General features: G+C 61.0%; 116 protein-coding genes and 2 tRNA genes (2 of these 118 only partly in view). 59 read left to right on the forward strand and 59 right to left on the reverse strand.

What is annotated here, in order from left to right; translation table 11 throughout:
• On the forward strand, positions 1-57 hold the end of the coding sequence (locus AC1RT6_RS07325; protein WP_472791282.1) for a glutathionylspermidine synthase family protein. The gene continues 1,101 nt to the left of window position 1, outside the view; the window shows 57 of its 1,158 coding nt (coding positions 1,102-1,158); its start codon lies off the left edge, out of view; the stop codon is at positions 55-57.
• Between the two features lie 91 nt (positions 58-148).
• Here AC1RT6_RS07325 and AC1RT6_RS07330 read toward each other — a convergent pair whose 3' ends face one another.
• The 6 genes from AC1RT6_RS07330 to chpT form a co-directional block, all read right to left on the reverse strand.
• The gene (locus tag AC1RT6_RS07330) at positions 149-1,015 is read right to left on the reverse strand and encodes a CheR family methyltransferase (RefSeq protein WP_079445673.1); all 867 of its coding nucleotides are present in this window, start codon (positions 1,013-1,015) and stop codon (positions 149-151) included.
• A complete protein-coding gene (locus AC1RT6_RS07335; RefSeq protein WP_079445672.1) occupies positions 1,012-2,166 on the reverse strand; it encodes a protein-glutamate methylesterase/protein-glutamine glutaminase in 1,155 nt (384 codons plus the stop codon). Before AC1RT6_RS07335 ends, AC1RT6_RS07330 begins: the two co-directional genes overlap by 4 nt.
• A 54-nt stretch (positions 2,167-2,220) precedes the next feature.
• A complete protein-coding gene (locus AC1RT6_RS07340; RefSeq protein WP_079445671.1) occupies positions 2,221-2,586 on the reverse strand; it encodes a response regulator in 366 nt (121 codons plus the stop codon).
• Between the two features lie 50 nt (positions 2,587-2,636).
• Positions 2,637-3,107, reverse strand: coding sequence for a chemotaxis protein CheW (locus AC1RT6_RS07345; protein WP_079445689.1), 471 nt, complete (start codon positions 3,105-3,107; stop codon positions 2,637-2,639).
• A gap of 11 nt (positions 3,108-3,118) precedes the next feature.
• Positions 3,119-5,794: a hybrid sensor histidine kinase/response regulator gene (locus AC1RT6_RS07350; RefSeq protein ID WP_079445670.1), complete on the reverse strand. Its 2,676-nt coding sequence runs from the start codon at positions 5,792-5,794 to the stop codon at positions 3,119-3,121.
• 212 nt (positions 5,795-6,006) lie between these two features.
• Complete coding sequence (chpT, locus tag AC1RT6_RS07355; protein ID WP_079445669.1) at positions 6,007-6,654, reverse strand: histidine phosphotransferase ChpT; 648 nt, start codon at positions 6,652-6,654, stop codon at positions 6,007-6,009.
• A gap of 189 nt (positions 6,655-6,843) precedes the next feature.
• Here chpT and AC1RT6_RS07360 point away from each other — a divergent pair, with 189 nt between their 5' ends.
• On the forward strand, positions 6,844-7,632 hold the full coding sequence (locus AC1RT6_RS07360; protein WP_087881097.1) for a 3'(2'),5'-bisphosphate nucleotidase CysQ family protein: 789 nt from the start codon (positions 6,844-6,846) through the stop codon (positions 7,630-7,632).
• A gap of 17 nt (positions 7,633-7,649) precedes the next feature.
• Here AC1RT6_RS07360 and AC1RT6_RS07365 read toward each other — a convergent pair whose 3' ends face one another.
• Positions 7,650-8,156 (reverse strand): YHS domain-containing (seleno)protein, encoded by a 507-nt coding sequence (locus AC1RT6_RS07365; protein ID WP_079445667.1) that lies wholly within the window; start codon positions 8,154-8,156, stop codon positions 7,650-7,652.
• Positions 8,157-8,266: 110 nt separating this feature from the next.
• On the opposite strand from AC1RT6_RS07365, the gene AC1RT6_RS07370 reads away from it, so the two are divergent.
• Together AC1RT6_RS07370 and AC1RT6_RS07375 are read left to right on the forward strand one after the other, a co-directional pair.
• Entirely contained in the window at positions 8,267-8,872 is a 606-nt protein-coding gene (locus AC1RT6_RS07370; RefSeq protein WP_079445666.1) for a DUF1134 domain-containing protein, read from the forward strand.
• A 191-nt stretch (positions 8,873-9,063) separates the two neighbouring features.
• Complete coding sequence (locus AC1RT6_RS07375; protein WP_079445665.1) at positions 9,064-10,335, forward strand: coiled-coil domain-containing protein; 1,272 nt, start codon at positions 9,064-9,066, stop codon at positions 10,333-10,335.
• 72 nt (positions 10,336-10,407) lie between these two features.
• On the opposite strand, the gene argF is transcribed toward AC1RT6_RS07375, so the two are convergent.
• Positions 10,408-11,334, reverse strand: a complete 927-nt coding sequence (gene argF / locus AC1RT6_RS07380; protein WP_079445664.1) for an ornithine carbamoyltransferase — start codon at positions 11,332-11,334, stop codon at positions 10,408-10,410.
• Positions 11,331-12,542, reverse strand: coding sequence for an aspartate aminotransferase family protein (locus AC1RT6_RS07385; protein ID WP_079445688.1), 1,212 nt, complete (start codon positions 12,540-12,542; stop codon positions 11,331-11,333). The genes argF and AC1RT6_RS07385 overlap by 4 nt, the downstream gene beginning before the upstream one ends.
• Positions 12,543-12,997: 455 nt before the next feature.
• On the opposite strand from AC1RT6_RS07385, the gene AC1RT6_RS07390 reads away from it, so the two are divergent.
• Positions 12,998-13,504: a GcrA family cell cycle regulator gene (locus tag AC1RT6_RS07390; protein ID WP_079445663.1), complete on the forward strand. Its 507-nt coding sequence runs from the start codon at positions 12,998-13,000 to the stop codon at positions 13,502-13,504.
• A gap of 249 nt (positions 13,505-13,753) precedes the next feature.
• Here AC1RT6_RS07390 and phoB read toward each other — a convergent pair whose 3' ends face one another.
• The 10 genes from phoB to AC1RT6_RS07440 form a co-directional block, all read right to left on the reverse strand.
• A complete protein-coding gene (gene phoB, locus AC1RT6_RS07395; protein ID WP_079445662.1) occupies positions 13,754-14,458 on the reverse strand; it encodes a phosphate regulon transcriptional regulator PhoB in 705 nt (234 codons plus the stop codon).
• A gap of 21 nt (positions 14,459-14,479) precedes the next feature.
• The gene (phoU, locus tag AC1RT6_RS07400; RefSeq protein ID WP_079445661.1) at positions 14,480-15,196 is read right to left on the reverse strand and encodes a phosphate signaling complex protein PhoU; all 717 of its coding nucleotides are present in this window, start codon (positions 15,194-15,196) and stop codon (positions 14,480-14,482) included.
• A 33-nt stretch (positions 15,197-15,229) separates the two neighbouring features.
• The gene (gene pstB / locus AC1RT6_RS07405) at positions 15,230-16,048 is read right to left on the reverse strand and encodes a phosphate ABC transporter ATP-binding protein PstB (protein ID WP_079445660.1); all 819 of its coding nucleotides are present in this window, start codon (positions 16,046-16,048) and stop codon (positions 15,230-15,232) included.
• The gene (gene pstA / locus AC1RT6_RS07410) at positions 16,045-16,890 is read right to left on the reverse strand and encodes a phosphate ABC transporter permease PstA (RefSeq protein WP_079445659.1); all 846 of its coding nucleotides are present in this window, start codon (positions 16,888-16,890) and stop codon (positions 16,045-16,047) included. Before pstA ends, pstB begins: the two co-directional genes overlap by 4 nt.
• An 82-nt stretch (positions 16,891-16,972) precedes the next feature.
• On the reverse strand, positions 16,973-17,962 hold the full coding sequence (gene pstC / locus AC1RT6_RS07415; protein WP_079445687.1) for a phosphate ABC transporter permease subunit PstC: 990 nt from the start codon (positions 17,960-17,962) through the stop codon (positions 16,973-16,975).
• Positions 17,963-18,089: 127 nt separating this feature from the next.
• Positions 18,090-19,115, reverse strand: coding sequence for a phosphate ABC transporter substrate-binding protein PstS (pstS, locus tag AC1RT6_RS07420; protein WP_079445658.1), 1,026 nt, complete (start codon positions 19,113-19,115; stop codon positions 18,090-18,092).
• A gap of 125 nt (positions 19,116-19,240) precedes the next feature.
• Positions 19,241-20,593, reverse strand: coding sequence for an ATP-binding protein (locus tag AC1RT6_RS07425; RefSeq protein WP_244553402.1), 1,353 nt, complete (start codon positions 20,591-20,593; stop codon positions 19,241-19,243).
• A complete protein-coding gene (locus AC1RT6_RS07430) occupies positions 20,574-21,629 on the reverse strand; it encodes a putative bifunctional lysylphosphatidylglycerol flippase/synthetase (protein ID WP_079445685.1) in 1,056 nt (351 codons plus the stop codon). Before AC1RT6_RS07430 ends, AC1RT6_RS07425 begins: the two co-directional genes overlap by 20 nt.
• A gap of 129 nt (positions 21,630-21,758) precedes the next feature.
• Positions 21,759-22,085 (reverse strand): hypothetical protein, encoded by a 327-nt coding sequence (locus AC1RT6_RS07435; protein ID WP_079445657.1) that lies wholly within the window; start codon positions 22,083-22,085, stop codon positions 21,759-21,761.
• A gap of 4 nt (positions 22,086-22,089) precedes the next feature.
• Positions 22,090-23,481, reverse strand: a complete 1,392-nt coding sequence (locus AC1RT6_RS07440; RefSeq protein WP_079445656.1) for an OmpA family protein — start codon at positions 23,479-23,481, stop codon at positions 22,090-22,092.
• A gap of 264 nt (positions 23,482-23,745) precedes the next feature.
• Between AC1RT6_RS07440 and AC1RT6_RS07445 the strand changes: the two genes are divergently transcribed.
• A complete protein-coding gene (locus tag AC1RT6_RS07445; protein WP_079445655.1) occupies positions 23,746-24,804 on the forward strand; it encodes a polysaccharide deacetylase family protein in 1,059 nt (352 codons plus the stop codon).
• A gap of 129 nt (positions 24,805-24,933) precedes the next feature.
• Here the strand turns inward: AC1RT6_RS07445 and AC1RT6_RS07450 are convergent, their stop codons facing one another.
• Both AC1RT6_RS07450 and AC1RT6_RS07455 read right to left on the reverse strand, forming a co-directional pair.
• Positions 24,934-26,712, reverse strand: a complete 1,779-nt coding sequence (locus AC1RT6_RS07450) for an EAL domain-containing protein (RefSeq protein ID WP_374708855.1) — start codon at positions 26,710-26,712, stop codon at positions 24,934-24,936.
• Between the two features lie 81 nt (positions 26,713-26,793).
• Positions 26,794-26,982: a hypothetical protein gene (locus tag AC1RT6_RS07455; RefSeq protein WP_493029371.1), complete on the reverse strand. Its 189-nt coding sequence runs from the start codon at positions 26,980-26,982 to the stop codon at positions 26,794-26,796.
• A gap of 49 nt (positions 26,983-27,031) precedes the next feature.
• Between AC1RT6_RS07455 and AC1RT6_RS07460 the strand changes: the two genes are divergently transcribed.
• The gene (locus AC1RT6_RS07460) at positions 27,032-27,253 is read left to right on the forward strand and encodes a hypothetical protein (protein WP_493029373.1); all 222 of its coding nucleotides are present in this window, start codon (positions 27,032-27,034) and stop codon (positions 27,251-27,253) included.
• Positions 27,254-27,294: 41 nt separating this feature from the next.
• On the opposite strand, the gene AC1RT6_RS07465 is transcribed toward AC1RT6_RS07460, so the two are convergent.
• The 4 genes from AC1RT6_RS07465 to mtgA form a co-directional block, all read right to left on the reverse strand.
• A complete protein-coding gene (locus tag AC1RT6_RS07465; protein WP_472791277.1) occupies positions 27,295-27,483 on the reverse strand; it encodes a hypothetical protein in 189 nt (62 codons plus the stop codon).
• Positions 27,484-27,511: 28 nt separating this feature from the next.
• Positions 27,512-27,937, reverse strand: a complete 426-nt coding sequence (locus AC1RT6_RS07470) for a hypothetical protein (protein ID WP_472791276.1) — start codon at positions 27,935-27,937, stop codon at positions 27,512-27,514.
• Between the two features lie 124 nt (positions 27,938-28,061).
• Positions 28,062-28,247 (reverse strand): 50S ribosomal protein L32, encoded by a 186-nt coding sequence (gene rpmF, locus AC1RT6_RS07475; protein WP_009798498.1) that lies wholly within the window; start codon positions 28,245-28,247, stop codon positions 28,062-28,064.
• 99 nt (positions 28,248-28,346) lie between these two features.
• Positions 28,347-29,027 carry a monofunctional biosynthetic peptidoglycan transglycosylase gene (gene mtgA / locus AC1RT6_RS07480; protein ID WP_079445653.1) on the reverse strand — a complete coding sequence of 227 codons (681 nt, stop codon included), beginning with the start codon at positions 29,025-29,027 and terminating at the stop codon, positions 28,347-28,349.
• A 258-nt stretch (positions 29,028-29,285) separates the two neighbouring features.
• Here mtgA and AC1RT6_RS07485 point away from each other — a divergent pair, with 258 nt between their 5' ends.
• The 3 genes from AC1RT6_RS07485 (at position 29,286) to AC1RT6_RS07495 (ending at position 32,707) form a co-directional block, all read left to right on the forward strand.
• Complete coding sequence (locus tag AC1RT6_RS07485; RefSeq protein ID WP_079445652.1) at positions 29,286-30,212, forward strand: polyprenyl synthetase family protein; 927 nt, start codon at positions 29,286-29,288, stop codon at positions 30,210-30,212.
• 7 nt (positions 30,213-30,219) lie between these two features.
• Positions 30,220-30,906: a DUF1345 domain-containing protein gene (locus AC1RT6_RS07490; protein ID WP_472791275.1), complete on the forward strand. Its 687-nt coding sequence runs from the start codon at positions 30,220-30,222 to the stop codon at positions 30,904-30,906.
• 193 nt (positions 30,907-31,099) lie between these two features.
• Positions 31,100-32,707, forward strand: coding sequence for a Na+/H+ antiporter (locus tag AC1RT6_RS07495; protein WP_079445650.1), 1,608 nt, complete (start codon positions 31,100-31,102; stop codon positions 32,705-32,707).
• Between the two features lie 76 nt (positions 32,708-32,783).
• Here the strand turns inward: AC1RT6_RS07495 and ispG are convergent, their stop codons facing one another.
• The 3 genes from ispG to AC1RT6_RS07510 all read right to left on the reverse strand — a co-directional run bounded on the left by ispG (position 32,784) and on the right by AC1RT6_RS07510 (position 36,108).
• Positions 32,784-34,076: a flavodoxin-dependent (E)-4-hydroxy-3-methylbut-2-enyl-diphosphate synthase gene (ispG, locus tag AC1RT6_RS07500; protein WP_079445649.1), complete on the reverse strand. Its 1,293-nt coding sequence runs from the start codon at positions 34,074-34,076 to the stop codon at positions 32,784-32,786.
• Between the two features lie 344 nt (positions 34,077-34,420).
• Positions 34,421-34,912 (reverse strand): Fur family transcriptional regulator, encoded by a 492-nt coding sequence (locus AC1RT6_RS07505; RefSeq protein WP_079445648.1) that lies wholly within the window; start codon positions 34,910-34,912, stop codon positions 34,421-34,423.
• 335 nt (positions 34,913-35,247) lie between these two features.
• The gene (locus AC1RT6_RS07510; protein ID WP_079445647.1) at positions 35,248-36,108 is read right to left on the reverse strand and encodes an alpha/beta fold hydrolase; all 861 of its coding nucleotides are present in this window, start codon (positions 36,106-36,108) and stop codon (positions 35,248-35,250) included.
• 227 nt (positions 36,109-36,335) lie between these two features.
• Between AC1RT6_RS07510 and AC1RT6_RS07515 the strand changes: the two genes are divergently transcribed.
• The 5 genes from AC1RT6_RS07515 to ppa all read left to right on the forward strand — a co-directional run bounded on the left by AC1RT6_RS07515 (position 36,336) and on the right by ppa (position 42,691).
• Positions 36,336-37,049 carry a class I SAM-dependent methyltransferase gene (locus AC1RT6_RS07515; RefSeq protein ID WP_472791274.1) on the forward strand — a complete coding sequence of 238 codons (714 nt, stop codon included), beginning with the start codon at positions 36,336-36,338 and terminating at the stop codon, positions 37,047-37,049.
• Between the two features lie 96 nt (positions 37,050-37,145).
• A complete protein-coding gene (mutS, locus tag AC1RT6_RS07520) occupies positions 37,146-39,872 on the forward strand; it encodes a DNA mismatch repair protein MutS (RefSeq protein ID WP_079445646.1) in 2,727 nt (908 codons plus the stop codon).
• A gap of 11 nt (positions 39,873-39,883) precedes the next feature.
• The gene (locus AC1RT6_RS07525) at positions 39,884-41,143 is read left to right on the forward strand and encodes a flavin monoamine oxidase family protein (RefSeq protein WP_079445645.1); all 1,260 of its coding nucleotides are present in this window, start codon (positions 39,884-39,886) and stop codon (positions 41,141-41,143) included.
• 323 nt (positions 41,144-41,466) lie between these two features.
• Positions 41,467-41,976, forward strand: coding sequence for a GNAT family N-acetyltransferase (locus AC1RT6_RS07530; protein ID WP_079445681.1), 510 nt, complete (start codon positions 41,467-41,469; stop codon positions 41,974-41,976).
• Between the two features lie 184 nt (positions 41,977-42,160).
• Complete coding sequence (ppa, locus tag AC1RT6_RS07535; RefSeq protein ID WP_472791271.1) at positions 42,161-42,691, forward strand: inorganic diphosphatase; 531 nt, start codon at positions 42,161-42,163, stop codon at positions 42,689-42,691.
• A 108-nt stretch (positions 42,692-42,799) separates the two neighbouring features.
• On the opposite strand, the gene folD is transcribed toward ppa, so the two are convergent.
• From folD to AC1RT6_RS07550, 3 genes are read right to left on the reverse strand one after another with little or no spacing between them, the layout of a single operon-like run.
• Positions 42,800-43,684 carry a bifunctional methylenetetrahydrofolate dehydrogenase/methenyltetrahydrofolate cyclohydrolase FolD gene (folD, locus tag AC1RT6_RS07540; RefSeq protein ID WP_079445643.1) on the reverse strand — a complete coding sequence of 295 codons (885 nt, stop codon included), beginning with the start codon at positions 43,682-43,684 and terminating at the stop codon, positions 42,800-42,802.
• An 18-nt stretch (positions 43,685-43,702) separates the two neighbouring features.
• Complete coding sequence (locus AC1RT6_RS07545) at positions 43,703-44,023, reverse strand: DUF167 domain-containing protein (protein ID WP_079445642.1); 321 nt, start codon at positions 44,021-44,023, stop codon at positions 43,703-43,705.
• Positions 44,024-44,034: 11 nt separating this feature from the next.
• Complete coding sequence (locus tag AC1RT6_RS07550; protein WP_011313809.1) at positions 44,035-44,325, reverse strand: YggT family protein; 291 nt, start codon at positions 44,323-44,325, stop codon at positions 44,035-44,037.
• Positions 44,326-44,805: 480 nt separating this feature from the next.
• Between AC1RT6_RS07550 and AC1RT6_RS07555 the strand changes: the two genes are divergently transcribed.
• A tRNA-Ala gene (locus AC1RT6_RS07555) sits at positions 44,806-44,881 on the forward strand.
• 124 nt (positions 44,882-45,005) lie between these two features.
• On the opposite strand, the gene AC1RT6_RS07560 is transcribed toward AC1RT6_RS07555, so the two are convergent.
• The 3 genes from AC1RT6_RS07560 to AC1RT6_RS07570 all read right to left on the reverse strand — a co-directional run bounded on the left by AC1RT6_RS07560 (position 45,006) and on the right by AC1RT6_RS07570 (position 46,744).
• Entirely contained in the window at positions 45,006-45,791 is a 786-nt protein-coding gene (locus AC1RT6_RS07560) for an SDR family NAD(P)-dependent oxidoreductase (RefSeq protein WP_079445680.1), read from the reverse strand.
• Positions 45,792-45,899: 108 nt separating this feature from the next.
• On the reverse strand, positions 45,900-46,379 hold the full coding sequence (locus AC1RT6_RS07565) for a tellurite resistance TerB family protein (protein WP_079445641.1): 480 nt from the start codon (positions 46,377-46,379) through the stop codon (positions 45,900-45,902).
• A gap of 134 nt (positions 46,380-46,513) precedes the next feature.
• Complete coding sequence (locus tag AC1RT6_RS07570) at positions 46,514-46,744, reverse strand: hypothetical protein (RefSeq protein ID WP_079445640.1); 231 nt, start codon at positions 46,742-46,744, stop codon at positions 46,514-46,516.
• Between the two features lie 304 nt (positions 46,745-47,048).
• On the opposite strand from AC1RT6_RS07570, the gene AC1RT6_RS07575 reads away from it, so the two are divergent.
• The 11 genes from AC1RT6_RS07575 (at position 47,049) to AC1RT6_RS07625 (ending at position 55,093) form a co-directional block, all read left to right on the forward strand.
• A complete protein-coding gene (locus AC1RT6_RS07575; protein WP_079445639.1) occupies positions 47,049-48,380 on the forward strand; it encodes a site-specific integrase in 1,332 nt (443 codons plus the stop codon).
• A gap of 177 nt (positions 48,381-48,557) precedes the next feature.
• Complete coding sequence (locus AC1RT6_RS07580) at positions 48,558-49,307, forward strand: hypothetical protein (protein ID WP_493029379.1); 750 nt, start codon at positions 48,558-48,560, stop codon at positions 49,305-49,307.
• A gap of 129 nt (positions 49,308-49,436) precedes the next feature.
• Entirely contained in the window at positions 49,437-49,700 is a 264-nt protein-coding gene (locus AC1RT6_RS07585) for a hypothetical protein (protein ID WP_079445637.1), read from the forward strand.
• Between the two features lie 83 nt (positions 49,701-49,783).
• Positions 49,784-49,984, forward strand: coding sequence for a hypothetical protein (locus AC1RT6_RS07590; protein WP_139372824.1), 201 nt, complete (start codon positions 49,784-49,786; stop codon positions 49,982-49,984).
• Entirely contained in the window at positions 49,981-50,259 is a 279-nt protein-coding gene (locus AC1RT6_RS07595) for a winged helix domain-containing protein (RefSeq protein ID WP_472791269.1), read from the forward strand. Before AC1RT6_RS07590 ends, AC1RT6_RS07595 begins: the two co-directional genes overlap by 4 nt.
• Complete coding sequence (locus AC1RT6_RS07600; protein ID WP_079445635.1) at positions 50,256-50,717, forward strand: hypothetical protein; 462 nt, start codon at positions 50,256-50,258, stop codon at positions 50,715-50,717. Before AC1RT6_RS07595 ends, AC1RT6_RS07600 begins: the two co-directional genes overlap by 4 nt.
• On the forward strand, positions 50,717-53,497 hold the full coding sequence (locus tag AC1RT6_RS07605; RefSeq protein WP_079445634.1) for a DUF927 domain-containing protein: 2,781 nt from the start codon (positions 50,717-50,719) through the stop codon (positions 53,495-53,497). The genes AC1RT6_RS07600 and AC1RT6_RS07605 overlap by 1 nt, the downstream gene beginning before the upstream one ends.
• Positions 53,498-53,839: 342 nt before the next feature.
• Positions 53,840-54,127 (forward strand): hypothetical protein, encoded by a 288-nt coding sequence (locus AC1RT6_RS07610; protein WP_493029382.1) that lies wholly within the window; start codon positions 53,840-53,842, stop codon positions 54,125-54,127.
• A complete protein-coding gene (locus AC1RT6_RS07615; RefSeq protein WP_079445632.1) occupies positions 54,120-54,404 on the forward strand; it encodes a MerR family transcriptional regulator in 285 nt (94 codons plus the stop codon). Before AC1RT6_RS07610 ends, AC1RT6_RS07615 begins: the two co-directional genes overlap by 8 nt.
• Positions 54,405-54,572: 168 nt before the next feature.
• Entirely contained in the window at positions 54,573-54,788 is a 216-nt protein-coding gene (locus AC1RT6_RS07620; RefSeq protein ID WP_079445631.1) for a hypothetical protein, read from the forward strand.
• A gap of 86 nt (positions 54,789-54,874) precedes the next feature.
• The gene (locus tag AC1RT6_RS07625; RefSeq protein ID WP_493029384.1) at positions 54,875-55,093 is read left to right on the forward strand and encodes a hypothetical protein; all 219 of its coding nucleotides are present in this window, start codon (positions 54,875-54,877) and stop codon (positions 55,091-55,093) included.
• A gap of 148 nt (positions 55,094-55,241) precedes the next feature.
• Here AC1RT6_RS07625 and AC1RT6_RS07630 read toward each other — a convergent pair whose 3' ends face one another.
• Positions 55,242-55,448, reverse strand: a complete 207-nt coding sequence (locus AC1RT6_RS07630; protein WP_079445613.1) for a hypothetical protein — start codon at positions 55,446-55,448, stop codon at positions 55,242-55,244.
• A gap of 595 nt (positions 55,449-56,043) precedes the next feature.
• The gene (locus tag AC1RT6_RS07635; RefSeq protein ID WP_158081489.1) at positions 56,044-56,196 is read right to left on the reverse strand and encodes a hypothetical protein; all 153 of its coding nucleotides are present in this window, start codon (positions 56,194-56,196) and stop codon (positions 56,044-56,046) included.
• A gap of 272 nt (positions 56,197-56,468) precedes the next feature.
• Between AC1RT6_RS07635 and AC1RT6_RS07640 the strand changes: the two genes are divergently transcribed.
• From AC1RT6_RS07640 to AC1RT6_RS07670, 7 genes are all read left to right on the forward strand, one after another.
• Positions 56,469-56,639, forward strand: a complete 171-nt coding sequence (locus AC1RT6_RS07640; RefSeq protein ID WP_173815900.1) for a ribbon-helix-helix protein, CopG family — start codon at positions 56,469-56,471, stop codon at positions 56,637-56,639.
• A gap of 12 nt (positions 56,640-56,651) precedes the next feature.
• Positions 56,652-56,942 carry a hypothetical protein gene (locus tag AC1RT6_RS07645; RefSeq protein WP_139372821.1) on the forward strand — a complete coding sequence of 97 codons (291 nt, stop codon included), beginning with the start codon at positions 56,652-56,654 and terminating at the stop codon, positions 56,940-56,942.
• 172 nt (positions 56,943-57,114) lie between these two features.
• On the forward strand, positions 57,115-57,771 hold the full coding sequence (locus tag AC1RT6_RS07650; protein WP_210189117.1) for a hypothetical protein: 657 nt from the start codon (positions 57,115-57,117) through the stop codon (positions 57,769-57,771).
• On the forward strand, positions 57,771-59,579 hold the full coding sequence (locus tag AC1RT6_RS07655; protein WP_472791266.1) for a phage tail tip lysozyme: 1,809 nt from the start codon (positions 57,771-57,773) through the stop codon (positions 59,577-59,579). The genes AC1RT6_RS07650 and AC1RT6_RS07655 overlap by 1 nt, the downstream gene beginning before the upstream one ends.
• Complete coding sequence (locus AC1RT6_RS07660; protein WP_472791265.1) at positions 59,579-61,576, forward strand: hypothetical protein; 1,998 nt, start codon at positions 59,579-59,581, stop codon at positions 61,574-61,576. Before AC1RT6_RS07655 ends, AC1RT6_RS07660 begins: the two co-directional genes overlap by 1 nt.
• A gap of 203 nt (positions 61,577-61,779) precedes the next feature.
• A complete protein-coding gene (locus tag AC1RT6_RS07665; RefSeq protein ID WP_079445607.1) occupies positions 61,780-62,031 on the forward strand; it encodes a hypothetical protein in 252 nt (83 codons plus the stop codon).
• Between the two features lie 36 nt (positions 62,032-62,067).
• Positions 62,068-62,514 (forward strand): DUF5681 domain-containing protein, encoded by a 447-nt coding sequence (locus AC1RT6_RS07670; protein WP_079445606.1) that lies wholly within the window; start codon positions 62,068-62,070, stop codon positions 62,512-62,514.
• Between the two features lie 702 nt (positions 62,515-63,216).
• On the opposite strand, the gene AC1RT6_RS07675 is transcribed toward AC1RT6_RS07670, so the two are convergent.
• The 5 genes from AC1RT6_RS07675 to AC1RT6_RS07695 all read right to left on the reverse strand — a co-directional run bounded on the left by AC1RT6_RS07675 (position 63,217) and on the right by AC1RT6_RS07695 (position 65,311).
• Positions 63,217-63,690 carry an HNH endonuclease signature motif containing protein gene (locus AC1RT6_RS07675; RefSeq protein ID WP_493029389.1) on the reverse strand — a complete coding sequence of 158 codons (474 nt, stop codon included), beginning with the start codon at positions 63,688-63,690 and terminating at the stop codon, positions 63,217-63,219.
• 37 nt (positions 63,691-63,727) lie between these two features.
• Entirely contained in the window at positions 63,728-64,003 is a 276-nt protein-coding gene (locus AC1RT6_RS07680; protein WP_079445626.1) for a hypothetical protein, read from the reverse strand.
• A gap of 213 nt (positions 64,004-64,216) precedes the next feature.
• Positions 64,217-64,546: a hypothetical protein gene (locus AC1RT6_RS07685; protein WP_079445604.1), complete on the reverse strand. Its 330-nt coding sequence runs from the start codon at positions 64,544-64,546 to the stop codon at positions 64,217-64,219.
• A 3-nt stretch (positions 64,547-64,549) separates the two neighbouring features.
• Positions 64,550-64,945 carry a hypothetical protein gene (locus AC1RT6_RS07690; protein WP_139372819.1) on the reverse strand — a complete coding sequence of 132 codons (396 nt, stop codon included), beginning with the start codon at positions 64,943-64,945 and terminating at the stop codon, positions 64,550-64,552.
• 18 nt (positions 64,946-64,963) lie between these two features.
• Entirely contained in the window at positions 64,964-65,311 is a 348-nt protein-coding gene (locus AC1RT6_RS07695; protein ID WP_079445602.1) for a hypothetical protein, read from the reverse strand.
• A 77-nt stretch (positions 65,312-65,388) separates the two neighbouring features.
• Between AC1RT6_RS07695 and AC1RT6_RS07700 the strand changes: the two genes are divergently transcribed.
• Together AC1RT6_RS07700 and AC1RT6_RS07705 are read left to right on the forward strand one after the other, a co-directional pair.
• A complete protein-coding gene (locus AC1RT6_RS07700) occupies positions 65,389-65,634 on the forward strand; it encodes a helix-turn-helix domain-containing protein (RefSeq protein ID WP_079445601.1) in 246 nt (81 codons plus the stop codon).
• Between the two features lie 374 nt (positions 65,635-66,008).
• Positions 66,009-66,911, forward strand: a complete 903-nt coding sequence (locus tag AC1RT6_RS07705; protein WP_472791263.1) for an SDH family Clp fold serine proteinase — start codon at positions 66,009-66,011, stop codon at positions 66,909-66,911.
• Here AC1RT6_RS07705 and AC1RT6_RS07710 read toward each other — a convergent pair.
• The 7 genes from AC1RT6_RS07710 to hemC form a co-directional block, all read right to left on the reverse strand.
• Complete coding sequence (locus AC1RT6_RS07710) at positions 66,908-67,126, reverse strand: hypothetical protein (protein ID WP_079445598.1); 219 nt, start codon at positions 67,124-67,126, stop codon at positions 66,908-66,910. The genes AC1RT6_RS07705 and AC1RT6_RS07710 overlap by 4 nt on opposite strands.
• A gap of 66 nt (positions 67,127-67,192) precedes the next feature.
• Entirely contained in the window at positions 67,193-67,570 is a 378-nt protein-coding gene (locus tag AC1RT6_RS07715) for a DUF5334 family protein (protein WP_244553397.1), read from the reverse strand.
• A 93-nt stretch (positions 67,571-67,663) separates the two neighbouring features.
• A tRNA-Thr gene (locus AC1RT6_RS07720) sits at positions 67,664-67,739 on the reverse strand.
• Positions 67,740-67,872: 133 nt separating this feature from the next.
• Positions 67,873-69,525 carry a heme biosynthesis protein HemY gene (locus tag AC1RT6_RS07725; protein WP_079445597.1) on the reverse strand — a complete coding sequence of 551 codons (1,653 nt, stop codon included), beginning with the start codon at positions 69,523-69,525 and terminating at the stop codon, positions 67,873-67,875.
• Between the two features lie 7 nt (positions 69,526-69,532).
• Complete coding sequence (locus AC1RT6_RS07730) at positions 69,533-70,918, reverse strand: COG4223 family protein (RefSeq protein WP_079445625.1); 1,386 nt, start codon at positions 70,916-70,918, stop codon at positions 69,533-69,535.
• An 89-nt stretch (positions 70,919-71,007) separates the two neighbouring features.
• Positions 71,008-71,754 (reverse strand): uroporphyrinogen-III synthase, encoded by a 747-nt coding sequence (locus AC1RT6_RS07735; protein ID WP_079445596.1) that lies wholly within the window; start codon positions 71,752-71,754, stop codon positions 71,008-71,010.
• A 3-nt stretch (positions 71,755-71,757) separates the two neighbouring features.
• Positions 71,758-72,708, reverse strand: a complete 951-nt coding sequence (gene hemC / locus AC1RT6_RS07740) for a hydroxymethylbilane synthase (RefSeq protein ID WP_079445595.1) — start codon at positions 72,706-72,708, stop codon at positions 71,758-71,760.
• 91 nt (positions 72,709-72,799) lie between these two features.
• Between hemC and tsaD the strand changes: the two genes are divergently transcribed.
• The 4 genes from tsaD (at position 72,800) to acs (ending at position 77,408) form a co-directional block, all read left to right on the forward strand.
• Positions 72,800-73,873: a tRNA (adenosine(37)-N6)-threonylcarbamoyltransferase complex transferase subunit TsaD gene (gene tsaD, locus AC1RT6_RS07745; RefSeq protein WP_079445594.1), complete on the forward strand. Its 1,074-nt coding sequence runs from the start codon at positions 72,800-72,802 to the stop codon at positions 73,871-73,873.
• Positions 73,874-73,886: 13 nt separating this feature from the next.
• Complete coding sequence (locus tag AC1RT6_RS07750) at positions 73,887-74,867, forward strand: NAD(P)H-dependent glycerol-3-phosphate dehydrogenase (protein ID WP_079445593.1); 981 nt, start codon at positions 73,887-73,889, stop codon at positions 74,865-74,867.
• A 2-nt stretch (positions 74,868-74,869) separates the two neighbouring features.
• Positions 74,870-75,283, forward strand: a complete 414-nt coding sequence (locus tag AC1RT6_RS07755; protein ID WP_079445592.1) for an EVE domain-containing protein — start codon at positions 74,870-74,872, stop codon at positions 75,281-75,283.
• Between the two features lie 166 nt (positions 75,284-75,449).
• Entirely contained in the window at positions 75,450-77,408 is a 1,959-nt protein-coding gene (gene acs / locus AC1RT6_RS07760; protein ID WP_079445624.1) for an acetate--CoA ligase, read from the forward strand.
• A 63-nt stretch (positions 77,409-77,471) separates the two neighbouring features.
• Here acs and AC1RT6_RS07765 read toward each other — a convergent pair whose 3' ends face one another.
• Entirely contained in the window at positions 77,472-78,098 is a 627-nt protein-coding gene (locus tag AC1RT6_RS07765; protein ID WP_079445623.1) for a S24 family peptidase, read from the reverse strand.
• A 228-nt stretch (positions 78,099-78,326) separates the two neighbouring features.
• Here AC1RT6_RS07765 and AC1RT6_RS07770 point away from each other — a divergent pair, with 228 nt between their 5' ends.
• Positions 78,327-78,671: a DUF952 domain-containing protein gene (locus tag AC1RT6_RS07770; protein ID WP_079445591.1), complete on the forward strand. Its 345-nt coding sequence runs from the start codon at positions 78,327-78,329 to the stop codon at positions 78,669-78,671.
• Complete coding sequence (locus AC1RT6_RS07775) at positions 78,668-79,762, forward strand: quinone-dependent dihydroorotate dehydrogenase (RefSeq protein WP_079445590.1); 1,095 nt, start codon at positions 78,668-78,670, stop codon at positions 79,760-79,762. The genes AC1RT6_RS07770 and AC1RT6_RS07775 overlap by 4 nt, the downstream gene beginning before the upstream one ends.
• Positions 79,763-79,817: 55 nt before the next feature.
• On the opposite strand, the gene AC1RT6_RS07780 is transcribed toward AC1RT6_RS07775, so the two are convergent.
• The 6 genes from AC1RT6_RS07780 to AC1RT6_RS07805 all read right to left on the reverse strand — a co-directional run bounded on the left by AC1RT6_RS07780 (position 79,818) and on the right by AC1RT6_RS07805 (position 87,851).
• Positions 79,818-80,123: a DUF6460 domain-containing protein gene (locus AC1RT6_RS07780; RefSeq protein ID WP_079445589.1), complete on the reverse strand. Its 306-nt coding sequence runs from the start codon at positions 80,121-80,123 to the stop codon at positions 79,818-79,820.
• A 180-nt stretch (positions 80,124-80,303) separates the two neighbouring features.
• The gene (locus AC1RT6_RS07785; protein WP_079445588.1) at positions 80,304-82,094 is read right to left on the reverse strand and encodes an ATP-dependent DNA ligase; all 1,791 of its coding nucleotides are present in this window, start codon (positions 82,092-82,094) and stop codon (positions 80,304-80,306) included.
• Positions 82,091-83,149, reverse strand: a complete 1,059-nt coding sequence (locus tag AC1RT6_RS07790; protein WP_079445587.1) for a ligase-associated DNA damage response exonuclease — start codon at positions 83,147-83,149, stop codon at positions 82,091-82,093. Before AC1RT6_RS07790 ends, AC1RT6_RS07785 begins: the two co-directional genes overlap by 4 nt.
• A 216-nt stretch (positions 83,150-83,365) precedes the next feature.
• Positions 83,366-84,157: a Bax inhibitor-1/YccA family protein gene (locus AC1RT6_RS07795; protein ID WP_079445586.1), complete on the reverse strand. Its 792-nt coding sequence runs from the start codon at positions 84,155-84,157 to the stop codon at positions 83,366-83,368.
• Positions 84,158-84,439: 282 nt separating this feature from the next.
• On the reverse strand, positions 84,440-86,995 hold the full coding sequence (locus tag AC1RT6_RS07800) for an ABC transporter permease (protein ID WP_079445622.1): 2,556 nt from the start codon (positions 86,993-86,995) through the stop codon (positions 84,440-84,442).
• 127 nt (positions 86,996-87,122) lie between these two features.
• Positions 87,123-87,851, reverse strand: coding sequence for an ABC transporter ATP-binding protein (locus tag AC1RT6_RS07805; protein ID WP_079445585.1), 729 nt, complete (start codon positions 87,849-87,851; stop codon positions 87,123-87,125).
• A 202-nt stretch (positions 87,852-88,053) separates the two neighbouring features.
• Here AC1RT6_RS07805 and AC1RT6_RS07810 point away from each other — a divergent pair, with 202 nt between their 5' ends.
• The 10 genes from AC1RT6_RS07810 (at position 88,054) to lpdA (ending at position 100,519) form a co-directional block, all read left to right on the forward strand.
• Positions 88,054-88,704 (forward strand): arylesterase, encoded by a 651-nt coding sequence (locus tag AC1RT6_RS07810; RefSeq protein ID WP_079445584.1) that lies wholly within the window; start codon positions 88,054-88,056, stop codon positions 88,702-88,704.
• Between the two features lie 140 nt (positions 88,705-88,844).
• A complete protein-coding gene (gene thpR / locus AC1RT6_RS07815; protein WP_079445621.1) occupies positions 88,845-89,381 on the forward strand; it encodes an RNA 2',3'-cyclic phosphodiesterase in 537 nt (178 codons plus the stop codon).
• Between the two features lie 65 nt (positions 89,382-89,446).
• Complete coding sequence (zapE, locus tag AC1RT6_RS07820; RefSeq protein WP_472791259.1) at positions 89,447-90,631, forward strand: cell division protein ZapE; 1,185 nt, start codon at positions 89,447-89,449, stop codon at positions 90,629-90,631.
• 103 nt (positions 90,632-90,734) lie between these two features.
• Complete coding sequence (mdh, locus tag AC1RT6_RS07825) at positions 90,735-91,703, forward strand: malate dehydrogenase (protein ID WP_079445582.1); 969 nt, start codon at positions 90,735-90,737, stop codon at positions 91,701-91,703.
• 203 nt (positions 91,704-91,906) lie between these two features.
• The gene (gene sucC, locus AC1RT6_RS07830; protein WP_079445581.1) at positions 91,907-93,106 is read left to right on the forward strand and encodes an ADP-forming succinate--CoA ligase subunit beta; all 1,200 of its coding nucleotides are present in this window, start codon (positions 91,907-91,909) and stop codon (positions 93,104-93,106) included.
• Complete coding sequence (sucD, locus tag AC1RT6_RS07835) at positions 93,107-93,991, forward strand: succinate--CoA ligase subunit alpha (RefSeq protein WP_079445580.1); 885 nt, start codon at positions 93,107-93,109, stop codon at positions 93,989-93,991.
• Between the two features lie 149 nt (positions 93,992-94,140).
• Complete coding sequence (locus AC1RT6_RS07840; RefSeq protein WP_472791258.1) at positions 94,141-97,098, forward strand: 2-oxoglutarate dehydrogenase E1 component; 2,958 nt, start codon at positions 94,141-94,143, stop codon at positions 97,096-97,098.
• Positions 97,099-97,210: 112 nt separating this feature from the next.
• Complete coding sequence (odhB, locus tag AC1RT6_RS07845) at positions 97,211-98,497, forward strand: 2-oxoglutarate dehydrogenase complex dihydrolipoyllysine-residue succinyltransferase (RefSeq protein ID WP_079445620.1); 1,287 nt, start codon at positions 97,211-97,213, stop codon at positions 98,495-98,497.
• Positions 98,498-98,516: 19 nt separating this feature from the next.
• Positions 98,517-99,014, forward strand: a complete 498-nt coding sequence (locus AC1RT6_RS07850; RefSeq protein ID WP_079445578.1) for a hypothetical protein — start codon at positions 98,517-98,519, stop codon at positions 99,012-99,014.
• A 101-nt stretch (positions 99,015-99,115) separates the two neighbouring features.
• A complete protein-coding gene (gene lpdA, locus AC1RT6_RS07855) occupies positions 99,116-100,519 on the forward strand; it encodes a dihydrolipoyl dehydrogenase (protein ID WP_079445577.1) in 1,404 nt (467 codons plus the stop codon).
• A gap of 32 nt (positions 100,520-100,551) precedes the next feature.
• Here the strand turns inward: lpdA and AC1RT6_RS07860 are convergent, their stop codons facing one another.
• Complete coding sequence (locus tag AC1RT6_RS07860) at positions 100,552-101,517, reverse strand: tyrosine recombinase XerC (protein WP_079445576.1); 966 nt, start codon at positions 101,515-101,517, stop codon at positions 100,552-100,554.
• Positions 101,518-101,780: 263 nt separating this feature from the next.
• Between AC1RT6_RS07860 and AC1RT6_RS07865 the strand changes: the two genes are divergently transcribed.
• Positions 101,781-103,997 (forward strand): primosomal protein N', encoded by a 2,217-nt coding sequence (locus AC1RT6_RS07865; RefSeq protein ID WP_493029401.1) that lies wholly within the window; start codon positions 101,781-101,783, stop codon positions 103,995-103,997.
• Between the two features lie 240 nt (positions 103,998-104,237).
• Here AC1RT6_RS07865 and AC1RT6_RS07870 read toward each other — a convergent pair whose 3' ends face one another.
• Complete coding sequence (locus tag AC1RT6_RS07870; RefSeq protein WP_079445574.1) at positions 104,238-104,753, reverse strand: septal ring lytic transglycosylase RlpA family protein; 516 nt, start codon at positions 104,751-104,753, stop codon at positions 104,238-104,240.
• Positions 104,754-105,398: 645 nt separating this feature from the next.
• Between AC1RT6_RS07870 and AC1RT6_RS07875 the strand changes: the two genes are divergently transcribed.
• The 6 genes from AC1RT6_RS07875 (at position 105,399) to AC1RT6_RS07900 (ending at position 111,002) form a co-directional block, all read left to right on the forward strand.
• Complete coding sequence (locus AC1RT6_RS07875) at positions 105,399-105,959, forward strand: F0F1 ATP synthase subunit delta (protein ID WP_079445619.1); 561 nt, start codon at positions 105,399-105,401, stop codon at positions 105,957-105,959.
• Positions 105,959-107,491, forward strand: coding sequence for a F0F1 ATP synthase subunit alpha (gene atpA / locus AC1RT6_RS07880; RefSeq protein ID WP_079445572.1), 1,533 nt, complete (start codon positions 105,959-105,961; stop codon positions 107,489-107,491). The genes AC1RT6_RS07875 and atpA overlap by 1 nt, the downstream gene beginning before the upstream one ends.
• 145 nt (positions 107,492-107,636) lie before the next feature.
• Positions 107,637-108,515, forward strand: a complete 879-nt coding sequence (locus AC1RT6_RS07885; protein WP_079445571.1) for a F0F1 ATP synthase subunit gamma — start codon at positions 107,637-107,639, stop codon at positions 108,513-108,515.
• Positions 108,516-108,529: 14 nt separating this feature from the next.
• The gene (locus AC1RT6_RS07890; RefSeq protein ID WP_079445570.1) at positions 108,530-108,934 is read left to right on the forward strand and encodes an organic hydroperoxide resistance protein; all 405 of its coding nucleotides are present in this window, start codon (positions 108,530-108,532) and stop codon (positions 108,932-108,934) included.
• An 83-nt stretch (positions 108,935-109,017) separates the two neighbouring features.
• Positions 109,018-110,448 carry a F0F1 ATP synthase subunit beta gene (gene atpD / locus AC1RT6_RS07895; protein WP_079445569.1) on the forward strand — a complete coding sequence of 477 codons (1,431 nt, stop codon included), beginning with the start codon at positions 109,018-109,020 and terminating at the stop codon, positions 110,446-110,448.
• Between the two features lie 146 nt (positions 110,449-110,594).
• Entirely contained in the window at positions 110,595-111,002 is a 408-nt protein-coding gene (locus tag AC1RT6_RS07900) for a F0F1 ATP synthase subunit epsilon (RefSeq protein WP_079445568.1), read from the forward strand.
• A gap of 45 nt (positions 111,003-111,047) precedes the next feature.
• Here the strand turns inward: AC1RT6_RS07900 and AC1RT6_RS07905 are convergent, their stop codons facing one another.
• Positions 111,048-111,548 carry an RNA pyrophosphohydrolase gene (locus AC1RT6_RS07905; RefSeq protein WP_079445567.1) on the reverse strand — a complete coding sequence of 167 codons (501 nt, stop codon included), beginning with the start codon at positions 111,546-111,548 and terminating at the stop codon, positions 111,048-111,050.
• 151 nt (positions 111,549-111,699) lie between these two features.
• Positions 111,700-111,928, reverse strand: the 3' end of a protein-coding gene (locus AC1RT6_RS07910) for a divergent polysaccharide deacetylase family protein (protein ID WP_079445566.1). It continues 977 nt past the right edge of the window; the window shows 229 of its 1,206 coding nt (coding positions 978-1,206); its start codon lies beyond the right edge, outside the window — the gene reads right to left on this strand; its stop codon occupies positions 111,700-111,702.

The raw sequence follows: 111,928 nt of genomic DNA on the forward strand, positions 1-111,928 counted from the left end.
GACGAGAACCCGATCACGGGCAACACGTCTCGCTTTGTGCCGCATGCGATCTTGTGAAACGCGGCATCACTCCGGATGCCGCGTAAGCGGCGAGCGCAACACATTCGTCGTCGCCAAAGCCGCGCTCCAGAATGCCCCCGAAGCGCAGCTACGCGCGGGCCGCCGCCTTGGGTGACGGCATGCCCGGCACCAGCGCGGGCGAGCAAACGCGATTGGGCAGATAAAGACCGCGCTTATCGGGATGCGGTTTGAACGCATCGGTCAGCCCGACTACGGTTTCAGCAGCGCCGAGCGCAAGGAAACCATCAGCTTCCATCTGCTTCGCAAGCCGCGTGAAGACGCCGATTTTGGTTTCCTGATTGAAATAGATCAGTACGTTGCGGCAGAAAATCACGTCGAAGGTCCCAAGATGGGAAAAATCCTGCAACAGGTTGAGCTGGCGGTGCTGAACCATCGCGCGAATGTCGGGGTTGATCTGCCACAGTTCGCCAACCTGCTTGAAATACTTGATGAGCAACTGAATGGGCAGTCCACGCTGCACTTCGAACTGGCTGTAGAGGCCGGCGCGCGATTTTTCGAGCACCTCGTTCGACAGATCGGTGGCGATGATCTCGGTGCGCCAGCCCGTGAGCGCCGGACCGCACTCCTTCAGGCACATCGCGATCGAATACGGCTCCTGCCCGGTCGAACCTGCGGCGCACCAGATCCGCAGGTTCCGACGAGCCGCGCGGGCCTCGACCAGCGCCGGGATCACGGTCTCGCGCAGATGATCGAACGGTGTCTTGTCGCGAAAGAAGAAGGTTTCGTTGGTGGTCATCGCCTCGACGACGTCAACCGTCAGGGCCGCAGCACCGTTCTTCATTTTCTGCACGAGGTCGCCGATACCGGAGAAGCCGGCCTTGCGTGCGAGCGGAGTCAAACGGCTCTCGACCAGATATTGCTTGTCGGCGGCAAGATCGAGGCCGGACCGCTCTTTCAGCAACTTGCGCAAGTACTCAAAATCAAGCGGTGTCACAGACGGTCTCCCGCAAATAACCGAACCAGCTTCGGAGCGATTTGTTGAAGCGGCAGAACGGCCGCGCAAATTCCGTCCTGGACAGCGGCGCCTGGCATTCCCCACACCACGCTGCTCGCTTCGTCCTGCGCGATGACATTCCCCCCGGCGGCGACAATCTGCCTGCCGCCGCGCATTCCATCGGATCCCATTCCGGTCAGGATCACGGCCAGAGCGCTGCCCTGCCAGACGTCTATCGCCGACGTGAACAGAGGATCGACGGCTGGTTTGCAGAAATTCACCGCCGGGCCGTCATCCAGAACGATGACCGCGTCTACTCCTTTTCGGACCACCCGCATGTGACGACCGCCGGGTGCAAGATAGATATGACCCTGCTTCACGGTCTCCTGATCCACTCCCTCATGCGCGGGGCGCCCTGCGGCCCGCGCCAGATGCTCGGCGAGAATGGTGGTGAACGTCGGCGGCATGTGCTGGGTGATCAGCACCGGACAACGGTCGATCACCGGCCCTATTCCGGCCACCAGCGCCATCAGCGCCTGCGGCCCGCCCGTGGACGAGCCGATCAGCAGCACACGCGGGACGTTTGCGCTGAAGGCACGCAGCGTTGGCGGGGGGCGGCTCGTCGCAGGAGTAGCTTTGGCCAGCGGTTCCTGTTCGCGCGGGACCAGCGGCGGTGCGGCGGCCGTCGCCGGACGACGACGTTTTGCAGCGAGGTGCCGGATCTTCTGGATCAGGTCATGCTTGAAGATATCAGCCGCCGCGATCTCGCGCGTGCTCTCGGGCTTCGGAATGTAATCGGCGGCGCCGAGCGACAGCGCCTTGAAGCTGATCTCCGCATTGCGGCGTGTCAACGTCGAGGCCATGATGACAATGAGGTTGCGCTTTTTGGCCAGCAGTTGCGGCAGCGCGGAAATGCCGTCGAGTTCGGGCATTTCGATATCGAGGACCACGACATCGGGATTGGCGCGCTCAACCTGCTTGACGGCGTCGAGCCCGGTGCGCAGCGAGGCCGCAACTATCATGTCGGGTTCAGCCTCGATCCATCGGGAAATCAGTCCGCGTATTACGACGGAGTCGTCGACCACCATGACGCGCAGCGGCTCCTGCTTTCTCGAATCTTGAGCCACCGGACTTGCCACAGCAGTACTCATGCCCCACCCCACGCAACGAATAAAAATGTCCAGCCGTCCGGATCGCGACGAGATTTAGATCAGGCCGATTTCCTGAAATTTGGCTGACACGATGTCCTTGTCGAACGGCTTCATGATGTATTCGTTGGCGCCGGCGTGGAGCGCGCGGGCGATGTGCGCCACATCATTCTCCGTGGTGCAGAACACAACCTTCGGCTGATCGCCGCCAGGCATCCGGCGAAGGTTGCGAAGGAATTCGTAGCCATCCATGACCGGCATATTCCAGTCCAGAAGCACGGCGTCAGGCAGTTCACGCCTGCAAACATCCAGCGCCTTCTCGCCATCCTCCGCCTCGACGATGTGGAAATTAAAGCCCTCCAGGATACGTCGTGCGACCTTGCGAATGACACTCGAGTCGTCAACGATCAGGCACGTTTTCATTTTGGTCTCCGTGTCTTTTCAGCGCTTTCCCTCGGCCGGCATTTGCCGGGTCAAGCTGCAAGCTTGTCAGGTCCAATCTCCAGAACACGATCGACATCGAGAACAACCATTAACTGCCCATCCAGCCGATACACACCTGCCGACAGCTCCGCCATCCGCAGGTCGAGATTAGCCGGATTGACCTCGCGGCCCTCATCCGGGAGTTTCATGACCTCGCCGATCGAGTCGATCAAAAGTCCGTAGGACTCACCGCGCAGTTCGACGCCGATAGCCATGGGCGGGCGACCGGCTTCTCCCTTGGGAAGTTTGAGCCGGGCGCGCATATCGATCGCGGTGACGATACGGCCCCGCAGATTCAGGACGCCCGCGATATCGTTCGAGGCCAGCGGCACGCGGGTTAGACGTTCCGGCTTGAACACGTCCTGCACGCGTGAGATCGGCAGCCCAAACAACTGGTCGCCGATCGTCGCGGTGACGTATTCGGTGAGTGCGCTTTCGTTTGCGTGATTTACCGTGGTCATCATCTGGTCCTTCATGCCGCCCGGCAAATTTCGGCGGTCTGCTCCTTCAGTGCAGCAATCAGGCCAGGCCGGTCGAATTTGGCTACGTAGTCGTGGAAACCGGCCTGACGGCCCCGTTCGATCGCGGCCGGAGAAATCATCGACGACAGCGCAATAATCGGAGTGCCGTTCAAGCGGTTATCGGAGCGCACCGTCTCCGCGAACTCGAAGCCGTTCATGTCCGGCATTTCGATGTCTGTGAGGATCGCGTCGAATTCCTGACCCGACCGCAGCGCGACGAGACCTTCCCGCGCGTTGGTCGCGAGCCGAACCTGATAGCCTGCAGCCTTGAGAACCGGCGCGAGCATGTTGCGGAAGAAGGCGCTGTCATCCACCAGCAGCACCGACCGCGCAGTGGCAGCCGCACGCATCTCCTTGCGCTTGAACCAGTCGGCGAAGGCCATCGGCAGGAAATGACCGATATCGATTACGTCCGTCGCCCGGCCCTTGATGACGGCGGAGCCGAGGATGCCCTGCTGGCTGCTCGCCACCTCGATGTTCAGACGCTCCTCGACGATGTCGATGATCTCGTCGACCACCAGCCCCGCTGCCCGGTCGTCATCAGCGAACACCAGGACCGGTTGCGACCCGTCTTTTCCAACCGAAACGCCATCCATCTGAATCAGTGGCATGAGCTGATCGCGGTACTGCACCATATAGCGGCCGTCGGAGATCTCGATCTTGTCGACCGCGATCTCTTCCAGTCGCGTGACCAGTGCGAGCGGCACGGCCTTGGGTTGATCCGATCCGGCACGGAAGACCAGAAGTGATGTCTGCTCGGCGGCGCTGGCTCGCGCAGCGCTCTCATCGGAGATCTCTTGCTGAGACAAGACCGATGCGCCCAGCGCGTGGGCGATCCCGTTCGGGTCGATGATCATGATCACAGCACCGTCGCCCAGGATGGTGTTGCCCGAGAACATGCCGATATGCCGCAGCATGGTCGACATCGGCTTGACCACGATTTCCTCCGTATGGAACACGCCGTCCACGACGATACCGAAGGTCTGGTTGCCGACCTGCGTGACCACGATGAAGCCGTTCTCGGGATCGCTGGCCGAGCCATCATCGATCTTCAGAAGGGTCTTCAAGTGCATCAATGGCAAGAGCTTATTTCGCAGCCGCAAGACCGGAGTGTCCCTGATCCGCTCGATACGGTGCTCCGAATTGGCGCGCGCGCGCACCAGCTCGACCACCGAAAGCTGCGGTATCGCAAAGCGATCACCCGTGGCCTCCACGATCAGCGCAGACACGATCGCCAGCGTCAGCGGAATTTTGATGGTGACACTCGAACCCTCGCCGGCCACCGACTTGACGTCGATTGTACCGCCGATCTGATCGATATTGGTCCGCACCACATCCATACCGACGCCGCGACCGGAGACGCTGGTTACAGCTGCAGCGGTGGAGAACCCCGGTGCGAAGATGAACTTATGGATCTGCGCCTCAGTCATCTTCTCGATTTCGGCCTCGGTCGCCAAACCGTTTTGAATGGCCTTGGCCTTAATGCGCTCGGTATTGAGACCGCGGCCGTTGTCAGCGATGCAGATAATGATGTGGCCGCCCTCGTGATACGCCGAAAGACGGATCGAGCCCTGCTCCGGCTTGCCCGCCTTGACGCGCTCGGCCGGTGTTTCCAGGCCATGATCGGCGGAATTTCGTACCATGTGCGTCAGCGGATCCTTGATGAGATCGAGAACCTGACGGTCGAGTTCGGTGTCGGCACCATGCATCTCGAGTTCGATCTGCTTGCCGAGTTCGCTCGAGAGGTCTCGCACGATGCGGGGCAGCTTCTGCCAGGCGTTGCCGATAGGCTGCATCCGCGTCTTCATGACGCCCTCCTGCAGCTCCGCGGTGACGTTGGACAACCGTTGCAGCGGCACCTTGAATTCGTTGTCTTCTTGGCGACGGCTGATCTCGAGCAGCTGGTTGCGCGTTAACACGAGCTCGGACACCATCGTCATCAGGTGCTCAAGCGTATCCACATTGACGCGAATGGACTGGTTGGCGACCCGATCGCCTTCCGGAGCATCCTCCACTTTCTTCGGAGCAGCCTTTGCGACTGGCTTCGAAGCAACGGGCGCCGCGGACACTTCGGGCGCGGGCTGCGAAGCAGGCGCAGTCGGCTCGACATTCGTCTCACGGAACGCGCGCTCGAGATCATCAAGCGACACCTCGCCGGGGCGCAGAGGTCGTTCGAGAATCTGGTAGGTGAGCGTCCCCGCCGTTTCATCTGCCGACATGGGCTCGGACGGCTCGGGAGCGGCGTTGGACGGACCATCCTCGGCCATGTGATGCAATGCATCGATCAGATCGGCGTCGGCCCCCTCCGGCTCCGTTCCGGTCGCCTCGAGCTGGCCCAAGATGTCCTTGATACGATCGATGGTGGAGAGAATAAGCGTCACGGCCTCGCCGGTCACCGGCATGCCGTCACGAAACTTGCCCATCAGCGTCTCCGCCGCATGAGCGAGCGCTTCTAGCCTTGGAAGGCCCAGAAAGCCGCACGTTCCCTTAATGGTATGGACTAGCCGGAAGATATTATCCAATATCTTCGCATTGTTTGGATCCTGCTCGAATCGGACGAGCTGGTTGTCAACCGTGTCCAAACTCTCGTTGGTCTCGGTCAGGAATTCGCAAAGAAGATCATCCATGCCTTCTGGCCTTCGAAACGCCGAGGCGACGTCGTCGCGCCTTTCACGGCCGGGCCAATTTCACCGCAAAGCGTTAACATTGGTTGAGCAAGTCAAAAAGAGCCCGCCAAACTGGTAAACAAAACGACCGAGACCATCATTCGCAACGAGCTTCGAAACCATTGCGTCCAACCTGGAAACCATTTGTTAACCTGGTCGGTGAGGCGGAGGCTTTAGTTGGCAGTCGCAACCACCTGGTCGCCGTCGGCGACAAGCGAAATGCTGATGCCGCAGGCGTCTGCCAGCAGACGGGTGTAATAGGGTTGAACCGCGTGGGCATCGACGGTGTTGGACGAACCAGACGCTAGAAGATCGGCGACGGGCTGCGACACGCGGGCATTCAACCCGGCGGCGGTGATCCGGAAGCCCATGGCCTCGCCCTCCCCGAGCGAGTCGACCGTTAGCACTCCCCCGCGGGGAATCGTCTGCTGCGCGATCATCAGCAAGTTGAGCAAGAGTTTCACCCTGTTCTTCGGCAGCAGAAGGCGCGGTAAATTCCAGGCGAGCGTGATCTTGCCGTCCTCGAAATGGCCCTTCGCCATGTTCTGGGCATCGCCGAGGTCGATCTGCGCTCCGGCCGAGCCCGCTGCCCCGAATGCGAGACGGCAAAACTGCAACCGCGCCGAGGCAATTTTGGCGCTCTTGCGAATCAAATCGAGGGCAAACTCACGATCGTCCGGCTTGGGATCGTCGTCCAATACCTCAAGTCCGTTGACGATTGCGCCTACGGGACTAATGAGGTCGTGACAGACGCGTGAACAGAGCAGTGCCGCGAGTTCAAGCGCGTCGGGAGCGGAATCGGGAGACGGTGTGCCAGACATAAAATGTATTCCTGGGATCAGTTTCGGCAACTCCGCAGCACGCGGACATGGCGAATCAAACGATCTTCAGAGTTTGATACACGGCCTGAGCCTGTGCTGCCACCTTGAGGCAGTCGCCGCCGTCCCCCGGTGCTACGCAAGGACACCTCGAACGTGCCGGTGATCGACGCTCACTCCGCTGCCGCGCTGATGGACTCACTCACGGAACTGGTCGCGAAAGCCGGCGCCGCCGTGCTCTCGGTCAATCGCGGCCGCATGATGATCGGCGGCAAAATCGACGGGTCTCCCGTCACGGACGCGGATCTCGCCTCTGACCGTGTGATCGCCGAAGGACTCGCGCAACTCCGCCCCGATATTCCGGTGCTGTCCGAGGAGCGCGTGCATCTCGCGACACCGCCTTACTCCGGAAGTTTGTTCGTGATCGATCCGCTGGATGGCACCAAGGAATTCATCGCGGGTCGCGACGAATACACGGTGAACCTTGCAATCGTGACGGACGGGGTGCCGCTACTCGGCATCATCGGCGCGCCGGCGCTCGGGTCGATCTGGCGAGGTCTTGTCGGACGCGGCGCCCAGCGCGTCGCGGTCACGCCGGACGGCGGTGAGTCCGGCGCCGCAAAGCCGATTGCGACCCGACCGCTTCCTCCCCCCGGCTCCCAATGGGTCGCCGCCGTCAGCCGCTCCCACGCCGACCACCGCTCGGACGCATTCATCGAGCGCCGGCCCGGCGCGGTGCGCAAACCGCTCGGCTCCGCCGTCAAGTTCTGCCGGATCGCGGAGGGCGGCGCCGATATCTACCCACGACTCGCCCCGACCGGCGAATGGGACGTTGCGGCAGGTCACGCTCTGGTCACCGCCGCCGGCGGCAAGGTCACGGATGAGTTGGGTGCGCCGCTGCATTTCGGCCTAGCCCGCGAGGGGTTTCTGGTCCCGGAGTTTATTGCCTGGGGCGACCCTTCTGCCGCGCCCCGAGGTTAGGCGAAGCCGGCGCAGCACTACTGCGCGAGGGTTTCTTTCAGCACGGCCCAGCGGCGCGTCGCCTCGCGCAGATAGTGCGTCGGATTAGCCGCGAAAGCCGCGCGACTGTCCTCATGACCGAATAGATAAAGCCGCTGACCGAAAATCAGCCAGAGTCGCGCCGTTCCAGCGCAAGTCACACCCCGCGCAATATCCACCGGATCGTAGCCCCCGAAACGTGGACTATAAACATCGGGGTTGGCGATGAAAAAGGCGCGGTTGTCGGGATTGCTGAAGCGCCAGATAGCGCCGCCCTGCGAGACCTCGTAGTCGGCGTCGCCCTGCACCGGCCGTGCGTCGGTAAAAAAAGCCACGGGATCGAACCCGCCGATCGCCAGCCCCGTATACCTGTCGACCACGACCCGTTCGGAGGTGGCGGCCCGAGCCGCCAAATTGATGTCCGAGATAGCGAAGGCGCACCCCAGCGAGGCGATCACGGCTATTCCGAGGCGCAAGCCATATCTTTCCTGCCGCCGTGCCGTCATAGTTGGTGCCGATAACTCGCGAGTCGGGGGACGATCGCCGCATCCTACGAACCTGCATCTCAGCATCGGGTTAAGGACGCAGTGACAAGTTGCTACTTGGGGTGCTTTTCATGACTCTTATTTCGCGCCTTGCAGCGGTCACGCTCGCTGCGGTGATGTTCGGGACTGTGCCGGCCTCTGCCCAGCAATCGGCGCCTTACCGGGCACAGCCGGCACAACGGAGCAGCGGTCCTGGGACCTATTCGTCGGATGAACTCCTCACATCCGGAACCCGGTTCTTCGGCAACGTCTCACGCGGGCTCGCCTCGGTCATCGAACGTGCGGTGAGCCAATGGGGCCTGCCGAACGGCTACATCCTCGGCGAGGAAGGCTCGGGGGCCTTTGTGGCGGGGCTGCGCTACGGCGAGGGCACCCTCTACACCAAGAATGCCGGCGACCTGAAAGTCTATTGGCAGGGGCCATCCGTCGGATTCGACTGGGGCGGCGACGGCGCCCGCACCATGACGCTGGTCTACAACCTGCCCGCCACAAGCGCGATCTATCAGCGTTTCGCAGGCATCGACGGTTCCGCCTATATCGTCGGCGGCTTCGGAATGACGGCGCTGACCGCAAACAACATCGTGCTGGTGCCGATCCGCTCGGGTCTCGGACTACGGCTCGGCGCCAATATCGGCTATTTGAAGTATACGCCCCAAGCGACCTGGAACCCGTTCTGACGTCCAGCGAATATCCGCAGAAGGATGCGGTCTTGCATCAAAGTACGCGCACGTTACTAACTGAAAGCATTTTCTTGCGGCTATTCCGCTTGGTTGGGAAACCGATTGAGGCGTAGCGCTGGCGTTTTACCGGCCGCCCGTGGCATGGTAACCAGATCCCTAGCGCCTATCCGGGTTGTGGAGCGTTGCCCATGGTCGAGCCGATCATGTATCTGGCGATCGGTTTTCTAATTTCGATGCTGTGCGGACTGATGGTCATGCCGCTCGTGCACGACCGCGCAGTCCGCCTCACCATCAAACGCATGGAAGCCGCTACCCCGATGTCGATGGCTGAAATCCAGGCCGACAAAGATCAGTTGCGTGCCGAATTTGCGATGTCGGCGCGGCGGCTGGAAATGAGTGTCGACCAACTCAAGAGGAAGGTCGCCAGCCAGTCCGCTGAGCTCGGCAAAAAGGCCGACGCAATCAACCGCCTGAAGGTGGAGCTCGGCGAGAAGAACGCGAGGATATTCAGTCTAGAGGGACGCGGGAAAACGGCAGGGGAGCGATTGCAGTCAGCCGAACAGGAGCTTGCCACCAAGGCGGAAATGTTGCGGAGCGTCGAGCAGACCCTCGCCGAGCGGCAAAAGGAACTCGGGCGGCTTCGCCAGGACTTGTCGGACCGCTCGTTGACTGCCGAAGGCCGGCAAGCCGAACTGTTCGTCGTACGCGCGCAGATCGAGCGATTGCAGAGCCGCCTCAACGATATCGAAAACGAACTCGCCGCTACGAATACACTACTCGAGCAACAGCGCGGCCAAACAACAGTCGCGGCCAGGGAGCGCGACGAGGCACGCAAACACGTCGAGAATCTAAGCCAGCGCATCGTCAAGATTGACGGCCAGCTCATCGACAAAACCAAGGACGCGGAAAGGCTCGGCGGTCGGGTCAGAGAACTCGAAGCCGACTTCGCTGCGCAGACCACGGCGCTTGCCGAGCGAAATACGAAGAACAGTGAGTTGCGGCGAGTCAAAGCTGCCGCGGAACGCGCCAACAGTGAGTTACGCGACGAGATTGCGTCGCTAAACGGCGGTAAGTCTCCGCTCATCGATGGGCTGCGCAACGAAATACTGGCGACCGAACGGGCGCTGCGCGCTGCCCACGACGAGCGAACCAAATTGCAGCGCGACATCAACGTGCTCCAGCGTCAGGCGGAGTCCGGTACGGTCGAGCAGATGGAAAACGCGCTGTTGCGGGAGCACATTAATGACATCGCCGCCGAAGTCGCGAGGCTGGCCATGACCATCGAAGGGCCGGATTCCCCGATCGAAGCCATCCTGACGGCAACAGCTACGGGTCCCGCCAAAGCCACGAAAACGGTCAATGGCTCGGCGGGTAACGGAGCGATTCCGGTTAGCACGCTGGCCGACCGCATCCGTGCTCTGGAATCTCATGCCCCCCGCGCGGGACGCCGGCCGGGCTAGCTCGCGTTACATCAGGCTTGGCCGCCTCCTTAAATTGGCCGCCTCCTTAAAACACCGGCCGAAACCGCTCCGCTATCCCGCCGCGTGGAGACACCAGGCCAGAATGCCCTTCTGCGCGTGCAGCCGGTTTTCGGCCTCGTCGAACACCACCGACTGCGGTCCGTCAATTACCTCGTCGGTGACCTCGTCGCCGCGATGCGCCGGCAGGCAGTGCATGAACAGCGCGTCCGGCTTTGCGAGCCGCATCAGCTTTGAATTGACCTGGTAAGGCTTGAGCAGATTGTGACGGTGCTCGCCGTCTTTGTCGCCCATCGACACCCAGGTGTCGGTGACGATGCAGTCTGCGCCGCGCACCGCCGCTTCCGGATCCGTGACGAGCCTGATCGGCGCGCCGCTCGATCTGATCCAGTCCTTCAGCAGCTTGTTCGGTGCAAGCTCCGGCGGAGTCGCGATGTTGAGATTAAAGCTGAAGCGCTCCGCCGCGTGCGCCCACGACGCCAGCACGTTGTTGTCGTCGCCGGTCCACGCCACGGTACGGCCCTTGATCGGCCCGCGGTGTTCCTCGAAAGTCATCACGTCGGCCATCACCTGGCAGGGGTGCGATCGCCGCGTCAGTCCGTTGATGACGGGCACGGTTGCGTGGGTCGCCAGTTCCGTCAGCGCGTCGTGGCTGAGGATGCGGATCATGATGATATCGACGAAGCGTGACAGCACCTTCGCGGTATCAGCGATGGTCTCGCCGCGTCCGAGCTGCATTTCGGCCCCGGTCAGCATGATCGCCTCGCCACCGAGCTGGCGCATGCCGACGTCGAACGACACGCGGGTGCGTGTCGAGGGCTTGTCGAAGATCATCGCCAGCGTCTTGCCTTCGAGCGACCTGTCGGCGATCCGGCCCTCCTTGCGTCGCTTCTTCATCGCGACGCTGGCGTCGAGAATCGCGCGCAGTTCCGTCCTCGGCACGTCGAACAGATCGAGAAAATGCCGTGGCGCCTTGCTCATTGCGCGGCTTCCTTCTTGGCGGATGCGCCGGACAGCCTGACGCAGGCCCGCTCCAGCCGCCGCACCGACTCGTCGATCTCGGCGTCGCCGATGATCAGCGGCGGCAGCAAGCGTACAACGTTTTCGCCGGCGCCAACGGTCAAGAGCTTTTCCTCACGTAGCGCGCTGACCAGATCGCCCGATGGGACCACGGCCTTGAGGCCAATCAGAAGCCCCTCGCCTCGCACATCGCTAAGCACATCAGGGTATCGATCGACGACCGAAGCCAGCTTCTGTTTCAAAAGCAGCGACATCTTTCGGGTCCGCTCGAAGAAGCCAGGCTCAAGCATCACGTCGAGCACGGCATTGGCCGCCGCAACCGCTAGCGGATTACCGCCAAAGGTCGAACCGTGCGAGCCAGGCGTCATGCCGGAAGCGGCTTCCGCGGTCGCAAGACAGGCGCCGATCGGAAAACCGCCGCCGAGCGCCTTCGCCAATGACATCACATCCGGCGCAACGCCAATGCGCTTGTAGGCAAAGAGATCGCCGGTGCGCCCCATACCGGTCTGCACCTCGTCAAAAACCAGCAGCAGGCCACGCTCGTCGCAAAGCTGACGCAGCGCTCGGAAGAACGCGTGGGGCGGCTCGCGCACGCCACCTTCGCCTTGCAACGGCTCGATCAGGATTCCGGCGGTCTCAGGACCGATCGCCTTCTTTACGGCTTCGATATCGCCGAGCGGCACTTGGTCAAAGCCGTCCGCCGGCGGCCCGTATCCTTCGAGATATTTTTTCGAGCCGGTGGCAGCCAGCATCGCCAGCGTGCGGCCATGGAAGGCGCCTTCAAAGGTGACCATCCGATAGCGTTCCGGATTGCCCCTGTGGGCATGATAACGGCGCGCGACCTTGATGGCGCACTCCACCGCCTCTGCGCCGGAATTGGCGAAGAAGACGAAATCGGCAAAGCTCTGGTCGCAGAGCCGTGCCGCCAGACGCTCGCCGTCGGGCGATTTGAAAAGGTTCGAGACGTGCCAGAGCTTTGCCGCCTGCGCCTGAAGCGCGGCGACGAGATGCGGGTGACAATGGCCAAGCGCATTCACGGCAACGCCGCTGGTGAAATCGAGATAGCGTCCGCCGTCGGAGCCAAGCAACCAGGCTCCCTCGCCGCTCTCGAATGAAAGATCGGCCCTTGCGAAAACGGGCAATAGATGAGACGCCGCTGCTGTAGTCATGACGATTTGCCGGTTGATGGGAAGCGGAACGGCTCGGCTGCGCTGTGGCGCGACCAACGAACTGTCAGCCCCGGAAACGAAATGTGCCGCCTTTCAAGGCGGCACGCGACGGTTATTCTAGGTGCGCGGCGATTACTGTCAATATTCCACTTGTGCTTCGGTGATGCGGGAAAGTCGCAGAATGAGCCGATTCTCTCATTTTCTTGCAGAACATGTGGACGCCGTAAGGCCCGACTCTTGCGCGTGAGTCACGGCATATTGTAGCCTTAGGCTTGTCGAATACGACATCTCGTGCGGCGTTTTGATCCTCGATCGGTCCCTGTTCTCAGCGTAAGCGCCCGGGCGTTTTCCCGCCCGGCGAGGGTTAAGGGATTCTGCCGACACGAGTTTCTCAGGGGGCGCTTCAGGTGCGCGGCCTTGCGGGGGGCACGCCTTAAACAAGGGAACAATGTGCGATGACGGTGATAACCTGGACCGACGACCGTGTCGAACAACTGAAGAAACTTTGGGAAGCGGGACTTTCCGCAAGTCAGATCGCCGCCGAACTCGGCAACGTGACGCGTAACGCGGTGATCGGCAAGGTGCACCGGTTGGGTCTATCGGGCCGCGCCAAGAGCCCTTCGTCAACGGTGCCGCGGCCGCGCAAGGCCCGTCCGGCCCAGCACATGATGCGGGTGTCCCGCCCTGTCTCCCGGGGAAATACCGCGCTCGCGCAAGCCTTCGAGATTGAACTCGAGCCAGACCCGATCGCCTACGACAATGTCGTGCCTATGAGCCAGCGGCTATCGCTACTCGAACTCAGCGAAGCCACTTGCCATTGGCCGGTTGGCGACCCCTCGAGTCCGGAATTCTTCTTCTGCGGTGGCAAGGCTCTCACCGGCCTGCCTTATTGCGCGCACCACTCGCGCATCGCCTATCAGCCCGCCGCTGACCGTCGCCGCCAAGCGCCGAAGGCGCGGTAATCACAGCGTAACTTCAAATCTCGTCATAGCCGGGCTTGAGCCGGCCATTTCGTTTTGCGTCCAAGCAGATCGTAGATCTGCGGGAAGCCGCGGTTGACGCTTTATAGCGTTTTCGAGTGAAGTCGATGCCGGTTCGCGTGAAGGAAACGCGTCAAAACAGCATCTAGACCTTCGTTTCTGATTCAATCAAAAACAAAATGCTCTAGCGCAGCATCACGACAATTATCGACGCTGTTCAGCTATCCCCGCTTACTCAGTCGCGCTCGCGAACTGCTCGTCCAACGCGTAGCCTGCACCACGCACCGTGCGGATCGGATCCGCCTCACCACCCGGACTGAGCAGTTTGCGCAGTCGTCCGATGTGAACGTCGACGGTACGCTCGTCGATATAGACGTCACGGCCCCAGACGCTGTTGAGCAATTGCTCGCGGCTGAACACCCGGCCGGGATGCTCGAGAAAAAACTCCAACAGCCGATACTCGGTCGGGCCAAGATCGATCGAACGACCGGAACGCGCAACGCGGTGCCTATCGCGGTCGAGCTCTAGGTCGCCAAAAATCAGGATCGATGCCAGCCGCGCCGGACTCGCGCGCCGCAGCAGGCTTTTTACCCTCGCCAGGAGCTCCGGCACCGAGAACGGCTTGACCACGTAGTCGTCGGCGCCGGTCGCAAGCCCCCGCACCCGCTCGCTCTCCTCACCGCGAGCGGTGAGCATGATGATCGGAAGCTGCTTGGTTTCGGGACGCGCCCGCAGCCGGCGGCATAGCTCGATGCCGGACAGGCCCGGCAACATCCAGTCCAGCACCACAAGATCGGGGATGCGCTCTTTCAGCCGCGTATCCGCCTCGTCGCCCCGCGTTACCGTTTCGACCTCATAACCTTCGGCTTCAAGATTGTAACGCAGCAGCGTCGTCAACGCTTCCTCGTCTTCCACTACCAGAATGCGTGCACCCATCGTGTCTCGCCTGATCCCGTTTCAGTTCTGTGGAGTCGCCGATGCGAAACCAGTCATATCCCCCTTGGGACGCTTGTCGAGAATCTGCTGACCCTCGATCATGTAGAACACCGTCTCGGCAATGTTGGTGGCGTGGTCGCCGATTCTCTCGATGTTCTTGGCGCAGAACATGAGATGAATGCAGAACCCGATGTTCCGCGGATCCTCCATCATGTAAGTCAGGAGTTCGCGGAACAAAGAGGTGCAGATAGCATCCACCTCCTCGTCCCCCTTCCAGACTGCCATCGCCGAAGGCAGATCGTGCGCCGCATAAGCGTCGAGCACCGACTTGACCTGGGACCGCACGAGATCGGTCATATGTTCGAGACCGCGGATCAGTTTCAGCGGGCGGAAATCGCTGTCGATCGCAACCACGCGCTTGCCCATGTTCTTGGCGAGATCGCCGATGCGCTCCAGATCGATAGCAACTCGCATGGCGCCGACGATCTCGCGCAGATCCACGGCCATCGGTTGTCGCCGAGCGATAGTCAGCATGGCGCGTTCCTCGATCATACGCTGCAGCTTGTCGATTTCGGCATCGGCGGCCACGACGCGAGCACCCAATGCAACGTCGCGGCGGATCAACGCGTCCAGGGATTCCACGATCTGCCGTTCAGCTAGTCCGCCCATTTCGGACACCAGCCGCGTCAGCTCCTGGAGGTCGTCGTCGAACGCCTTGGCGGTGTGTTCGAAAGCCATATCAAAATTCTCCTCGCGTCTCCGCAGGCAGCCTCAGCCGAAACGGCCGGTGATGTAATCCTGGGTGCGGCGATCTAAGGGCGATGTGAACAGCTTGTTGGTCGGACCGAATTCGATCATCTCGCCGAGATACATGAACGCGGTGTAGTCCGATACGCGCGCCGCCTGCTGCATATTATGGGTAACGATCGCAATGGTGTAGTGCCTTTTCAGCTCATCGATCAGCTCTTCGATTTTGGCCGTTGAGATCGGGTCGAGAGCCGAGCACGGCTCATCGAACAGGATCACCTCGGGCCGCACCGCAACGGTCCGCGCGATGCACAGGCGCTGCTGCTGACCACCGGAAAGGCTGAGTCCGCTCGCATTGAGCTTGTCCTTGACCTCGTTCCACAAGGCGCCGTCCCGCAGTGCCTTTTCCACCCGATCGTCCATTTCCGATTTCGGCAGCCTCTCGTACAAGCGGATGCCAAACGCAATGTTGTCATAGATCGTCATCGGAAACGGCGTCGGCTTCTGGAACACCATGCCGACCCTGGCGCGCAAAAGATTAAGATCGAGCTTGGGGTCCAGGATGTTGGCGTCGTCCAATAACACGCGTCCTTCGACGCGCTGGCCGGGGTACAGGTCGTACATGCGGTTGAAGATGCGAAGCAGGGTCGATTTTCCGCAACCCGAGGGGCCGATGAAAGCCGTCACGCGGTTGCCGGCGATCGACAGGTTGACGTTCTTTAGCGCATGATGCTGGCCGTAATAGAAATTGAGGTTAAGAGCGTCGATCTTCACCGGAATGACCGGATCAATCACCGGCGGTGGAGCAGCCGAGCCTGAGGCGGCGACGGAACCGTGGGTCATTTTGCGATCCTCTCAGAGCCCATCAACCTCGCAATGATGTTCAGCGCCAGTACCGCCAAGGTGATCAACAGCGCGGCGCTCCACGCCAGTTCTTTCCAGTAGACGTAAGGGCTCTGCACGAAGTTGTTGATGGTGACAGGAAGGTTAGCGACCGGGTTGGTCAGGTCCATGCTGAAGAATTGGTTGCTCAAGGCGGTGAACAGCAGCGGCGCGGTCTCGCCGGCAACGCGCGCGGTGGCAAGCAGCACGCCGGTGATCAGGCCGGTTCGCGCGGCGCGATAGGCGATGCGCTTGATGACGAGCGAGCGCGGTAAGCCGAGCGCGGAGGCCGCCTCGCGCAGCGAGTTCGGCACCAGGCTCAGCATGTCCTCGGTGGTGCGCACCACGATCGGAATGACGATCACGGCGAGCGCTAGTGACCCCGCGAGCGCCGAGAATCCTCCCATCGGGACCACCACCGCGCCGTATACGAACAAACCGATGATGATTGAAGGCGCACTGAGAAGGATGTCGTTGATGAAGCGAATGACCGGCGCGAGGCGATCGTGCTTGCCGTATTCCGCGAGGTAGGTGCCCGCAAACATCCCGATCGGCGCACCTACCCCCACACCTATCACCGTCATGATGATGGAGCCGACAAGAGCGTTCAGCAGACCGCCTTCGGACGCGCCGGGCGGCGGCGTGTTCTGGGTGAAAAGCTGCCAGCTCATCCCGGCGAGACCGTTATAGAACAGCGTGAACAGAATGAGCCCGAGCCAGGAGACACCGAATGCGGCGGCAACAAAGCAGAGGGCGCGGACGATAACGTCTCGACGGCGGCGGGACGCATAGATCGGATTCATGGCTTGACCTGAACAGGCATAATCGCTGGACAAACGAATTCGTTTGTCGGGAAAAACCGGGTTCCGTTCTTCCGTGCCATGCCTATTTCCCTGCCTTCTTCTCCAACCGCAACAGCAACAGCCGCGCTGCAGCGAGCACAAAGAACGTCAGAACGAACAACAGCAGACCGAGCAGCATCAGGCTCGACTGATGCAAGCCGTCGCTCTCCGCGAACTCGCTGGCGATCGCTGCGGAAATCGTCGTGCCGGGCGCGAAGATCGATGGCGAGATGCGGAACGAGTTGCCGATAATAAATGTCACCGCCATCGTTTCGCCGAGCGCACGGCCGAGCGCCAGCATGGCGCCGCCGATCACGCCAACGCGCGTATAGGGCAGCACAACGTGCCAGACGACTTCCCAGGTGGTGCAGCCGACGCCATAGGCCGCCTCTTTCAGGACGGGCGGCACGGTTGCGAATACGTCACGCGAAATCGCGGTGATGAAAGGCAGCACCATGATCCCGAGGATCAGCGACGCGTTGAACAGGCTCAGATACGACGGCGGACCGCCGAAGATCGCACCAAGGACCGGCACACCTTCAAATAGGTCTATGAAGAAGGGCTGCACCGTGTTGGCGAGGATCGGACCGAGGATGAAGAAGCCCCACATGCCGTAGATGATCGAAGGAATGCCCGCGAGCAGCTCAATCGCCATGCCGATCGGCCGGCGCGCCCACAGCGGGCACAGCTCGGTAAGGAAAACAGCAATTCCGATTCCGACCGGGACAGCGATCATCATGGCGATGACCGAGGTCAGGACGGTGCCGTACACCGGACTCAGCGCGCCCAGCACCGGCGGCTCGGCGGACGGCGCCCAGCGCTGCGTCGTCAGGAACCCGCTTCCATACTCCACAATCGCAGGCCAGGATCCCACGACCAGCGAAATGATGATTCCGCCAAGCAACATCAGAACGAGCATCGCGCTGATGCGCGTGGTCCAGTAGAACGCGCGATCCCCGAACCTGAATGCGTTCAGAGCGCGGGTTCGATCATAGCGGTCCGCCGACTCCACCGCGCTGCCATGAAGGGCTATTTCCGTCACGCCTATTCCTATGTCCTGTATGTCTCGCAAAGCATCATGCCCGGGATACGGAGACAGCTTTTTTGCACCAGTCAAAAACTAGTGGAGGAGCGCTCTGGCGCTCCTCTACTACCCAAGATCAGCTTTTGATCTCGGAGGTCCAGGTTTTCTTGATTTGCTCGACGACCGAGTCCGGCATCGGAATGTAGTCGAGTTCCTCAGCCATCCTGCCGCCCTTCTCAAACGCCCATTTGAAGAACTTGATGGCTTCAGCGGAGGCCGCCTTGTCGGCCGGCTCATTGTGCATCAGGATGAACGTCGCGGCTGTGATTGGCCAGGAAGTCTCGCCCGGCTGATCCGTCAGGATGACGTAGTATCCCGGCGAGTGAGCCCAATCGGCGCTGGCGGCCGCGGCCTGGAAGGAAGCGATGGTCGGCTGCACCGCCTTGCCGGCCTTGTTGACGAGCGCGACATAAGTCAGCTTGTTCTGCTTGGCATAGGCGTATTCGACATAGCCGATCGAGTTCTTGGTCTGGCCGACATTGCCGGAAACCCCTTCATTGCCTTTGGCACCGACACCCGCCGGCCATTCGACCGCGGTGCCCTCGCCGACCTTGGACTTCCACTCCGCGTTCACCTTGGACAGATAGTTGGTGAAATTGAACGAGGTGCCTGACCCGTCCGAACGATGCACCACCGCGATCGGAGCCGAAGGCAGCTTGACGCCCGGATTGAGTTTCGCGATCACAGGATCGTCCCACTTCGTGACCTTGCCGAGATAGATATCACCGAGCAATTCGCCCGAAAGAACCAGTTCACCAGGCTTCACGCCCTCGACATTCACGACGGGTACGATCGCTCCCATCACCATCGGCCACTGCACAAGACCATCCTTCTCGAGCTTGTCGGCCTTCAGCGGCGCGTCGGTCGCGCCGAAGGTCACCGTCTTGGCAAGAATTTGCTTGATGCCGGCGCCCGACCCGATCGACTGATAGTTCAGACCGTTGCCGGTCTCTTTCTTGTAGGCATCAGCCCATTTGGAATAGACTGGAAACGGGAAGGTCGCGCCCGCGCCAGTGACATCGGCTGCCTTCGCCGGAACCGAAAAGACAGCCGCAGAGGCGACGACGAGGCCAGCGGCGGCGATGACCCGGAAGAAATTCATGCGCGATCTCCCTCGCATTGAGCAGAGAGCGCGGTTGCGCTCATCGCCCCTTCTAGGTACGGCCGATGCTGCTTTTACGACAGTTTGACGACAGTGGCATGACACATCCAAGCATCTGAAATGATTTAATTTTCAGCTTCCGTCGCGTTCTGCGCCTGTGGAAAACAAGCGGTAAAGCTCGCGCCATGACCGGGCACGCTCTCGATCAGGAGCCGACCGCGATGACGGTTGAGAATATGTTTCACCAAGGACAGGCCGAGGCCTGTGCCGCCTTGAGCCCGGCTGTCGCCGACGTCGACCCGATAGAAGCGTTCGGTAAGGCGCGGCAAATGCTCAGGCGCGATGCCAGGACCGAAATCCCGCACCACCACCCGGAATTCCGGCGCGCCCTCCGGCGAGACGCCGAGCATCGACGACACCATGACCCTGCCGCCGGACGCGCCATATTTCAGCGCGTTCTCGATCAGGTTCTCGAATAGCCGCAGCAGCTCCTCACGATCGCCGCAGATCCGCACCGAGGCCTCGGGCAATGCGACCTCGATCTCGACATGACGCTCCGCCGCCAGCGGCTCAAGTCCGTCGACGACCTCTCGTACGATCGGAACAACATCGACAATCGTCTCTGGACGCACATGCGCCGACAGCTCGACCCGCGACAGCGACAAGAGATCGTCGATCAGCCGTGCCATCCGCGCCGCCTGCGCGTGCATGATGCCAAGAAACCGCTCTCGTGCCCGGGCATCCTCGCGCGCAGGACCTTGCAGCGTGTCGATGAACCCCGAGAGCGCAGCGAGAGGCGTGCGCAACTCGTGGCTCGCATTGGCGACGAAATCGGCGCGCATTTCCTCGACCCGGCGCAACGGCGTCTGATCGTGAAACGTCAAAAGCATGCAATAGTCGACGCCACCGAATGCAGTCGGCACCGGAATCGGCGTGATGATCAATTCCATCCACCGATCGACCGGAACAGGATTGAGATAGGTCGTCCGCCGCGATTCCCGGGTCGCAATCGCCTCACGCAACGCTGTGACGATCTCAGGCGCTCGCAGTGCGAACTGCGCGAGCTCGCTCCGGCGCAACGCCGGTACGAGCTGCGCCGCCGCGGCATTGAGATGGATGACGCGGCCGACCCTATCGAGCAGCACGTTGGGATCCGGCATACCGGCAACGATGGCATGTGCCACCTCCGTCTCGACCGGATTGGCCCAGAGTTCGGTTTCGCGCGAGGCATCCGGATCCTGAACCTGCCAGGGCACCAGCGCCGCACCGGTGATGCAGACAAAGGCAACGATGGCGCCCAAAGGCTGCAAGCCGCCGAACACAACCAGTGCGGTCAAAACAAGCCCGGCAACGAGCAGGATGAGCGCGGAGCGGCGCAACCGGTCCGGCCAGGATGTGGACCTCGCACCGGGCCCTGAGACCCGGGAGGCGTTTGCTTCCGCAGCCGCTTGAGTGCTGTCAGGCGCCAGAATCGCCATGCTCCCCCAGATAGGGCAGTTTACTGTCGGGTCCAGCTTTCGATCCGGTCGGCGCCTTACCCACGCGTCTCATTCGCGCGCTGACAAAAACTTCCCGAAACGTGAGCAAGATTATGGAAATGGTGAAGGGCAAAACATAATAGAACAGCCGGAACAACAGCATCCCGGCCAGAAGATCCTTCTTCTCCATCTGCCACAGGCCGATCAGCATGGCAGCGTCGAACACGCCGAGCCCCCCGGGCGAATGACTTGCAAAACCCAGCAACGTCGCGGACACAAAAATCACCGCGACAACGACAAAGCCGACATTGGGCTGGTGGGGAAGCAGCACGTACATCGCGAGTGCGCAAAATCCCAGATCGACGATTCCGATAAAAATTTGCAGCAGCGTCAGCCGACTGCCCGGCAGAACCACCGTCCATGCCCCGCTACCAACGCGACGCGGCCGGATCCCAACCCAGATCACATACCCGATCAGTGCAAGAATGATCGCGATTGCGATCAGCCTATTGAACACTGGCGGAAGCTGATCAATGCTCGTCGCCGCCTCGGGGTGGTAGGCGATACCAAGTCCGAGCACGGCGGCATTGCCGAGCCAGAAGGTGAGACCCGCCAGAAAGCAGACTTTTGCGACATCGACCGCATTCAACCCCCAGGCGGAATAGATGCGATAGCGCACCGCCCCGCCAGTAAACACGCTGGCGCCGACGTTGTGGCCGACCGAATAGCTGGTAAAAGCCGCGAACGCCGTGACGCGGTAGGGGACATGAGTGACCCCGATGGTCCGCACTGCAAACAAGTCATAGAATGTCAGCGTGAAATAGCCCGCGGCAACGAACAGGCCCGCCAACGCGATCGAGCTCCACTCGGTCCGCTTGATGGCCTCCATCACCTCCTCGACATCGATGTCCCGGAGAATATGGAAGAGCACGTAGAAAGCGGCCGCGATAACAGTGACGCTGATCGCCACACCGAGCTTGTGCAGGATTCGTTTCCGGCGCAGAATCGAAATCGCTCTGCGTATTAATCCAAGCATCGAGAACCTCGAAATGCGGTCCACGGCAACGTCGTGCCTTTCCGCATTCATTCACGGGACATGGTCGTAGCGTGTTTTGGTTCCTAGTGGAATTCAGCCGGCGTCAACAAATCCCTTAATTTCAACACATCAGAGTGTCTCGCCAGAGTGTTCCGTCGATCCCCCGGACGCCGCCTGACGCGAGACTACCCCCTCGCGCAACCACGATCCGACCGCGCAACCTACAAGATAGACTCCGAGCATCACCAGTCCAAGGTCAAGCCAATAACCGAACCGGCCGGGAACAACGTGCATGAAAGCTGCCACAATCAGCGCTAAGACCAAAGCCGATAGCCACCGCGCAGTTGGTTTTGGGACTCCCCGCCCGCGATGCACCACCGCAATCCAACCCATAGCAAGGCCAAGCAGCAACGATACAATGAGCCAAACCCAGTGAAATCCTGCCAGGTAGACCATATCTTTACTGCCTCACAATGAAATCAATGCGTCGATTCTTCGCTTTGCCCTCGTCGGTGTCATTGGTGGCAATTGGCTGAGCGCTGCCGAATCCGATCGGCCTGAATCGACTGGCAGGCAATCCGGCTTTCACCAGAAAGTCCACAACCGCCTGCGCGCGTCGTTCAGACAGTGTCTGGTTAAATGACGCATCACCGTCACTGTCGGTGTGCCCCACGATCTCGATTGTGGCCGTCGGGCAACGCAGCGCGGTTTCCGTCAATTGATCGAGCAGGCCGATCGAATCGAGCTCCAACGTCGCCTGACCGGTTTCAAACTGAATGGTGCGCTTCTCCAGAAGTTCACCGAACAGTTGCTGACACACCGTCGGATCGACCGGGGCTGCCGGCGGCTTGACCGAAATTTCCATTTTTGCCTCCCAGCCACGAGGTAGATCCTTGGGCAAATTAGCGCGGATTTGCCTTTCGGCCGGGTCATATAGCGCGTCGCCGGAGAGATCGACGCTCCGATCAGAGACGACGAGTCTCCCTGTCGACAGACGCGACAAAGATCGCAGCGCCCGCGTGACGACGGCATCGAAGCCTGCCGGCGCACCCAGACTTGCCTTGAGCTTATCGATGATTTTCTCGCCGAATTTGCGGCCCGCGGATGCAACGATCGTGGCATGAATCGCATTGTCGGGCACATACCCCGTCAATATCAGCGTCCCGGCGACCGGATCCTTGTTGGCCTCGAAGACATATGGCGGGGCGTGAATATCGTTGGCGACCGAATATCCGTCAGGCAAATTCTTCAGCGCCGAGGCGATTGCCTCGCGTCCGCCAAGTTCACGCGCCATGCCTGACAGGTTCACCGTTAAATCCGAAATCGTTGCCTTGCCGGTCTTGAGCTTGCCTGTCTCACCGATCAGTAGTGTCGCTGCGGCTTCAAATCTCGGCGGCGCCCCGCGCTTTAAATCCATGTGATCAGCGATGTCGATGCCGGCAAACGTTGCACGCGCAGCGTCCAGCAGTTTGTTCTTGACCACCGGCAACGGCGCGTTTCCGCCGAGCGTTACCCTTCCGACCTTCCGTTCGATGGTCCAAACAAACGGTTTGGCTTCGGCGACGAGCGCGGTGCGATCGTTGACCCGTCGCACACCCGGGACCGTCTCTACCGAGGCCACCGCGTTGCTGCGTTCCTGCTCCGAAAACGCCTCGGCGGAGAACATAATGTCGCGCCCGGCGGCGCTGATCGTGGTTTTATCGAGAACGCTGTCCTTGAGTACGGCGGCGGCCTGCTCGCTCAGATCGGCTTCCAGCGGACCCGTTGTCGTCCAAGCGGCTAGCCCCCAAAGAACGGTGAGCGGGATGACACCCGGCCACCACTTGCTGCTCCATCTGAAAAATCCGCGCATTCAATATCCTGTCGCGCAAAATCTGCCGGCTGCCGACGGACCGGATCATGCAATCCGCTCCAGCTTTTGAAACGCGCACCGGGTAAAGCCGGACGCGATTCGGTCGGCCGCGCGTGACGAAATGAAGAGAAAACAAACCCTTGCCGGGCTGTCAAACCGAAATGAAACGGAGGCCTCATCAGCGACGGACCGAAGGGATAACCGTTTCTTCAACCGTTTCCGACTAAGATTTGGTCAACAGCAGGGACTGGCCGATCACTTCAAATGAAGCAGCTCCGCAACACCGTCATTCGGGCCGGATTGGATGCCCTGTATTTCAGCGGCGCTCATCATCTGCTGCGGCCGATCTTCGCAGGCGTCGGAACGATCTTCATGCTGCACCATGTGCGGCCGCGCCGAAATGCTCCATTCCAACCCAATCATCACCTGGAAGTGACTCCGGAATTTCTGCGCATGATCCTGGCCCATGTCCGGTCGCGCGGAATCGACATCGTGACCGCGGACGAGATGCATCGCCGGTTGAGCCAACGCGACTTCTCGCGACGGTTTGCGTGCTTCACCTTCGACGATGGCTACCGCGATAACCGCGACTTCGCACTGCCCGCAATGCGCGAATATGACGCGCCGTTCACCGTCTATGTCGCGAATGATTTCGCAAACGGAACCGGTCACCTCTGGTGGGTAGCGCTCGAACGGGTCATTGCCTCCACCGAGCGGATCGACAGCACGATCGGTGACACCGCCATACGTCTCGATACCCGCACAGTCGAACAAAAGCAGGGAGCGTTCTCTCTCATTCACGATCTGCTGCGTGGGCTGCCGGACGACCGCGATGTCGCGCGCGAACTGGATGGGTTGTGTGCACGCTATAGCGTCGATGAATCCATCATCAGCGCGGAGCTGTGTCTATCCTGGGACGAATTGAAAGCGTTCGCCACCGATCCGCTGGTCACGATCGGCGCTCATACCGTCAGTCACTGCAACCTCGCAAAGCGAAGCGAGGAGCAGGCCCTTCAGGAGATCACCTTCAGCCGGACACAGATCGAAGCTGTCTTGCAGCGTGCGGTCGTCCATCTCGCCTATCCCTACGGCGACCGTGACGCCGCGGGAGTGCGCGAGTTCGCTATGACCAAGGCGGCCGGTTTCAATACTGCGATCACGACGCGACCGGGCATGATCTTTCCTGAGAATGCGGAGCATCCGACCGCGCTACCGCGAATTTCCCTCAACGGAAACTATCAGACTGCCCGCGTCCTTCCGGTGCTGACGTCGGGCGCTGCCACCGCCCTGTGGAATGGATTCCGTCGCGTTGACGTCACCTGAGGCTTGAAGACGTTGTGCTCAAGCGTGCCTATTGGGATGAACACATCTCGTCACACATCATCGCGGTGCATTCCGATCTTCCCGACAGAAGCGAAGAGGCAGCATCTGCTTCATTGCGAATAAAGGATTTCAGTTCGCCGCCGGAACAGCCGCCGGAACGTTCCATGGCCGCGTCGGCGAAGCGAGGCCGATCAGCCTACCCTGGATGTAGTCGCAGCCCCAGTCGCGCAGCATGGCGGCGGATTGCTCGTCCTGAACCCACTCGGCAACCGTCCTGATATCGAGCCGCCGCGCGAGATCGATCAGCGTCTGCACGAACGCCCGGTCGTCGGAGGAGCGCGCGAGGTTGTGCACGAACGCGCCGTCGATTTTGACGATATCCACGCCGAGCTTGCGCAAGTTCCGGAACGAGGTGTAGCCGGCTCCGAAATCGTCGATCGCAATGCGACTGCCCAAGTTCTTCAACCGCGTGACGAATCGTTGGACGTCGTCGATATCCTGTATCGCCGCAGTTTCGGTAATCTCCACGGTCAGGCGTTCGGCCACGCCGGGATGCGCACCCATCAGTGCTTCGATCGCTGTCCACCAATCAACGTCCATGGTGGTCTCCGGCGAGATATTGAGGCTGAGCCGGACGTGGGGCGCTTCCGCGAGCTCGGCGATGACAAGCTCCAGCACGCGATGATCGACCAGACGGATCAGACCGAGCTTCTCCGCTACCGGCACGACATCAGGCGCGAGCAGAACCTGACCGTTCTGCTGCTGCATCCGGACCAGGCACTCATAAAACGCCGTTTCACGCGTGCGCGCGTCGACCACCCGCTCGAAAGCGGTGAGAATACGGCGCTCGTTCAATGCGGTCACGATCTCGTCGGTAACCCTGATGTTGATTCGACGCTGCGCGTCGCGCTCAATATCGGGTCGCCACACTGCGAGCGAACCGCTACGGCGACTTTTCGCAGCCTCGAGGACTTCCTGGGCGCGATTGATCGCTTCATCAGCGGTCCGAGCATAACGCGGAGCCAAAACGGCGCCGATCGAGGCGGTGACCGAAACGGGGCCGGATTTGGTCATCACGATCTCTTCGCGGATGCCCGCCAGAAGGCGTTCGGCCGCGACACTCACGTCGTCCAAACCGCAGTTCTTCAGGATCACTCCGAACTTGTTGCCGGAGAAGCGGCCAAGAACGTCGCCGCCGCGCAATCGCGCCCGGATGCGCCTGGCGACATCGCCGATCACCTCGTCGGCGACATCGAAGCCGAAAGCATTGTTGATGCGCGCGAGGTGATCGATCCCGACCATCATGAACGCAAACGACGAGCGGTAGCGCACGGCTTCCTCGATCGCTTCGGCGAGAGCCGCCGTCAGATACGTGCGATTAAGCTCGCCGGTCAGGGCATCGTTCCGGGACAGACTGATAAGCCGCTCGTCCCGCGCCCGCCGCTCATTCTCAAGCCGCACGATACCCTCGACGCGCACCGCCTTGCCATCGGCGTCGGCGAACCAGCATCCGGACTCCTCAATCCACAGCATCGGCGCGGAGGCACTGGCGCGCAGTCCATATTCGATGCGATAGGGCACTCCCTCCCCACAGCGCTGCCGGGCGGTTGGCGTGGCTGACAAAATATCGACACGGATCGATCCTGACGGTTCGATCAGAGCTCCATACCCGTTTCCGGTAGCAAGCGAGGGCGGGTCGATGTCCTGAAAGATCGATGCCGCTCCCTCGGTCCAGGTCAGGGAATCGCTTGGAATATCCCAAGTAAACGCGGCCCGACCCAGCGCCGCAAGAATCGCCGGCACCCGGGGTTCTTGAGTCGCTCGGGGCAGGGCCGTAGGCGCGCTGGCGGCTTGTGACGCATCAGCGCCGGACGAGGGATTGACTGCCGGTGAAATGGCGGATGTCACGGTCGCCTCATTTTAGGACGCTGCCAAGTGATTCCCATCTTAAAGAATAGAGCGTCCCGTCCCGGACACGCTAGGTAAAGTTCATAAAACAACCCTAAAGATCGCCATTTCCAACCCAAATGCGTTTCCTTCCCAAGGAAGCGGTCCCGGCACAGCTTTTGCGATGGTCGTTGCGAGCACGGGCACAATGTCCCGGAACAACACATTCACACAGGCTGCATCAACGATGACGATCGCAGGAACGGGCCGGATATCTGGAATCGCTGCCAATCCCAGGCGGGACCGCAGCGGCGCGACAAAGTCTCCGAGCCCAGGGCCGATGTCAGCCGTCGCGCCCGTGGAGCGTCGGCTGGTTCGGCGTTCCACGGCGCGCCATGACGCGTTCTTTGTCACGCAACTGATCGCCGTCGCGGAGCATAGTCCACAGACGCGGATGTTCCGCCGCGCGACGCCACAGGTCGCCCAGGCAGCCTATCATTCAACGGGCGAGCGGAATCAAGCGGGCGCGCGGTCTGGTCCGCGGCTACTGCGCGTCATCTGAGCCTCCAGCCTTTCCGTTCTGACGAACTCAGAAGCTGGGCGCTAGCGGCGGGACTGATCAGAAGGCATCGGCGTTTCGCTGCCCGGCTGGATGCGAGGACCCGGAACATCCGGATGCCGTTCGGCTCCGGCAGTCTCGCCATGAACGATCGGCGGGACACTCTCCGGAACCTGCTCGGCAACGACCGTTAGTGCGTCGGCGGGCTCCGGCGACGAAACCGATGACGCCATGGATGCAGGTGCCGGATCGAAGCGCGGTTCACACGCTTCGGCCTCTGCCACGCCTTGCGACGGTCCGGTGACCGCACGGGCAGGCCGCCGCGCCCGCAAGACGAAACCGGAGAGGAAATCGACCAGCGCCAGCAGCGTCAACATGAAGTAGGTCGACGAACCGAATTGCGGCAGCATCACGAATTCCGCCGCGGCACCCCCCGAACACCGCCAGCGACAGCAGATGGTCGGTGAGATACTTGCCACCGGGGCGCACGCTTTTGATAATTTCGAACAGCAACAGGACGATGCCGAGCGCGAGCAGCGTGTCCCCGAGCGTCACCGGCCAAGGCACACCCGACATCAAGGTCAAGGTGAGAACGGGCTCCGTCAAGAGGACGCCCGGCATCAGGAAGACAATGATGTTGCAGATCGCTAGAGGAATCAGGAGCAGAGGGAAACCGATCACGGACATCACCAAGGCCTCCTTCATTCAAGCGGGAGGTTCGAGAACCGCGTGCCGAATCCCTCCGTCCCTGGCGCTCCCTTCATTCCAGCCCCGCGCCTGTTCCGGACCGCAAGGCTGATCAGGCCTGGGCTCAGGAGTCGCTCTTGGCCTTCAGAACCTGCCGGCCCTTGTACATGCCAGTTTTCAGGTCGAGATGGTGGGGACGGCGCAGCTCGCCGGAATCCTTGTCCTCGGCGTAGGTCGGCTTGCTGAGCGCATCTGCCGAACGGCGCATGCCACGCCGTGACGGCGATGTCTTTCTTCTTGGAACGGCCATATCCGTGTCCTTACAGGATGTTGTCGAGTCCGTCTCGAAACGCCAATGGGCAGGCGCGGCGAGTCCCGAACGCGCGAGTTGAATGCTGATAAGCCGGCCTTATAGGCCACGATCGCCGTGCCAGCAACTGCGCAGTTCGGATGCTCTGGCCCGGACCATATAGGTCCCGGCCAGCCGGCGAACCCCCGGGCCGGGCCTTCGGGCGCTGCGCCGGACTGGATTAGGCAGGATTGCAGCCAAGAGCGCCGCTTCCCGCGCCGTTAGGCTGGCTGCGGATCGCCCGAAGGCATAGCGGGACCCTGCTTCGACACCGAACTGGCCGCCCGGCCCCCATTCCGCGATATTCAGATAGATTTCGAGAATTCGCTGCTTGGGAAGTACCGCATCGATCCACATCGCCAGCGGAAATTCCAGCGCCTTGCGGACCATGCTGCGTCCGGGCCAGAGGAACAGATTTTTTGCCACTTGCTGAGTGATGGTGGAGCCGCCACGCCTGAACTCGCCGTCCTCGGCATCGTCGAGCACATCCCGTAGCGAATCCCAATCAATGCCGTGATGGCTGCAGAACTTTGCATCCTCCGACGCGACCACGGAGCGCGGCAGCGCCGAAGGAAGCGCGGAAAAATCGATCCATTGCCGCGACATCGGGGCGCCCGAGAGCGTGCGCCATATCATCAGCGTCGAGACCGGATGGCCGATCCGATACAGCGGCGTCAGCAAATAAGGCAACAGCAGCAGGCCAGTGACGAAGAGCACCCCGATACGGATCGCCCGCCGCATCAGGCCGCGACGCCTTCAATCGATCGGCGAACGGGTTCACCTCGTCCGTGACGGAGGGGATTCACAAAATCACCGTTAATTACACCGAAGCCGGCGTAAGAAGGCATTGAAAACTCCTTCTGTCGGATCACCGCGACCAGCAGATTGTCGGTCGGCCGGAATTGACGAAGCCGACACCATGAAGGATTGTCCCGCAAAAATCGACCTCGCCAAACCTTTGCAGTCTCGGTGCCCTTTTCTGTTCTTGGAGCCATTTTGATGACGTCAGGACTTTCATCCGCCGATTTTACAAAGCGCCTTGACACGACGGCGGACGAGACCGAGGTCCTGTTGGGAAAATTGCTATCCGACAGCCCTCTGCCCGACGAGATCGCGCGCCCGAAGCGGCTGATGGACGCCATGCGTTATTCCTCGCTCGGCGGCGGTAAGCGGTTGCGGCCGTTTCTCGTGGTCGAAAGTTCGGCTGTATTCGGCGTTCCGCGCGACGCCGCGCTGCTGGCCGGCGCAGCGCTCGAATGCATCCATTGTTATTCGCTGATTCATGACGACCTGCCGGCGATGGACAACAGCGACCTGCGCCGGGGGCGGCCAACTCTGCATAAGACCACCGACGATGCCACGGCAATCCTCGCCGGAGACGGTCTGCTGACGCTTGCCTTCGACATCATCACCCGCGACGAGGTCCATGACGATCCCGCCGTCCGCCTGTTGCTGACGCGCGCGCTGGCGCGCGCTGCCGGCATTGGCGGCATGGTCGGCGGGCAGCTGCTCGATCTCGCCGGTGAAGGCCGCTTCGGCGACCGCGAGCCGGTCGACGTGGCGCGCGTGCAGCAGATGAAAACGGGCGCACTGCTCCGCTTCGGCTGCATTGCCGGCGCGCTGCTCGGCCAGGCCTCGCAAAAAGATTATCAGGCGCTCGACGCTTACGGTCGCGCGCTGGGCGAAGCCTTCCAGATCGCCGACGACCTTCTCGACGTCGAAAGCGATGCGGCGGCGCTCGGCAAGCCGGCCGGCGCCGACGCGGCACTCGGCAAGACCACATTCGTCACCCAACTCGGCATCGACGGCGCCAAGAAACGCGTTCGGGACCTTCTGGCGAAGGCGGATGAGGCTTTGTCGGTGTTTGGTCCACGCGGTGACGTGCTGCGCGCCGCCGCGCATTTTGTCGCCGATCGCAAGAGCTGAAGCCGCCATGGCAGGCAAGGACGATGACGATCCGTTCTTGCTTCGCTTCAGGAAAATGCCCGCGCCGGCGCGCGTGATCTACGCCCGGCGCCGAACCTTCATCGCCGTCGCGATCGGCGTTATCGCCAGCTTCCTAATCCCCGACAATGTGCGGCTCGTCCCCCGGCTCCTGATCGGCTGGGACGTCTTCGCCGCGTTCTATCTCCTTCTGGTCTTCACCGTGGTATTCGGCAGCGGTGCCACCCACATCCGCCGAAATGCCCGGATTCAGGACGACGGCCGCTTCGTGATTTTGCTGATGACCGCAATCGGTGCGTTCGCCAGCATTGCAGCGATCGTGTTCGAGCTTGGCGCGCATAACCATAGCGCCCTCGACCTGACGCTCGCGATGCTGACTATCGCGCTGTCCTGGGCGGCCGTGCACACCACCTTCGCTCTGCATTACGCGCACGAATACTATCGCGGGAATAAACCCGGAGGTCTGCAATTTCCGAGCGGCGATCAGTGCGAGGACGCAGACTACTGGGATTTCGTCTATTTCTCATTCGTCATCGGGATGACCGCGCAGGTGTCCGATGTCGGCATTACCGACAAGATCATCCGCCGCACGGCGACGGCGCATGGCGTGATCTCGTTCTTCTACAACACCGCGCTGCTGGCGCTGATGGTCAATATCGCGGCGAGCGCAATCTGACCGGCATCACGCGGGTAAACACTTGCAGATCTGGACATCGCCGCGCCACCAAGCAAGATCATGGGGGCGCGTCTAATCGTTCCTTCCGGGCGGTTTCCGGCGATCCCGCCCGGCGGCTGGACGATCAGAATATCCTTGCGGTTGCGGTCAAGCTCTGTCCATTACGCTCTCGGCCCAGGAGCCCTCCGCTGGCATGACCGAAACCTTCCTGACATCCCTGCTCGTTCTTACCGTGATGGCCGCATCGGCCGCGCTGGCACGGCGGCTGGTGACGGCGCCGGCCATCGTATTTCTAATGGTCGGCATCATGCTGGCCTTCGTGCCGGGCTTTCCGCCCATCGAAATGCAGCCGGAGAGCGTGCTACTGATGGTGTTGCCGCCGCTGATCTATTCGGCCGGCGTTTCCATGAGCTGGCGCGAGTTCAAATCCAACCTGCGGCCGATCGCCCTGCTCGCCATCGGCTGCGTCATTTTCACAACCTGTACGGTCGCCGCCGTAACGCACTGGCTGCTCGGGCTGCCCTGGGGCGTCGGCTTCGTGCTCGGCGCCATCGTCTCGCCGCCCGACGTCGTGGCGCCGCTCGCCATCGCCAAACGGCTGCACCTGCCGCACAGGATTCTCGTTATCCTCGAAGGCGAAGGCCTCGCCAACGACGCCACCGCGCTGATTCTTTATCGTTTCGCGGTGCTGGCCGTCTCGACCGGCGCGTTTTCGCTGCCATCCGCCGCCGGATCGTTCATCTTCATCCTGCTCGGCGAAATCGCGTTCGGCATCATTGTCGGCTGGCTCAGCCTGCGGCTACGCCAGTGGGCCCATGACGCGCGGGTGGAAATCCTGCTGTCGTTGCTGACGCCTTATCTCGCCTATTGGGTTCCCGAACATCTCGGCGGCTCCGGCGTCATCGCCACCGTCGCCGCGGGACTTTACGTGAGCTGGAACGGACCGCTGCTGATCTCGGCGGCAACGCGGCTTCAGGGCATCTTCTTCTGGGATCTTGCCATCTGGCTGATCGAGGGCGTGCTGTTCCTGCTGATGGGTTTCGAAGTCCGGGTGCTGATGGAGAAGGCCAAGGCGGTTCCGGTCAGCCAGGTGCTAGTCGCGATCGCATTGACCTCGGCCATCGTGATCGCTGCGCGATTCATCTGGGTGTTTCCGGCCACCTACCTGACCCGCATCCTAAGCGCGCGGGTCAGGCGGCGCGATCCGACGCCGCCGTGGCGCTATGTCGCCGTCATCGGCTTCACCGGCATTCGCGGCGCGGTGTCGCTCGCGGTCGCTCTCGCTTTGCCGCTGACGCTTCCGGACGGCGAGCCGTTTCCCTACCGCGACCTCATTCAGCTGACGAGCTTCGGCGTCATCTTCGCGACGCTGTTCGGCATCGGTCTGACGCTACCGCCTGTCGTCAACCTGCTCGGCATTTCGCAGCACGGCCACCGTGAAGCACTGAATGAACGCGAAGCCGAGATCACGGCGCGGCGCAGCATTATCGAGGCCACGCGGGGCGCCCTCGACACCATCATCGCCGAACGCAAGCTGCCCGAAGGCCTCGCCAGGTTTCTCGAGGCACGGCACGAAACCCGGATACGGGCGTTACCCGATCCGCCGCGCGAGGGCGACGAACATTCGCCGGCGACGAAGGGAGCATCCATGGTGCGGGAAATCATCGGTATCGAGCGCGCGCATCTGCACAGGCTGCTACGTGAAGGCAAGATCACCGACGAAACCCGCCGCCGGATCGAACGCGATCTCGACCTCGAAGAAGCGGTTGTCAACAACCGGGAAAAGAATACGCCGCTGTGAGGAATACGACGAGCGCTCCGTCAATATGACGGCTGAGAAGCCGGCATATTGATCTCACGCGATTCAGGAGACGGCCTCACTCCGCCGCGCTCACCGCTTCGGCCCGCGCCTTGGCGCCGTTACCATATCGCTGCTCGATGTAATCGATCACCAGCGCCTTGAAGTCCTGCGCGATCGCCGGCCCGCGCAAGGTCTTGAACTTCTTGCCGTCGACGAAGACGGGCGCCGCCGGCGCCTCGCCGGTGCCGGGCAACGAGATGCCGATATCGGCGTGCTTCGATTCGCCGGGGCCATTGACGATGCAGCCCATGACCGCGACGTTGAGCTGCTCCACGCCGGGATACTGCGCCTTCCAGTTCGGCATCTCGTCGCGGATGAAGTCCTGGATCGATCGCGCCAGTTCCTGGAACGTGGTCGAGGTGGTGCGCCCGCAGCCGGGACATGCCGCGACCAGCGGCACGAAGGTCCGGAAGCCCATGGTCTGCAACAGTTCCTGCGCGACCTGAACTTCCAGCGTGCGGTCGCCGCCGGGCTCGGGCGTCAGCGAGATGCGGATGGTATCGCCGATGCCTTGCTGGAGCAGAATGCCAAGCGCGGCGCTTGAGGCGACGATGCCTTTCGAGCCCATGCCGGCTTCGGTGAGGCCGAGATGGATCGCGTAGTCCGAACGCGACGCCAGCGTCTGGTAGACGGCGATCAGATCCTGCACCGCCGAGACCTTCGCCGACAGAACCATTTTGTTCTTCGGTAGGCCGATCTCCTCGGCGCGCTTCGCCGACAACAGCGCCGACTGCACCATCGCCTCGCGCGTCACCGCCCGGGCATCGCGCGGCGCCGCCGAATTGGCGTTCTCTTCCATCAGCTTGGTAAGCAGCTCCTGATCGAGCGAGCCCCAGTTGGCGCCGATCCGCACCGCCTTGCCGTACTTGATCGCCATTTCGACGATGTCGGTGAACTGGCTGTCGCGCTTGTTCTTGAAGCCGACGTTGCCCGGATTGATGCGATACTTGTCGAGCGCTTCCGCGCAGGCCGGATGTTCGGCCAGCAGCTTGTGGCCGATATAGTGGAAATCTCCGATCAGCGGCGTGGTGATGCCGCGCTTGCGCAAGCCGTCGCGGATATACGGCACGGCGGCGGCGGCCTCGTCGCGATCCACCGTGATGCGGACCATTTCCGAGCCGGCGCGCGACAAGGCTGCGACCTGAGCGATCGTGCCCTCGACATCGGCGGTGTCGGTGTTGGTCATCGATTGCACCACGATCGGCGCGCCACCGCCGACGGCGACATTGCCGACCATCACTTGCGTGGTTGTGTGCCGCGGGCTTGGGCCTGCGACGTCGATATCCGACGGACTTTCGAACTTGTTCATGGGGCTCAAATATCAGGTTTTCGTAACATCCAGCAACGGATCAATGGAGAGTGTAGAGACTGTTTCGAGCCAGGGCCGACATGCCAACAACAATGCGATGCCCGAAAGCCGCATCCCCGGCATGAGATAGCCAGTCCCACACCAAAACAAAGAACTTATGAACCCAAAAGCCGACAATTCGCTGGCAAGCATTTAAACCACTGAAAAATTTACGAAAAATGTACGGATGGTCACTTCATTCATTGCCGCGAGTTGACGACGAGTGTCTCCTGTCAAGGTCATGAAGTATCCACCGTCAAGAACCCTCGTGCCTCGTAGCCCCGGCAAGAGCCCAATCGCAAGAACTACGGCGCGTTCTGGCAATGGGCGCAGGTGCCGGTAATTTCAACCACGGACAGCTTCGGCGTGAACCCCGTGGTGCGGGCTGCATCGCTCAGACTCTGCGCCACGCGGCTTGCGGGAATTTCGCCGACCGAGCCGCACTGCTCGCAGATCAAAAACGCCACCATCGCGCTCTCATCGTGGTCATGCCCGCAGGCCAGGAACGCATTACGGCTTTCGATACGGTGAACCAGGCCGTTTCCTATCAAAAAATCCAGCGCGCGGTAGACCGTGATCGGCGCGGGACGCGGCATCGACTTTGCCAGTTCCTCTATCACCTCATAGGCGCCGAGCGGCCGATGGCTCGACAGCAGCGCCTGCAGCACCTGGCGACGGATAGGCGTGAATTTCTGGGCACGCCGCGCGCAGATTTGCTCCGCGTGGCTGATCGCCTCCGCGGCGCAGCGGTCATGGTCGTGCCCCGGAACGGGGAATGTCGGTCTCGTCGCGGTCATTCGATTCACTCATCTAACCCGTTTAAGCCGGTTCTGCTCCCCCTTCAGCACCATCACCCGACAAATTTTGGTTCATATTGCAATGCAGCATAATGGACCAGGCCGAGCCGCTGCCGTGCGGAACTGCGAGGAGTGACGATCGACGGGGCGATCAGCGGCATCGTCTTCGTCATCAAAAACGGTCTGCGCTGGCGCGATCGATGCGACGCATCTGAAAGCACATCGTCCTGCGCCAGCCTTTTAATAAAGGCCTGTTCACCGACCTCTCGAATGCACGAAGAATGGCCTGAGGAACTTGCCGGGTTCAGACGCTCGGAATGCTTGACGTGCCGCGCTCAAGCAACGCTACAGCTTTGTTGCTGTGTTGTATTGTCGATGCGGCTGAAATTGATGTCGCTCAGAAAGCGGAATAGCAGCGGATTGAACCGCTCGGGCGCTTCGAGAAAGGGCGCGTGGCCGACACCGTCGATGATATGGCAGGAATGGTCCCAAAGTGACCTGTAGGAGATGCTTGCCACGTAGTCGAGGCGTGCAAACGGCTCCTCAGAACCGTTGACGACGGCAATCGGTGTTGACAGCTTTTCGACGATCCAGCGTTGATCGACGCCTAGCCCAGCTATCAACCCACGGCCCAGGATCTGACGTGCGCGACCGTCCGTGCGAGCGATTGTGTCGTGGAACCGCGCCGCGTGCTTCTCCCCGACGCAGACACGCGCGAATCGGCTGATCTCGTGCGCATTCAGAACGCTTTTTGTTGCGAGCAGCAGATCGCGCTGGATTCGAAAGCCGCGGACCATTCCCAGAATACCGCGCCTGATGGGCGGCGCTCCGACCAGCATAACACCGGAAGCTTCGAATCCCTGCCCGACCATTTCGAGGCTGATGTGCCCACCCAGCGACCAGCCAACAAGCGCCGCGCGCGTGATATTCAATGATCGTAAAGCCTCGATCAACGTGGCAGCATGACCGGGAATGGTGTAAGCTTGTTGCGGCTCCAGCGCGTCATCCGATTGCCCGTGCCCGAGAAGATCGATCGCGATGATGTGCTGTGTCGTCGCCCACGTTGTTTCGAATTGATGCCGAAATACGTCACGACAGGTCGAATTTCCATGTATAAAAACAACAGGCGTGCCGCTCCCTGAATTTTCCAGGAACGCCATTTGCCCTTGCGATGTACTGATCGTGCGCGACAACATCGCCCTACCTCTGTTCCCAGCTTAGGCACGATAAGACGCAAGAGGTGTTAAAGATTTAGGAGACATTTGTGAGTTGTTCGGCACCTCCTTCCGAAGCCAGCACTGCAGCGGTCGAAGATCAGGATGGCAAGATCCGCACGGATTATGTGTTGGGCCATTCCGACCGAGAACTTGAGAGGCTTCGCCGCCAGGGAGCGTTATTCTCCGATCTCACGCGTGATCTTCTCGTGCGCGCCGGCTTGAAAAAGGCGATGCACGTTCTTGATATTGGTTGCGGCGTTGGCGATGTTTCCCTGATTGCTGCAGACCTTGTTTCCCAAGAGGGAACCGTAAAGGGAATCGATCCGGCCACTGAGGCACTCGCGATTGCGCGGATGCGACTCGATGCCGACGGCAAGCCTTGGGCAAGCTTTTCGCCGGGGACGCTCGAAAGCCTTGAAGACTGTTCTCAGTTCGATGCGGTCATAGGCCGATTCATCCTTATCCATCTTGCGAACCCAGCGGAGGCGCTGAGCGGACTGCGGAACCGGTTGCGGACGGGCGCGATCTTGTCGTTTATTGAATTTGATCTGAGTACGGCAGCGGTCCACCCGCCGTTGACATTTTTCCAACAGTGTATCGGCTGGGTGGGTGAGGTTTATCGCCGGAGCGGGCGCCAGCTCGATATGGGGGTAGCGCTGTTCAGTACGTTCCGTGCCGCAGGTTTGACACCGCAGATGGCTGGGCTCACCCGGATAACGACCGCTGACGACGAGGCGGGGATAGACTTCCTGGTCGACTCTGTGCGCAGCCTGCTGCCGGCGATCGTGAAGCTGGGAATAGCGACCGAGAAAACCGTGGAAATCGATACGCTACGCCAGCGGCTTTTGCAGGAGGCCGCTTCCGACGAATATTGCGTTTTCTACCCGCGGCTTGTGGGGGCATGGGCAATCGTGCCCTGATCCAAGAGCTATTAAACGCGAAGCGATGCGTGGAAAAGGCGCACGACCGCCGCAATGCCGTAGGAGCCGGCGGCGAAACTTTGTAGCTTCGCCGCCATGACGATCCAGCGCACCATGCCGCCATCACCGAACCCGGCCGCCCCTGTTGAGGCGACGCGGGTTACGCCGATGATGGAACAGTACCTTGAAATAAAAGCGGCCAATCCCGGCCTCTTGCTGTTCTACCGAATGGGCGATTTCTACGAGCTGTTCTTCGAGGATGCCGAAATCGCCTCGCGCGCGCTCGGCATCACCCTGACCAAACGCGGCAAGCATCAGGGCGCGGATATTCCGATGTGCGGCGTTCCGGTCGAACGCTCCGACGATTACCTGCACCGGCTGATCGCAGCCGGCCACCGCGTCGCAGTGTGCGAGCAGACGGAGGATCCGTCTGCAGCGCGCAAGCGCGGCAACAAGAGCGTGGTTCGCCGCGACGTGGTCCGGCTCGTCACGCCGGGAACGCTGACCGAAGACACGCTGCTCGACGCCAAGGCCAACAATTACCTGCTGGCATTGGCGAGGGCGCAAGCGTCCTCCGGGGGCGATCGCTTCGCACTGGCCTGGATCGACATCTCGACCGCCGAGTTCATGGTCACCGAATGCGGGGCGGGTGAACTCGGGGCGACGCTCGCGCGCATCAATCCCAACGAGGTGATCGTATCCGACGCACTTCATGGCGATCCGGACTTGCGCGCCCTGCTGCGCGAATTGCCGTCGGTGACGCCGTTGACCCGCGACGTGTTCGACAGCGCGACCGCCGAACGTCGACTGTGCGATTATTTCGCGGTCGCCACCATGGATGGCCTCAGCGCCATGTCACGGCTGGAAGCGACCGCGGCCGCCGCCGCCGTCACCTACATCGATCGCACTCAGATTAGCCAACGGCCACCGCTCTCGCCGCCATCACGCGAGGCGTCCGGCAGCACCATGGCCGTCGATCCCGCCACCCGCGCCAACCTCGAACTGACGCGCACGCTCGCCGGCGAACGGCGCGGTTCGCTGCTCGACGCCATTGATCTCACAATGACGGCGGCGGGATCGCGCCTCCTGGCACAACGGCTGGCGGCCCCGCTAACCGACACGACCGCGATTACACGGCGGCTCGATGCCGTCGCCGCATTTACATCCGACAGCCCGGCACGAGACGACATCCGCACCATCCTGCGGACTGCTCCTGACATGTCGCGGGCGCTGGCGCGACTCTCGGTTGGGCGCGGCGGGCCGCGCGACCTCGCCGGCCTGCGCGACGGTATGCTGGCGGCGGGCCAGGCGCTCGCGCGGCTTGAGGAGTTTTCCGATCCACCGGCGGACATCGCCGCGGCGATGCAGTCGCTGCGGCGGCCGTCCTGCGATCTCGCGCGCGAACTCGGTGATGCGCTGTCCGAAAGCCTGCCGCTGATGAAGCGCGAGGGTGGGTTTGTCCGCGAAGGCTACGAGCGCGCGCTCGACGAAGCGCGCAAGCTGCGCGACGATTCACGTCTCGTCGTCGCTGCGATGCAGGCGCGCTACGCCGAGGAGACCGGCGTCAAGACGCTCAAGATCCGTCATAACAACGTACTCGGCTATTTCGTCGAGGTGACCGCGCAGCACGGCGACCGATTGATGAGCGCGCCGCTCAACGCCACCTTCATCCATCGCCAGACGCTGGCCGGTCAGGTGCGTTTCACAACATCGGAGCTCGGTGAAATCGAAGCCAGGATCGCCAATGCCGGCGACCGTGCGCTTGGTCTTGAACTCGAGATTTTCGACCGGCTTGCCGAGATGGCAATCCAGAATGGCGAGGAGCTACGCAACGCTGCGCACGCCTTTGCGCAGTTGGACGTCGCGGCATCGCTCGCAAAGCTCGCGATCGACGAGAACTACACCCGGCCGGATGTTGATAACTCACTCAGCTTCGCCGTCGAAGGCGGGCGGCATCCGGTGGTCGAGCAGGCGCTGAAGCGCGCCGGCCATCCGTTCATCGCCAACGCCTGTGATCTGTCGCCAATCCCAAGCCAGACTTCGGGGCAGATCTGGCTGCTCACCGGCCCGAACATGGCCGGGAAATCCACCTTCTTGCGCCAGAACGCGCTGATCGCGTTGATGGCGCAGACCGGCAGTTTCGTGCCGGCGCGCCGCGCGCGCATCGGCATCATCGACCGGCTGTTCTCGCGCGTGGGCGCCGCCGACGATCTGGCGCGCGGGCGTTCGACTTTCATGGTCGAAATGGTGGAAACCGCCATCATCCTCAATCAGGCGTCGGAACGCGCGCTGGTTATCCTGGACGAAATCGGTCGCGGCACCGCGACATTCGACGGCCTGTCGATCGCATGGGCGACGATCGAACACCTGCATGAGGCCAACAAGTGCCGCGGGCTGTTTGCGACGCACTATCACGAACTCACCGCGCTCTCGGCAAAGCTGCCGCGGCTGTTCAACGCCACCGTGCGGGTCAAGGAATGGCACGGCGAGGTGGTGTTTCTGCATGAGGTACTGCCCGGCGCCGCCGACCGGTCTTACGGCATCCAGGTGGCCAAGCTCGCCGGGCTACCGCCGTCGGTCATCGCGCGCGCCAAATCGGTGCTGGCGAAACTGGAGGCGCAGGATCGCGGATCGACCGTGCGAACGCTGGTGGACGATCTGCCGTTGTTTGCGGTTCCGGCGCGCGCCGCCGACGAATCCGCACCGCCGAGCGAAACCGTTCAATTGATCGAAGCGTTGAAATCCCTGCATCCAGACGAGATGTCCCCGCGCGAGGCGCTGGAAGCGCTCTATGCGCTCAAGGCGAAACTGCCGAAACAGTAATCAGTGTTGCGATGTCGCGAAATCTCCCCTCCAATATCGATGTCGCCATTATCGGAGCCGGCGCCGCCGGGCTGGGCGCGGCCGATGCATTGAAAGACTCCGGCCTCTCCGTCGTCATGCTCGAAGCCCGCGATAGGGTCGGTGGACGCGCCCACACCATTGTCCCCGCCCCCGGCGTTGTCTTCGATCTCGGCTGCGGCTGGCTGCATTCGGCCGACAGGAACTCCTTCGTTCCGGTCGCAGGCAAGCTCGGCTTCGAAATCGACAAGACACCACCCCCATGGCGCAAGCGCGGCCTTGATGCCGGATTTCCGATGGCCGAGCACGAGGACTTCCTCGCGGCGCTGGATGCGTTCGATGAACGCCTCCAGCAAGCAGCGAAGAACGATGCCGATGACTCCGCCAGTCGCTATCTCGAACAAGGCAACCGCTGGAATTCGATGATCGACGCCATCTCGACCTATGTGAACGGCTGCGAACTCGACAGCGTCTCGGTTCGCGACACGAGCACCTACGAAGATACACGGGTAAACTGGCGGGTGCGCCGCGGCTACGGCGCGCTGATCGCCGCCTACGCCAAGCCGTGCCCGCTGGTGCTGAACACGCAGGTTTGGCGCATTGATCATTCCGGCCGGCGTATCCGTATCGAAACATCGAAAGGCGAGCTGTCCGCGACGCAGGTAATCATCACCGTACCGACCAACCTGCTCGCGAACGAATCGATCCGCTTCCATCCCGAGCTGCCCGCAAAAGTGGACGCTGCGGCCGGCCTGCCGCTTGGCGTCGACGACAAGGTCATACTGACCCTCGACGATCCGGAAGGCATGGTGCCAAAGGACGGCAACCTGAGCGGCGCCACCATGCGGACCAAGATGGGAACGTATCACTTGCGCCCGTTCGGCCAGCCCTGCATCGAGGGATTTTTCGGCGGCAGCTTCGCGCGCGAACTGGAAGACGCTGGCGATGGCGCATTCGCCGCGCAGGCGATCGACGAGATCGCGGCGCTGCTCGGTTCCGGTTTTCGCAGCAAGCTGAAACCGCTTGCGGAATCGCATTGGGCCAGCGATCCTTTCGCGCAAGGTGCCTATTCCCATGCCCTGCCCGGGCATGCCGGCGACCGCGCCGCGCTGGCCGCGCCCGTTGACGGCCGGCTGTTTTTTGCCGGCGAAGCCACTTCACCGAACTTTTTCTCCACGGCGCACGGCGCACGCGACAGCGGCGAGCGGGCGGCGCGGGAGGTGATGAAGGCGGCAGAATTGCCAAAGCGCTGATCCCCTATCGTCATCGGCAATACGAACGGCACGAAGAAATCGGGACAGCTTGCGGGTGCGTTGGAGCGGACCAACAACTTTCTCGTGCCGGTTATTTCCTCCGATACCGTCGTGCGTTTGTTGGACCGGTCGAGCTGAACAGGTCTGCCCTTGCAGACGTCACGATACCTCCAACCGATTTCTGTCGAAGGATCGCGGCGCCCGCGTCATGACTGTCCCTTTTCGATACAAAACGTCGCACTCGTGATGTGCGAAATGCACATTTTAACCCTTAATTAACGATGGACCTTGAAGACGGCGCGCCGACTTGCTTTGATCGGGACATGAGCACGATCCTGATCGAACTCCGGCCGGCCAAGGTCGCGGATGCATCCGCGGTCGCAGCAACCCATGACGAATCCTGGCGTTCGGCCTATCAGGGCATCATCCCCGGCGCGGAGCTGGAAAAGCTGATCAACCGGCGCGGCCCGCACTGGTGGGACAGCGCGATCCGCAAGGGCAGTCGTATCAGCGTTCTGGTTTTCGGCGAGCAGGTTGCAGGCTATGCCAACTACGGCCGCAACCGCGCCCGCAGCCTGCAGTACGAAGGCGAAATTTACGAGCTTTACCTGCGCCCCGAATTCCAGGGCTTAGGCTTCGGCCGGCGGCTGTTCACCGCGGCGCGGCGCGATTTGATACAGAGCGGGCTGAAAAGCATGGTGACCTGGGCGTTGTCCGACAACGAGCCGGCGATGGAATTCTATCGCGCGCTCGGTGGCCGCATGGTCGCCCGCTCCTCCGAGAGGTTCGGGCCGAAGTCGCTCGACAAGATGGCGTTCGCCTGGACGAGTTAGAAGCCAGATCTCTGATCGCCATTCTTCAGCTCTCGGTCAGCGCCGGACATTGCCGTTCGGCATCCCCTGTGCCGGGCCATCCATCGTTTTTCGGAAGACTTTTCTCGAAGATAGATAGATACGCGCGTCAAGCCAGCGTATGACGACCATATGTTGACCGACGCTCTTCAATCATGGAGCCCCAATGCGTATCGACGCGATCTCGATCGGACCCAATGCGCCGCATGAGGTAAATGTCATCATTGAGGTGCCCGTCGGCGGTGAGCCGATCAAGTACGAGATGGACAAGGATGCCGGCACGCTGGTGGTCGACCGGTTTCTCTATACCGCGATGCGCTATCCCGGTAACTACGGCTTCATCCCGCACACGCTTTCGCAAGACGGCGACCCCTGCGACGTCCTCGTCGCCAACACACGCGCCATCGTGCCGGGCGCCGTAATGTGCGTGCGGCCCGTCGGCGTGCTCTTGATGGAGGACGAGGCCGGGGGCGACGAGAAAATCATCGCCGTCCCGACGTCGAAACTGACCCAGCGTTATGACAGGATAAAAAACTACAGCGACCTGCCGGATATTACGTTGCAGCAGATCCAGCACTTCTTCGAGCACTACAAGGATCTCGAACCCGGCAAATGGGTCAAGGTGCTGCGCTGGGGCAGCGCGGACGACGCCCGCAGACTGATCCTGGAGGGCATCGCGCGGGCCGGAGGGGCGTAATCAAGCGTCATCAGCCGGCACAGTCTTCGAAAAACGGCGCCGCTCGCGTCGCACGCGCATCCGTTAACCCAGAAACGAACTAGTCGGGCAACGACGGTCTTTTGGCGCTCATACCGTCGGCGCAGGCAGCCCACTGATCGCGCAGGCCGCGCGCAGCGTATTGACCAGCAGGCAGGCCACGGTCATCTGCCCGACGCCGCCGGGAACCGGCGTCACCGCGCCCGCGACCTGCATCGCCTCGTCGAATGCAACGTCGCCTATCAGCCGCGTTTTGCCGTCGGTTGTCGGCACACGCGTGATGCCGACATCAATCACGGTCGCGCCCGGTTTAAGCCAGTCGCCGCGCACCATTTCAGCCTTGCCGACCGCCGCATAAACCAGATCGGCGCGGCGACAGAGTTCGGGCAGGTTGCGGGAGCGCGAATGCGCGATGGTCACCGTGGCGTTTTCATTGAGTAACAACTGCACCAGCGGTCGTCCTACGAGATTGGAACGGCCGATCACGATGGCGTCCAGACCTTCGAGCGAGGAATGCACGCTTTTGGTCAGGATGATGCAGCCAAGCGGCGTGCATGGCGACAGGGCTGACAGACCGCCTGCGAGGCGCCCGGCATTGTAGGGATGCAACCCATCGACGTCCTTCGCCGGATCGATGGCGGCGATGATCGCCTCGGTATCAAGGCCCTTGGGGAGCGGCAATTGCACCAGAATGCCGTGAACGGCGGCATCCGCGTTCAATTCAGCGATCAGCGCCAACACATCGGCCTGCACGACGTCCGCAGGCAGCATGTGCTCGAACGACGCCATGCCGGCGGCCTGGGTCTGTTTGTGCTTGCTGCGGACATAGACTTCGCTCGCCGGATCGTTGCCGACCAGCACCACGGCGAGACCCGGCGTCAGCCCGTGGTCACGCTTCATCCGCGTCACCTCACCGGCCACCTGCGCACGCAAATCGGCGGCGATGACTTTTCCATCGATGATACTGGCCGCCATGCTGATCCTCAGTTCGGGCTATTTCGATTGAGCCGCCGTCAATTCACGCAGGGCGTTGCCGAGTTGACCGGGGTCGCCGTCGACAGCGACCTGCTTCAGCCGCGACGTCGCTCCCGCAAGTATCCGGACGTCGATTTTCCGCACACCCAGCGCCTTCGCCAACACCGCCATGACAGCGCGGTTGGCCTCGCCGCCTTCGGCAACGGCGCGGACGCGAACCTTCACCACCGGCCGGCCGTCGGCCAACATTTCAATGCCGTCGATCCCGTCGCGGCCGCCGCGCGGCGTCACCCGCAGGGCGATGCTGAGGCCCTGCGAAGAATACCGCCACGGCTCCATCAGGCCGCCGGTCAGAACACCGCAGGATAGATGTAATAGGTGATGACTCGCTGCATGAACAGGATGATCAGAATCAGAATGATCGGAGAAATGTCGAGCCCGCCGAGATTCGGCAACAACCGACGGATCGGCGCCAGCAGGGGTTCGGTGATCCGCTCCAGAAACTCAGCCACCGCGCCGACGAACTGATTGCGGGTATTCACGACATTGAATGCAATCAGCCATGACAGGATCGCCGAGGCAATCAGCAGCCAAACATAGAGGTCGAGGATGATAAGGACGATATCCAGTATGGCTCGCATGGCGGATTGGCTCGCGGGTTTGATCGTGAATACGACCAGTGGAGTGAATTTGACGTTCGCGACTTATTTGCCAGTGGTGTTGGATTCTGGCATTCGCAGGAACGCTCGGTGAAACCGGATGCGAATGTCAGGATCTGACCACCGGTATCTGATGTGGCTGCAATGCGGATGTTCCTTCACCTTGCCAAAAGTCCGTCAAGAGAACCTCCGAATTGCAGCCACACTAGGAGTATTGGTCTTCCGTGTCCCCTAGAATTCGAAGATTCGCCTTGTTACACAACCAAGGCAACGCGCTTCGAATTCGGAACGCGAGCCTGCTAAATATCGTTTCGGTTCCCGCTAAACAAGGGAACGCAGGGCAAATGACGCTCAAAGAGCCGATTCGCGCTGTTTTCGGCCGTTCTTGACTTGCCGTTGGCGAGGATTGTAAATGACAGCGTTTCGGTCGCAGCGCCCGTTTATTCGCCGCTGATCGCAGACGGGGCCATAGCTCAGCTGGGAGAGCGCGTCGTTCGCAATGACGAGGTCGGCGGTTCGATCCCGCCTGGCTCCACCATCGATTCCTTCAAGAAAACCGTTCTTCAAGAGAAGCGTTGCCGCGAACAGATCGGCGCTAAAGTCGTCGTCCCGCGCGAATTTTTCGAGAGCGTGAAGGTCTTAGGCGACGCTGGCGGTGGACGTCATGATCGCCGCCTCCGCATTTGGAAGCCGGCCACCCCCCACAGGACGAAGTCGCGCGGGAATAACCGAAGCAGAAACGGGATCACCTTGGTCCCGAGGCCGGGCAGCACGGCCCTTTTATTGGCCATGAGGCCGCGGTAGCCGTCCTGAGCAACATCCTTGGCGGAAACATTCAGGATCGCAGAGTCGAAACCGGGCGTCACGCCTGCCCGCGCCTGAAATTCCGATGGTACGGGGCCGGGACAGATCACAGTGACACGGACGCCGCGGGGACCTAGTTCGCCGCGCAGCGCTTCGCTGAACGACAGGACATAGGCCTTCGACGCATAATAGACTGCCATGCCGGGACCCGGCAGAAATCCTACAATCGAACCGACGTTGAGAATACCGCCGCGCAGCCGGATCACGCTTGCGGCGAAACGCAACGTCAGATCCGTCAGCGCCCGGATATTGAGGTCGATCATCGCAAGCTGAGCGGCGCGATCCAGTTCGGCGGCGCGGCCGAACAATCCATAACCGGCATTGTTCACGAGATACATGACCTCGACGCTCTCGGCGGTGAGCGCCGCAGCGATCCGGTCTGCCGCATCGGCCTCCCCGAGATCGCAGGGGATCACGATCGGAGAGATGCGGCCCGATGCGACGATTTCAGCCGCAAGTGCGTGGAGGCGGTCGGCACGCCGGGCGACCAGGGCCACCCGGTGCCCGTGCGCGGAGAACACCCGTGCCAGTTCGGCGCCGATCCCGGAGGAAGCGCCTGTTATCAATGTCACCGGATGGGTCACGATCTGCACTCTTGAATGGTTAGAAGATGACACGATCAACGTTCGGCGCGACGACGGGGCCTGCCAGCCTATCGCGCTACCCTCAGTTCTGCTTCGCACATTTGCCGATCAGGTCGCAGGATCTGGCGCTGAACTTTTGCTGCCGACGCGATGCTTGAGTTCGATACGATCGCGCGATGAAATGGCCAGAAGATCAGCGGCGCGCCACACGACATTCTCCTCGAATTCGCTGACGCGGCCGTCCGCATACACCAACTCCCACATCATTTCGACGATACGCAAGCGATCTTCATCAGTCAGCGAGCGCATCAGCACACTGGTGAATTGATAAAGATCGACCGCCTCGCCTTCCGCCAGCGTCGCAGACGTGATCAACTTGTTGGCGGTGCCGGGATCTAATCCGAAACGGGTTTCAATCAGCTCGTGCAGTTTGCGGATTTCCACGTCGGACGGCTCGCCGTCGAGCGAGATGACATGGATGAACAGCGCGGTCGCCGCAAGCTTGCAACCGGTTTCATCGAATGATCGATGGTCCGGTGCTTCGGGCGATATGACGTCGATGATGAAATGGCGCAATCTATCAAGCATTGGTCCGCCTACCGCAATGTTTGGAATGCCGTACGAGTGCGTTCATAAGCGCGCGGAAAGCAAAACATGCGCCATCCGCCAGAGTTTCTCGTAGCTGGATTACACACGTTGACAAGACTCAGCCCGCAGTTGGGTTACTGGCCGTGCTCCGCCAAGGTCTCGGCGCACTTTTTGCTCACCTTCGCACGGTGTTCCTTCAAGCATGTGAGAACGACCATGTCGCCATCATTCATTTTGGCTCGGCAATATTTGGCAACGTCGCGCGCGCACCCGGAATTGCGTTTCTCCGCCGCGGTCTGCGCCGACGCCGCGGCGGTGCCAGCGAGCAGGGGAAGAAGCGATAAAATGACGGCGAAACGGATCATTGGCGCTCCATCAAGTCAAGGTGACATCTGCCTGTATCGACGGCGACCGTCGGCACCAATATCTGCGGGATCGAACGATGAAAGAAGTGGTGCCGCTTAGGTGACTCGAACACCTGACCCCATCATTACGAATGAGATGGCCTGACATTTCCGGGGATTGCAAGGTTTTTCTTCAGATAGATAAGTCTCTTTAAAATCATTGTTTTATAGCTTATCATCATTTCCAGAGATTTCCTGAGTTTTCCAATCGGTGGTTACGCGGTGGTTCCTTGGCCGTCCGTGGTTCCTAGAGCGGAGTGCAGGTTTGGAAACACACTCAAAAATCACGAAGCAATTGGTCGATGGGTTGAAAGCCCGCGAGCAGGAATACTTCGTCTGGGATGGCGGCAAGGGCAGCCTGTCTGGGTTCGGCGTCCGGGTGCAGAAAAACACCGGAGCGATGTCTTATGTCGTGAAATATCGGGCTGGAGCAGGCCGTACCGCCCCCACCCGCCGGCTGACCTTGGCCAAGGTCGGGACCCTCACCCCTGACGAGGCTCGTGCTCAGGCTCGGAAAATGCTCGGGGCGGTCGCCAATGGAGCCGATCCGGCAGCTCAGCGGGCGGCGGAAAAGCGAGCATCAACCCTCGCCGAGGTCGCCGAGCAATTCCTGACTAAGCATGTAGCGGCCAAGCGGGCCGAAAACACGGAAGCCTCATATCGGGACCTATTGGAACGGCTAGTGCTGCCTGAACTGGGAAAGCGCAAAGCCGAGAAGGTCACCAGCGCCGAAATTCATCGCCTCCACTCCAAGCTTGGCGACCATCCATACCAGGCCAACCGCGCACTGCGGATCATGAGCAGCTTGTTCACCTATGCGGGCAAAGCCCATTTGGTGCCGGCCGGATTTAATCCTTGTCGGGGAATTGAGAAATTCCATGAGGAGGGCAGAGAACGCTATCTCAGTGGGGAAGAACTAGCGCGGCTCGGTGAAGCTCTCCGGGAAGCAGAAACCGTCGGGTTGCCGTATGCGGTGGACGACACCAAGCCGACGGCGAAGCATGCGCGGAAAGAAGAAAGCCGCCGCACCGTGCTGGGCCCGCATGCGGCGGCGGCAATCAGGCTCCTGATACTCACTGGCGCTCGGCTCCGCGAAATACTCCATCTCAAGTGGGACCAGATCGATTTCCAGCGTGGCCTGCTGCTTCTGCCTAGGAGCAAGACGGGCAAGAAAACTATCATCCTGAACGCCCCTGCCCTTTCGGTCCTTTCCGGCCTGCCGCGCGTCGGCACGTACGTCATTGCCGGCATGTCGGCCGGTCATGAGGACGAGCGTCCGCGCTCTGATTTGAAAAAGCCGTGGCGAGCCGTGTCTCGCCGCGCTGGCCTTGAATACGTGCGCATCCACGATCTACGCCATACGCATGCATCAATCGGCGCAGGCGCCGGCCTGGGATTGCCGATCATCGGTAAACTGCTCGGCCATACTCAGGCAGCTACCACCGCGCGCTATGCCCACCTCGACAACGATCCCTTGCGCAAAGCGTCAAATTATATTGCGAATGAAATTGCGGCCGCGATGGGCGAAGCGCCAGCGTCGCCCGCGAATATTGCCGATCTGTCGGAAGCGAAGAGAACAAAGAACCGGCGCGGCTAGGGTAGCTCCCGAAAAGCCAGTACCGCACTGGCCTGCCGCGTCGTCACTATGCGGATGCTCCGAGCGGAGGGGCGAATGATTGACGACAAGGCCGAGTTGAAACGGCGAGTTTTGAACAAGTACATCGAGCGTGGATGGAGCCTCGCAACGATAGAGCGTGTTGCGCTCCGGAAAGGCTTGACGCTCCCGATCATTGAACCAAAGCCGAGCGATCCACAAGAATCATACCCCGATCCGGCTATGTACGATCCAATGACCGTCACGGACTGGTCGCTGGCAATGGCAATTGCGTGGATATGCTGGCGGACGCCAGCTGCGGTTCAGCGGTGTTGGAATGCTTTCCGAGGGGAGCATCTCACTTGGACGTACTACAATTACAGTGGCTGGGTTCTGAAGCCTTGGGGCTTCATGTCTCTTGATCGTATGTCGTATTACGAAGCTACCGAATCCCCGCCGATAATGTCGCTCACCGCTGGCCGACAATCGCTATGGGAAGCGCTAACACACGATGAAATGAAGGCCACAGCAGTCGAAGCGACTACGGGAAAGGTTCTTCAGGTTGCTCCGTTTGAGTGGAGCAAGCTGGAACCGACTATTCATCGTGAGGATCAAGCGACCGACTGTCTGTCAGATCGCCATACTCCTACCAAGGAAAAATACCGCGACTTAACTTTACTCCGACGTGATGTCGTGAGCGTCTGGCCAGAGGTTTTCGTGCCCGCGTCGGCAAAAAGACGGACGTCAGGACAAAACGTCATCGCAGCGGTCGCCGAACTGATCAATAAGAACCCGACAGCGCCCCAGGGACAGGCCGATGCATTGGCAGTCAAACTCGGCGCTAACCGCGATTCTGTGCGGGCTGCATGGAAACTGGCTCGCGAGAAACAGGGCAAGCCAGCCAAGGTTGGGCGCCCGCGCAAGAAATAGTCTGCGGATTTCAGCCAAAACTGCAAACGCGCAAGAATAAATAAGCCGCGCGTTTGCGCATTTAGGCCGCTAATTTTTCATCATCCATGTTCCTCGCATCGCGGAATTGCTCCGCATTGCGAGGACGAGATGGAAATTGATCCCGAAGAAAACGGCAGCGTGGACCGCTTGCTGCGGCGGAAAGAAGCCGCTCAATATGTAACGGCGACTTACGGCTTTCCGTGTTCGCCGAACACACTAGCAAAACTGGCTTGCGTCAGTTCTGACGGCCCGCCCTTTCGAATGGCCGGCCGCATTCCCCTTTATCCGCAAGACGGCTTGGACGCCTGGGCTCGCAGCAAGATCGGACCTTTGGTCCGCTCGACCTCCGAGCACGCGCGTCACGCAGCTTGACCCTCCCCAAACGAAAACCCGGCAGCACGATCCACATCTTGGCGGATCAAATCGTGCGCACCGGGCTCGCAGGAGTCTTTAACGTGCACAAACATACTCTCCACCCCCACATTTGTCATCCGCTTTCAGGGTTGCCGCTATTCGACTGGCATCCGTCGTTGACCCTGAATCCCGCCCCAACCGTTGTCCGAAAGCTGGCCCAGCGCTACGGCATCACCGTCCCTCACGCTCTCGTCATCGCTCGCCTTGCCGGTCTCGGCATTGAGACGGAGGCGCGGCAATGAGCAACAAAATCACCATCCGTCTGCCTGATGGGCGACGCCAGACGTTCGAAGGGCGCGAGGCCTGGACGTTGCGTCACCTCGTCAATGCCGGGCCTGCTGGCATCACAACGCTGGAGCAGCCCGCGCCGCGCTGGTCGCACTATGTGTTCAAGCTGCGCAGGGCCGGTCTCATCATCTCGACCGAGCGGGAATCCCATAGTGGCCCATACCCAGGCAGCCACGGCCGCTATCGGCTCGAAACTCCGGTGACCATCGTTTCGGAGGATGCAGCATGAATAGCATCCTCAATGTGTCAGTTCCGCGTGAGCGATTCACACACGCCATCGAACATGGGCCGGAGCATCTTCGGCCCATTATGGGCGCGGCTCGGGATCACGGCGTAGGTGTTTGCGTCGTCCCTCAAGGTGCAGAGAGGTTCAATCCGCCGCGCAAGCGTCCGAACATCGTCATCGTCGGTGATGACATGCACGAGGCCAAAGGACCGAATGCTTTTCATCGTAAATCGCTTGTTCGCTTCATCAGGCGGGCGAGTGGAGCAGTCATCGTGTCATGCGCGCCATTGCCGGCCGCCTATGCCGCAGCCGCGACCAATGCAGCCGTGTTTCGTCAAGACATCCTGATTGTCGAAACCCGGCTTAAGTTCGAGCCGGCCTGGAAGACCTTCGTTGAATCTCATCATCCGGGCATTGCGCTGCTGCTCTGCACCGTCGAACCGCAGGGAGGCGTGCAATAATGGGCGCGGTCAATCAGGCTTTTGAACATAGCGGCCGGATCGATTTTGCGGCTGTTAGCCATGCCGCCCAGAGCGCCTTGGCCAGCCTTGTGCATGACTGGCTACCGGATGGAAAACGCGAAGGCTCCGAATGGGTCGATCGCAACCCGACGCGCTGCGATACCCGTCCCGGCTCCTTCAAGATCAATCTGTCCACCGGAGTGTGGTCGGATTTTGCGACCGGGGAAGCTGGTGGCGACGCCATCGATCTGCTGGCTTATCTCAAAGGGATATCAAAGCTGGATGCCGCACGAGCGATTGCACACCGGCTCGGCGTGACGGGTGGTACGGCGTCAACATCACACCCCGCGAAGCAGCCAAACCCCACACCGCCTCCGATCGATCTAAACGCGGCTCCGACATTCCCGCCCCGGACTCCGTCGGATCAGGACGGCAAGCCGCGTTTCGTGGTGGCGGGCGACGAGGGTCCGCGCATCCGGGACGACGAGAAGCGGCGTCATGTCTATCGCGTCGGTGGCGTGCCGGTTCGGATTAAGATCATGCGCAAGGACGGCAACGCGATGAACGTCTATCGCGTGATGGACACCGACGGCGCGACGGGCTGGCAGTACCGCAAGCCGGAGGGCTATGCCGCTGTCCCATACTTTACCGGCCGCAATCCGTTCGAGGGTGAGCAGGACCAATTCATCCACTGGTTAGAGGGCGAGAAGGATACAGAGACGCTCGCGCGGATCGGCTTACCCGCCTTCACCTTCGGAGGCTGTGGTGACGGTTTGCCTGCCGGTTGTGAGAAGTATCTGACCGGCCGCAATGTTGTGATCCTCGCTGACAATGACGACGAGGGTCGCAACCATGCCGACAAGAAGGCGGCTCTTGCATTTTCCGTGGTAGCCAGCGTCCGCCTCGTTCACTTCGACGACGTTCCGAAGAAAGGCGATGTCTCCGACTGGATCGAGGCCGGACACACGGCGGATGACTTGCGGGCCCGTGTCGATGCTACACTGCTATGGACGCCGCCGGCTGACGAGACAGGATCGGATACGAAGGAGGAGGATGCCGGCGCCACCGTTCTGCCCTATGGCTACAAATTCACCGAACGCGGGTTGATGTGGCTCAACCCGGATAGTGATGAAAAGCCGCCGATACAGATTGCCGGCCACTTCGACATTCTCGCAGAGACCCGGGACGGTGAAGGCGGCAGCTGGGGCTTGTTGCTCCATTGGAAGGACCACGATGGCCGTGAACACCGCTATGCGTTGCCGCGCGCCATGCTGGCCGGTGACGGGTCGGAGGCTCGTCGGGCCTTGCTCGATGGCGGCATGTTCATTGCTCCAAGTGCGGGGGCGCGCACGCAGTTCAATTCCTTCCTGCTCCAGGTACGTTCTCCGAACCGGGCGCGTGCCACCCAGCGCGTTGGTTGGCACGGTAACTCGTTCGTTCTCCCGGACGACTGCTTCGGCGCCGATCAGCGCGACATGCTGCTCCTGCAAAGTGCGACGGCTCACGAGCATTCATTCCGCCAGAAGGGCACGTTGCAGGACTGGCAGGACCAAGTTGCACGCTACGCGATCGGCAACAGCCGACTGGTTGTTGCGCTCTCGGCAGCATTTGCAGGCCCGTTGATCGGGCCGTGTTCGGCGGAGGGTGGGGGCCTGCATTTCCGTGGCGCCTCATCCACCGGCAAGAGCACGGCGCTTCTGGTGGCCGGTAGCGTCTGGGGTGGTGGCGAGGTCACCGGGTTCGTCCGTTCCTGGCGCGCTACCGCGAACGGCCTCGAAGGCGTGGCGCTGGGTCATTCCGATACGCTGCTCTGTCTGGATGAGCTTTCGCAGCTTGCGGCCAAGGATGCAGGTGAAGCCGCCTACATGCTTGGCAACGGCTCCGGCAAAAGCCGATCCTCCCGTGACGGGTCGGCGCGACGTGCCGCCAAGTGGCGCGTCATGTTCCTCTCGTCTGGTGAAATCAGCTTGGCCGACAAGGTTGCCGAGGATGGCCGTGGTCGTCGTCTCGCCGCCGGTCAGCAGGTGCGCATCGTCGACATTCCGGCCGATGCCGGCGCTGGTATGGGGCTGTTCGAGAACCTGCACGGCTTTGACTCCGCTGAAGCGCTGTCCCGTCATCTACGCGGTGCCACGATGCAGAACTATGGCGTCGCTGCTCGCGAGTATCTGGCTGCGGTGGTCTCCAACATCGACGTTCTTCGCAAACAGGTCACGGATCTGGTCCGTGCCTTCTGCGAGCAGTTCGTGCCAGCCGGCGCTGATGGGCAGGTCGAACGGGTAGCCCAGCGGTTCGGGTTGGTCGCTGCCGGTGGCGAGATTGCCGTCCGCTGCGGCGTCGTCCCGTGGCAGCGCGGCGAAGCGACCTTGGCCGCTGGCCGCTGCTTCGAAGACTGGCTTGCCGTTCGCGGCGGGATCGAACCGGCAGAAGCTCGCGAGGGCATCGATCAGGTTCGCTCGTTCCTTCTCGCCAACGGCATGGCCCGCTTCATTCCAGCTTGGGAAGATGACCAGGACAAGCGCATTCAGCCGCGCGACGTGGCCGGCTATCGCCAGAAGGTCGGCGACGGCTGGGACTACTTCATCACCACCACCGCATGGAAGGAAGAAGTCTGTCGCGCTCTCGATGCACGCCGGGTGGCGGCGATCCTCGATCAGAAGGGAATGCTGGTGACCGACAATCCGCGCCATCGGGCGAAGGTCGTTCGTGTTCCGGGACATGGCTGCTTGCGGCTCTATCACCTGCCAGCGCGCTTCCTGGAGGCCGACTGCGATGCATAGCTTCGATGACCTCGCAGATGACATCTCAACCCTGCTGAAAAACAGGGGTTACATGGGTTACAGGGGTTACAAGTTAGAAAACACGAGTCGAAACAATCTTGTAGCCGTAACCCCTTGTCGCGCGCCTATGTTACCCCTTGAGATCGAGGGGTTACAGCCATCGCACCTGAGGGGTAACAACAAAAGTGAGTCAGATCAGCTAGTTGTCAATGGTGTAACCCCTGTAACCCCCGTAACCCGTTATTTTGAAGAAGGGGAAGCTGCGAATGCTGACAACGACTTTCCTCCTGAATGGCTTGCAATTCTCGCAGGGCTGAAGAGCGCGCGTCCCCTGATTGGATGATGCCAGATCGGTGGGAAGTGCTGCTGCACGACGCCGATCAATTCCTCGGCCGATGGTCATCGACGGCGCATGCGATGGGCTGGACCGCGCTCGATCTGTTTGGCGTCCACCCAACTCAGCCTGCTCGCCGGGTCGATGTCATGGGCCTGCTGCTTCTAGTCCAAGGCGGTGAGGTCATTGCGCTCACCGCGGAAGGTGCATTGATCAGACGAGCGAGCGGAGCCGTCTTGAGATTCTCCCGCCCCTCGCCGGGCGGCGTCCTTCTGTCGGAGGTCGCCCATGTCTGAAGGCTGCATGACACTCATCCCCTACGACAAACGTGAAGGCATTCCGCTCAACGTAGCCGCCGAACGCGCTGGCAAATCACCTGGCACTGTCCGTAACTGGTGCATCGAACACGGTATTGGTCGCAGGGTTGGCGGTGGCCAGTGGATTGTCAGCAAGGTTGCGCTGGCGATGTTCCTGGATGGCGACTATGAGGCGCTCCGCCGGTACAAAAGCGGCGATCGATCCAGCGATTGCGTCGTTGCTTACTTCAAAAGAGAAGGGTTAGAGCGCAAATAAAATTCGCGGCTCGTCCGATCCGGGAAAGACGAAGCAAGAAGCCGCTCCATAACGGCGCGGCTTTTGTCTGCGCAATTTAACGTGTGAAGGTACGCCTGCTTTCAATGTGGTCTAGCCTCGTAGCGAGTCAGCCACCATATAACCTGACTACCCCGAGAGGGTTATGAAATGAGCTACGATGACGAGTTGAAGGCACGGGAGCTTATTGAGCAGTACGCCGACGCGCCTCAGAGCACGGAGACTTCAGTACAGGAGTTCAAGAAAATGCTGAGGCATTTCCTTGAGAACGGCCCCGGCACGCGGGAAGAACGGATGCAAATCCTCATGCGCAATATGGTCGAGCTGCATGAAGAGTACAAAGACTTCCTCAACGACCGGAACTAAGTTCGTATTGCTAGGAGCCTTTCGGCGCGTGCAGGCTGGTTATGCGGGCGCGGGGTCGCCATATGAGCATGACAGCCGAGAGGATTATGAAGATGGACGACATAGAGATGCGCGTGCAGGAAATCATCGCGCAGTATGGCGACCTGACGAAGGAATCGGAGCCGCGGGCCCAGGAATTTAAGAAGACGGTGCAGGCCTTCATAGAGCACGGCCCCGGCATGCCCGAGCAGCGACGCCAGGCCTTGCTAAGGCATATGAAGGGCAGGGACCGCCAGTACAGGGACTTCCTGATGAGCCCGAACTGAGTTTCCGCCGGGTGTGAATAGCCCAGCTGGCGCGAACCGCCATCGCCGCAAGCCTAAAGGGCAGTAGGCCGACGAGCACGGAAGTGCTGTTTTGACGACCTTTAGGCCTTAGAGGTAAACTTGGGGCTAGCGCTCAATTCGCCAAAAACTACTGCACCATCGGCTTTTTATCGAGGGCTTTCTGGCTTGAGGGCCGAGCCGCTTCGAGGTGCTCTCCGAACAGCACATCCATCTGGTTTTCGAGCGCTGCAAGTTCGGCTTTATTGACGCTGATGCTATCCGGGTCATTGAGTCCGATCGAAAGCCCGCGGTTGACGGCAATCTTTCGGCGCAGTTCGTCGCATTCGCTGCACATGGCGCGCTCCGTGAGAGGCGGAAGCTCGCGCTGCTCCCAGTCATCGGCGGATGCCTCGAAAGGGGCGATGATGGATGACCTTACCAGCTATGCGCGGCAGACGGCATGGAATCTTGAGCTGCGGACCGGAAAGCTCTCATTCATCGTTGTGACTTAATTTGATTCTTCCTGAGCCCGGCCTTGGGGTGCACGGTCCCGCGGGGGCTTTGGGGGCAAAAAGCTGCGAGACCGTGCTAGGGCCCTCCGGGGGAGCGAGCCTACGTCGCGCCGGAATGGTGCTTCGCTATCACCGCGAAAAGACTCTCTTCGAGAAGCTCGATGTCTGCCTTAACGAGTGCGATGCTGCTCGGGTCCGTGAGATCAGCTAAGAGGCCTCGTGCGAGAGCTATCTCCCGGCGCAGAGTGTCGCACTTCCCGCACATTGCTGGCTCCACTTGAGGCGGGAGCGCGCGCTGCTCTCAGTCACCGATAACTGCCGGGGTCGGGCGATGATGAGGCTAACGGTCGCCGTTATTCACAGTTCCTCGTAATGCGCGATTTGAAGACCGGCGGTTGTCTCCGCGAGAATCGTCGCGCTGAGAGTTTCGCGCCAGCGCTATTTCGGCGGCTGGAGGCCCGGCGACGACACCCACTTGACGATCAGGGCGTCCAAGTCCGCTTGGCTTTCGGCGGGGCCGGGAGAAGGCACGCCTTCTTTAGGAGGCGCAGCGTAAGAAGGCAGGATTTCCTTAAACCGGCGTCTCGGCATGGCGTTGCTCCCGCGCGGTAATAAAGCATCATCGCATATCCGAACGATGAAATTCTGTTCACTAGTGCACGCAGCCGGCTCAAAAGCGCTTGAACGCTCCCGGGGATGCATTAGCTCGCCGCAGACTATCGAGTGCCCGTGACGTGACAGCGGCAGCCCCCGGCGCCATATCTTCAAAATTCATCAGGCTTATTCCATCTTCTCAGAACGTAGGTAGCTGTTCCTCACGCGCCTCGTACTGTGATCCGCATGACATCAGCACCGGATACGTCATGGAACGTCACACTAAGCTTCTGCAGTTTCGGGCACCGGAATCGCTCTCGGAAGCGATCGACGCCGCTGCGAAGCGCGAATTTCAAAGTAAATCTGAATACGTCCGCCGCTCCGTGATTGATCGGCTAAGGGCAGACGGCATTGAGCCGTCGCTCTTGGCGGTCGTGTGAGTGGAGAGCGACATGAACACTCATCAAGAGCCAATGCTCGAACCACCGAATGATCTCCCGGCATTTGTGGATTTGGAAAACGCAAACTTCTTTGCGGTGCAGCGGAGTGGTGACGATCGGGTTGATTTCGTCACGGGAGAGGCGCTTGCCAATCAGGCCCTTTCTTATGCCAAGCGGCATCAAAGTTTCGAACTCCTGTCGCTCTGTCTCTACTCGATAGTTACAGGCGGGCGGTGTGAATTTTTAGAAGCTGGATTTCTTCGACGGCTGGCGGCAGCCGCGCATGCCGGCAGCTTGAATTAAGGAGTAGTATCCAATGGGAAAGCAGGCTCCAAGCGCTCCGGACCCGGCACAGACCGCAGCCGCTCAAGGATCGTGGAACAGCTTCACGGCTCAGCAGCAGCAGGCCATGAACATGGTCGGGCAGAACACACCGTATGGTTCTTTGGCGTATAATCAGACTGGTTCTACGACCATGACTGATCCGAGCGGTAAGCAGATCACGGCCCCGCAATTTACCGCGACGCAAACACTCTCGCCTTCTCAGCAAGCCATTTTCGACAAGACGCAGGCGGCTCAAGGTAATCTCGCTGGGTTAGCTCAGGATCAGTCTGCTCGGCTCAGCTCCATGCTCGCAACGCCGTTCAAGTTCGATAATCAGGATGCGGCTGATTGGGCCTATGACCTAGCGTCGTCTCGCATCCTTCCGCAGCAAGAGCAGGCCCGCGCCGCTCTGGATCGTCAGTTGATCAACCGTGGCCTTCGTCCCGGTACGGCGGCTTATGCGGCTGAAATGAAGCGGATGGATCAGGCCAACAATGACCAGATGAACCAGCTTGCGCTCAACGGGAGAGGGCAGGCATTCCAAGAGGCGGCGTTTACTCGGGCAAATCCGATCAATGAGACGACCGCGCTACTATCCGGATCGCAGATCACGCAGCCGAACCAATCTTTTACCAGCACCCCACAGTCTCAGGTGGCAGGCGTCGATTACAGCGGGTTGGTGAACCAGAACTTCCAGAACGAGTCCCGGAACTATCAGGCTGGAATGGGTGGGATGTTTTCGTTAGGCGGCGCTCTACTTGGCGGTGCGGCACAATACGGACTGCCATTGTTGAAGGGGCGGCGGTGATGGCCGATTTTATTTGGGGTCCCGGCGGCGCACGTATGACGCCCGAGGAAATCGCTCAGCAGCGCAAGGTGGCTGCATCCTTGATGGCAAGCGGGATGGACTATTCCCCGATCGCTTCGCCATGGCAGGGCGCGTCGAGGGTTGCTCAGGCTTTGTTAGGCGGGATGGAAAGTGGTCAGGCTGATACAGCTTCGCGATCTAACGCTACGTACTCTCACGACCTTGTGGCCCGCGCACTCGGTAATATTGGGGGGCAGACCACAACGCCAGTTGTCACTCCTGCCGTCAGTGCTGTGCCTGCTGGATCATCTCCGGCTAATATGCCTGGTGCTGATGCCATTCGTGAGGGCCTAATCAAGCGCGGCGTCCCGGTTCCTGTTGCGGACGGGTTCATAATGAACTTCCGCGATGAAAGCGGCTTTAACCCTGGTCTTAACGAGGCAAAACCCCTTGCGCCGGGATCACGTGGCGGGTTTGGGCTGGCTCAGTGGACGGGGCCTCGCAGAGTAGAGCTAGAGCATTTCGCACAGGCAACGGGCCGTCCGGTTGGAGACGTAGATACTCAATTGGATTTCTTGCTCAAGGAATTGAATGGATCGGAGGCTGGGTCTGCCGCGTCGTTTATGTCAGCTAAGACACCGCAAGAAGCGGCAGTTGCCATCGCAAGAAACTTTCTTCGCCCGTCGCCTGAAAACCTGAACAGGCGGGTTGCGCAATATGCCGGTTCGTCTGATCCTGCGGCCCTTCCTGCAAATGCTCAGCCGACACAGGGCTACGCCATACCTGGGCAGGACGCGGCAGCGACGCGTCCCGCGATCCATCCCGCTATCCTCGAATTGGTATCGAGTCCGTACGTCTCTCCTGAGGATCGCAGGATCGGCGCATTGCTGTTTCAGAACCAGCTTGAAGCGCAGACAAAAACGAATGACCCGCTGTACCAGATGAAAATTCAGGACGAGCGAAACAAGTTGACGCCGCTATCTGCCCCGACTCTGGATGAGCAGGGAAATTTGGTACAGCGCGACGCGCTTGGGAAGGTAACTGTTCTTAAGCCGTCAGCGAATGCGCCAAGCGAAGTCGCCGCATATAACTTCTATGCTGATCAGGAAAGCAGAGCGGGCCGGCAGCCCATGCCGTTTGGCCAGTGGGATATATCACGCAAGAAAGCTGGCGCGACCTCCGTCCCGATACAGGTTGGGGCACAAGCCCCGGACGGCGAGTTGCGTAAGAAGCTGGATGAGGGGACGGCGAAAAACTGGACCGCGTGGCAGGAAGCGGGTCACGTCTCGGCTGGGCAGGTGCAAGATTTGCAGATGCTTGACGAGTTGATCAAGGTGGCCCCGCAAGGCCCGTTGACCGGTCGCCTCGCTGAGATGTTCCCTGGCGTCTCATCCGCCGGCGATGCTTTCAACGCTATCGTCAAGCGGGTTGCTCCGACTATGCGCGCGCCAGGTTCTGGATCCACGTCGGACATTGAATATGATGGCATGTTGCGGTCATTGCCGGCGCTTCGCAATAAGCCGGAAGCGAATGTCGCCATTTCTGAAATGATGAAGGCGAAGTCTGCGATAAATATCGAGCGCGCCGACATCATCAGTCAGTACAGCCAGAACCAGATCAGCCGTAACGATGCCGAGAAGCGTCTAAGCGAGTTGAATCGCCACAGTATCATGACGCCGGCGATGCGTCAGATGCTGACTGGCCTTGGTGGAAAGGGCGATGTCCCGCTTGTTGGCGACATTGTTGACGGGCATCGCTTCAAGGGCGGTGATCCGGCCAATCAAGCGTCATGGGAGAAGGTGCAGTAATGGCCGGCCCATGGGAGAGGTATCAATCGGAACCAGACAAAGCGGGTCCTTGGTCAAAATACGTCGAGCCTACGGTCACGCCGACGGCGAGTGGCGGTCAGGGTGAGCTCTCAGTCAATAATGTCGTTCGATCCGCCGCAACCGGTGTGCCTATCATTGGCGGCGCGCTGAACCAGATGAATGCTGCGACCAACGCGGCATTGGCTCCTCTTCTGAACCCGCTGTTCTCGGAGGAGAACCAACTTAAGGGTGCTACCTTTTCCGAAAGGCGCGCTGAGTCCTTGCGCCAGCAGCAAGGCATGGACCGGGATTTTTCTGCGAAGCATCCGGTTGTTGATACCGCTGCACAAATAGCGGGGGGAGTCGCGGGCGTCGCCCCTGCAATGATGGCTGCGCCAGCGGCATTCGGTGGTGGTGGTGGCTCTATGGCTGCCCGATCGATGGCTTCGATGCTATCGGGCGGCACCGTCGGTGGGGCAGACGCGGCAGTACGGAGTGGGGGTGATCTAAACTCAACAGGGATTGGTGGCCTAACTGGCGCTTTGGTCGGCGGGTTTTCTCCGGCTATTGCTTCCGGGGCCGGCAAAGTCTCAGCGACAATAGCCGACCGTGTTGGCGGTCTCAGCAAACCGACTGGCGCTCTTTCAGCTCTCCCCCGGCCAGCCGCCAACTATGCTTTGGAGACTGTAGGTGACCCGGCGCGACAGGCGGCATTACGCGCTGATCTTGACCGCCTCGGCCCGCAAGCCATGCTAGCTGACGTATCGCCCGAATGGATGGGTGTTGCACGAGGCGCGGCTTCTCAGCCGGGGATGCGGGACGAAATCGCAGTTCCATTATTGACGCGCGATGCGGCGAAGAACACGCGGTTACGCGCGGACATGGACATTGCGATAGGCGCGCCACCTGTCCCTTCTCAGGTCGAAGCTGGCATTGTTGCGGGACAGCGTGACCTTGGCCCGCAATACGGTGAGGTATTTCGGGGCGCGAGAGCAGTCGATACCGAGCCGCTGGCTCATGCAATCGAAGCCGACGCTATCAACATGCGTGGTCCTGCTCAGCGAGCGGCGCAACAGGTGCGCGGGATGCTCGATATTCACGGTGCACCTGGAAATCTCGATCCTAATCCAGGAACGCTATTCCAGACCCGGCAAGCTATTGACGGGATGCTAGCCGGCGAGACCAACCCGCAAGTCATCAGGACGCTTTCAGGATACCGGCAGCGAGTCGACGACATGCTGGGACAAGCCGTCCCCGGTATTAAGGATGTGGACGCTCAATTCGCTGAGTTGGCCCGCCAGCGCGATGCGCTAGGGAGAGGACAGCAGGTACTAGATAGCGGGAGAACCGCTCCACGGCCTCAAGAATTGGCGCAAGAGGTACAGCAGGGGGCGTTGCCGCAAGGACGGATGGTGGGGCCATCGGCTGCACCATTACGGATGCGTCAGGGAGCGCGGGCTGAGCTTGATCGCGTTGTCGGGACCAATGCAAACGATCCGGCTGCCTTGCAGCGCCTCGTTAAATCGGAGGGCGACTGGAATAGAGACAGACTCCGAACACTGTTTGGGCCACAAGCCGACGACGTTTTGAATGCAGTTGACCGTGAGACAGCATTCTACCGGACAAACAACCGGGTTACGTCAGGGTCTGATACGGCAATGGCTAGCAGGTTCGGTGACTTTTTAGACCATGCGTCTACGCCAAGCCAAATCCCGACAGACACGACCATTGCGGGGCTTATTCTTCGGGGTGCTCAGAAGGCGGGGCAGAAGGCGCTTGGATCAAATGCGGAGGAGAGGGCAGCGCGGTTTGCCAAGGACTTAGGACGGCTCGCAGTAGCTCAGGGATCGGCGCGTGATCAGATTGTTCAATCGTTGATGGATACCGCGCGCCGCCGTCAGTCACTCGACCCGATCAATAACGCCGCTCGGGAGGTGGCAAGACTTCTTCTCGCGTCATCTCCCCCCGTCGCCAACCAACGCCTGCTAGCGCGATGAACAATCCCGTCAAGGCTCCGATTCCAAAGCCCCAGCCGAAGTCCTGGTTGAATCCGGTCATCATGAACTTGAGACCCGCCATCACACCAATGAACAAAAACGCGGCCAGGAATTGCCAGGGCCAGTTCTTATCGAGGATTTGCATAAGCCTTGAGTATCCGTTCATGCGCGGATTGTCCGCAATCATGTGGCAGAGGTGAGGAATGGTAACATCCCGACACAGACTCTCCAAGTTGGAGCAGCGGATCAATGCTCCATACCTCGCGGGGAAATACATCGTTGTGCGAGGCGGAGCCACTGACGCCGAGGTGACCGACCTATTGAAGGCAAACAGCATCGAGCCAGACAATCCAGCCAACACGATAGTCCTTCTGCGCACCTTATGTGAAGCCGAGGCCAGCGAGAAACGCTCCACTGCCAAACCCCAAATTCTCTACGTGATGGACAAGAAGTGACATGAAAGAGAATGCGTCGCTGGGAGGAGTGAATTGATGCCCGGCGCTGATGATACAGCGGGAAAACAGCGGGGAAGGCCTTTCGGAAAGGGGCACTCCGGCAATCCCGCTGGGAGGCCGAAGGGATCGCGCAACGCAACGACGGTGACGCTCGAAATCCTGCTGGACGGTCAAGCCGAGGCGTTGACGAACAAGGCGGTGGAGTTGGCGTTGGCGGGTGATATGGCGGCGCTGCGCCTGTGTATGGACCGCATTCTTCCACCACGGAAGGATCGACCGGTAACATTCGATTTCCCTCAGATCAGGAGCGCCCAGGATGCAGCCACAACCCTCTCAGCAGTTTTAGAAGCCGTTGCTGCTGGTGAACTGACTCCTGCCGATGCCGGCGAGATATCAAAGATCATGGATAGTTACGTGAAGGCTTTCGAGGCCTCCGAGATTGTCGAGCGCCTAGAGCGCTTGGAAAGGATGACCGCGCAATGAGCGATCTAGGCAGGCGCCTACAGAAGCTTGAATCGAAAAGGACTTTCCGGGGGAGATCGGGTCTGTCGTCGGAGCAACGTAAGTGCCTTACTGACCGCGCGGTATTCCATGGTGACCAGGAGGCAATGCGTATGCTTTCGATCTACCGTCCGACCATTATTCCCAGTAGCAGCGAACAACGAGCGGCAGCGCTTGCTGCGGGGCTAAGGGCAGATATCTGATCTAACGTCAGGCCAAAGGCGCCTGAATATACAGATGCGCAACAGGAAATCCGGCTTGCAGTGGGTAATAGGCGTGAGACCCGCCTTAACTTAACATTCACCCGATTCTGAGAATCTAAACTTAACCCGAGAGGGCCAGTATTCGTGCGTACAAGACCCGCTGCCGGTTGATCCTGGTGGCGGGTTTTTTTTGCGATGAGCGCTTCAACGCACCGACACTCATCGCCTTCATTTGAAGCATGATTTCTACCGCGTTGTGAAAGATGGGTATTCGTTCCCGCTTTCGACTTGTTCCGTTCCTGAAGAACAAATCAGGCCTTTAGAATCACGCCGGATAGTTTCTTAATAACATCCTATCCTGTCGGCATCTGTTCGAAGCGGGAAGCATCAAACCGTTTGTTTCGACGCCAGCCCATGCGCCGGGTCACGTCCTTGGAGCCGTCGAGGAATTGCGGGGTGGTCAATGCGAAAGACAGTAGTCTCATGACCCTCCTCGCGTGCGATGAAGTTGGTGTTCGAGTTCGGCGACAGCCATAATCGTCTGCTTGAGCTCGGCGGGGGCATCGTCATAGTTGCGACGAGACAGTCTTGAAATGATGCCTATCTGCACAAGAACCCAATTATCGGGATCGGTGTTGAGCTTGTTCCCGTCGAGACATTTCAACATGTGACCCTTTGGGACTGGTCCGTTCTTTAATTCCCATAGCCATACATGCTTCCGTGCGAAGTTGGAGCCGCGATAGCTCGGATACTTAGACCGGTCTATTCGCTCGTGTATGTATCCGCTGTAGATTCTCTGCGTCCCAACAGGGCAACGTGGGGCACAACCCCACTTTTTACGGCGACACAAATCCTTTATGTTGAATACCGACATGTCACTTCGATTGAATTTGGTGACAAAAAGGGAATGAAGCTTTCGGCGTGACATATTGCTATGCCGCTCCAAGAATTTCATCTCTTCTTCGCTGTAAACTTCTTTTCGTACGGCCGCTTCATTTTTCCGCCACTAACTTAAGCGCCGTGTCGGCCGCCGGCTTCTCCATCATTGACAGATACGGGCGAGGATCGGCGCCGTCGTGATCCGACACGAGTTTCGCCGCCTGTAACTGCACCGCTGCGGTGCGTAGGATTTGATCCGCCACGCCAACCATCGCTTCGGCGCGCTTATGCTCTTGATCGATTTTCTCGGGAGTATTGTCCTCATCTGCAAGGCGCTCAATCTGCGCGAAAAGATGGTCATTGAGGTCAGAGAGTCTGTTCTTGGTCATGCTGTTTCTCCGATGCGGAGAATGCATCAAGTGATACGGCATGGCTTCCCGATAGACCGATGCGATCGGAACTCTCTCAATCCTCGATATACCTCCACAGAATGCGTTTGGGCGCTTACGCGCCCAGCCGCCTAGCAAGCTCGCATTCGCTAAACCGAGGCCCAATGAGGGCTCTGGTTGTCGCTCTTCCTTTGGCCAAGGGGATTTCAGGAGTTATGCAAATCCAAGTCTGACAGCGGTCATCCGCGCAGAAACAGAGCGAAGGAGTTCCGCAATGTTTTCGCAGTCTTCCGCGATTCTATCGAAATCAGACGTCAGTCGTTCCACGGTATCAGCCGGCAATCCGGCACCAGAACCATCAATGGCGACGTTATTAATGCCATTCTTTAATTGAGAAGGTGATTTTCTAAGAAGCTGCAAGGCCATCGCAATATAGACTCGGTTCTCATTGTACCGATTGATGACCGCCTTACAGTTGATCCGTTCAGCTTTGAACGTGAGCTTCTTACTGGGAAATGGTAATACCTTTGCAGCCTGTGGCATGATTTAGCCCCCTAGGTTCAGCAGGTCTTGGACCAAGCCGTAAGCAAGCCGCTCGTCCGTCGTCTTGCCATCCATGAAGTCAAACTCTTCGTTGCACCATTGCAGCGCGCGAGCTTTGAGCTTCAATCCCTCAAGCGTTGTCATCTTCATATCGGCGATGCGCCTTGCCAGATCGGAGACCGGCCTGAACATCCTCTCGTAGTCCTCGTTCGTAGAGCCGGTCGGGACGTTGCGATAAAATTCATCCGAGGCAGCCCACGCCGCTTCGAACGCTTCAGACAATGTCTGAATCGTGTCGTCCGATTGCGCAACCGCCATCGCAGGCAGAACAGCAGTAGCAATCGCGCCTGACAGAACGCCTCGTCTTGTTACGTTGGGAATGATCTCAGTCTGAGACATGGGTGATAGCCTCCGATGCTAGTGCTGGTTGGAAAGAAGGATGATCTCTGCGCGAGCGGCGCTGACTGTCCGGGAAACTTCCGGCCAACTTTCGCTATACGAAGCCAGTTCAATGGTGCGGGTCAGAACGGCGATACGGGCCGCCTTTACGTCGGCCGGGATGGCGGCAACACGCGCGGCTTCGCGAGCCTCAGCCCACGCTGTCCGGAGCGCCCATCCGAAACACTTCCAGCCGATGATGGAAAACTTGATTGCCGGATACTTGTAGGTCTCTCGAAAGAGGGCCCACGCACGTGCCATGATGGCCTTGCGATTGAATTTGGGCATAGCTCCGCCGTTCACCGTGATGGTGCCTTTCGTGGTCATGGGATTGTCTCGCCGATTTCTCTATGATACAAAATGGATCATACACATGATCCAAAAAGGATCAAGAGGAATTATCGGTGATTTTGATTGAGCAGATACGAGCCGCCCGCGGTCTGTTGGGATGGTCACAGACAGATCTAGCAGGCAAGGCTGGGCTATCACTTCCGACCATCAAACGAATGGAACGGGAGGCCGGCGGGCTCGCTGTGTCAGAGGACGCCAAGGAGAGGGTGCGCGCCGCCCTCGAAAAGGCCGGCGTCGAGTTCATCGCGGAAAATGGTGGTGGGGCGGGTGTGAGGATGAGGAAGAGAGGGAAAAAATGAGGTCGGCCAATGACACTTGCGGGTGCGCGGTCGCGGAGCGAGGAGGCAAAAGAACTCGCGGGGGCATTATGGTTAACAGGCTGCTAACGGATTCGGGTCAAGTTGGAACTAGTAGATCCACAGGAGGCTTGTCCCTCTGCGAATCGGTAATTTGACCGCCGAATCAGTGCGTGTTACGCGAACAACAATTCTGCTTACATTGGAGCAAGCCATGAATGGCCGCGAGGGAGCACTGCGAGAAGCGGGTGTAGCCATTGGTGTGTCGTCAGCTCTTGATTCATCTTTGTCCGTTGAAATTGCAGGGTTTTCGGGTGGGTTTTCCGGATACGGTGAATTTACCCCGATAACCGTTCGCTCATATACTGTGCAGGACGATGCCCACCTGGAACGAGATCAACGTCGAGATTGATGGCATCGGCCAGCCGAACGCTGCGGATCAAGTCAGGCAGAAATACCTTCGGGCTTTAGAAGACCGCGTCCATCGCGCGGTCATCGCTTACTATTCAGGCTTCCTTCAATCGAAGGCACCGAACGGCCTGCCTCATCCTGAAACAGCGATCACCGACTTAGACATGAACGGCTTGATGGCCGTAGTGCATGGTGTCGATCGAAACCGTGGACTAGATCTTGTTCTTCATACTCCTGGTGGAGGTATCGAAGCGGCAAGGGCCCTAGTCGAATACTTGTACAAGATGTTCGGAAAGAACATCCGAGTGATCGTGCCGCACATGGCGATGTCCGCAGGCACAATGATCGCTTGCGCCAGCCGTGAAATCTTACTCGGGAAGCATTCTTGCCTTGGGCCCACCGATCCTCAGGTGCGAGGCCATCCCGCCATGGGTGTGTTGGCCGAAGTCGATCGCGCGATCAAAGAAATGAAAGCCGAGCCTCTTAAACAGATCGTCTGGCAGCAGGTATTTAGCAAATATCCGCCGGCATTCATTGCGGATTGCGAGCGGTCGGTGGAAGGGACCCGCCGCATGGTTGCGGAATGGCTTGAGACAAACATGTTTGCATCAGAGGCAGAATCGGCAGAGAAGGCCAAAAGCGTCACTGAATGTTTGATGGACTACGAGGGCACCACTGAACACTCGCACCATTTCCTACTCGACAAGTGCCGAGAGATAGGCCTCAACGTTACGGCGATTGAGGATGATCAATCTCTCCAGGAGGACATATTGAGTGTGCATCACGCGTTTGTGGCCACATTCGCGCGCACGAGCGCAATTAAAGTCATTCAGAATGCGACGGGCGCGAATTGGACCGTTGGCGCCTAAGCGAAAACAACCTGTCCTGGTTTTATCGAGGCAATATCTTGCATCTCCATCGCCGTTTTCGATGCTGAATTGTGAACTTTCAAATACGCATTTGGCCACAGCAAAGCGGCGATACCTTGTAATTCCAGAGCCGTATATCGACTGCCGTCGACTTCCAAGCTTCCACCGAGGGCCGCGATCCCCTGTAGCTCGATAGCCGTCTTGCTGTTGATCACGTCATCTCGTTCCCTAAAATGGATGTGGAGATAATGCGAGAATATAGCACAGGGACTTTAGGTCGCTCAGGGTCCAGGTTTTATTTTTTGAGATCCTGAAGCACCCTCCCGGGCGAAGCTCCTAGTTGTCATCCATTTAAGCGTCGTGCTTTCACCCGTAGCAGTGTCAGTTGCCTCGATCTCAACAGTACCGCCGCTGCGGCTAATGCTATCCACATCGTAGGTTTTTGAGCCTTCGCTACTGTCGTAAACCTCAATTGTTTCGCCGGAGCGTACCAGTTGGCCGCGATCGATTTCGACGCTTGAGCCAGTGTTGGTGTTAGTGCCGTCCCAAGCAATCGCAAGGCTGCATGTAGCCAATAGTGCAAAGGCGGCAATAAGTGCTTTCGGCATGATTTGACTGAGCTTTCGTATGCGGAAGGCTGAAATGCCCGCTTGTTTCATTTCGCGTGGTTCCTCGGGGGTTCCTTGGCGAAAGCAGCAGCGCGGCCGGCAACCGCGCCTCACAAATTTAGCTAGCATTTTCAATTATATGGCTGGTGCCGCTTGCGTGACTCGAACACGCGACCCCATCATTACGAATGATGTGCTCTACCAACTGAGCTAAAGCGGCTATCCTTCATACATGCCGTGCATGCGGCCCCCAGGCCACAGCCCGAGGCGCGGGACCTCTGATATCGGGCACCATCCCCCTTGGCAAGAACCCGGCCGCTGCGCCGCCGGTAAAAATCGCCGCCCGGCCGCATTCAGCTACCCCGGCGTGACAGGAGCCCCCGCAGCCCTCCGGCCTGTCGCGCAGCTGCGGGATCGTCTTCAACAAACCCATCGTTTTGGGAACTGTCATCGACCCCCGGATCGTCCGGAGCGCGAACGATCGGGATCACGTCGGGAACAGCGCCGGCCTTGTCTTCCTCGGATTGCGTGTGATGGGTCAGTGATGTCGCAGTCTCGTCCGGCATAGCAATAATTCCAGACGATGCAGCTTCGACATCAACCGGTGGTATTGCGACGTCCTGAGCTTTGGAGTCCTCGGCGGCGGGCAAGGCTTCGACGCGGGGCGTATCTGCCACGATCTGGTCCGAAACTTCCGCCTCGACCAAGGGAGGCCTGCTCGAAGGCAGCGCCGCCAAAGGAGTCTGCCACTGAAACGCGTCAACCCGCCCGGTTACCGGCGAAACCGGACGCCAGTGGTCAGACACGTACCCGTCTGCGGTCCAGACCGGATCGTGCAGGGCGCGTACGGCTCGCAACGTCCAGGCGCGGGCGCGCCCGCTATCGCCATGCTCTCTATGCTCAATTTCGGCCATCAACATCGCAACGCGTTGCGTCGGCGCTGCGATCAGCGGCTCCAGAGCATCGCGAGCCCGAGCGAACTCGCTGGCATCGAGCGCCGCACGCGCGATCGCCAGCGCGCTTTCCGGATGACCAGGCGCTTTTTCCGATAGTTTCTCCACCCGCGCCAACCGCAGCAGCGCGGAATCTCCCGGCATCACATGGGCATAGGCATCGGCGAGATCGGGATGCGGCTGTGCCAGCCACGCGATTTCGATGATCCGCATCGCGCGCCGCATCTGGTTCGCTTCGCTCAGATACTTGCTTGCGAGCACCACGGCCGGCACCAGCGTCGGCGCGAACTTCACCGCCTCCATCACATTCTGGCGCGACAAATCGCGATCGGACTTTTCGAACTCCAACGCCCTCGCCGTGAGCAGCACACCACGCTGACGGCGATACAGCGCCTTGTCGATACGACCTGACGCGACGTTTCTGTCGAGGATGGCGAGCGCACCAGCCCAGTCGCCCCTGGCGCAACGAAAGCCGAGCGCGGCTTGTGAAGCCCATATCGAAGATGGCGAAGTTTTAAGCGCTTCTTCCGCGATCGCCACTGCCGCCGCCGGATCGCCGGCACGCTGAGCTTCGATGAAAAGCCCTCGCAAGCCCAATAGCCGCGTATCCGCGCGCTCGGCCATGGTGCGAAAGGCGCGCTGCGCGCGATCCGCGTTGCCGTCAAGTTGCGCGGCCTGGGCATGCAAGAGCAACGCCAAGGGGTCCTGCGACACTAGACGCCGGGCAACCTTGGCATGATTGCGTGCGGCGGCGGCATCGCCATAACCGATCGCGAGCAATCCACGCGTAATGGCGTCCCTGCCGCGCGCAGTCCGGCGCTCCCGGCGCACGCGGCGGAGACGTGTTGGCGCGTACCACAATCCTCGCACCGCGCTCCAGACCAAGAGCGAGGCAACGACCAGCAGGCCCAGCCCGAGTGCGAACACCGGTAGCGTCGTTTCGATCCGCCAGACGTCCCACGACATCACGATCGTGCCGGTCTGATCAGCAATCCAGGTGGCGCCCAATGCAGAGAGGGCAATAAGAACGAGAAACAGGATGATACGAAACATCTGGAACCTATGGCGCCGGTTTGGCCAATGCCGCCATCGCATCGGAAGCGAATTGACGCGCGGTGGCAAGAGCAGCATCGCGGGCGTCGACCTTGGCGATCCAGGGCTCGGCGGCGGTACGATCGGTCGGCGGAAGTGTATTCAATTCTTTTCTCGCAGAGGCGACATCGTTTTGTCGGGCGGCCGCCTTGATTCGTGCGACGACGGCGCTGGCGGATTCTCCGGCCGGCGGCGCATCCACACGCTCAATGTGCACCAGACGCACGGCGCTTTCTTGCAACCGGTTCACGATATCGTTGGCGGAGATTTTGACCGGCGACGGCTCGAGTTTCGGAACGATCGCAAGAAGTTCGCGACACAGCACATTCGCGCTCGGCACTCCGGAATCTGCGAACGTCTCCAGCGGTTTGAACGTATCCGGATCGGAGATCAGCGTCTTGGATGCCGCAAGCAAATCGCCATAAGGCTGGCCTTGGCGCACCGCGACATTCAGGAGCGTCGCGGCAACGGCCTGACGAAGCGGTCCGTCACTGATCGGAGCCGTGTCATGCTTGGTCGTCTCCGCGCCGCGCTTGGCGATCTCCGCGGTAAGGGCTTGCGTCGTCTGCTCGACCTGTTGCTCGGTCTGCGCGAGTCGCGCACTGATAGCCGCAAGATCAGATGGAGCAAGATCAGATGACCCATCGGCATCGTGCTGCGGCACGGGCGATCCGTCCTTCAGCGCGGCCGCCAGTTTGTCGGATTGGCCGCGAACCGTTGCCAGCTCCCCGCGCAACGTTGTCAATTCCTCGCGCAAGGATGCGACCGATTTGTCCAAGTTGTCGATGCGCGTCGCCGCGGCCTGATCGAGCGACGAAGCGGCCGGCTTGCTCGCCGTCGATTCGACCCGAGCCACCCGATTCGCGAGAGCGCCGAATTCCGCCGAACTCACTTGCGACGCAGAGGATGAGGCGGAGGATGACGGTGGCCAGTCCGCCAGCCACGCACCGCCTACCACAAGCCCGGCGGCGACAGCGCCTGTAAAGGCGGCGATCAGTGCCGACGACGCCCGGGACGGAGAACGCGGAGAAACCGGCTGCTCGCCGAGAGGCTGATGATCAGCCGCTTCACCCGAAGCGGAACCGGCATCGTCCGAGGTCCCGGAAATACGGTTGGCCTCAAGGTCTTCGGTCGACGACTGATCCTGCCAGCCTCGATCCTGATGAGTGTCATCTTGCGTGTCATTTGCGACCGAGATGGACGGCCAGCGCCCGGCCTGTTGATCGCCTGCTTCACCCGCGTCCGTTGGGGCGGCATGCTCTGCCGTCTCGGCGATTTCAGTGGTTTCATCGCCTGCGGAAAGCGGGCGTGAATTTCCCTCCTGGGAGGCGTCGTTATGCTTGTCATCTGCCATCGTCACGGTTCCCCATTGCAGCGACACATCGAGTATCAGATTCCAAACCCCTCCCCCTATTTACCCCGATTATCTGCGTAACGCACGTCTTACTGCGATAGCGACCGCAACGCACAATCCAGCGCCTCCAGTACAGCTTCTTCGGCCGGGGCGCTCGCCTCCGCTACATGGGAGGCGCCGGCATCCCGCAGAATCGCGGCAACGGCGCCAGAAATGCAACATTGTGGGACCGCCAAAGCCGATATTTCGACGCCGCCGATGCGGACGCCATCCAGGAACGCGCGGGCGCTGCGGCGAGAATAATGCAGCACCGCCGATATCCGATGCGAAGCAAACGCGTCACAAACCTCGCGAGACAGGCTCGCCACCGGCACCATCCGGTAACATGTTGTCGTCACGACAGTTAAACCGTGCCCTTCGAGCTTCCCGGCGAGATCGCATGAGCGATCAGCCGCAGCGAGATAAAGAATCCTGGTGCCCTTTGTCAGACGTTTCGCGCGGACACGCTCCACAATGAGTTCGCACAACGCCGCGGCATCTCCGCCTGCCGCCACCACATCCTGAAAACCCGCCTGGCGCGCGGCGTTGGCGGTATGATCGCCGACCGCGAAAACGGCCAGTTTCAGCAGCGATTCCCTTCCCGGATGAACGGCGAGCGCGCGCAGTGCGTTAGCGCTGGTCACGACGACCGCGCCATAATTTGCATCCTGCTCGATTTCAAAAGCAATCGGCTCGAGGCGCAACACCGGCGACAACAAAACTTCGCGCCCCATCGCACGGAGCGCCGCCGCCGTGGTTTCATTGTCCGGTTCAGGCCGTGTGACGAGAACCGCCACGCCTCACGCTCCGGCGAACAGGGTGAAGAACTTTTCGCCAGCGCGCTCGCGCAGTTCATGCGCGGCGTCCGCCCCAAGCGCGACCGCATCCGCACGTATCCCCTCACGCACGGTTTCATAGGATTCCGTGCCATCAGGAGAAATGATGAGACCGCGGAAGTGAATGCGGTCGCCGTTCACCCGACAATGACCGCCGATCGGCGTACGGCAGGAGCCATCGAGCAAAGCCAGAAAACTGCGCTCGGCGCTCAGCGCCACTTCCGTTTCAGAGTCGCCGATGGCCTTCACAAACGCGTTGATGCGATCGTCGTCACGGCGCGATTCGATCGCGATAGCGCCCTGCCCGACCGCCGGCAGGAATTCCTCTGTCTCGAGAATGCGCGTCGCCTTGTCCTGTAATCCGAGCCGATTCAAACCGGCCAGCGCCAACAATGTGGCGTCGGCCTCCCCGGCGTCAAGCTTGCGCAATCGGGTCTCGACATTGCCGCGCAGTGTATTGACCTTCAGGTCGGGGCGTAACCGCAGCACCATGGCCTGCCGCCGGAGCGACGCGGTCCCGACGGTCGAACCCGCCGGAAGATCGTCCAAAGACGCTGCGCGTGGACTGATGAAGACGTCGCGCACGTCCTCGCGCGGCAGAAATGCAGGCAACCAGGTCTCATCGGGCAAAAATGTCGGCACATCCTTGGACGAATGCACCGCAAAGTCGATGCTGCCGGCGAGCAGGGCTTCCTCAATTTCCTTGGTAAAAAGTCCCTTGCCGCCGACATCGAACAGCGGCCGATCCTGAATGGCGTCGCCCGAGGTGCGGATGGTCTTGATGGCGATCCGCTCGGGCGCCACCTGATGCGCCCGCGCCAGCCGGTCGCGCACCTCATGGGCCTGCGCCTGCGCCAGTGGGCTGCCCCGGGTGCCGATCGTTGCCAGAATGTCTGTCTCATCCGAGGATTGCACGCCAAGACCTCATAATGCTACGCCAAGGAAAGGGAAACGCTGGTTTGCCCGATAGCGCAAGGGCCATATCTAGTCTAGGTACAACACGCCGATGCTGGTGCTGGGAATCGAGACCACCTGCGATGAAACCGCAGCCGCCGTGGTCGAACGCCAGGCGGACGGCAGCGCGCGGATTCTTTCCAATATCGTACGGTCCCAGACCGGAGAACATGCCCCCTATGGCGGCGTGGTTCCCGAAATCGCGGCCCGCGCCCATGTCGAACTGCTCGACGGCATCGTCGCCAGCGCGATGAAGGAATCAGGCGTCGGATTCCCGCGGCTGTCGGGGGTCGCGGCCGCAGCCGGTCCGGGCCTGATCGGCGGCGTCATCGTGGGGCTGACCACGGCCAAGGCGATCGCCCTCGTTCATCGCACGCCGCTGATCGCGGTCAACCATCTCGAAGCCCACGCGCTAACGCCGCGGCTGACCGACGCGCTGGAATTTCCCTATTGCCTGTTCCTCGCCTCCGGCGGGCATACCCAGATTGTCGCGGTGCTCGGCGTCGGCAACTATGTGCGGCTCGGCACCACGGTCGATGATGCTATGGGCGAAGCCTTCGACAAGGTTGCGAAGATGCTTGGCCTGCCCTACCCCGGCGGCCCGCAGGTCGAACACGCCGCGGCGAGCGGTGATGCGACGCGGTTCAATTTTCCGCGGCCGATGCTCGGGCGTCCCGACGCCAATTTCTCACTCTCCGGGCTGAAGACGGCCGTGCGTAACGAGATCGGTCGAATCAATCCCTTGGAGCCACAAGACATCAGCGATCTCTGCGCCGGATTTCAGGCCGCCGTACTGGAAGCGACAGCGGACAGGCTTGGCGTCGGCCTCAAGCTGTTTCAACAGCGGTTCGGTATGCCGCGCGCACTGGTCGCCGCCGGTGGCGTCGCCGCCAATCAGGCGATCCGCGCTGCGCTCGAGAGCGTCGCCGCCAAGGCACAAACCGTGCTCATCATCCCCCCGCCCGCGCTTTGCACCGATAATGGCGCGATGATCGCATGGGCCGGTGCCGAACGCCTGGCAGCGGGTTTGACCGACACGCTTGAAACTCCTCCGCGCGCCCGCTGGCTGCTCGATGCCAGCGCGCAGGCGCCGGCAGGCTTCGCCAATACCCGCGCCGGATTTTGAAGGCGTTGTCGCGATGAGATCTCTCAACCGTGTTTCGGTCATCGGCGCCGGCGCCTGGGGCACGGCGCTGGCCGGCGCCGCCGCGCGCGCTGGACGGCAAGTGACGCTGCATGCACGCGATGCGGCGATCGCAGCCAAGATCTCGGCAACACGGGACAATCCGCGCCTGCCTGGCATTCCGCTCGACCGCAGCATCATCGTGTCGCATGACATCGCCGCCGCCGGCCGCGCCGACATCGTCGTGATCGCGGTGCCAGCGCAAAACTCGCGCGCGGCGATCGCCGCACTGGCCCCGCATCTCCCCTCCGGGACGCCCGTAATCGCCAGCGCCAAAGGCATCGAGCATGGCACGCGGCGCTTCATGACCGAGGTGATCGAAGAGGCCGCGCCCCATGCCGTCCCCGCGATCCTGTCCGGACCGAGTTTTGCCGACGACGTGGCAAGGGGGCTGCCGACAGCCGTGACGCTGGCGGCGAAAGACGATGCGTTGGCGGTCGCGCTGGTTCACGCGCTCGGCTCGGCCGCCTTCCGTCCCTATCATACGACGGACGTACGCGGCGTCGAGATCGGCGGCGCTGCCAAAAACGTCCTGGCGATCGCGGCCGGAATCGTCGTCGGTAAACAACTCGGAGCGTCGGCGCTAGCGGCGCTGACCACGCGCGGGTTCAGCGAGCTGGTCCGCCTCGGTTGCGCGTGCGGCGGACGCAGCGAAACGCTTGCCGGCCTGTCCGGCCTCGGCGATCTCATCCTCACCTGTTCGAGCCCCCAGTCGCGCAATTTCTCGCTCGGTATCGCGCTGGGGCGCGGCGAGCAAGCGCCGTGCGACAAACTCAGCGAAGGCGCGCTCACCGCGCCGGCGCTGCTCGAGCTGGCGACCGCCCACGACGTGGAGATGCCGGTCGCACAGGCGGTCGCGGCTATTCTCGCCGGCCGATTGACGATCGATGGCGCCATCGACAATCTGCTGACGCGACCGTTCCGGGCGGAGGGATAGCGATGGCGTACTGGCTGGTGAAATCAGAGCCTTCGGCTTGGTCGTGGGAGCAGCAGGTGGCGAAGGGCGCCAAGGGCGAAGCCTGGACCGGGGTGCGCAACTTCACGGCGCGGCAGAACCTTGTCGCCATGAAAAAAGGTGACATGGCGTTCTTCTATCATTCCAATGAAGGTAAGGAGATTGTCGGCATCGCCGAAATCATCCGCGAGGCCTATCCTGACCCCACCGACAAGACCGGCAAGTTCGTCTGCGTCGACATCAAGGCGGACAAGCCGCTGAACACGCCGGTGACGATCGCCGCCGTCAAGGCCGACAAGCGCCTGGCCGACATGGCGCTGGTCAAATACTCCCGCCTTTCGGTGCAGCCGGTCACGCCGGCGGAATGGAAACTGGTCTGCAAGTTGGGCGGGCTATAAAGGCGGGTGACGCCAGGTGCTCCAGGCTGGATTCTGGACTCAACACAGTTGAATGAGAATTCAACCTGACGGCTTGTCGCCGTACCAAGCCGCGACGCATAATCGTCGCAACGGTGAAGATGGACCTGCCTGGTTCCGGGCCAGGGTCCTGCGGTGGAGCAAAAACATGTCCGACAAGATTTATGACGTAAGCGCGGATTGGGCCAAGCGGGCCTGGATCGACGACGCCAAATATCGGGAGATGTACGCACGCTCGATCAAGGATCCGAACGGATTCTGGTCCGAGGCGGCTAAGCGCGTGGACTGGATCAAGCCGTTCACCAAGGTCGAGAATACCTCGTTCGAACTCGGCAAGGTCTCGATCAAATGGTTCGAGGACGGCGTGCTCAACGCCGCCTACAACTGCATCGACCGGCATCTGGAAAAACGCGGCGACCAGACCGCGATCATCTGGGAAGGCGACGATCCCTCGCAGTCCCGACACATTACCTATCGCGAACTGCACGACGAAGTCTGCAAGATGGCCAATATCCTGCGGCTGCGCAACGTCGAGAAGGGCGACCGCGTCACCATCTACCTGCCGATGATTCCGGAAGCAGCCTACGCGATTCTTGCCTGCGCGCGAATAGGCGCGATCCATTCGGTGGTGTTCGGCGGCTTCTCGCCCGATTCAATCGCAGGCCGCCTGCGCGATTGCAAATCTCGCGTCATCATCACGTCCGACGAGGGCCTGCGCGGCGGCCGCACCATCGCGATGAAGGCCAACGTCGATACCGCGATCGAGAAGGTCAACGGCGAAGTCGACTGGGTGATCGTCGTCAAGCGTACCGGTGGCCAGGTCAACATGAACCCAACGCGCGACGTCTGGTATCATGAAGCTGCCGCCGTGGTCGAAAGTGAATGCCCGTGCGAGCCGATGAACGCGGAAGACCCGCTGTTCATTCTCTACACCTCGGGCTCGACCGGACAGCCCAAGGGCGTACTGCACACCACCGCCGGCTATCTGATCTTCGTGGCGATGACGCACCAGTACGTGTTCGATTATCACGACGGCGACATCTACTGGTGCACAGCCGACGTCGGCTGGGTCACCGGCCATAGCTACATTCTCTACGGGCCGCTGGCGAACGGCGCGACCACGATGATGTTCGAGGGCGTGCCGAACTATCCGGACACGTCCCGGTTCTGGAATGTGATCGACAAGCACAAGGTCAACATCTTCTACACCGCCCCGACCGCGATCCGCGCCTTGATGCAGGCGGGCGACGAACCGGTGAAGAAAACCTCGCGCGCAAGCCTGCGCCTGCTCGGCTCGGTCGGAGAGCCGATCAATCCTGAAGCCTGGGAATGGTACCACCGCGTGGTCGGCGACAATCGCTGCCCGGTGGTTGATACCTGGTGGCAAACCGAAACCGGCGGCATCATGATCTCGGCCCTGCCGGGCGCAATCGCGCAGAAACCCGGCTCCGCGACCAAGCCGTTCTTCGGAATCGTCCCCGAGATCGTCGATGCCGACGGCAAAGTTCTGGAAGGCGAGTGCAGCGGCAACCTGTGCATCGCGAGATCCTGGCCGGCCCAGGTGCGCACGGTCTATGGCGATCACGCCCGCTTCGAGCAGACCTACTTCTCCTCCTACAAGGGCAAGTACTTCTCCGGCGATGGCTGCCGCCGCGACGCCGACGGCTATTACTGGATCACCGGCCGCGTCGATGACGTCATTAACGTCTCCGGCCATCGCATGGGCACAGCGGAAGTCGAAAGCTCGCTGGTCGCGCATGAGAGTGTGTCGGAGGCCGCCGTGGTCGGCTATCCCCACAACATCAAGGGCCAGGGCATCTACGCTTACGTCACTCTGATGAAGGGCGTCGAGCCGAGTGAGACGCTGCGCAAGGAACTGGTCGCGTGGGTGCGCAAGGACATCGGCCCGATCGCTTCGCCCGACCTGATCCAGTTTGCGCCGGGCCTGCCGAAAACCCGTTCCGGCAAGATCATGCGCCGCATTCTGCGCAAGATTGCCGAGGATGAGCCGTCCAGCCTCGGCGACACCACGACGCTCGCCGATCCTGCCGTGGTCGACGATCTCGTCAAGAATCGTCAGAACAAAAAGGACGGCGCGGCAGCGTAGGTCGATTAAACTGCCGCAACCGCAACATGCCCCCTCCCCGTGGTTGCGGGGAGGACGAAGTGGTCATTGGCTCGCCCACACGATTCGCGCGATCCATTCCACATCGGAAGCGGGCAGCGTGCGGTTGGCGTGGCTTGGATTGAGCGATTGCAATTCAATCATCTTCGCGGTCCGGCGTTTGAGTTCTTTCACCATCACCTCGCCGTCCCTCGTCTTCACCACCACGCGATCGCCACGCCGGATCGGCGTCCCCGGCGAGACCACGATGACATCGCCGTCGCGATAAGCGGGCTTCATTGAGTCGCCGGAAATCTCCAGCGCATAGGCGTGTTCGTCTTGGACGGAAGGCAGACCCACCTCGTCCCAACCCTTGCCGACAGGAAAGCCGCCGTCGTCGAAATAGCCGCCGGCGCCGGCCTCGGCGAAACCGAGCAACGGCACGGCCTGCGCGGCGCGTGCCGAATCTTCAATGAACTGCACGAAGGTGTCGATGGCGGTGTCGGTCGCGGCAAGCGCTTTGGCCACCGACTCGGTCGAAGGCCACCGCTCGCGCCCGTCGCCGGTGATGCGTTTCGATTTGTTGAAGGTGGTCGGGTCGAGCCCTGCCTTTCTCGCAAGGCCAGACGGCGATAGGCCGGCGCGCTCAGCAAGACGATCCAGCGCGGTCCATATCTGGGCGTGTGTCAGCATGACCATGTGGCGCGTCCTGATTTCCGCGGCGGTGAATTCTGTCAAAGATTAGGAATTATTACCTCAACCGGCGCGAGCCTGCAATTGCGCCGAGGATAAAATGCGGCTCTTGAAGTGCGAGCGAGCCACCGATACGGTCACGCAGGATCCGCTACAATTTAAGCGAGCGGTAACGGGGTTATGCGCTTTTCGGTATCATGAGAGCGCAACGACGGGCTCGGAACACGCGTGCGCACGATCTACAAAATCTGTCCTGCTTCGGCCTGGCGGGAGGCCGAGCGGCACGGCGTTTTTCGCGGCAGCGCCGACGATTCCCGTGACGGGTTCATCCATTTTTCCACCGCGTCCCAGCTCGAAGGCACGGCCCGCAAGCACTTCATTGGCCAAACCGATCTGCTCCTGATCGCGATCGATGCCGATGCGCTGGGCGCTGCGCTGCGCTGGGAAATCTCGCGCGGCGGCGAACCGTTTCCGCATCTCTATGGCGAGCTCGATCTGCGCCATGTCACAACAGTGTTGGACATGCCCGCGCGACCGGACGGATATCACGATATTCCGGAGCTCGCGCCGTGATACGCGCCTTCGACAACTTCTCGCTGCCGCTGTTGCGCTGGTTCGATCCCGAAGACGCGCATCGCATGGCGATACAGGGATTGCGGCTCCTGCCGCCGATCCGCCAGCGCGCCGACGACCCGAAGCTCGCGGTTCGCGCCTTCGGCCTGAATTTTCCTAACCCGATCGGCCTGGCCGCCGGCTTTGACAAGAGCGCCGAGGTTCCGGACGCACTGCTGAAACTCGGATTCGGCTTCGTGGAGATCGGTTCGGTGACGCCGAGAGCACAGCCCGGTAATCCGCGCCCCCGCGTCTTCCGGCTTGAACGCGACGAGGGCGTCATCAACCGCATGGGATTCAACAACGACGGCGCCCACATCGTGCTTCGCCGGCTCGCGGCCCGCGCGCATTCCGGCGGCATCGTTGGAGTCAACATCGGCGCCAACAAGGACTCGGCCAACCGCATCGCCGACTATGTCAGGCTGATCGAAATCTTTGCCCCGGTGGCAAGCTACTTCACCGTGAACGTGTCGTCGCCCAACACCCCCGGCCTGCGCAACTTGCAACAGGCGGCGGCGCTCGACGAGTTGCTGGCGAAGGTGATCGACGCCCGCGAGCGTGTCCGACAAAATGCCGGCGACACGCCGGTGCTGCTCAAGATCGCGCCCGACCTGACGCTGGCGGAGCTCGACGACGTCGTTCACATCGCACGCTCACGCCGTGCCGACGGTATGATCGTCGGCAACACCACCTTGGCGCGGCCCTCGACCCTGCGCGATCAATCGCGCGCGAAAGAACAGGGCGGGTTGTCGGGGCGGCCGCTGTTCCGGCTGTCGACCCGAATGGTGGCGGAAACCTATGTGCGGGCGGAAGGCGCATTTCCGCTTGTCGGCGTCGGCGGCATTGACTCAGGCGGCGCCGCACTGACCAAGATTCGCGCCGGCGCCACCTTGATCCAGCTTTATTCATCCCTGGTCTACAAGGGTCTCGGACTGATCGACGATATCAAGAACGATCTGACCTCGACGTTGCTGCGGACCGGGCGCGACTCGCTATCGGACGTCATCGGCACTGACGCCGCGGACATTACGGCGGAAGACTGGCCGACCTAGACTAACCGGCCGTTTGATCGAGACGATCTGAGCCGGAAACTTTTGGGATCATGCTCTAACGCCCGCGCGGCGTGCCGAACACGCGCGACAGCAGCCAGACCGGAATCACGATGACAGCACCCAGCAGGAAGTAGCGCCACAATCCATTGATCGCATCAAAGCCGAGGTCCCAGACGCGTTCAACCAGCAGGCGAATGCTTTGCACGATATTCCAGGGATCGAAGCCGATCGCCGCGAGCATGACGCCGACCAGCGTCGATAGCAAAATCAGACGAAACGCAACCGCCAGCGGCGAGCCGCCCAGGAAACGCGACAGGCTGTCGGGGCTGGCCCGCAAGTTCCGGGTGTCGTCGTTCGGCATTGAGGCTCTCCCGCGGGGACAAGGACCCGCGCAACATAATCAGTGTGAGGCAGATGGGGAACCACCGCTTTGCCGTCAATGGCCGTTAGAGTCTGGTTCAACGGCGTTGAATCAGACTCTAACCTTAACTTTTTGATCGAGCATGATCTTATCCGAAAACCGGTTTTCCACTTTTCGGGATCATGCTCTAGCGCCGGTTGATGCGGCGGCCTCGGAAACCAGCATCCGCTCCAGCGTCTCCAACCGATCCGCCTCGCGCGGCGGCTTGTCCCAGCGCAGTCGGTTAATCCGCGGAAAGCGCATCGCCACTCCTGATTTGTGCCGGGCCGAACGCTGCAAGCCCTCAAAGGCGATTTCCAGCACCAGTCCCTGATCGGGCTCATGCAAGACATGGCGCACCGGGCCGAAACTCTCGGTGGTGTTGCGGCGGACGAAACGGTCGATCTGAAGCAATTCCTCATCGGTGAAGCCGAAATAGGCCTTGCCGACGGGTACCAGCTGCTCGCCCTCCTCCCCCTCGGTCCAGACCCCAAAGGTGTAATCGGAGTAATAGGACGATCGCTTGCCGTGGCCGCGCTGCGCATACATCAGGACGGCATCGATGATATGCGGATCGCGCTTCCACTTCCACCAAAGGCCCTTGGGACGCCCCGGCAGATATGGCGCGTCACGACGTTTCAGCATGATACCTTCGATGGCGTCGGCATCCGCGCCGGCGCCGGCGGGGTCGGCGCGGGCTGCCGCCAATTCGCCCCAGATCGTAAAGGGGACCCGCGGCGACAGGTCGATGCGCGGGTCGCCGAGGGCAGCGATGAAATCAACAAGCCGCCGCCGCCGATCTTCGAACGGCAACTCACGCAGATCGTTGTCGCCGTCGTCGAGCAGGTCGTAAGCTCGCAGATGGACCGGAAATTCCTTCATCAGCCTGGGCGTCACCGCTTTGCGGTTCAGCCTCTGTTGCAGAACGTTGAACGATTGCACCCGTCCATCGCGCACCACCAGTAACTCGCCGTCGATGGCGAACGCTTGATGCCGAAAAGTGCGAAGCGGTTCTCGGGAATCGTCAAGCGTCACTCCAGAAGAATCCACCAGCCGCAGCGACGGCAGCAAATCGGGAAAACTGTGGGTGATGTCCTCGCCCGTGCGCGAATAGAGCCGCGCCGCGACATTGCCATGCTCGTCGCAACCGCTCACCGCCTGCACCCGGATGCCGTCCCATTTCCACTCGGCAATGAAATCGGCCGCATCCAGACGCACAAAATCGGCATCCTCGATCGCGTGCGCCAGCATTACCGGTCGAAACGGCGCGGGGTCGCGATTGACCGGTTTGTCGCCGCAACCCTCGAGCCATGCGAATAGATCGAGGTAAGGCGGCGCGAGACCGGGCCAGATCAATTCGACATCGTGAACGTCTTTGCTGCCAAGCGCAGCCGCTGCGGTCTTGGCGAGCCTGGCGGAGATACCGATACGCATGGCGCCGGTGACAAGTTTCAAGAGCGCCCAGCGCCCGGTTTCGTCCAGTTCGTCGAGCCAGCGTGCAAGTTGCGCTGGCAGTTCGGCCTTGCCGAGCGTGCGCAGCGTGGTGACGACCTCGGTGAGTGTCGGGGAAGGTGATTTACGAATGTGACCTTCGCCACTCGCCGGCTCGTTCCATCTCCCGCCAGCAGAAGAGAGAGCGGACTGAGCATCGAGAGCTTGTTGTTGTGGCCACATGAGCGCCACGGTCTCGGAAAGATCACCGACGTAATCATAGGACAGCGCGAACAGCACCGGATCGGCGCGCGCGGCAATCAGGTCGCGGACCAGACCCGCCTTGGCGTGCTTGAACGACAATGCGCCGGTGAGTGCGGCCAGCGCGTAGCCGCGATCAGGGTCCGACGTTTCGCGAAAATACGCGGTGATCAGCCGCAGCTTGTTGTTGCGGCCGGGCTCGTAGGCGAGGCGGTCGAGAAGTTCGGCGAAGCGATTCATAAGCCGTATTCTCCGCCGGAGAAGCTCACCACCACCTCCTCCTCGAGGTCCTCGTCACCATAGCCGACCAGCGCGAGCGGACGCGCAACGAGTCCCTGCGTCGTGCACCAATGCACGAGCGCATCTTCCTGGCCATGCGTCACCCAGATCTCACCCGCACCTGTCGCGGCGATGGTGCGGGTCAATCCCGTCCAGTCGGCATGATCCGAAATGACCAGCGGCAATTCGGCACCACGTTGCCGCGCCCGCGCACGAACTCGCATCCAGCCTGACGCAAACGCCGTCACCGGATCTGGAAATCGCCGGGTCCAGAGATCGGCCGTAGCCGAGGGCGGCGCCAGCGTGATAGTGCCGGCAAGATCGGCTTTCTTCATCCCCTTGACCGGCCTCAGATCACCAAGCCCGATGCCGCGACTTTGATAGTAGTGCGTAACTTTGTTCATCGCGCCGTGCAGATAGATCGGTGCGCCGTAACCAGCATCGCGGACCAGCGCGATCACGCGCTGCGCCTTGCCAAGTGAATAGGCGCCAACCAGATGCGCACGCTCCGGAAACAGCGCGACCGAAGCCAGCAGCTTGCCTACTTCCGAAGCAGGATCGCCATGACGAAACACCGGCAGCCCGAACGTGGCCTCGGTGATAAAGACATCACACTGAACTACCTCGAACGGCGTGCAGGTCGGGTCATGCACATCCTTGTAGTCGCCGGAGGCGACGATCCGGACGCCACCATGCGTGACCGCGATCTGCGCCGAGCCCAGCACGTGCCCCGCGGGATGAAACGTGATCGAGACATCGCCCAGCCTGATCTCTTGCCCATAGGAAATCGCCTGCGTAGAGCCCGCGAAATCATCGCCGTAACGCAGCCGCATGATGTCGAGCGTTTCCTGCGTCGCCAGCACCGCCCTGTGGCCCGGACGGGCATGATCGGAATGACCGTGAGTGATGACCGCGCGATCCACCGGCCGTACCGGATCGATATGGAAGCCGCCAGGTTTGCAATACAATCCGGCGGCATCAAGCATCAGGATGTCCTGCGGGCGCATGAGGGGCATATAAGCGGACGCGGATATCGTTCGAGTCCAACGCCTGAAGATATCTTAAAGCACAAAGAAAAAGCCCCGGCCTTGGCCGGGGCTTCGCGTATCAGATTATCGGGGCCGTTCAATTTTGGCATGATCTGATCCGAAAACCGGAAGACCACTTTTCGGGATCATGACCGTGAGGCATGATCTGATCCAAAATCGAACGACCGCTTTTCGGAATCATGCCTACTCGCGCTGTCCGAGCAACTGCAAGAGCAGCGTGAACAGGTTGATGAAGTTCAGATAGAGCGACAGCGCGCCGGTTATCGCCGCGCGTTCCGCGATTTCTCCGCCCTGCGACGCATAGCCGTAGATGTAGTCATTCTTCAGCCGCTGGGTATCGTAAGCGGTCAGACCCGCGAACACCAGCACGCCGACGACAGACACCACAAACTGCAACGCCGAGCTTGCGATGAAGAGATTCACCAGACTGGCGATGATGATGCCGAACAGGCCCATGAGCAGGAATGAGCCCATGCCGCTCATGTCACGCTTGGTGGTATAGCCGAACAAGCTCAGCGCGCCGAACGAGGCCGCAGTGATGAAGAACACCCGCACGATCGAGGTGTGAGTATACACCAGAAAAATCGAGGACAGCGACAGGCCCATCAACGCCGAGAACGCCCAGAACAACAGCTGCGCGGTCGCAGGCTTAAGCCGGTTGATGCCAAAGGAGATGACGAAAACCATCGCCAGCGGCGCGAGGATGAAAACCCACTTCAACGGGCTCACAAACATCGCGTAGCCGAACGGCGTCAGGTAAGCGTTTCCGATCTGAGCAGCTGCGCCCGATGGATCGTTGGTGACGGCCGCCATGTAGACGCCAAGCGCGGCCAGGCCAGTGATGGCGAGGCCGATCGACATGTAGTTGTAGATCTTGAGCATATAGGACCGCAGACCGGCATCGACGGCCGCGGTATCAACGCGCCCGGCGGTCCGGCCAAACGGAGTGGCATGGTTGCGGTCTAAGTCCGACATGGTCGAATTCCCGTGGTTAGCTGGCATCGCAAGATACCAGTACAAATCTGTCTCGGATACATGGCCTGCTGATATTGGTTTTTGGTCATCAGGACCAGCGTCCTACCGAACCCATATGTGGGAAACTAACACATTCGCCGCAAGCTTCCATGCGCGGCTGAATGTCGCCCTCCGATAATAGAGGCTCGGGGCCTCACCCAGGGGAGCGATACGCAAAAAACTCGCAAGGACCCCAACCACCTGCTCCCGGTAGGAGATCGCCATGAAAATCGCTACATCTTGTTACAAATTCCTCAATACCGAGGCCGGCTTCTGATTGAGTGCCATCAGCGTGCCGGCCAGTCCTAACGCGACTGTGACAATCAGTGCGGCACCTACCACGATAGCCGCACTGCCGGCCTGCCATTCGAAACCGAGCGTCATCAACCGCGTCACGATCAGCCACGCGGCAAGCGAACCAGCCGCCATGCCGAACACCGCGGTGGCGGCACCGATCATGAGGTATTCGAGCGTGTAGGCGCCAAGCAGCCGCGACCTCGTGGCGCCGAGGGTTTTCAGAATCACGGCGTCATAGACGCGGTGGCGATGGCCGGCCGCCAGCGCACCGCCAAGGACGAGGATCGCCGAGACCAGGGTGACGGCGCTGGCGCCACGGATCGCCATGACCAGGTTGGTAACGACCGCCCCGATGGTTTCGAGGGCCTCGCGAACCCGCACGCTCGTCACCATCGGGAACGCGTCGGCCACAGCCTTGATGATCGCGGCATCTTCCGCGGCGCCGTGATGCATCTCGGTCAGGGTCGCGATATGGGTATGCGGCGCGCCGCGAAAGGCATTGGGCGAGAACACCAACACGAAATTGATGCCAAGGCTCTGCCAGTCAACGCTGCGCATGTTGCTGATGGTGGCCGTGATGTCGCGACCGAGCACATTCACGACGACGGTGTCGCCGATCTTGAGCCCGAGCCCGTCGGCGAGCTTCTTCTCAAACGACACCAGCGGCGGCCCATCATAGTCCGGCCCCCACCACTCGCCCTCTACGACCTTCGATCCCTTTGGCACGTCGCCAGTGTAGGTCAGGCCGCGATCACTATGCAGCACCCATTGAGCATCGCGGGAGGGTTTCAGGTCTTCCGCTTTGACGCCGCGCGCCGCGACGATGCGCCCGCGCAGCATCGGCACGTCCTCCACGATCGCCTGCGGAGTCAGCCGCTTGAGAAAATCGTCGAACCGATCCGATACCGACGACGGGATATCGATGAAGTACAATGAAGGGGCACGCTCTGGCAACGACGCCAAGAACTGCCGCCGCAGATTGCCGTCGATCTGGGTGATCGTGACCAGAACGGCGAGACCAAGGCCGAGCGAAAGCACCACGGACGGCGTCAACGTTCCCGGACGATGGATGTTTGAAACCGCAAGCCGCAGCATGGTGATCCGGGATCGCGGCAGCCGCCGCGCCAGCGCCATCAACCCGGAGGCGATGCCGCGCAACAACACAAACACGATCGCCGACGCCGCCACGAACACCAGAGCCACCCGCTTGTCGTAGGCTAGACCAATAGCGATCCCGGCCAACGTTGCGATCAGAAGCATCATCAAGACAAGGTAGCGGGTCTTCGGCCGAAGGACTTCGTGAGCAATGGTATCGCGAAACAAGGCCGCAACCGGAATGTCATGAACCCGTGCTAGCGGCCACATGCCGAACGCCAACGCCGTCAACAGGCCATATACCGCCGACAACGCCAATTCATCGGGGTGCAACGCCGGAACGACCGGCAGCGGGAGCAGATCGCCGAACGCGCCGACAATGATAAAAGGCAGCGTCGCACCGATTACAAGACCGGCAAGTGAGCCGAGAGCGGCCAGCACCATGATTTGAGTTAGATAGATCGCAAACACGTCGCGTCCGGTCGCACCCACTGCCTTGAACGTCGCAATGATGTCGCGCCGCCGGTCGATGTGGCTCTTGACGGCATTGCCGACGCCGACGCCTCCCACCAGCAAGGCGGCAAGCCCGACCAGGGTCAGATACTGCGTAAACCGCAAGATGCTCCGCTCAAGTTGCGGCGAGGCGTTGTTGCGGCTGCGGATGTCCCAGCCTGCCTCCGGCAGCGCCGCCCGCGCGGCATCGGCCAGTGCCGTCGCCGCCCTGTCATCCGCACTATTGCCCGCAAGCCGGACCCGGTAAATCCAGCGCACCAAACTGCCGGGCTGAAGCAATGCCGCGGCGCGCAAACCATCAATGCTGACCAGGAAGCGCGGTCCGAGCCCAAGACCGCCAGCTAGTTTGTCGGGCTCGGCGTCAACCGCGCTGCGGATCTCGAAGGTGGCGCTGCCGACCGTGAGACGATCGCCAATCTTAAGATCCAGTCGCGCCAGGAGAGCCTGGTCGACGGCCGCGCCGAATACCCCCTCACGTTCGGCGAACAGATCGGACATCGGGATGTCCGGCTCCAGCGCCAGCGCGCCGAGCATGGGATAGGCCCGATCGACCGCCTTCAGTTCGATCAGCGCCAGCCTGCCGTCCGTCGCGCGCGCCATCGCGCGCAGCGTCGCCGCCACCGAGACCGTTCCTCGCGCACGCAGGAAGGCGATCTCGTCCGGCTTCGCCTCGCGCTGGATCAACGAAAACGAAACATCGCCGCCAAGCAGCGTGCGGCCCTCGCGCGCCAACCCATCCGACAGACTGGATGCCACGGAACCGACGCCGGCAATCGTCATGACGCCGAGCGCGATGCAGGCGATGAAGACATAGAAGCCACGCAGCCCGCTGCGCAGTTCGCGCAACGCCAAACGCAGTGGAAGAAGCAGCCCGCGGGTCCTGTTTGTCGTCATGCGCGAAGCGCCATTGTGCATTCACGAGTGCGAAAGAAGCGCGCGGTTCTGGAGTCCATGAACACGGACCGGGCGCACCGATGACGTGTTTTTAACCTACCGCAGATCCCCAATGATGGCTGATGAGTCATCGACCTGCCTCGTCGATACGTCCCGAGCGTAGCTTCACCACGCGGTCGCAGCGTTGCGCGAGTGCGCTATCATGAGTCACCAGCACCAGCGTCATACCGCGCTCGGCATGCTTGGCGAACAGGAGATCGACGATCTGCTGGCCGGTCACCTCATCCAGATTGCCGGTCGGCTCGTCGGCGACGAGAATTGCCGGATCAGGCGCGAACGCCCGTGCCAGCGCCACGCGTTGCTGCTCGCCACCCGAGAGCTGCGTCGGATAATGATGCAGCCGCGCGCCGAGACCGACCGCATCCAGCTCGCTCGCTGCGCGCGCCGATGCGTTCGGCGCGCCAGCGAGTTCGAGCGGCACGGCGACATTCTCCAGCGCCGTCATGGTCGGGATCAGATGAAAGGACTGAAACACGATGCCGACGTGACGTCCGCGAAATCGCGCCAGACCGTCTTCGTCGAGAGCATTGAAATGAGTGCCATCGACAACCACTTCTCCGCGGTCGGGACGTTCCAGCCCCGCCATGACCATGAGCAGGGTGGATTTCCCCGACCCGGACGGCCCAATCAAACCGATCGCTTCGGCACGGCCAATGCGGAGACTGATGTCTTTCAGAATATGGACACGCGCGGCGCCGCTGCCGAGTGTGAGATTGACATTGGAAATGGCGATGGCGTCCGGCTTGAGATTTTGGGAATGACTGGCCGGTAACGAGGGTTCAATGAGACTGTCCATGCCTAGTGTCCTGAATCCCAAGTTCGCCTGCCCCGCCGGACCGTTCCGAGCGAACTTCGGATTCAGAAGGACACTAGAAACTTATTATTCCAAAGTGGTTTGGTTCAGAAGGTCTCTAGAGGACTCGCAGCAAAATGGGAGAGACCGTCTGAACCACCATGCTGGCTCATATGGCATTTCTTTTACGGCGGTCGAGAGGGTGATGCGCACCTTTGCGTGGATTCTACTTGGCGCTGGCATCGCCATGGCAGTGCCTGCCCAGGCGGCCGATGAAACGGCCAATGGCCCCGCCAAGATCGTGGTGCTCGGCGACTCCTTAAGCTCCGGCCTCGGACTCCCGGCTGCCGCCGCATTTCCAGCACAATTGGAAAAATCGTTGAAAGACAAGGGCCTGAACGTCACGATCGGCAATGCCGGCGTCTCCGGCGATACCGCGTCCGGCGGTCTCGACAGGCTCGACTGGTCAGTGCCTACCGGCACGCAGGGCGTGATCCTTGAACTCGGCGCAAACGATGCCCTGCGCGGCATTGATCCCAAAGTGACGCGCGCCGCACTGGAGGACATCCTGAAGCGCCTCAAGGCGCGCCATGTCGCGGTCCTGCTATGCGGCATGGTCGCGCCGCCGAATTACGGCGCCGAGTACGCCGCGCAATTCAATGCAATATTTCCCGATCTCGCCAAGAAATACGACGTGCCGCTTTATCCGTTCTTCCTCGACAAAGTCGCGGCGAACACAAGGCTCAATCAGGCCGACGGCATGCACCCGACCGCCGCGGGCGTGGCAATTATCGTCGAACATATCCTGCCCACGGTTGAGGCCTTTGTCCGCGCTATCCGTGAGCAGAAAGGCTGACAACCAAGTGAGCGCCCGCTCTCGCAAGGAATTACCCGCCATGCGGCCGCGCGCTTCGCACGGTCACAGAACTACGGTAAAAATAGCTACTGGTGATTCGTCGCCAGATTGATTTCGAGACTTGCATCGAGGGTTTTGCGATGCCGCGTTTGTTCACCGGGCTGGAAATACCGTCCGATATCAGCCGCACGCTGTCCGATTTGCGCGGCGGTCTGCCGGGCGCCCGCTGGATCGACCCCGAAAACTACCATCTCACGCTCCGCTTCATCGGCGATATCGACGGCGCCTCCGCCAACGAGATCGCGTCGGTGCTGCCCCGGATCAACCGCAAACCGTTCGACGTGACGCTGCGGGGATTGTCGAGTTTCGGCGGCAAGAAGCCACGTGCCGTCGTCGCCTCGGTGGAGCCGAGCGCGCCGCTGGTCGAATTGCAAGCCGAACTTGAACGGCTGATGCGGCGCTGCGGGCTGGATCCCGAGGGCCGCAAGTTCACGCCCCACGTCACGCTGGCCCGCTTGCGCGACGCATCCAACCACGACGTCGCGAACTATCTGTCGGTGCGCGGCTATTTCCCGTCCAAGGTATTCACCGCCGAGCGCTTCGTGCTGTTCTCCTCGCGTGCCTCGGTCGGCGGCGGCCCTTACGTTGTCGAGGACTCCTACGCGCTCAGCGCGTGACCGCCGATTCACAAGATCTTCACCACGACTTGTATTTCCGTCCCTCAGGAGTCGAAAACCGACCGATGCTTTCGGTGTCACCCACATCGTTCCGGAATCACTATCAGGCCCTCGTCACGTCAGGCGCGATCGAGGCGGACTCCGCGCAGGCGCGGGCGGTGGAAGCACTTGCCGCGCTGGACGAGCGGCTCATGACCTACAAGCCCGCGGGCAAATCGGGCTTCCTCGACAAATTGTTCCATTCCGACGACGAACCTCCGCCGAAGGGACTTTATATCCATGGTGACGTCGGACGCGGCAAAACCATGCTGATGGACCTGTTTTTCCAGGAGAGCCGGGTCGCCCACAAACGCCGGGTCCATTTTCATGAGTTCATGACAGACGTGCATGAGCGCATCTTTGCTTTTCGCCAAAGCATCGCGCGAGGTGAGATGGCCGACGCCGACGCCGTTCAGCTCACCGCGACATCTATCTTCGAGCAGGCATGGCTTTTGTGCTTCGACGAATTTCATGTCACCGATATCGCCGACGCCATGATCCTGGGCCGTCTGTTCGCGCGGCTGTTCGAACTCGGTACCGTCGTGGTGGCGACATCAAACGTCCCTCCTGAGAACCTCTACGAAGGGGGTCTCAATCGCGTGCTGTTCCTGCCGTTCATTGCGCAGATCGAGGAGCGTATGGACGTTCTGCGTCTCGACGCCCGCACTGATTTCCGCATGGAGAAACTCGCCAGCGTCAAGATGTGGCTGACACCCGCCAACGCCGAGGCTGAGGCGGCGCTCGACAGAGCCTGGACGCTCATGACCGGCGGCGCGCCCTGCGAGCCGCGTGACATCGCGATCAAGGGCCGCCTTCTGCACGTGCCATGCTCGGCCCACGGCGTGGCCCGGTTTTCGTTTGCCGATCTCTGCGAGCAGCCACTTGCGGCGCCCGACTATCTACGGCTCGCGCGCGACTATCACACTCTTATGATCGACCACATCCCGGTGATGGACTATGACGACCGCGACGCCGCCAAGCGGTTCATCGCCCTGATCGACACGCTGTATGACAACGGCGTGAAACTGATGGCGTCGAGCGATAGCGATCAGCTTTCGCTCTATCGCGCCAACGACGGCTTCGAGGCGAATGAATTCAAACGCACCTCCTCGCGTCTGATCGAGATGAACTCGGACTCCTATCTGGCGAGGGCCCATGGTCGCAGCGATTCCCTCGCCAGCGGAACAGCCACCGGCCTGGTGGAGACTTGACGTTGCACGTTGCGACGCTTGAACAGGTCCCACGAAAGGTCTAACCACGATCCTGTCGATATTCTCCCTTCCCTGCTCTTTGTCATCAAAGGACAAAATTTCCATGGCGCGCGACAAGATTGGCTTGATCGGCTCTGGTCAGATCGGAGGGACGCTCGCTCATCTCATCGGACTGAAAGAACTTGGCGACGTCGTGATGTTCGATATCGCGGAGGGCGTTCCGCAGGGCAAATCGCTCGATATCGCCCAGTCCTCTCCGGTGGATGGCTTCGACGCCAGGCTGACCGGCACCAATTCCTATGAAGCGCTCGAAGGCGCCAGCGTCTGCATCGTCACCGCCGGTGTCCCGCGCAAGCCGGGCATGAGCCGCGACGATCTGCTCGGTATCAATCTTAAAGTGATGGAGCAGGTCGGCGCCGGCATCAAGAAATACGCGCCCGACGCCTTCGTCATCTGCATCACCAATCCGCTCGACGCCATGGTGTGGGCACTTCAGAAGGCATCTAACCTGCCCGCGAAGAAGGTAGTCGGCATGGCCGGCGTGCTGGACTCCTCACGCTTCCGCTATTTTCTCGCAGACGAATTCGACGTCTCGGTCGAAGACGTCACAGCCTTCGTGCTTGGCGGTCACGGCGACAGCATGGTGCCGTTGGTGAAGTACTCGACAGTGGCGGGCATTCCGCTGCCGGACCTCGTCAAAATGGGTTGGACCTCACAGGCCCGCATCGATGAGATCGTGGATCGCACCCGCAACGGCGGCGCCGAGATCGTCAATCTGCTCAAGACCGGCTCGGCGTTCTATGCCCCAGCCGCCTCCGCAATCGCGATGGCGGAAAGTTTCCTGCGGGACAAGAAACGTGTGCTGCCTTGCGCCGCCTATCTCAACGGCGAATTCGGCGTGGATGACATGTATGTCGGAGTACCCGTGGTGATCGGCGCCAAGGGTGTCGAGCGCATTGTCGAGATTGAACTGGCGGGCAAGGACCGGGAAGCCTTCGACAAATCGGTCGCTGCGGTTCGGGGACTCGTCGATGCCTGCAAAAAGATCGCGCCCGATCTGCTTGACGGCTGATCGGGCACTGCCATTCGGTATCGTTCGGAACGGATACGCGTGCGGCCAGTATTGCGAAATTCAGATGCGGCAACCCACTGCTGGCAAGGACATCTCGAGGTGACTGCCCACCTCGACCCTCCGGCGGGCATATCTTGGCCGGCGGAAATGGTCGAAATTGTTCCTGCCAAAATTGTCCTTCCCGCGGGTCGGAGACCATCCAGATGAACATCCACGAATATCAGGCCAAGGCGTTGCTGCGGGAGTTTGGCGTGCCGGTCTCGCGAGGGGTTGCGGTGCTGAAGGCATCGGAAGCGGAGGCGGCGGCTAAAACGCTCGATGGTCCGGTTTGGGTGGTCAAAAGCCAGATTCACGCGGGTGGCCGCGGCAAGGGCAGGTTCAAGGAAGCCTCCGCCGGCGACAAAGGTGGCGTCCGTCTCGCCAGATCGATCGACGAGGTGAAGCAGTTTGCCGGCCAGATGCTCGGCGCGACGCTGGTGACTGTGCAGACCGGTCCTGTCGGCAAGCAGGTCAACCGTCTTTACATCGAGGAAGGCTTCGACATCGACAAGGAGTTCTATCTCTCGGCACTGGTCGACCGCGAAACGTCCAGAGTTTCGTTCGTGGTCTCCACCGAAGGCGGGGTGAACATCGAGGACGTCGCACACAAAACCCCGGAAAAAATCGTGACCCTCTCGGTCGATCCCGTCACAGGGGTGATGGGCCATCACGGCCGTACCGTCGCCAAGGCGCTGGGACTGCGCGGCGATCTCGGCAAGCAGGCGGAGAAGCTGGTGGCGCAGCTTTATAATGCCTTCATCGCCAAAGACATGGCGATGCTGGAGATCAATCCGCTCGTCGTCACGAGGCAAGGCGAACTGCGCGTGCTCGATGCCAAGGTATCGTTCGACAGCAACGCGCTATACCGCCATTCCGATGTGGTGGCGCTGCGCGACGAGAGCGAGGAAGACGCCAAGGAGATCGAGGCGTCGAGGTTTGATCTGAGCTACGTCGCGCTCGACGGCCAGATCGGCTGCATGGTCAATGGCGCGGGCCTTGCGATGGCGACCATGGACATCATCAAACTCTACGGCATGTCGCCCGCAAACTTTCTCGACGTTGGCGGCGGCGCCTCCAAGGACAAGGTCGCAGCCGCGTTCAAGATCATCACCGCAGATCCGAATGTGAAAGGCATCCTGGTCAATATCTTCGGCGGCATCATGAAATGCGACGTCATCGCCGATGGCGTTGTCGCCGCGGTAAAGCAGGTCGGCCTCAATGTCCCGCTGGTGGTTCGCCTCGAAGGCACCAACGTCGACGCCGGCAAGACCATCATCCGCGAGTCCGGCCTCAACGTTCTGCCCGCCGACGATCTCGACGACGCCGCGCAGAAGATCGTCAAGGCCGTGAAAGGGGTCGCGTAAATGTCCGTTCTGATCGACAAGAACACCCGCGTCATTACGCAGGGCTTCACCGGCAAGAACGGCACGTTTCACTCCGAGGCCGCGATCGCCTACGGCACGAAAATGGTCGGCGGCACCTCGCCGGGCAAAGGCGGACAGACCCATCTCGGCCTGCCGGTGTTCGACACCGTCCGCGAAGCGCGCGAGGCGACCGGCGCCGACGCCAGCGTGATCTACGTGCCGCCGGCCGGCGCAGCAGACGCGATCTGCGAGGCGATCGACAGCGAAATCCCGCTGATCGTCTGCATCACCGAGGGCATTCCGGTGCTGGATATGGTGCGGGTCAGGCGTTCGCTATCGGGATCGAAGTCCCGGCTCATAGGGCCGAATTGCCCGGGCGTTGTGACGGCGGGCGAATGCAAGATCGGCATCATGCCCGCGAACATTTTCAAGCCGGGCCATGTCGGCATCGTCTCCCGCTCCGGCACGCTGACCTACGAAGCGGTATTCCAGACCAGCCAGGAAGGCCTCGGCCAAACCACCGCGGTTGGTATCGGCGGCGACCCGGTCAAGGGCACCGAGTTCATCGACGTGCTGGAAATGTTCCTGGCCGATCCCAAGACCACTTCGATCGTGATGATCGGCGAGATCGGCGGTTCGGCCGAGGAAGACGCAGCCCAGTTCCTGATCGATGAGGCCAAACGCGGCCGCAAGAAGCCTGTGGTCGGCTTTATCGCCGGCGTCACCGCGCCTCCCGGCCGCCGCATGGGCCATGCCGGCGCGATCATTTCCGGCGGCAAGGGCGACGCCGCATCCAAGACCGCAGCCATGGAGGCGGCCGGCATCTTCGTCTCCCCGTCTCCGGCGCGACTGGGAAAAACTCTTGTCGAAAAGTTGAAGTCTTGATTCAGGTCTTGGTCTTTTCGGCGGGAAGTTCCCTCATAAATAGGATAACGTTCAAATTCGCGCTGATCTTGCCGGAGAAAGGCTGTTCTCACTGGCAAAAACGCGTGCGCCGTCTGTTACGCCCATGACCGAAATCGTCAGGACGCGATATGTCTCGCCAGGATGCGAATGCCGCATTTGCCCTTTCCTCGTTCTTGCAGGGCGCGAATGCCAGCTACATCGACGGACTCTACGCCCGCTATGAAAAAGACCCCGGTTCGGTCGATCCCGAGTGGCAGGAATTCTTCAAAAGTCTGAAGGATCCTCCGCAGGACGTCGAAAAGAACGCGGAAGGCCCATCCTGGGCGAGGGCCAACTGGCCGCCAGCTCCCCAGGACGACCTCACCTCAGCGCTCGACGGCAACTGGGCTCGGCTCGAAAAGACCGTGGACGCCAGGGTGCAGGAGAGGACGACAGCGAAACCTTCGGCGCTCGCCGGCGCCGACGTCACTCAGGCTACGCGCGATTCGGTGCGCGCGCTGATGCTGATCCGCGCTTACCGCATGCGAGGGCACTTTCATGCCAGGCTCGACCCGCTAGGTCTCGAACCTGCGCGCGATCACGAAGAACTCGATCCACGTGCCTACGGCTTCACCGAAGCCGACATGGATCGCAAGATCTTCCTCGACCACGTTCTTGGGCTCGAATACGGCACCCTGCGCGAGATCGTGGCGATCTGCCGGCGCACTTACTGCCAGACGCTGGGCGTCGAGTTCATGCACATTTCGAACGCCGAGCAGAAAGGCTGGATTCAAGAGCGCATCGAGGGGCCGGACAAGGAGATCAGCTTCACGCCGGAAGGCCGGCGCGCCATCCTGACCAAGCTCATCGAGGCCGAGGGTTTTGAGAAGTTCTGCGATGTCAAGTTCACGGGAACCAAGCGCTTCGGTCTCGACGGCGGCGAATCGCTGATCCCGGCGCTTGAGCAGATCATCAAGCGCGGCGGCAATCTCGGCGTGAAGGAAATCGTGATCGGCATGCCGCACCGCGGACGGCTGAACGTGCTGACGCAGGTGATGGGCAAACCTCATCGCGCCCTGTTCCATGAGTTTAAAGGCGGCTCGGTGAATCCGGAGGCGGTCGAAGGCTCCGGCGACGTCAAGTATCACCTCGGCGCCTCGAGCGACCGCGAGTTCGACAGCAACCGGATACACCTGTCGCTGACCGCCAATCCCTCGCACCTGGAAATCGTGGACCCGGTGGTGCTCGGCAAGGTGCGCGCCAAGCAGGACCAGCACGGCGATCCTCCCGAACAGCGCAACTCCGTGCTGCCGCTATTGATGCACGGCGACGCCGCATTCGCGGGACAGGGCGTGGTGGCGGAATGCTTCGCCCTGTCGGACCTCAAGGGCTACCGCACCGGGGGCTCGATCCACTTCATTGTCAACAACCAGATCGGCTTCACCACCTATCCGCGCTACTCGCGCTCATCCCCTTATCCGTCCGACGTCGCGAAGATGATCGACGCGCCGATCTTCCACGTCAATGGCGACGATCCGGAAGCCGTGGTGTTCGCTGCGAAGGTCGCGGTCGAATTCCGGCAGAAATTCCACAAGCCGGTCGTAATCGACATGTTCTGCTATCGCCGCCACGGTCACAACGAAGGCGACGAGCCCTCGTTTACCAATCCGACGATGTACAAGAAGATCGCAGCGCACTCCTCGACGCTCGAACTTTACGCCAAGCGGCTGACCACTGAAGGCGTCATAACCGATGGCGAGATCGAAAAGCTGAAAGCCGACTGGCGCGCACGGCTGGACGCTGAATTCGAGGCCGGCACCGGCTACAAGCCGAACAAGGCCGACTGGCTCGACGGCAAGTGGGCCGGCTTCAAGCTCGCCGATCAGAACGAGGAGCCGCGCCGTGGCGTCACCGGCGCGGCCATCGAGACGCTGAAGGAGATCGGCCGCGACATCACGCAGGTGCCGGACGGTTTCCGGGTGCATCGCACGGTGCAGCGCTTTCTCGATAATCGCGCCAAGGCGATCGAGAGCGGCGTCGACCTCGACTGGGCGACGGCCGAGGCGCTGGCCTTATGCACGCTGATGCTGGAGGGCCACAACGTCCGCCTGTCCGGCCAGGACAGCGAGCGTGGCACCTTCTCGCAGCGGCATTCGGTGCTGTTCGATCAGGAAGACGAGAGTCGCTACACGCCGTTCAATCATCTCGGCAAGAACCAGGGCAGCTACGAGGTCATCAACTCGCTGCTGTCGGAAGAAGCTGTGCTCGGTTTCGAGTATGGCTATTCGCTCGCGGAGCCGAACACGCTTACGATGTGGGAAGCACAGTTCGGCGACTTCGCCAACGGAGCGCAGGTGGTGTTCGACCAGTTCATCTCCTCTGGTGAACGCAAGTGGCTGCGCATGTCAGGTCTCGTTTGCATGCTGCCCCACGGCTATGAGGGCCAGGGACCGGAGCATTCGTCGGCGCGGCTGGAGCGGTTCCTGCAGATGTGCGCGGAAGACAACATGCAGGTCGTCAATATCACTACGCCGGCCAACCATTTTCATGCGCTGCGCCGCCAATTGAAACGCCAGATCCGCAAGCCTCTGATCATGATGACGCCGAAGTCGCTGCTGCGTCACAAGCGGGCGGTATCGCGTCTCGACGAACTCGGCGGCGACACCGGATTCCATCGTATCCTTTACGACGACGCGGCAATGCCGCCGGAGCAAAGGATCAGGCTGGTGAACGACGACAAAATTCGTCGCGTGGTGCTGTGCTCCGGCAAGGTCTACTACGATCTCTACGAGGAACGCGAGAAGCGCAACATCAACGATGTGTACCTGATGCGGATCGAACAATTGTATCCCGTTCCGCTGAAGGCGCTGGTGCACGTCCTCGGCAGTTTCAAGAACGCAGAGATCGTCTGGTGCCAGGAAGAACCGCGCAATATGGGCGCATGGCACTTCATCCAGCCTTACCTCGAATGGGTTCTCAACCAGATCGGCGCATCCAACAAACGCCTGCGTTATGCCGGCCGCGCCGCAGCTGCAGCCACCGCGACCGGATTGATGTCGAAGCACCTTGCGCAACTCAAGGCGTTCATCGACGAGGCGCTGAACTGACACGAACAGTCATGTCGGACTGAAACGCGAAGCCCACTTGTTGCGGATGTTTTCTGGCATCCATACTGCTGTCTTTTCGGGACACGTCGGCTATGACGAAAGGAAGAGAACCATGACCGAGATACGCGTTCCGACGCTCGGCGAATCGGTGACCGAGGCAACCATCGGAAAATGGTTCAAGAAGCCCGGCGACGCCGTATCCGTCGACGAGCCGCTCGTCGAGCTCGAGACCGACAAGGTGACTATCGAAGTGCCCGCGCCCTCCGCCGGCACGCTCGCCGAGCTCGTCGCCAAGGAGGGCGAGACGGTTGCCGTCGGCGCGCTGCTTGGACAGATAACCGATGGCAGCGCGTCGGCAAAACCAGCGGCGGCCAAGGCGCAAGGCATCGCCGCCGAAAGAACAACCGGGCGGCCGGACCTTAAGTCCGACACCACGAAACCGATCAACGCAGGCCCGGAGGAGCCGCAACCCAGGCCGGGCACCGCAGCGCCGGCTGATGCCCCGCTCGCCCCCTCGGTGCGTAAACTCTCCGCCGAGAGCGGCATCGACGCCTCGACCGTTCCGGGCTCCGGCAAGGACGGCCGCATCACCAAAAGCGATATGCTGGCGGCGATCGAAAAGGCGGCCTCCGCCCCGACCTCGGTCCACCAGCCGGCTGCCACCATGCAGGCGCGCGCGCCCTCTCCTCCGAATGACGCCTCGCGCGAGGAACGCGTGAAGATGACGCGGCTACGCCAGACCATCGCGCGCCGCCTCAAGGAGGTGCAGAACACCGCCGCGATACTGACGACCTTCAACGAGGTCGACATGACCGGCGTCATGGCGCTGCGTACGCACTACAAGGACGCGTTCGAGAAAAAGCACGGCGCGAAGCTCGGCTTCATGGGCTTCTTTACCAAAGCCATCGTCCAGGCGTTGAAGGACATTCCGGCCGTCAACGCCGAAATCGACGGTAGCGACCTGATCTACAAGAGCTACTATCACATTGGAGTCGCCGTCGGCACCGACAAGGGCCTGGTGGTGCCTGTCGTGCGCGACTGCGATCACAAATCGATCGCCGACATCGAGAAAAGCATCGCTGACTACGGTCGCCGCGCCCGCGACGGCCAGCTCAAAATCGAGGAGATGCAGGGCGGCACCTTCACCATCACCAACGGCGGCATCTACGGCTCGCTGATGTCGACGCCGATCCTGAACGCGCCGCAGGCCGGCATCCTTGGCATGCACAAAATTCAGGAGCGGCCGGTGGCGATCGACGGCAAGGTGGACATCCGCCCGATGATGTATCTGGCGCTCTCCTACGACCACCGCGTCATCGACGGCAAGGAGGCCGTGACCTTCCTCGTGCGCGTCAAGGAATCGCTGGAAGACCCGGCGCGATTGGTGCTGGATCTGTAGTTCAAGCTAAGGGAACCACATGACGCAAGTCTTGCTGAAGTCCAATACCAAAACCACCGAGTTTGGTCATTTGACCTCAATCGATCTGGAGTTGAATGCAGTCATTCTAGAGTTGTTTTATCTGGCTTGTTTGAGTTTTGAGCACGGGCCATCCGCCGCACATATGTACGTCTCCGAATACAGCGGGGAAGTTAAAAGCATCGCCCATGAAAATCTCTTCGATGTCCTCGGATCTTTCGAAAACATCTCGAAAAAATCCGCAGACTGGGTCTTGTCGCGAGCGTTGTTCTACCATGACAACCAGAGACGACGAGCGATGGCCGATCAGGAAAAAACAAAAGCTGAAGACAAGCAACAATCGGTAATTGAGAAAAAGCTTGGCAACCTCGACAAAGCCCACGCCTTGAGACGAAAGCTGATCAAGGACGGAGCGGATCCTGACGAGGTCAACCGGCTCATCGGGGGAATGCTCTTCGACCAGCGTGCAAAATTGCTCCCCGGGCCGGACAACGGCTGAGACGCACTCTTGAAGCCAGGTAGTTTCGAACTTCGTATTGGCGGACGAAATCGCCAGCGCCATCGTCTGGCACAAGGATTGAAACGACAGGATCTGAGACCATGGCGACTTACGACCTCATCGTTATCGGCACCGGTCCCGGCGGCTATGTCTGCGCCATTCGCGCGGCGCAGCTCGGCATGAAGGTCGCCGTGGTCGAGAAGAACCCGACGCTTGGCGGCACCTGCCTCAATGTCGGCTGCATGCCGTCGAAAGCCTTGTTGCACGCCTCTGAAATGTTCGAGGAAGCCGGACATTCGTTCGCAAAAATGGGCATCGGCGTATCTGCTCCCAAACTCGATTTGCCCGCGATGATGAATTTCAAACAGCAGGGCATCGACGGCAACGTCAAGGGCGTCGAGTACCTGATGAAGAAGAACAAAATCGACGTCATCAGCGGCACCGGCAGAATTCTCGGTGCCGGCAGGGTCGAAGTGACGGTCGCCGACGGCAAGACCCAAACTGTTGAGACGAAAAACATCGTGATCGCCACCGGCTCCGATGTCGCGAAGCTCAAGGGCCTTGAGATCGACGAAAAGCGCATCGTGTCGTCCACCGGCGCTCTATCGCTCGACAAGGTGCCGGGCAAGCTTCTGATCGTCGGCGCCGGCGTGATCGGCCTCGAACTCGGCTCGGCGTGGCGCCGCCTCGGCGCTCAGGTCACGGTGGTGGAATTTCTCGATCGCATCCTGCCCGGTATGGACGGCGAAATCGCAAAGCAGTTTCAGCGCCTTCTCGAAAAGCAAGGCTTTGCATTCAAGCTCGGCACCAAGGTCACGGGCGTCGATACATCTGGCAAGACGCTGATGGCGCAGGTCGAACCCGCCGCAGGCGGTGCGGCAGAGACAATCGAAGCCGACGTGGTTCTGGTCGCGATCGGCCGCACGCCCTACACCGACGGCCTCGGCCTGAAGGAGGCAGGCGTCGCGCTCGACGAGCGCGGCCGCGTGGAGATCGACGCGCATTTTGCGACCAGCGTGAAAGGCATCTGCGCCATCGGCGACGTCGTCAAGGGACCGATGCTGGCGCACAAGGCCGAGGACGAAGGCGTGGCGTGCGCGGAAATCCTCGCAGGCCAGGCCGGCCATGTGAACTACGACGTGATCCCCAGCGTGATCTACACAACGCCCGAGGTTTCATCGGTCGGCAAGACCGAGGAGGAGCTGAAGCAGGCCGGCATAGCCTATGCCGTTGGCAAGTTTCCGTTCACGGCAAATGGCCGCTCCAAGGTCAACCAGACCACCGACGGCTTTGTGAAGATCCTCGCGGACGCGAAAACCGATCGCGTGCTCGGCGTTCACATCATCGGCCGAGAGGCTGGCGAACTGATCCACGAGGCTTGCGTGCTGATGGAGTTCGGCGGATCGGCGGAAGACCTCGCGCGCACCTGCCACGCGCACCCGACGCGATCGGAAGCGATCAAGGAAGCCGCCCTCGCAGTCGGCAAACGAGCCATTCATATGTGAGGATGGCGAGCTGCCTGCACCGCGATCGTCGGTCAGGCGCGGGGATGCGCCGTCCTGTAGACTTCCAGCAGCCGCTCGCTGTCGATGCCGGTGTAGATCTGCGTGGTCGAGAGCGACGCGTGGCCAAGCAGTTCCTGAATCGCGCGCAAATCGCCGCCGCGGCTTAAGAGATGCGTCGCGAATGAATGGCGCAGCGCATGGGGCGTTGCGCTGTCGGGCAGACCGAGCGCGCCGCGCATCCGCGCCATCACAAGCTGGATGATGCGGGCCTTGAGCGGGCCGCCCCGCGCGCCGACGAAGATCGGTCCTTCCGGCGGCAGCGAATGCGGGCACATCGCCACATACTCATGAACCAGCGCCAGCACGTTCTGCAGCACCGGCACCATCCGCGTCTTGTTGCCCTTCCCGGTAACCACCAGAACGTCGCCCGCGCCAGGCTGCGGCACATCGTGGCGCTTCAACCCGAGCGCCTCGGAAATCCGCAGGCCCGAGCCGTACAATAGCGCCATGACGGCTGCATCGCGTGCCCAGATCCATGGCTCGCGATCTTCGCCGGCCCGCTCGGAGGCGTCGGCGAAACGCTTCGCCGCACTCATATGGATCGGCTTCGGGAGACTCTTGCCAACCTTCGGCGCGCGGATCGCGCCGAGCGCACCGATCTTGCCGAGCCCTTCCCGTTCCAGAAATCGCGCGAACGAACGCAGCCCCGCCAGCGAACGCATCAACGAGCGGCCACCAATGTCCTCCGCGCGTCGCGCGGCCATGAAGGCTCTGATATCGCCTGGCTCGAGCGCGGCGAAACGCTTCAACGTCACCAACTCGCCCCAGTGCTGGCCGAGAAACATCAGGCATTGCCGAACATCGCGCGCATAGGCTTCAAGCGTCTTTGGCGACAGCCGACGCTCGGCACGCAGATGCGCCAGCCATCGCACGATTTGCTGCCCGACATCCGACGCCGTGCAGGCGAGATCTGGTAGCGGATCTGCGACTTTCGCCATCTTCGCACCTTGCCTATAAGTCCGGAGATCATATCGCGCCGCTTTCGTTTATCCTTCGCTAACTTTCCCGCCGGCTGGCCATGGCGCCGTGCCTCCCATAGCGTTTTCGAGCGAAGCATGTCCTCGGGCTTGACTCGAGGATGGATACCGGTTCGCGTGAAGAAAACGCGTTAGATCAAAATGATAGCGCTCCGCTTCTGATTCCGTCAGGAGCGGAAAGGCTCTAAGCTGTCCGCCACTCCCGACAGAGGCCGATTCTCCGGATGGACCGTTCTTCGCGCAATGGCACATTCCCGGCATCGTCATCGACGACGCGCATCGTCGATGTGCAGGTTCCCGTTGCGATCGATCATGCCTATTCCTATCGCGTGCCGAGCGGCATGGAGGTGCGGCCCGGCGACGTGGTGACGGTGCCGCTCGGCCCCCGCGAGGTGGTCGCCGTGGTCTGGGCCGAGAATCCCGCACCCGATCCGCGCCTGCACAACCGCTTGAAGGACATCTCCGACAAGCTCGATGTACCTCCGCTCAGGGACGAACTCCGCGCGCTGATCGACTGGGTCGCCAACTACACATTGTCGCCGCGCGGCATGGTCATGCGCATGAGCCTGCGGATGGGCGAACAGCTCGGGCCGGAGCGGGCGCGACCAGGCGTGCGGCTGAGCGGCGAGCCGCCCCGACGCATGACCCCGGCACGACGGCGGCTGCTGGAAGTCCTGTCGGATGGGTTGCTGCGTGCAAAATCCGATGCGGCCAAGGAAGCGGGCGTCAGCACCGGCGTCGTCGATGGTCTTGTCGACGAAGGCACGCTGACAATCCAGCCAATGCCGCGTGCGCCGCCGCCCCCGCCGCCCGATCCCGACTTCGCCGTCCCCGACTTTTCCCGCTCGCAGCGAGCGGCCGTGGACGCCATGCGCACGCTGGCGTCAAACGGCACGTTCCACGTTGCGCTGCTGGATGGCGTGACCGGCTCCGGAAAGACCGAAGTCTATTTCGAAGCGGTCGCCGAAACCGTCCGCCGCGGCAAGCAGGCTTTGATCTTGATGCCCGAGATTGCGTTGACCGGACAATTCCGCGACCGTTTCGCCACCCGCTTCGGCGAGCGGCCGCTGGAATGGCATTCCGAATTGACGCCGCGCACCCGCGCGCGCAACTGGGCAGCCATTGCGGCGGGCGAGGCGCAGGTTGTGGTCGGCGCCCGCTCCGCGCTGTTTCTTCCCTACGCTAACCTCGGATTGATCATCGTCGACGAGGAACACGATCAAGCCTACAAGCAGGACGAAGGGGTGCGCTATCACGCCCGCGACATGGCCGTGGTTCGCGCACATGTCGCGAAGATTCCGATCATACTGGCCTCGGCGACGCCGTCCGTCGAAAGCGAGGTCAATGCGCGCAAGGGACGCTACCAGCGCATCGCGCTGACATCCCGGTTCGGCGGTCAGCATTTGCCACAGATCGAACTGATCGATCTTCGGCACGAGGGACCGTCGCGCGGCCGCTTCATTTCTCCGCGTCTGGCCGAAGAGATTCGGACCGCCATCGAGCGGCGCGAGCAGGCGCTGCTGTTTCTCAATCGCCGCGGCTATGCGCCGCTGACCTTGTGCCGCGCCTGCGGCCACCGCTTCGCCTGCACCATCTGCGATGCCTGGCTCGTGGATCACCGCTTCCGTCGGCGGCTCGTATGTCATCACTGCGGCTTCTCAATGCCGCGCCCGAATCAATGCCCGCATTGCGCGGCGGAGGAATCGCTGATCGCGGTCGGCCCCGGAGTCGAACGCTTGCAGGAAGAGGCCGCCGCACTATTCCCCGACGCGCGCACCATGGTGCTGTCGAGCGACCTGATCACCTCGATCGAGACCATGCGCTCGGAGTTGAATGACATCGCGGAGGGCCGCGTCGACATCATCATCGGCACCCAACTTGTGGCGAAGGGACACCATTTTCCGCGCCTGAACCTCGTCGGAGTGGTTGACGCCGATCTCGGTCTCGGCAACGGCGATCCCCGCGCCGCGGAGCGAACCTTTCAACTGCTCAATCAGGTGATCGGTCGCACCGGCCGCGAGCAGGGTCACGGCATCGGCTATCTGCAAACCCACCAGCCCGAACATCCCGTGATGAAGGCGCTGGTCGCGAGCGACCGCGAGGCGTTCTATTCCAGCGAAATCGCGGCGCGGGAGCGGACCGGCTACCCGCCGTTTGGCCGGCTGGCCAGCCTGATCATATCCGCAGGCGACCGCCCGAGCGCAGAGAGCTTCGCCCGCCGGCTCGTCGCAATCGCGCCGATCGACAAGGACATTCAGGTACTCGGACCGGCGGAAGCGCCGCTTGCCCTGATCAAGGGACGCTATCGATTTCGCCTGCTGGTGAAGTCGGCGCGCAGCGTGGACCTCTCCGGCTATTTGCGCGGCTGGCTCGCGTCTGCGCCGAAGACAAGGGGCAATCTCAAGCTCGAAGTGGATATTGATCCCCAGAGCTTTCTCTAGCAGCCCTTTCGAGCACTCCGGTTCACCGACGCGCCCCGTCCCCGCGAACGACTCAGCCGATCTGTCAGACGATCGGGACATCGCGAGGCGCTCATGTGGAATCGGACCGAGGCCAACTCCGACCCCGGCAAGCCATGAGCCTGCGCGAAGGGCCGAACAGGTGACCACAGCTTTCCTATTCGGCCTTATCAAAGAAATTTCCGGACGCCGCTTGCCCGGAAAATGCCTTTGGCGCGGGACTTACATGACCTCGGCGACCACCCGGCCAACGCCGCTGCCGGTCAAACCGATCACGCGGGCGGCACCTTTGGAAAGATCCAGCACACGACCGCGGATGAACGGACCGCGATCATTGACGGTGACGACCACGCTGCGGCTGCCATGGGTGACCCGCAGCCTGGTTCCGAACGGCAGATGGCGATGGGCGGCGGTCATGGCGTTCTGATTGAAACGCTGGCCGGATGCGGTGCGGCTACCGGCTTCATTGCCGTAATAGGAGGCCATGCCAGAGAACGATCGGCTCGAATGGGCCGAGCTTCCAAAAGAAGCATTGGCGTTCAACCAGGACGATCCGCTGATGCCGTGGCTCTTCGCATAATGCCCCTGATGGTGGTGGTGGTGATGCCGATGATGGTTGCTCGACCGGGCCGATGCCCCGGTGACGCTGCCTGCAATCAAAACGCTTGCGGCGATCACGGCGGCCAACGTACGCGGCCGGATGAGAAACCCTAAGGTCGTCTTTTGCGAGTACAACATTGAAGGACCCTTGAAAGTATTGCCGCCCCTGCGGCAAGTGAAACCCCTGACTTTTTCGTCGCGGCAGGGTTGATCCTCAAACTAAGGCGTAAAATGGGCAAGGAATTGCTTCGTGACTCGGATGAAATATCTTTTGATCGGGATGGATTCGTCCACTAATCGTGACAATACATATATTAATAAAATATACATGATAATATACATCAATATACTGTAAAAGAAAGTTATAGCGTTGGATCAGTGACCATTCATTAAGTACTGCGGAGCGCGCCTAGGCACTAAGCTTGGCTCAGCCGTGTAGAGAAACCGCCATGGCAAGGGTCTGATTGCTTTTGTCCTGACGCAGCATTTGCCAACCGAATGACTGTACGCAGGAATGCGCCTTGTGCTTCGCGCGATTGACCGACCGAACTTCCAACACCGGTTGAATCCGACGCCATGCGACAAGGCATCGCCGCACGCCGCCGTCATATTGCACCTGCGCGCGCGCTATGTTAGCAAAGCCGCGATTTTAACGCTGCCGGTACGCTCGTGTCGGCCGGAAATCGAAGTCCCTCTTGAATTCCAAGGGCTTGGGCCGCTTTGGCGCCGCTTGTTCGGCGACGGCTTTTCCCCTGCGAGTTTGACAGCTTGAAGAGCGCTCTGGTGGCTGCTGTAGATCCCTCGGTTTCTGGTGTGTCCGGCCGTTATGCGACGGCCTTGTTCGAACTGGCGCGCGAAGACAAATCGATCGACGCCGTCAAGGCCGACCTCGACAAGTTCGATGCCATGTTGGCGGACAGCGCTGAACTTGTGCGCCTCGTGCGCAGTCCGGTTTTCAGCGCCGATACGCAAAGCAAGGCACTCGCCGCCGTGCTGAGCAAGGCCGGGATCGGCGGTACGACCGCAAACTTCCTGAAAGTCCTGGCCGCCAACCGCCGGCTGTTCGCGGTTGCCGACGTGATCCGGGCGTTTCGCGCGCTGGTCGCGAAGTTCAAGGGCGAGGCCACGGCGGAGGTTACCGTCGCCGAGAAGCTCAACGACAAGAATCTGGACGCGCTGAAAACCGCGCTGAAATCAGTGACGGGCAAGGACATCACGCTCAACGTGAAAGTCGATCCGTCCATCATCGGCGGACTTGTCGTCAAGCTCGGCAGCCGCATGGTGGATACTTCGCTCCGGACCAAACTCAATTCGATTAAGCACGCGATGAAAGAGGCAGGCTGATGGACATCCGCGCCGCGGAAATTTCCGCGATCCTGAAGGATCAGATCAAGAATTTCGGCAAAGAAGCCGAAGTTTCGGAGGTCGGACAGGTGCTGTCCGTCGGCGACGGTATTGCCCGCGTCTACGGCCTCGACAACATCCAGGCCGGCGAGATGGTCGAGTTCGAAAACGGCACGCGCGGCATGGCGCTGAACCTCGAAACCGACAATGTCGGTATCGTAATTTTTGGCGCCGACCGCGAGATCAAAGAGGGTCAGACCGTCAAGCGCACCCGCGCCATCGTCGACACGCCGGTCGGCAAAGGCCTGCTCGGCCGCGTGGTCGATGCGCTGGGCAATCCGATCGACGGCAAGGGTCCGATCCAGGGCACCGAGCGCAAGCGCGTTGACGTCAAGGCTCCCGGCATCATTCCGCGCAAGTCGGTGCACGAGCCGATGGCGACCGGCCTCAAGGCCATCGACGCCTTGATCCCGATCGGCCGCGGACAGCGCGAGTTGATCATCGGCGACCGCCAGACTGGCAAAACCGCGATTGCGCTGGACACCATTCTCAATCAGAAGCCGCTGAACGTCGCTGGCGCCCCGGAGAGCCAGAAGCTCTACTGCGTCTACGTCGCGGTCGGCCAGAAGCGTTCCACCGTGGCGCAGTTCGTCAAGGTGCTCGAAGAGCAGGGTGCGCTGGAATATTCGATCGTCGTCGCCGCGACCGCGTCCGATCCGGCCCCGATGCAGTACCTCGCGCCGTTCACCGGCTGCACCATGGGCGAATACTTCCGCGACAACGCCATGCACGCCGTCATTATTTATGACGACCTCTCCAAGCAGGCCGTCGCCTATCGTCAAATGTCGCTTTTGCTGCGCCGCCCGCCGGGCCGCGAAGCCTATCCGGGCGACGTGTTCTACCTGCATTCCCGCCTTCTGGAACGCGCCGCCAAGCTGAACGACAGCCAGGGCAACGGCTCGCTGACCGCGCTACCGGTGATCGAGACTCAGGCCAACGACGTGTCGGCCTACATTCCAACCAACGTGATTTCAATCACCGACGGCCAGATCTTCCTCGAAACCGACCTGTTCTTCCAGGGCATCCGCCCGGCGGTGAACGTCGGTCTTTCGGTGTCGCGTGTCGGCTCGTCGGCGCAGACCAAGGCGATGAAGAAGGTCGCCGGCAAGATCAAGGGCGAACTCGCGCAGTACCGCGAAATGGCGGCCTTCGCGCAGTTCGGTTCCGACCTCGACGCCTCGACCCAGCGACTGCTCAACCGCGGCTCGCGCCTGACCGAACTCCTGAAGCAGCCGCAGTTCTCGCCGCTGAAGATGGAGGAGCAGGTCGTTGTGATCTGGGCCGGCACCAACGGCTATCTTGATCCGCTGCCGCTCAACAAGGTGCGCGCGTTTGAGGATGGGCTCTTGTCGTTGCTGCGCGGCAAGAACGCCGACATTCTCAATGCCATCCGTGAAAGCCGTGACCTGAGTGACGATACCGCCGCCAAGCTCAAGGCTGCCGTCGAGGGTTACGCTAAGACCTTTGCTTGATCCTTTCACATCTCCCGCTTTTGGGAGATCAACCGGCGCAGCCGGTGGAATGGAACAAGTGATACACATCGCGTCGGACCCCTCCCTCGCCCTCCCCGCAAGCGAGAGAGGCGAAAGGCCGAGCAGGAGATAGACAGGGTTATCGATGGCCAGCCTTAAAGACATGCGGGTCCGCATCGCCTCTACCAAGGCGACACAAAAGATTACCAAAGCCATGCAGATGGTGGCGGCCTCCAAACTCCGCCGCGCGCAGAACGCCGCGGAAGCAGCGCGGCCCTACGCCGAAAAAATGGACACGGTGATTTCAAACATCGCCAGCGCCGCGGCCGGTTCGCCCAACGCGTCGCCGCTTCTGGTCGGCACCGGTAAGGATCAAGTTCACTTGCTTCTGGTCTGCACCGGAGAGCGCGGCCTGTCCGGCGCGTTCAACTCGGCCATCGTCCGCCTGGCCCGTGAAAGGGCCTTCGCCTTGATGAACCAGGGCAAGGAGGTCAAGTTCTTCTGCGTCGGGCGAAAGGGTTACGAGCAGCTTCGCCGCAACTTCGACAAGCAGATCGTCGAGACCGTCGAACTGCGCTCGGTGCGCCAGCTCGGCTTCGTCAATGCCGAAGCGATTGCAGAGAAAGTGCTGGCTCGTTTCGACGCCGGCGAGTTCGACGTCTGCACCCTGTTCTATTCGCGCTTCCAGTCCGTCATTGCACAGATTCCGACCGCCCAACAGGTCATTCCGCTTGCGGTCGAGGCCGCGGCCGGAAATGGCGATGCGGCGCCATCCTACGAATACGAGCCGGAAGAGGATGAGATTCTCGACCGGCTGCTTCCGCGCAATCTCGCGGTGCAGATTTTCCGCGCGCTTCTGGAGAACAACGCCTCGTTCTACGGCGCACAGATGACGGCGATGGACAACGCGACGCGTAACGCAGGCGACATGATTCGCAAGCAAACGCTGGTTTACAACCGGACCCGCCAGGCGATGATCACCAAGGAGCTGATCGAAATCATCTCCGGCGCCGAGGCTATCTAGCAGCAGGAGCGTTCATGGCTTACGTCACGAAGGCGACAACGAGCGGCGGCCGCAATGGCCGCGCCGTCCTCGACGGCGGTGCGCTGGCATTGGCGATGGCGCTTCCGAAGGATCTCGGCGGTGCCGGCGATGGCCACAATCCGGAACAGCTGTTCGCGCTTGGCTGGTCCTCCTGCTTTGGACAGGCCATTCTCGTTCTGGCGAAGAAGCATGGTCTCGACGGGCAGGCCGCCAGGGTGACCTGCGAAGTCACGCTTAATATCGATGACGGCGCATTCTCGCTCGCTGCCGAATTGAAGGTCGCTCTGCCCGGTGCCGACAAGGCGAAGCTGCAAGCGCTGATCGAAGACGCTCACACCATCTGTCCTTATTCCAAGGCGACCAAGGGTAATGTGCCCGTCAAATTGACCGCCGTCTAAAGCGCTTGATCCTGAAAAGTGGAAACCGGTTTTCAGAATGGATCACGCGCAAACTAATAACGAGTTCTAAGGAGATATTTCTAATGGCATCCCCCGCCAATCAGACCGGACGCATCACGCAGGTCATCGGCGCCGTCGTCGACGTACAGTTCGAAGGCCACCTGCCGGCTATTCTCAACGCCATCGAAACCAAGAACGGCGACAACCGCCTGGTTCTGGAAGTAGCGCAACATCTTGGCGAATCCACGGTGCGCACCATCGCGATGGATACCACCGAGGGTCTGGTGCGCGGCCAGGACGTTACCGACACCGGCGCGCCGATCCGGGTGCCGGTCGGCGCAGGCACGCTGGGTCGCATTATGAACGTGATCGGCGAGCCCGTGGACGAGCAGGGTCCGGTCAAGGCCGACGACCTGCGTCCGATTCACCAAGAGGCGCCGTCCTATACCGACCAGTCAACCGAGGCGGAAATTCTCGTCACCGGCATCAAGGTCGTGGACCTGCTGGCGCCTTATGCCAAGGGCGGCAAGATCGGGTTGTTCGGCGGCGCCGGCGTGGGCAAGACGGTGCTGATTCAGGAACTGATCAACAACGTCGCCAAGGCGCACGGCGGTTATTCGGTGTTCGCCGGCGTCGGCGAGCGGACCCGCGAAGGCAACGATCTCTATCACGAATTCATCGAATCCGGTGTCAACAAGAAGGGCGGCGGCGAAGGCTCAAAGTGCGCGCTGGTCTACGGCCAGATGAACGAGCCGCCCGGGGCGCGTGCGCGCGTTGCGCTGTCCGGCCTCACGGTCGCCGAATACTTCCGCGACCAGGGCCAGGACGTGCTGTTCTTCGTCGACAACATCTTCCGCTTCACGCAGGCGGGCTCTGAAGTGTCGGCGCTGCTCGGCCGCATCCCCAGCGCCGTTGGATATCAGCCGACGCTCGCCACCGACATGGGCGCGCTGCAGGAGCGCATCACCACTACCAACAAGGGCTCGATCACCTCGGTGCAGGCGATTTACGTTCCTGCCGACGACCTGACCGACCCGGCGCCGGCCGCCTCGTTCGCGCATCTCGACGCGACCACGGTGCTCAACCGCGCCATTTCGGAAAAAGGCATCTACCCGGCGGTGGACCCGCTCGACTCGACCTCGCGCATGCTGTCGCCGCTGATCGTCGGCGAGGAACACTACCAGACGGCGCGCCTCGTGCAGCAGGTTCTACAACGTTACAAGTCGCTGCAGGACATCATCGCCATTCTCGGCATGGACGAACTGTCGGAAGAGGACAAACTCACGGTGGCCCGCGCCCGCAAGGTCGAACGTTTCCTGTCGCAGCCGTTCTTCGTAGCCGAGGTGTTCACCGGCTCGCCGGGCAAGTTCGTCGATCTCGCCGACACCATCAAGGGCTTCCGCGACCTTTGCCAAGGCAAATACGACCATCTGCCGGAATCGGCGTTCTATATGGTCGGCACCATCGAGGAAGCCGTCGAGAAGGGCAAGAAGCTCGCGGCCGAAGCGGCTTAAACAACTGCGTCATTGCCGGGGATAGCCGTTCGAAGAACGGCGTTCTAAAAAACGCCTATGACCCGGCAATCCATCGATAGACAGACTATCTTGACTGATGGACCCGTGGGTCAAGCCCGCGGGTGACAACAGAGAGACTGAGTACCATGGCGACTTTCCATTTCGATCTCGTCTCCCCTGAAAAGCTCGCTTTCTCCGGCGAAGTCGATCAGGTCGACATCCCCGGCGTCGAGGGTGACTTCGGCGTCCTTGCCGGCCACGCGCCCGTCGTTGCGGCGATCCGTCCCGGAATCCTGACCGTCACCGCTGGCGGCACACGACAGAAGATCATCGTGCTCGGCGGCCTCGCCGAAGTCTCGGAGAAGGGCCTGACCGTCCTTGCCGACGTAGCAACCTCCATCGAGGAGCTTGATCGTACGCAGTTCGCTGACACGGTCGCGAGCATGGAAGCCCAGTTGGCGGAAAAGGAGGGCTCCGAACTCGACAGGGCCATCGAGCGGCTGGACCATTTCAAGAGCATTCAGAGTCAGCTCAATACGACGGCAATGCACTGAGCCGCGTAACCGGCGATCGGGTTCCGGATGCGCCGCGCATATGCCCTAACCACCGGAGAGGCTCGTGAATTCCTTGACCACGCGCTCATAGACCGGGCGCTTGAAAGGCACGATTAACCGGGTCAGGTTCTGCATCGGCTCCCAGCGCCAGGCAATAAATTCTGGCTTGTGGCCATCGCCCGGATTAGCGACGTCGATCTCGTTGTCCTTGCCGGTGAAGCGCATCGCGTACCACTTCTGGCGCTGTCCGCGATAGCGGCCCTTCCAGGCCCGTCCGGCCACGGTGCGTGGAATGTCATAGATCAGCCAGTCAGATACCTCGGCGAGCTTCTCGACCGAGCGAATGCTGGTCTCCTCATAGAGCTCGCGTTTCGCCGCGAGCCATGTGTCCTCACCGGGATCGACGCCGCCTTGCGGCATCTGCCAGACATGCTGGTCATCGACCTGCTCAATGCCTGCGCGGCGACCAATGAAAACGAGTCCCCTCTCGTTGAACAGCATTATGCCGACGCACGTGCGGTAGGGTAGATCGTCGTAACGCGCCATTCCATCAATGCCCTGCACGCCTCCTCCGCCCTGAGAACGGAAAGGACTCGGATTAAAGCGTTTTCGAGCGAAGTGGATACCGGTTCGCGTGAAGAAAACGCGTCAGCCAAAATCATAGAGCCACGCTTCTGATTCTATCAAATGCGGAGGGCTAGTTCGATTTTGATTTCAGCATCGCGGTTGTCAATGGCACAAGCATCACGCCACGGCTTTCGAGGCCCTTGATCCAAGCGCCAATTCGGTCGATGGAAACCGGAAGCGCCGAAGTCATGCCCACGGCGGTCCCCCGCTTCATTGCCAGTTCCTCAAGTCTTGCGAGCGCCTTGTCGATCTCTACCGAGGTCGGAACGGCATCAATGGTCAGGTCGGCCTTGGCGAAA

The organism is Nitrobacter sp. MLSD-S21 (assembly GCF_058809865.1).

What these genes read in the sequence shown, in the direction of transcription:
- AC1RT6_RS07680 (WP_079445626.1), bottom strand. Translation starts at nt 64,003, where the DNA reads ATGACCAAGAACAGACTCTCTGACCTCAATGACCATCTTTTCGCGCAG.
- AC1RT6_RS07610 (WP_493029382.1), top strand. Translation starts at nt 53,840, where the DNA reads ATGCCAGATCGGTGGGAAGTGCTGCTGCACGACGCCGATCAATTCCTC.
- AC1RT6_RS07870 (WP_079445574.1), bottom strand. Translation starts at nt 104,753, where the DNA reads ATGTTGTACTCGCAAAAGACGACCTTAGGGTTTCTCATCCGGCCGCGT.
- AC1RT6_RS07850 (WP_079445578.1), top strand. Translation starts at nt 98,517, where the DNA reads ATGACGCAAGTCTTGCTGAAGTCCAATACCAAAACCACCGAGTTTGGT.
- AC1RT6_RS07695 (WP_079445602.1), bottom strand. Translation starts at nt 65,311, where the DNA reads ATGACCACGAAAGGCACCATCACGGTGAACGGCGGAGCTATGCCCAAA.
- AC1RT6_RS07625 (WP_493029384.1), top strand. Translation starts at nt 54,875, where the DNA reads ATGAAGATGGACGACATAGAGATGCGCGTGCAGGAAATCATCGCGCAG.
- AC1RT6_RS07430 (WP_079445685.1), bottom strand. Translation starts at nt 21,629, where the DNA reads ATGCTTGGATTAATACGCAGAGCGATTTCGATTCTGCGCCGGAAACGA.
- AC1RT6_RS07795 (WP_079445586.1), bottom strand. Translation starts at nt 84,157, where the DNA reads ATGTCGGACTTAGACCGCAACCATGCCACTCCGTTTGGCCGGACCGCC.
- AC1RT6_RS07435 (WP_079445657.1), bottom strand. Translation starts at nt 22,085, where the DNA reads ATGGTCTACCTGGCAGGATTTCACTGGGTTTGGCTCATTGTATCGTTG.
- sucC (WP_079445581.1), top strand. Translation starts at nt 91,907, where the DNA reads ATGAACATCCACGAATATCAGGCCAAGGCGTTGCTGCGGGAGTTTGGC.
- AC1RT6_RS07785 (WP_079445588.1), bottom strand. Translation starts at nt 82,094, where the DNA reads ATGAATCGCTTCGCCGAACTTCTCGACCGCCTCGCCTACGAGCCCGGC.
- AC1RT6_RS07390 (WP_079445663.1), top strand. Translation starts at nt 12,998, where the DNA reads ATGACGGTGATAACCTGGACCGACGACCGTGTCGAACAACTGAAGAAA.
- sucD (WP_079445580.1), top strand. Translation starts at nt 93,107, where the DNA reads ATGTCCGTTCTGATCGACAAGAACACCCGCGTCATTACGCAGGGCTTC.
- pstA (WP_079445659.1), bottom strand. Translation starts at nt 16,890, where the DNA reads ATGAATCCGATCTATGCGTCCCGCCGCCGTCGAGACGTTATCGTCCGC.
- odhB (WP_079445620.1), top strand. Translation starts at nt 97,211, where the DNA reads ATGACCGAGATACGCGTTCCGACGCTCGGCGAATCGGTGACCGAGGCA.
- AC1RT6_RS07635 (WP_158081489.1), bottom strand. Translation starts at nt 56,196, where the DNA reads ATGCCGAGACGCCGGTTTAAGGAAATCCTGCCTTCTTACGCTGCGCCT.
- thpR (WP_079445621.1), top strand. Translation starts at nt 88,845, where the DNA reads ATGCCGCGTTTGTTCACCGGGCTGGAAATACCGTCCGATATCAGCCGC.
- AC1RT6_RS07630 (WP_079445613.1), bottom strand. Translation starts at nt 55,448, where the DNA reads ATGTGCAGCGAATGCGACGAACTGCGCCGAAAGATTGCCGTCAACCGC.
- AC1RT6_RS07780 (WP_079445589.1), bottom strand. Translation starts at nt 80,123, where the DNA reads ATGCCGAACGACGACACCCGGAACTTGCGGGCCAGCCCCGACAGCCTG.
- rpmF (WP_009798498.1), bottom strand. Translation starts at nt 28,247, where the DNA reads ATGGCCGTTCCAAGAAGAAAGACATCGCCGTCACGGCGTGGCATGCGC.
- AC1RT6_RS07810 (WP_079445584.1), top strand. Translation starts at nt 88,054, where the DNA reads ATGCGCACCTTTGCGTGGATTCTACTTGGCGCTGGCATCGCCATGGCA.
- AC1RT6_RS07790 (WP_079445587.1), bottom strand. Translation starts at nt 83,149, where the DNA reads ATGCCCCTCATGCGCCCGCAGGACATCCTGATGCTTGATGCCGCCGGA.
- AC1RT6_RS07570 (WP_079445640.1), bottom strand. Translation starts at nt 46,744, where the DNA reads ATGATCCGTTTCGCCGTCATTTTATCGCTTCTTCCCCTGCTCGCTGGC.
- AC1RT6_RS07600 (WP_079445635.1), top strand. Translation starts at nt 50,256, where the DNA reads ATGAATAGCATCCTCAATGTGTCAGTTCCGCGTGAGCGATTCACACAC.
- phoB (WP_079445662.1), bottom strand. Translation starts at nt 14,458, where the DNA reads ATGGGTGCACGCATTCTGGTAGTGGAAGACGAGGAAGCGTTGACGACG.
- argF (WP_079445664.1), bottom strand. Translation starts at nt 11,334, where the DNA reads ATGAGCAAGGCGCCACGGCATTTTCTCGATCTGTTCGACGTGCCGAGG.
- mdh (WP_079445582.1), top strand. Translation starts at nt 90,735, where the DNA reads ATGGCGCGCGACAAGATTGGCTTGATCGGCTCTGGTCAGATCGGAGGG.
- pstB (WP_079445660.1), bottom strand. Translation starts at nt 16,048, where the DNA reads ATGACCCACGGTTCCGTCGCCGCCTCAGGCTCGGCTGCTCCACCGCCG.
- AC1RT6_RS07640 (WP_173815900.1), top strand. Translation starts at nt 56,469, where the DNA reads ATGGAACGTCACACTAAGCTTCTGCAGTTTCGGGCACCGGAATCGCTC.
- chpT (WP_079445669.1), bottom strand. Translation starts at nt 6,654, where the DNA reads ATGTCTGGCACACCGTCTCCCGATTCCGCTCCCGACGCGCTTGAACTC.
- AC1RT6_RS07585 (WP_079445637.1), top strand. Translation starts at nt 49,437, where the DNA reads ATGGAAATTGATCCCGAAGAAAACGGCAGCGTGGACCGCTTGCTGCGG.
- ppa (WP_472791271.1), top strand. Translation starts at nt 42,161, where the DNA reads ATGCGTATCGACGCGATCTCGATCGGACCCAATGCGCCGCATGAGGTA.
- AC1RT6_RS07665 (WP_079445607.1), top strand. Translation starts at nt 61,780, where the DNA reads ATGGTAACATCCCGACACAGACTCTCCAAGTTGGAGCAGCGGATCAAT.
- AC1RT6_RS07345 (WP_079445689.1), bottom strand. Translation starts at nt 3,107, where the DNA reads ATGACCACGGTAAATCACGCAAACGAAAGCGCACTCACCGAATACGTC.
- ispG (WP_079445649.1), bottom strand. Translation starts at nt 34,076, where the DNA reads ATGAACAAGTTCGAAAGTCCGTCGGATATCGACGTCGCAGGCCCAAGC.
- acs (WP_079445624.1), top strand. Translation starts at nt 75,450, where the DNA reads ATGTCCGACAAGATTTATGACGTAAGCGCGGATTGGGCCAAGCGGGCC.
- AC1RT6_RS07765 (WP_079445623.1), bottom strand. Translation starts at nt 78,098, where the DNA reads ATGCTGACACACGCCCAGATATGGACCGCGCTGGATCGTCTTGCTGAG.
- AC1RT6_RS07650 (WP_210189117.1), top strand. Translation starts at nt 57,115, where the DNA reads ATGACTGATCCGAGCGGTAAGCAGATCACGGCCCCGCAATTTACCGCG.
- AC1RT6_RS07670 (WP_079445606.1), top strand. Translation starts at nt 62,068, where the DNA reads ATGCCCGGCGCTGATGATACAGCGGGAAAACAGCGGGGAAGGCCTTTC.
- tsaD (WP_079445594.1), top strand. Translation starts at nt 72,800, where the DNA reads ATGCTGGTGCTGGGAATCGAGACCACCTGCGATGAAACCGCAGCCGCC.
- AC1RT6_RS07685 (WP_079445604.1), bottom strand. Translation starts at nt 64,546, where the DNA reads ATGCCACAGGCTGCAAAGGTATTACCATTTCCCAGTAAGAAGCTCACG.
- folD (WP_079445643.1), bottom strand. Translation starts at nt 43,684, where the DNA reads ATGGCGGCCAGTATCATCGATGGAAAAGTCATCGCCGCCGATTTGCGT.
- AC1RT6_RS07715 (WP_244553397.1), bottom strand. Translation starts at nt 67,570, where the DNA reads ATGAAACAAGCGGGCATTTCAGCCTTCCGCATACGAAAGCTCAGTCAA.
- AC1RT6_RS07465 (WP_472791277.1), bottom strand. Translation starts at nt 27,483, where the DNA reads ATGGCGTCATCGGTTTCGTCGCCGGAGCCCGCCGACGCACTAACGGTC.
- AC1RT6_RS07885 (WP_079445571.1), top strand. Translation starts at nt 107,637, where the DNA reads ATGGCCAGCCTTAAAGACATGCGGGTCCGCATCGCCTCTACCAAGGCG.
- AC1RT6_RS07510 (WP_079445647.1), bottom strand. Translation starts at nt 36,108, where the DNA reads ATGTTGTCGCGCACGATCAGTACATCGCAAGGGCAAATGGCGTTCCTG.
- AC1RT6_RS07440 (WP_079445656.1), bottom strand. Translation starts at nt 23,481, where the DNA reads ATGCGCGGATTTTTCAGATGGAGCAGCAAGTGGTGGCCGGGTGTCATC.
- AC1RT6_RS07365 (WP_079445667.1), bottom strand. Translation starts at nt 8,156, where the DNA reads ATGACGGCACGGCGGCAGGAAAGATATGGCTTGCGCCTCGGAATAGCC.
- AC1RT6_RS07370 (WP_079445666.1), top strand. Translation starts at nt 8,267, where the DNA reads ATGACTCTTATTTCGCGCCTTGCAGCGGTCACGCTCGCTGCGGTGATG.
- AC1RT6_RS07675 (WP_493029389.1), bottom strand. Translation starts at nt 63,690, where the DNA reads ATGAAATTCTTGGAGCGGCATAGCAATATGTCACGCCGAAAGCTTCAT.
- AC1RT6_RS07800 (WP_079445622.1), bottom strand. Translation starts at nt 86,995, where the DNA reads ATGACGACAAACAGGACCCGCGGGCTGCTTCTTCCACTGCGTTTGGCG.
- AC1RT6_RS07605 (WP_079445634.1), top strand. Translation starts at nt 50,717, where the DNA reads ATGGGCGCGGTCAATCAGGCTTTTGAACATAGCGGCCGGATCGATTTT.
- AC1RT6_RS07335 (WP_079445672.1), bottom strand. Translation starts at nt 2,166, where the DNA reads ATGAGTACTGCTGTGGCAAGTCCGGTGGCTCAAGATTCGAGAAAGCAG.
- AC1RT6_RS07495 (WP_079445650.1), top strand. Translation starts at nt 31,100, where the DNA reads ATGACCGAAACCTTCCTGACATCCCTGCTCGTTCTTACCGTGATGGCC.
- AC1RT6_RS07445 (WP_079445655.1), top strand. Translation starts at nt 23,746, where the DNA reads ATGAAGCAGCTCCGCAACACCGTCATTCGGGCCGGATTGGATGCCCTG.
- AC1RT6_RS07750 (WP_079445593.1), top strand. Translation starts at nt 73,887, where the DNA reads ATGAGATCTCTCAACCGTGTTTCGGTCATCGGCGCCGGCGCCTGGGGC.
- AC1RT6_RS07550 (WP_011313809.1), bottom strand. Translation starts at nt 44,325, where the DNA reads ATGCGAGCCATACTGGATATCGTCCTTATCATCCTCGACCTCTATGTT.
- AC1RT6_RS07805 (WP_079445585.1), bottom strand. Translation starts at nt 87,851, where the DNA reads ATGGACAGTCTCATTGAACCCTCGTTACCGGCCAGTCATTCCCAAAAT.
- AC1RT6_RS07905 (WP_079445567.1), bottom strand. Translation starts at nt 111,548, where the DNA reads ATGGCGCGTTACGACGATCTACCCTACCGCACGTGCGTCGGCATAATG.
- AC1RT6_RS07615 (WP_079445632.1), top strand. Translation starts at nt 54,120, where the DNA reads ATGTCTGAAGGCTGCATGACACTCATCCCCTACGACAAACGTGAAGGC.
- AC1RT6_RS07620 (WP_079445631.1), top strand. Translation starts at nt 54,573, where the DNA reads ATGAGCTACGATGACGAGTTGAAGGCACGGGAGCTTATTGAGCAGTAC.
- AC1RT6_RS07490 (WP_472791275.1), top strand. Translation starts at nt 30,220, where the DNA reads ATGGCAGGCAAGGACGATGACGATCCGTTCTTGCTTCGCTTCAGGAAA.
- AC1RT6_RS07840 (WP_472791258.1), top strand. Translation starts at nt 94,141, where the DNA reads ATGTCTCGCCAGGATGCGAATGCCGCATTTGCCCTTTCCTCGTTCTTG.
- AC1RT6_RS07375 (WP_079445665.1), top strand. Translation starts at nt 9,064, where the DNA reads ATGGTCGAGCCGATCATGTATCTGGCGATCGGTTTTCTAATTTCGATG.
- AC1RT6_RS07505 (WP_079445648.1), bottom strand. Translation starts at nt 34,912, where the DNA reads ATGACCGCGACGAGACCGACATTCCCCGTTCCGGGGCACGACCATGAC.
- mtgA (WP_079445653.1), bottom strand. Translation starts at nt 29,027, where the DNA reads ATGCGGCGGGCGATCCGTATCGGGGTGCTCTTCGTCACTGGCCTGCTG.
- AC1RT6_RS07890 (WP_079445570.1), top strand. Translation starts at nt 108,530, where the DNA reads ATGGCTTACGTCACGAAGGCGACAACGAGCGGCGGCCGCAATGGCCGC.
- mutS (WP_079445646.1), top strand. Translation starts at nt 37,146, where the DNA reads ATGACGATCCAGCGCACCATGCCGCCATCACCGAACCCGGCCGCCCCT.
- atpD (WP_079445569.1), top strand. Translation starts at nt 109,018, where the DNA reads ATGGCATCCCCCGCCAATCAGACCGGACGCATCACGCAGGTCATCGGC.
- AC1RT6_RS07645 (WP_139372821.1), top strand. Translation starts at nt 56,652, where the DNA reads ATGAACACTCATCAAGAGCCAATGCTCGAACCACCGAATGATCTCCCG.
- AC1RT6_RS07525 (WP_079445645.1), top strand. Translation starts at nt 39,884, where the DNA reads ATGTCGCGAAATCTCCCCTCCAATATCGATGTCGCCATTATCGGAGCC.
- AC1RT6_RS07460 (WP_493029373.1), top strand. Translation starts at nt 27,032, where the DNA reads ATGTCAGCCGTCGCGCCCGTGGAGCGTCGGCTGGTTCGGCGTTCCACG.
- AC1RT6_RS07425 (WP_244553402.1), bottom strand. Translation starts at nt 20,593, where the DNA reads ATGGCGATTCTGGCGCCTGACAGCACTCAAGCGGCTGCGGAAGCAAAC.
- AC1RT6_RS07470 (WP_472791276.1), bottom strand. Translation starts at nt 27,937, where the DNA reads ATGTCCGTGATCGGTTTCCCTCTGCTCCTGATTCCTCTAGCGATCTGC.
- AC1RT6_RS07705 (WP_472791263.1), top strand. Translation starts at nt 66,009, where the DNA reads ATGCCCACCTGGAACGAGATCAACGTCGAGATTGATGGCATCGGCCAG.
- AC1RT6_RS07730 (WP_079445625.1), bottom strand. Translation starts at nt 70,918, where the DNA reads ATGGCAGATGACAAGCATAACGACGCCTCCCAGGAGGGAAATTCACGC.
- AC1RT6_RS07340 (WP_079445671.1), bottom strand. Translation starts at nt 2,586, where the DNA reads ATGAAAACGTGCCTGATCGTTGACGACTCGAGTGTCATTCGCAAGGTC.
- AC1RT6_RS07660 (WP_472791265.1), top strand. Translation starts at nt 59,579, where the DNA reads ATGGCCGGCCCATGGGAGAGGTATCAATCGGAACCAGACAAAGCGGGT.
- AC1RT6_RS07385 (WP_079445688.1), bottom strand. Translation starts at nt 12,542, where the DNA reads ATGACTACAGCAGCGGCGTCTCATCTATTGCCCGTTTTCGCAAGGGCC.
- AC1RT6_RS07755 (WP_079445592.1), top strand. Translation starts at nt 74,870, where the DNA reads ATGGCGTACTGGCTGGTGAAATCAGAGCCTTCGGCTTGGTCGTGGGAG.
- AC1RT6_RS07360 (WP_087881097.1), top strand. Translation starts at nt 6,844, where the DNA reads ATGGACTCACTCACGGAACTGGTCGCGAAAGCCGGCGCCGCCGTGCTC.
- lpdA (WP_079445577.1), top strand. Translation starts at nt 99,116, where the DNA reads ATGGCGACTTACGACCTCATCGTTATCGGCACCGGTCCCGGCGGCTAT.
- phoU (WP_079445661.1), bottom strand. Translation starts at nt 15,196, where the DNA reads ATGGCTTTCGAACACACCGCCAAGGCGTTCGACGACGACCTCCAGGAG.
- AC1RT6_RS07485 (WP_079445652.1), top strand. Translation starts at nt 29,286, where the DNA reads ATGACGTCAGGACTTTCATCCGCCGATTTTACAAAGCGCCTTGACACG.
- AC1RT6_RS07655 (WP_472791266.1), top strand. Translation starts at nt 57,771, where the DNA reads ATGGCCGATTTTATTTGGGGTCCCGGCGGCGCACGTATGACGCCCGAG.
- atpA (WP_079445572.1), top strand. Translation starts at nt 105,959, where the DNA reads ATGGACATCCGCGCCGCGGAAATTTCCGCGATCCTGAAGGATCAGATC.
- AC1RT6_RS07865 (WP_493029401.1), top strand. Translation starts at nt 101,781, where the DNA reads ATGGACCGTTCTTCGCGCAATGGCACATTCCCGGCATCGTCATCGACG.
- AC1RT6_RS07860 (WP_079445576.1), bottom strand. Translation starts at nt 101,517, where the DNA reads ATGGCGAAAGTCGCAGATCCGCTACCAGATCTCGCCTGCACGGCGTCG.
- AC1RT6_RS07565 (WP_079445641.1), bottom strand. Translation starts at nt 46,379, where the DNA reads ATGCTTGATAGATTGCGCCATTTCATCATCGACGTCATATCGCCCGAA.
- AC1RT6_RS07350 (WP_079445670.1), bottom strand. Translation starts at nt 5,794, where the DNA reads ATGGATGATCTTCTTTGCGAATTCCTGACCGAGACCAACGAGAGTTTG.
- pstS (WP_079445658.1), bottom strand. Translation starts at nt 19,115, where the DNA reads ATGAATTTCTTCCGGGTCATCGCCGCCGCTGGCCTCGTCGTCGCCTCT.
- AC1RT6_RS07595 (WP_472791269.1), top strand. Translation starts at nt 49,981, where the DNA reads ATGAGCAACAAAATCACCATCCGTCTGCCTGATGGGCGACGCCAGACG.
- AC1RT6_RS07725 (WP_079445597.1), bottom strand. Translation starts at nt 69,525, where the DNA reads ATGTTTCGTATCATCCTGTTTCTCGTTCTTATTGCCCTCTCTGCATTG.
- zapE (WP_472791259.1), top strand. Translation starts at nt 89,447, where the DNA reads ATGCTTTCGGTGTCACCCACATCGTTCCGGAATCACTATCAGGCCCTC.
- AC1RT6_RS07530 (WP_079445681.1), top strand. Translation starts at nt 41,467, where the DNA reads ATGAGCACGATCCTGATCGAACTCCGGCCGGCCAAGGTCGCGGATGCA.
- AC1RT6_RS07900 (WP_079445568.1), top strand. Translation starts at nt 110,595, where the DNA reads ATGGCGACTTTCCATTTCGATCTCGTCTCCCCTGAAAAGCTCGCTTTC.
- AC1RT6_RS07545 (WP_079445642.1), bottom strand. Translation starts at nt 44,023, where the DNA reads ATGGAGCCGTGGCGGTATTCTTCGCAGGGCCTCAGCATCGCCCTGCGG.
- AC1RT6_RS07690 (WP_139372819.1), bottom strand. Translation starts at nt 64,945, where the DNA reads ATGTCTCAGACTGAGATCATTCCCAACGTAACAAGACGAGGCGTTCTG.